General features: G+C 60.8%; 97 protein-coding genes. 35 read left to right on the top strand and 62 right to left on the bottom strand.

Going from position 1 to position 106,231, the window contains the following annotated elements; all coding sequences use genetic code 11:
* Nucleotides 1-60: 60 nt before the first annotated feature.
* The 13 genes from DYL61_RS11250 (at nt 61) to pdeM (ending at nt 15,814) form a co-directional block, all read left to right on the top strand.
* A complete protein-coding gene (locus tag DYL61_RS11250; RefSeq protein ID WP_135308383.1) occupies nt 61-1,119 on the top strand; it encodes a FecCD family ABC transporter permease in 1,059 nt (352 codons plus the stop codon).
* Nucleotides 1,116-1,901: an ABC transporter ATP-binding protein gene (locus DYL61_RS11245; protein WP_135308382.1), complete on the top strand. Its 786-nt coding sequence runs from the start codon at nt 1,116-1,118 to the stop codon at nt 1,899-1,901. Before DYL61_RS11250 ends, DYL61_RS11245 begins: the two co-directional genes overlap by 4 nt.
* 93 nt (nt 1,902-1,994) lie before the next feature.
* Nucleotides 1,995-2,639: a glutathione S-transferase N-terminal domain-containing protein gene (locus DYL61_RS11240; protein WP_135308381.1), complete on the top strand. Its 645-nt coding sequence runs from the start codon at nt 1,995-1,997 to the stop codon at nt 2,637-2,639.
* 228 nt (nt 2,640-2,867) lie between these two features.
* On the top strand, nt 2,868-5,309 hold the full coding sequence (locus DYL61_RS11235) for a penicillin acylase family protein (RefSeq protein ID WP_135308380.1): 2,442 nt from the start codon (nt 2,868-2,870) through the stop codon (nt 5,307-5,309).
* A 191-nt stretch (nt 5,310-5,500) separates the two neighbouring features.
* Nucleotides 5,501-6,505: a ligase-associated DNA damage response exonuclease gene (locus tag DYL61_RS11230; RefSeq protein WP_135308379.1), complete on the top strand. Its 1,005-nt coding sequence runs from the start codon at nt 5,501-5,503 to the stop codon at nt 6,503-6,505.
* A complete protein-coding gene (locus DYL61_RS11225) occupies nt 6,502-8,136 on the top strand; it encodes an ATP-dependent DNA ligase (RefSeq protein WP_135308378.1) in 1,635 nt (544 codons plus the stop codon). The genes DYL61_RS11230 and DYL61_RS11225 overlap by 4 nt, the downstream gene beginning before the upstream one ends.
* Before the next feature lie 312 nt (nt 8,137-8,448).
* A complete protein-coding gene (locus DYL61_RS11220; RefSeq protein ID WP_135308377.1) occupies nt 8,449-9,228 on the top strand; it encodes a transporter substrate-binding domain-containing protein in 780 nt (259 codons plus the stop codon).
* Between the two features lie 57 nt (nt 9,229-9,285).
* Entirely contained in the window at nt 9,286-10,014 is a 729-nt protein-coding gene (locus DYL61_RS11215; protein ID WP_105696237.1) for an ABC transporter permease, read from the top strand.
* Nucleotides 10,011-10,721 (top strand): ABC transporter permease, encoded by a 711-nt coding sequence (locus tag DYL61_RS11210; protein ID WP_105696238.1) that lies wholly within the window; start codon nt 10,011-10,013, stop codon nt 10,719-10,721. Before DYL61_RS11215 ends, DYL61_RS11210 begins: the two co-directional genes overlap by 4 nt.
* Nucleotides 10,722-10,730: 9 nt before the next feature.
* Nucleotides 10,731-11,849, top strand: a complete 1,119-nt coding sequence (locus DYL61_RS11205) for a succinylglutamate desuccinylase/aspartoacylase family protein (RefSeq protein ID WP_135308376.1) — start codon at nt 10,731-10,733, stop codon at nt 11,847-11,849.
* A 13-nt stretch (nt 11,850-11,862) separates the two neighbouring features.
* Nucleotides 11,863-12,627 (top strand): ABC transporter ATP-binding protein, encoded by a 765-nt coding sequence (locus DYL61_RS11200; protein WP_105696240.1) that lies wholly within the window; start codon nt 11,863-11,865, stop codon nt 12,625-12,627.
* Nucleotides 12,628-12,683: 56 nt separating this feature from the next.
* A complete protein-coding gene (locus DYL61_RS11195; protein WP_135308375.1) occupies nt 12,684-15,164 on the top strand; it encodes a ligase-associated DNA damage response DEXH box helicase in 2,481 nt (826 codons plus the stop codon).
* Nucleotides 15,164-15,814: a ligase-associated DNA damage response endonuclease PdeM gene (pdeM, locus tag DYL61_RS11190; RefSeq protein ID WP_135308374.1), complete on the top strand. Its 651-nt coding sequence runs from the start codon at nt 15,164-15,166 to the stop codon at nt 15,812-15,814. Before DYL61_RS11195 ends, pdeM begins: the two co-directional genes overlap by 1 nt.
* Before the next feature lie 3 nt (nt 15,815-15,817).
* Here pdeM and DYL61_RS11185 read toward each other — a convergent pair whose 3' ends face one another.
* Complete coding sequence (locus DYL61_RS11185; protein WP_105696243.1) at nt 15,818-16,018, bottom strand: hypothetical protein; 201 nt, start codon at nt 16,016-16,018, stop codon at nt 15,818-15,820.
* Nucleotides 16,019-16,125: 107 nt separating this feature from the next.
* Nucleotides 16,126-16,692, bottom strand: a complete 567-nt coding sequence (gene dcd / locus DYL61_RS11180; RefSeq protein ID WP_016973172.1) for a dCTP deaminase — start codon at nt 16,690-16,692, stop codon at nt 16,126-16,128.
* Between the two features lie 389 nt (nt 16,693-17,081).
* On the opposite strand from dcd, the gene DYL61_RS11175 reads away from it, so the two are divergent.
* A complete protein-coding gene (locus DYL61_RS11175; RefSeq protein WP_002554837.1) occupies nt 17,082-17,291 on the top strand; it encodes a cold-shock protein in 210 nt (69 codons plus the stop codon).
* Nucleotides 17,292-17,559: 268 nt separating this feature from the next.
* On the opposite strand, the gene rpoS is transcribed toward DYL61_RS11175, so the two are convergent.
* From rpoS to DYL61_RS11135, 8 genes are all read right to left on the bottom strand, one after another.
* On the bottom strand, nt 17,560-18,564 hold the full coding sequence (gene rpoS, locus DYL61_RS11170) for an RNA polymerase sigma factor RpoS (protein WP_025855149.1): 1,005 nt from the start codon (nt 18,562-18,564) through the stop codon (nt 17,560-17,562).
* 105 nt (nt 18,565-18,669) lie between these two features.
* The gene (locus DYL61_RS11165; protein WP_105696244.1) at nt 18,670-19,506 is read right to left on the bottom strand and encodes a peptidoglycan DD-metalloendopeptidase family protein; all 837 of its coding nucleotides are present in this window, start codon (nt 19,504-19,506) and stop codon (nt 18,670-18,672) included.
* A 209-nt stretch (nt 19,507-19,715) separates the two neighbouring features.
* The gene (locus DYL61_RS11160) at nt 19,716-20,351 is read right to left on the bottom strand and encodes a protein-L-isoaspartate(D-aspartate) O-methyltransferase (protein ID WP_169850588.1); all 636 of its coding nucleotides are present in this window, start codon (nt 20,349-20,351) and stop codon (nt 19,716-19,718) included.
* 41 nt (nt 20,352-20,392) lie between these two features.
* Nucleotides 20,393-21,142 carry a 5'/3'-nucleotidase SurE gene (surE, locus tag DYL61_RS11155; RefSeq protein WP_135308373.1) on the bottom strand — a complete coding sequence of 250 codons (750 nt, stop codon included), beginning with the start codon at nt 21,140-21,142 and terminating at the stop codon, nt 20,393-20,395.
* Entirely contained in the window at nt 21,130-22,188 is a 1,059-nt protein-coding gene (gene truD, locus DYL61_RS11150) for a tRNA pseudouridine(13) synthase TruD (protein WP_135308372.1), read from the bottom strand. The genes surE and truD overlap by 13 nt, the downstream gene beginning before the upstream one ends.
* Nucleotides 22,185-22,658: a 2-C-methyl-D-erythritol 2,4-cyclodiphosphate synthase gene (gene ispF, locus DYL61_RS11145; RefSeq protein ID WP_012722614.1), complete on the bottom strand. Its 474-nt coding sequence runs from the start codon at nt 22,656-22,658 to the stop codon at nt 22,185-22,187. The genes truD and ispF overlap by 4 nt, the downstream gene beginning before the upstream one ends.
* 54 nt (nt 22,659-22,712) lie before the next feature.
* The gene (gene fghA / locus DYL61_RS11140) at nt 22,713-23,558 is read right to left on the bottom strand and encodes an S-formylglutathione hydrolase (RefSeq protein WP_135308371.1); all 846 of its coding nucleotides are present in this window, start codon (nt 23,556-23,558) and stop codon (nt 22,713-22,715) included.
* Between the two features lie 8 nt (nt 23,559-23,566).
* Complete coding sequence (locus tag DYL61_RS11135) at nt 23,567-24,679, bottom strand: S-(hydroxymethyl)glutathione dehydrogenase/class III alcohol dehydrogenase (RefSeq protein WP_101267287.1); 1,113 nt, start codon at nt 24,677-24,679, stop codon at nt 23,567-23,569.
* Between the two features lie 109 nt (nt 24,680-24,788).
* Here DYL61_RS11135 and DYL61_RS11130 point away from each other — a divergent pair, with 109 nt between their 5' ends.
* Nucleotides 24,789-25,685 (top strand): LysR substrate-binding domain-containing protein, encoded by an 897-nt coding sequence (locus tag DYL61_RS11130; RefSeq protein WP_135308370.1) that lies wholly within the window; start codon nt 24,789-24,791, stop codon nt 25,683-25,685.
* 119 nt (nt 25,686-25,804) lie between these two features.
* Here DYL61_RS11130 and ispD read toward each other — a convergent pair whose 3' ends face one another.
* The 23 genes from ispD to rpsB all read right to left on the bottom strand — a co-directional run bounded on the left by ispD (nt 25,805) and on the right by rpsB (nt 51,966).
* Nucleotides 25,805-26,512, bottom strand: a complete 708-nt coding sequence (gene ispD / locus DYL61_RS11125) for a 2-C-methyl-D-erythritol 4-phosphate cytidylyltransferase (protein WP_135308369.1) — start codon at nt 26,510-26,512, stop codon at nt 25,805-25,807.
* The gene (gene ftsB / locus DYL61_RS11120) at nt 26,509-26,787 is read right to left on the bottom strand and encodes a cell division protein FtsB (RefSeq protein WP_135308368.1); all 279 of its coding nucleotides are present in this window, start codon (nt 26,785-26,787) and stop codon (nt 26,509-26,511) included. Before ftsB ends, ispD begins: the two co-directional genes overlap by 4 nt.
* Before the next feature lie 171 nt (nt 26,788-26,958).
* Nucleotides 26,959-28,248, bottom strand: a complete 1,290-nt coding sequence (gene eno, locus DYL61_RS11115) for a phosphopyruvate hydratase (RefSeq protein WP_135308367.1) — start codon at nt 28,246-28,248, stop codon at nt 26,959-26,961.
* A 157-nt stretch (nt 28,249-28,405) separates the two neighbouring features.
* On the bottom strand, nt 28,406-29,251 hold the full coding sequence (gene kdsA / locus DYL61_RS11110) for a 3-deoxy-8-phosphooctulonate synthase (RefSeq protein WP_135308366.1): 846 nt from the start codon (nt 29,249-29,251) through the stop codon (nt 28,406-28,408).
* A 5-nt stretch (nt 29,252-29,256) separates the two neighbouring features.
* Entirely contained in the window at nt 29,257-30,888 is a 1,632-nt protein-coding gene (locus DYL61_RS11105; RefSeq protein WP_105696256.1) for a CTP synthase, read from the bottom strand.
* Nucleotides 30,889-31,161: 273 nt separating this feature from the next.
* Nucleotides 31,162-32,472 carry a tRNA lysidine(34) synthetase TilS gene (gene tilS, locus DYL61_RS11100; protein WP_135308365.1) on the bottom strand — a complete coding sequence of 437 codons (1,311 nt, stop codon included), beginning with the start codon at nt 32,470-32,472 and terminating at the stop codon, nt 31,162-31,164.
* A gap of 162 nt (nt 32,473-32,634) precedes the next feature.
* Nucleotides 32,635-33,582: an acetyl-CoA carboxylase carboxyltransferase subunit alpha gene (locus DYL61_RS11095; protein WP_105696258.1), complete on the bottom strand. Its 948-nt coding sequence runs from the start codon at nt 33,580-33,582 to the stop codon at nt 32,635-32,637.
* Between the two features lie 128 nt (nt 33,583-33,710).
* Nucleotides 33,711-37,232, bottom strand: a complete 3,522-nt coding sequence (gene dnaE / locus DYL61_RS11090; RefSeq protein WP_105696259.1) for a DNA polymerase III subunit alpha — start codon at nt 37,230-37,232, stop codon at nt 33,711-33,713.
* Between the two features lie 73 nt (nt 37,233-37,305).
* Complete coding sequence (rnhB, locus tag DYL61_RS11085) at nt 37,306-37,938, bottom strand: ribonuclease HII (protein WP_135308364.1); 633 nt, start codon at nt 37,936-37,938, stop codon at nt 37,306-37,308.
* Complete coding sequence (gene lpxB / locus DYL61_RS11080) at nt 37,935-39,074, bottom strand: lipid-A-disaccharide synthase (protein ID WP_135308363.1); 1,140 nt, start codon at nt 39,072-39,074, stop codon at nt 37,935-37,937. The genes rnhB and lpxB overlap by 4 nt, the downstream gene beginning before the upstream one ends.
* Before the next feature lie 2 nt (nt 39,075-39,076).
* Entirely contained in the window at nt 39,077-39,853 is a 777-nt protein-coding gene (gene lpxA, locus DYL61_RS11075; protein ID WP_105696262.1) for an acyl-ACP--UDP-N-acetylglucosamine O-acyltransferase, read from the bottom strand.
* The gene (gene fabZ / locus DYL61_RS11070) at nt 39,850-40,290 is read right to left on the bottom strand and encodes a 3-hydroxyacyl-ACP dehydratase FabZ (RefSeq protein WP_003172281.1); all 441 of its coding nucleotides are present in this window, start codon (nt 40,288-40,290) and stop codon (nt 39,850-39,852) included. Before fabZ ends, lpxA begins: the two co-directional genes overlap by 4 nt.
* Before the next feature lie 112 nt (nt 40,291-40,402).
* Entirely contained in the window at nt 40,403-41,458 is a 1,056-nt protein-coding gene (lpxD, locus tag DYL61_RS11065; RefSeq protein WP_135308362.1) for a UDP-3-O-(3-hydroxymyristoyl)glucosamine N-acyltransferase, read from the bottom strand.
* Between the two features lie 3 nt (nt 41,459-41,461).
* The gene (locus DYL61_RS11060) at nt 41,462-41,965 is read right to left on the bottom strand and encodes an OmpH/Skp family outer membrane protein (RefSeq protein WP_105696264.1); all 504 of its coding nucleotides are present in this window, start codon (nt 41,963-41,965) and stop codon (nt 41,462-41,464) included.
* 45 nt (nt 41,966-42,010) lie between these two features.
* A complete protein-coding gene (gene bamA / locus DYL61_RS11055; protein WP_135308361.1) occupies nt 42,011-44,398 on the bottom strand; it encodes an outer membrane protein assembly factor BamA in 2,388 nt (795 codons plus the stop codon).
* A 74-nt stretch (nt 44,399-44,472) separates the two neighbouring features.
* The gene (gene rseP / locus DYL61_RS11050; protein ID WP_135308360.1) at nt 44,473-45,825 is read right to left on the bottom strand and encodes a sigma E protease regulator RseP; all 1,353 of its coding nucleotides are present in this window, start codon (nt 45,823-45,825) and stop codon (nt 44,473-44,475) included.
* Nucleotides 45,826-45,879: 54 nt separating this feature from the next.
* Nucleotides 45,880-47,070: a 1-deoxy-D-xylulose-5-phosphate reductoisomerase gene (gene ispC, locus DYL61_RS11045; RefSeq protein WP_135308359.1), complete on the bottom strand. Its 1,191-nt coding sequence runs from the start codon at nt 47,068-47,070 to the stop codon at nt 45,880-45,882.
* Nucleotides 47,067-47,876, bottom strand: a complete 810-nt coding sequence (locus DYL61_RS11040; RefSeq protein WP_135308358.1) for a phosphatidate cytidylyltransferase — start codon at nt 47,874-47,876, stop codon at nt 47,067-47,069. Before DYL61_RS11040 ends, ispC begins: the two co-directional genes overlap by 4 nt.
* Nucleotides 47,877-48,632, bottom strand: a complete 756-nt coding sequence (gene uppS / locus DYL61_RS11035) for a polyprenyl diphosphate synthase (RefSeq protein ID WP_105696269.1) — start codon at nt 48,630-48,632, stop codon at nt 47,877-47,879. It lies immediately after the preceding gene.
* A gap of 17 nt (nt 48,633-48,649) precedes the next feature.
* Complete coding sequence (gene frr, locus DYL61_RS11030; protein ID WP_105520590.1) at nt 48,650-49,207, bottom strand: ribosome recycling factor; 558 nt, start codon at nt 49,205-49,207, stop codon at nt 48,650-48,652.
* Nucleotides 49,204-49,947: a UMP kinase gene (gene pyrH / locus DYL61_RS11025; protein WP_105520591.1), complete on the bottom strand. Its 744-nt coding sequence runs from the start codon at nt 49,945-49,947 to the stop codon at nt 49,204-49,206. The genes frr and pyrH overlap by 4 nt, the downstream gene beginning before the upstream one ends.
* Nucleotides 49,948-50,158: 211 nt before the next feature.
* Entirely contained in the window at nt 50,159-51,022 is an 864-nt protein-coding gene (tsf, locus tag DYL61_RS11020) for a translation elongation factor Ts (RefSeq protein WP_105696270.1), read from the bottom strand.
* A gap of 203 nt (nt 51,023-51,225) precedes the next feature.
* Nucleotides 51,226-51,966, bottom strand: a complete 741-nt coding sequence (rpsB, locus tag DYL61_RS11015; RefSeq protein WP_029297291.1) for a 30S ribosomal protein S2 — start codon at nt 51,964-51,966, stop codon at nt 51,226-51,228.
* Nucleotides 51,967-52,353: 387 nt separating this feature from the next.
* Here rpsB and map point away from each other — a divergent pair, with 387 nt between their 5' ends.
* From map to DYL61_RS10995, 4 genes are all read left to right on the top strand, one after another.
* Nucleotides 52,354-53,136 carry a type I methionyl aminopeptidase gene (gene map / locus DYL61_RS11010; RefSeq protein ID WP_016975842.1) on the top strand — a complete coding sequence of 261 codons (783 nt, stop codon included), beginning with the start codon at nt 52,354-52,356 and terminating at the stop codon, nt 53,134-53,136.
* A 64-nt stretch (nt 53,137-53,200) separates the two neighbouring features.
* On the top strand, nt 53,201-55,903 hold the full coding sequence (locus tag DYL61_RS11005) for a [protein-PII] uridylyltransferase (protein ID WP_135308357.1): 2,703 nt from the start codon (nt 53,201-53,203) through the stop codon (nt 55,901-55,903).
* 176 nt (nt 55,904-56,079) lie between these two features.
* Entirely contained in the window at nt 56,080-57,279 is a 1,200-nt protein-coding gene (gene dapC / locus DYL61_RS11000; protein WP_135308356.1) for a succinyldiaminopimelate transaminase, read from the top strand.
* 125 nt (nt 57,280-57,404) lie between these two features.
* Nucleotides 57,405-58,139, top strand: coding sequence for a matrixin family metalloprotease (locus DYL61_RS10995; RefSeq protein ID WP_135308355.1), 735 nt, complete (start codon nt 57,405-57,407; stop codon nt 58,137-58,139).
* Here DYL61_RS10995 and DYL61_RS10990 read toward each other — a convergent pair.
* A complete protein-coding gene (locus DYL61_RS10990) occupies nt 58,129-59,772 on the bottom strand; it encodes a Na+/H+ antiporter (RefSeq protein WP_135308354.1) in 1,644 nt (547 codons plus the stop codon). The two genes, DYL61_RS10995 and DYL61_RS10990, sit on opposite strands and share 11 nt — an antisense overlap.
* Before the next feature lie 254 nt (nt 59,773-60,026).
* Between DYL61_RS10990 and DYL61_RS10985 the strand changes: the two genes are divergently transcribed.
* The 4 genes from DYL61_RS10985 (at nt 60,027) to DYL61_RS10970 (ending at nt 63,083) form a co-directional block, all read left to right on the top strand.
* Nucleotides 60,027-60,335, top strand: coding sequence for an arsenate reductase (locus tag DYL61_RS10985; RefSeq protein ID WP_231982825.1), 309 nt, complete (start codon nt 60,027-60,029; stop codon nt 60,333-60,335).
* 33 nt (nt 60,336-60,368) lie between these two features.
* Nucleotides 60,369-61,403: a 2,3,4,5-tetrahydropyridine-2,6-dicarboxylate N-succinyltransferase gene (gene dapD / locus DYL61_RS10980; protein ID WP_135308353.1), complete on the top strand. Its 1,035-nt coding sequence runs from the start codon at nt 60,369-60,371 to the stop codon at nt 61,401-61,403.
* A gap of 64 nt (nt 61,404-61,467) precedes the next feature.
* On the top strand, nt 61,468-62,673 hold the full coding sequence (locus DYL61_RS10975) for an aminotransferase class V-fold PLP-dependent enzyme (RefSeq protein ID WP_135308352.1): 1,206 nt from the start codon (nt 61,468-61,470) through the stop codon (nt 62,671-62,673).
* Nucleotides 62,670-63,083: a SufE family protein gene (locus DYL61_RS10970; RefSeq protein WP_135308351.1), complete on the top strand. Its 414-nt coding sequence runs from the start codon at nt 62,670-62,672 to the stop codon at nt 63,081-63,083. The genes DYL61_RS10975 and DYL61_RS10970 overlap by 4 nt, the downstream gene beginning before the upstream one ends.
* A gap of 117 nt (nt 63,084-63,200) precedes the next feature.
* On the opposite strand, the gene tcdA is transcribed toward DYL61_RS10970, so the two are convergent.
* Nucleotides 63,201-64,010: a tRNA cyclic N6-threonylcarbamoyladenosine(37) synthase TcdA gene (tcdA, locus tag DYL61_RS10965; RefSeq protein ID WP_052198936.1), complete on the bottom strand. Its 810-nt coding sequence runs from the start codon at nt 64,008-64,010 to the stop codon at nt 63,201-63,203.
* A gap of 217 nt (nt 64,011-64,227) precedes the next feature.
* Here tcdA and DYL61_RS10960 point away from each other — a divergent pair, with 217 nt between their 5' ends.
* The 4 genes from DYL61_RS10960 to DYL61_RS10945 all read left to right on the top strand — a co-directional run bounded on the left by DYL61_RS10960 (nt 64,228) and on the right by DYL61_RS10945 (nt 69,403).
* Nucleotides 64,228-66,807, top strand: a complete 2,580-nt coding sequence (locus tag DYL61_RS10960) for a glycosyltransferase (RefSeq protein ID WP_135308350.1) — start codon at nt 64,228-64,230, stop codon at nt 66,805-66,807.
* A 222-nt stretch (nt 66,808-67,029) separates the two neighbouring features.
* Nucleotides 67,030-68,181: a succinyl-diaminopimelate desuccinylase gene (gene dapE / locus DYL61_RS10955; RefSeq protein WP_135308349.1), complete on the top strand. Its 1,152-nt coding sequence runs from the start codon at nt 67,030-67,032 to the stop codon at nt 68,179-68,181.
* Nucleotides 68,181-68,990 (top strand): putative RNA methyltransferase, encoded by an 810-nt coding sequence (locus tag DYL61_RS10950; RefSeq protein ID WP_135308348.1) that lies wholly within the window; start codon nt 68,181-68,183, stop codon nt 68,988-68,990. Before dapE ends, DYL61_RS10950 begins: the two co-directional genes overlap by 1 nt.
* 35 nt (nt 68,991-69,025) lie before the next feature.
* The gene (locus DYL61_RS10945; RefSeq protein ID WP_105696282.1) at nt 69,026-69,403 is read left to right on the top strand and encodes a hypothetical protein; all 378 of its coding nucleotides are present in this window, start codon (nt 69,026-69,028) and stop codon (nt 69,401-69,403) included.
* Between the two features lie 130 nt (nt 69,404-69,533).
* Here the strand turns inward: DYL61_RS10945 and DYL61_RS10940 are convergent, their stop codons facing one another.
* Nucleotides 69,534-69,743 carry a cold-shock protein gene (locus DYL61_RS10940; protein WP_017738302.1) on the bottom strand — a complete coding sequence of 70 codons (210 nt, stop codon included), beginning with the start codon at nt 69,741-69,743 and terminating at the stop codon, nt 69,534-69,536.
* A gap of 180 nt (nt 69,744-69,923) precedes the next feature.
* On the opposite strand from DYL61_RS10940, the gene plsB reads away from it, so the two are divergent.
* The 3 genes from plsB to DYL61_RS10925 are packed head-to-tail and all read left to right on the top strand — an operon-like array spanning nt 69,924 to nt 73,598.
* Entirely contained in the window at nt 69,924-72,434 is a 2,511-nt protein-coding gene (plsB, locus tag DYL61_RS10935) for a glycerol-3-phosphate 1-O-acyltransferase PlsB (RefSeq protein ID WP_135308347.1), read from the top strand.
* A 50-nt stretch (nt 72,435-72,484) separates the two neighbouring features.
* Nucleotides 72,485-72,886, top strand: coding sequence for a YbaY family lipoprotein (locus tag DYL61_RS10930; protein ID WP_105696284.1), 402 nt, complete (start codon nt 72,485-72,487; stop codon nt 72,884-72,886).
* A gap of 22 nt (nt 72,887-72,908) precedes the next feature.
* The gene (locus tag DYL61_RS10925) at nt 72,909-73,598 is read left to right on the top strand and encodes a DUF4197 domain-containing protein (protein WP_135308346.1); all 690 of its coding nucleotides are present in this window, start codon (nt 72,909-72,911) and stop codon (nt 73,596-73,598) included.
* Between the two features lie 36 nt (nt 73,599-73,634).
* Here DYL61_RS10925 and DYL61_RS10920 read toward each other — a convergent pair whose 3' ends face one another.
* From DYL61_RS10920 to DYL61_RS10910, 3 genes are read right to left on the bottom strand one after another with little or no spacing between them, the layout of a single operon-like run.
* A complete protein-coding gene (locus tag DYL61_RS10920) occupies nt 73,635-74,228 on the bottom strand; it encodes a LysE family translocator (RefSeq protein ID WP_135308345.1) in 594 nt (197 codons plus the stop codon).
* A 2-nt stretch (nt 74,229-74,230) separates the two neighbouring features.
* The gene (locus DYL61_RS10915; protein ID WP_135308344.1) at nt 74,231-77,296 is read right to left on the bottom strand and encodes an efflux RND transporter permease subunit; all 3,066 of its coding nucleotides are present in this window, start codon (nt 77,294-77,296) and stop codon (nt 74,231-74,233) included.
* 6 nt (nt 77,297-77,302) lie between these two features.
* Entirely contained in the window at nt 77,303-78,406 is a 1,104-nt protein-coding gene (locus DYL61_RS10910) for an efflux RND transporter periplasmic adaptor subunit (RefSeq protein WP_135308343.1), read from the bottom strand.
* A 93-nt stretch (nt 78,407-78,499) separates the two neighbouring features.
* Between DYL61_RS10910 and DYL61_RS10905 the strand changes: the two genes are divergently transcribed.
* Nucleotides 78,500-79,135 carry a TetR/AcrR family transcriptional regulator gene (locus DYL61_RS10905; protein WP_135308342.1) on the top strand — a complete coding sequence of 212 codons (636 nt, stop codon included), beginning with the start codon at nt 78,500-78,502 and terminating at the stop codon, nt 79,133-79,135.
* Between the two features lie 138 nt (nt 79,136-79,273).
* On the opposite strand, the gene DYL61_RS10900 is transcribed toward DYL61_RS10905, so the two are convergent.
* Nucleotides 79,274-80,056 carry a class I SAM-dependent methyltransferase gene (locus DYL61_RS10900; protein WP_135308341.1) on the bottom strand — a complete coding sequence of 261 codons (783 nt, stop codon included), beginning with the start codon at nt 80,054-80,056 and terminating at the stop codon, nt 79,274-79,276.
* Between the two features lie 96 nt (nt 80,057-80,152).
* On the opposite strand from DYL61_RS10900, the gene DYL61_RS10895 reads away from it, so the two are divergent.
* A complete protein-coding gene (locus tag DYL61_RS10895; RefSeq protein ID WP_135308340.1) occupies nt 80,153-80,773 on the top strand; it encodes an energy transducer TonB in 621 nt (206 codons plus the stop codon).
* Between the two features lie 3 nt (nt 80,774-80,776).
* Here DYL61_RS10895 and DYL61_RS10890 read toward each other — a convergent pair whose 3' ends face one another.
* The 7 genes from DYL61_RS10890 to ppc all read right to left on the bottom strand — a co-directional run bounded on the left by DYL61_RS10890 (nt 80,777) and on the right by ppc (nt 87,970).
* Nucleotides 80,777-81,475 carry an extensin-like domain-containing protein gene (locus tag DYL61_RS10890; protein ID WP_135308339.1) on the bottom strand — a complete coding sequence of 233 codons (699 nt, stop codon included), beginning with the start codon at nt 81,473-81,475 and terminating at the stop codon, nt 80,777-80,779.
* 3 nt (nt 81,476-81,478) lie between these two features.
* Nucleotides 81,479-82,306, bottom strand: coding sequence for an isocitrate lyase/PEP mutase family protein (locus DYL61_RS10885; protein ID WP_135308338.1), 828 nt, complete (start codon nt 82,304-82,306; stop codon nt 81,479-81,481).
* A gap of 27 nt (nt 82,307-82,333) precedes the next feature.
* Nucleotides 82,334-83,194, bottom strand: coding sequence for a DUF72 domain-containing protein (locus DYL61_RS10880; protein ID WP_135308337.1), 861 nt, complete (start codon nt 83,192-83,194; stop codon nt 82,334-82,336).
* A complete protein-coding gene (locus tag DYL61_RS10875) occupies nt 83,194-83,484 on the bottom strand; it encodes a hypothetical protein (RefSeq protein WP_135308336.1) in 291 nt (96 codons plus the stop codon). Before DYL61_RS10875 ends, DYL61_RS10880 begins: the two co-directional genes overlap by 1 nt.
* Before the next feature lie 160 nt (nt 83,485-83,644).
* A complete protein-coding gene (tsaB, locus tag DYL61_RS10870) occupies nt 83,645-84,331 on the bottom strand; it encodes a tRNA (adenosine(37)-N6)-threonylcarbamoyltransferase complex dimerization subunit type 1 TsaB (protein ID WP_135308335.1) in 687 nt (228 codons plus the stop codon).
* A gap of 90 nt (nt 84,332-84,421) precedes the next feature.
* Nucleotides 84,422-85,069, bottom strand: a complete 648-nt coding sequence (gene adk, locus DYL61_RS10865) for an adenylate kinase (RefSeq protein WP_135308334.1) — start codon at nt 85,067-85,069, stop codon at nt 84,422-84,424.
* A 273-nt stretch (nt 85,070-85,342) separates the two neighbouring features.
* On the bottom strand, nt 85,343-87,970 hold the full coding sequence (gene ppc / locus DYL61_RS10860; protein WP_135308333.1) for a phosphoenolpyruvate carboxylase: 2,628 nt from the start codon (nt 87,968-87,970) through the stop codon (nt 85,343-85,345).
* A 185-nt stretch (nt 87,971-88,155) separates the two neighbouring features.
* On the opposite strand from ppc, the gene DYL61_RS10855 reads away from it, so the two are divergent.
* The 3 genes from DYL61_RS10855 (at nt 88,156) to lptF (ending at nt 90,029) form a co-directional block, all read left to right on the top strand.
* Nucleotides 88,156-88,500 (top strand): hypothetical protein, encoded by a 345-nt coding sequence (locus DYL61_RS10855; RefSeq protein WP_021492446.1) that lies wholly within the window; start codon nt 88,156-88,158, stop codon nt 88,498-88,500.
* A 277-nt stretch (nt 88,501-88,777) separates the two neighbouring features.
* Nucleotides 88,778-89,188 (top strand): DUF4398 domain-containing protein, encoded by a 411-nt coding sequence (locus DYL61_RS10850; RefSeq protein ID WP_177343934.1) that lies wholly within the window; start codon nt 88,778-88,780, stop codon nt 89,186-89,188.
* A gap of 55 nt (nt 89,189-89,243) precedes the next feature.
* Nucleotides 89,244-90,029: a lipotoxin F family OmpA-related lipoprotein LptF gene (lptF, locus tag DYL61_RS10845; RefSeq protein ID WP_105696301.1), complete on the top strand. Its 786-nt coding sequence runs from the start codon at nt 89,244-89,246 to the stop codon at nt 90,027-90,029.
* Nucleotides 90,030-90,091: 62 nt separating this feature from the next.
* On the opposite strand, the gene DYL61_RS10840 is transcribed toward lptF, so the two are convergent.
* The 15 genes from DYL61_RS10840 to DYL61_RS10770 form a co-directional block, all read right to left on the bottom strand.
* On the bottom strand, nt 90,092-90,406 hold the full coding sequence (locus DYL61_RS10840) for a hypothetical protein (protein WP_135308332.1): 315 nt from the start codon (nt 90,404-90,406) through the stop codon (nt 90,092-90,094).
* 146 nt (nt 90,407-90,552) lie between these two features.
* Nucleotides 90,553-90,879 (bottom strand): PA3694 family proteiin, encoded by a 327-nt coding sequence (locus DYL61_RS10835; protein WP_017738324.1) that lies wholly within the window; start codon nt 90,877-90,879, stop codon nt 90,553-90,555.
* Nucleotides 90,876-91,781, bottom strand: coding sequence for an alpha/beta hydrolase (locus DYL61_RS10830; RefSeq protein ID WP_135308331.1), 906 nt, complete (start codon nt 91,779-91,781; stop codon nt 90,876-90,878). The genes DYL61_RS10835 and DYL61_RS10830 overlap by 4 nt, the downstream gene beginning before the upstream one ends.
* Before the next feature lie 170 nt (nt 91,782-91,951).
* Nucleotides 91,952-93,229, bottom strand: a complete 1,278-nt coding sequence (locus DYL61_RS10825; protein ID WP_135308330.1) for a flavohemoglobin expression-modulating QEGLA motif protein — start codon at nt 93,227-93,229, stop codon at nt 91,952-91,954.
* A gap of 21 nt (nt 93,230-93,250) precedes the next feature.
* Nucleotides 93,251-93,799 carry a hypothetical protein gene (locus DYL61_RS10820; RefSeq protein WP_135308329.1) on the bottom strand — a complete coding sequence of 183 codons (549 nt, stop codon included), beginning with the start codon at nt 93,797-93,799 and terminating at the stop codon, nt 93,251-93,253.
* Nucleotides 93,800-93,951: 152 nt separating this feature from the next.
* On the bottom strand, nt 93,952-94,668 hold the full coding sequence (locus DYL61_RS10815; protein WP_135308328.1) for a TetR/AcrR family transcriptional regulator: 717 nt from the start codon (nt 94,666-94,668) through the stop codon (nt 93,952-93,954).
* 106 nt (nt 94,669-94,774) lie between these two features.
* A complete protein-coding gene (gene lysS / locus DYL61_RS10810) occupies nt 94,775-96,277 on the bottom strand; it encodes a lysine--tRNA ligase (RefSeq protein ID WP_105696307.1) in 1,503 nt (500 codons plus the stop codon).
* 31 nt (nt 96,278-96,308) lie between these two features.
* Nucleotides 96,309-97,404 (bottom strand): peptide chain release factor 2 gene (gene prfB / locus DYL61_RS10805; RefSeq protein ID WP_105696308.1). Its coding sequence is split into 2 segments (ribosomal slippage): nt 96,309-97,331 and nt 97,333-97,404, totalling 1,095 coding nucleotides; the frame shifts between segments, so codons are not numbered across the junction.
* A 253-nt stretch (nt 97,405-97,657) separates the two neighbouring features.
* The gene (locus DYL61_RS10800) at nt 97,658-98,659 is read right to left on the bottom strand and encodes a response regulator (protein ID WP_135308327.1); all 1,002 of its coding nucleotides are present in this window, start codon (nt 98,657-98,659) and stop codon (nt 97,658-97,660) included.
* 51 nt (nt 98,660-98,710) lie between these two features.
* The gene (gene cheB, locus DYL61_RS10795; protein ID WP_135308326.1) at nt 98,711-99,721 is read right to left on the bottom strand and encodes a chemotaxis response regulator protein-glutamate methylesterase; all 1,011 of its coding nucleotides are present in this window, start codon (nt 99,719-99,721) and stop codon (nt 98,711-98,713) included.
* The gene (locus DYL61_RS10790) at nt 99,718-101,994 is read right to left on the bottom strand and encodes a hybrid sensor histidine kinase/response regulator (protein WP_135308325.1); all 2,277 of its coding nucleotides are present in this window, start codon (nt 101,992-101,994) and stop codon (nt 99,718-99,720) included. The genes cheB and DYL61_RS10790 overlap by 4 nt, the downstream gene beginning before the upstream one ends.
* The gene (locus DYL61_RS10785) at nt 101,991-102,692 is read right to left on the bottom strand and encodes a chemotaxis protein CheW (protein WP_135308324.1); all 702 of its coding nucleotides are present in this window, start codon (nt 102,690-102,692) and stop codon (nt 101,991-101,993) included. The genes DYL61_RS10790 and DYL61_RS10785 overlap by 4 nt, the downstream gene beginning before the upstream one ends.
* Complete coding sequence (locus DYL61_RS10780) at nt 102,689-103,948, bottom strand: CheR family methyltransferase (RefSeq protein WP_135308323.1); 1,260 nt, start codon at nt 103,946-103,948, stop codon at nt 102,689-102,691. Before DYL61_RS10780 ends, DYL61_RS10785 begins: the two co-directional genes overlap by 4 nt.
* Nucleotides 103,945-104,457 carry a chemotaxis protein CheW gene (locus DYL61_RS10775; RefSeq protein WP_135308322.1) on the bottom strand — a complete coding sequence of 171 codons (513 nt, stop codon included), beginning with the start codon at nt 104,455-104,457 and terminating at the stop codon, nt 103,945-103,947. The genes DYL61_RS10780 and DYL61_RS10775 overlap by 4 nt, the downstream gene beginning before the upstream one ends.
* On the bottom strand, nt 104,457-106,079 hold the full coding sequence (locus DYL61_RS10770) for a methyl-accepting chemotaxis protein (RefSeq protein WP_135308321.1): 1,623 nt from the start codon (nt 106,077-106,079) through the stop codon (nt 104,457-104,459). Before DYL61_RS10770 ends, DYL61_RS10775 begins: the two co-directional genes overlap by 1 nt.
* Nucleotides 106,080-106,231: the final 152 nt, after the last annotated feature.

Here is a 106,231-nt window from a genome sequence, read left to right as displayed (position 1 = left end):
TCAGGGCAAGCCCCCTCCCACAGTTTTAAACCTCATTGTTTTCTAGATTGTGTGAACCCCATGACCTCTCAAACCCTCGACCTCGCCAGCGCCACCCACGGCTACCGGCGCCTGCTGGCGCGGCGTGCCTGGCTGCTGGCCCTGCTCGGCAGTGCGTTGGTCTGCGCCATTCTGGTGGACCTGGCCAGCGGCCCATCGGGGATGGGCCTGTTGGCTCTGCTCGACGGGATCCTGCACCCGTCGCACTTGAGCGCCACCGACCAGGTGATCATCTGGAACGTACGCCTGCCCTACACGTTGATGGCCGTACTGGTGGGCTGCGCGCTGTCGTTGGCCGGGGCCGAGATGCAGGCGATCTTGAATAACCCGCTGGCCAGCCCGTTTACCTTGGGCGTGTCGTCGGCGGCGGCACTGGGTGCGTCCCTGGTGATCGTGTTTCCGGTGACCACGCTGTGGGTGTCGGCCAACACCGCGATCTCCATTTCGGCGTTCATCTTCGCCGCCGCCTCGGTATTTTTGCTGCAAGCCATGTCGCGCCTGCGCGGAGCGGGGGTGGAAAGTCTGGTGTTGTTTGGCATCGCCCTGGTGTTCAGCTGCAACGCCGTCGTGGCCCTGCTGCAACTGGTGGCCACCGAAGATGTGCTGCAACAACTGGTGTTCTGGACCCTGGGCAGCGTCACCCGCGCCAACTGGGACAAACTCGGCATCCTGGCCCTGGTGGTGGCGGTGGTGCTGCCGTTTTCCTTCACCGCCGCGCCGCGCCTGACCTTGCTGCGCATGGGCGAAGACCGCGCACAAAGCTTCGGCGTGGACGTAAAGCGCCTGCGGTTTTTCTCGTTGCTACGCATCAGTTTGTTGTCGGCTACCGCCGTCGCCTTTGTAGGCACTATCGGATTTATCGGTCTGGTAGGTCCGCATATCGCGCGGATTCTGGTGGGTGAGGATCAACGTTTTCTGCTGCCGGCCAGTGCGTTGACCGGTGCGTTGCTGCTGTCACTGTCCTCGATTGCCAGCAAGCTGATCATGCCTGGCGTGATCGTGCCGGTGGGTATCGTCACCGCATTGGTGGGCGTGCCGATTTTTGTCGTATTGGTGTTCAAGCGTGGGAGGCAGTTATGAGCCAGGGGTTGAGCGTGCGTAACGCCAATGTCAGTTATGGCCGTCGGCAAATCGTCCACGACCTGAGCTTGCCGACCCTGCCCCACGGCAGCCTCACCGCGTTGATCGGCCCCAATGGCGCCGGTAAATCCACCTTGCTGCGCGCCGTGGCCGGGCTGGAAAAGATGCAAGGCGTTGTGCGACTGGGTGACCTCGACCTGTCAGCCATGTCTGTCGCCGAGCGTGCGCGGCGGGTGACCTACATGCCGCAAAACCTGCCGCCGGGGTTGAGCCTGAGCGTGATGGAAAGCGTGATCGCCGCCCTGCGCGTGGCCTCTGTCGACGGCGTGCCACTGTCCAGCGAGGCCTGCCTGCGCGAAGCATTCGAAGCGCTGCAACGCATCGGCATTGCCCACTTGGCCGATCAACTGCTGAGTACGCTGTCGGGTGGTCAACGCCAATTGGTCAGCCTCGCTCAGCTGATCGCCCGTCGCCCCCAGGTCATGCTGCTGGACGAGCCCACCAGCGCCCTCGACCTCAATTACCAACTCAAAGTCATGGAGTGCGTGCGCAGTTTGGTGCGCGAACACAACCTGATCGCCGTGGTGGTATTGCACGACATCAACCTCGCGGCGCGCTTCGCCGACCAGATCGCCGTGCTGCGCCAGGGGCGCCTGTATGCGAGTGGTGCTGCCGATGACGTACTCGACCCGCTGCTGTTTGCCGAGGTGTATCGCGTGCGGGCGCGTATCGAGCGCTGTTCCCAGCAGTCGCTGCAAGTGCTGGTGGATGGGGCGGTGTGATTTGCTTCTAAGGGTATGCGCAAATGTTTCATTGAATTTTCGTACACCCAGCATCACCTATACCTACAGGCATTCGCTCAATTGGAGAGCTTCATGATCGACCTGTATTACTGGACAACCCCCAACGGTCACAAAGTGTCATTGTTCCTGGAAGAAGCCGGCCTGCCCTACACGGTGCACCCGATCAATATCGGCCAGGGCGACCAGTTCAAACCAGACTTCCTGAAGATCGCTCCCAACAACCGCATTCCGGCCATCGTCGATCAAAACCCGACCGACGGTGGTGCGCCGATTTCGCTGTTCGAATCCGGCGCCATCCTGTTGTACCTCGCGGAAAAAACCGGCCAGTTCATCCCCCAAGACCTGCGCGGTCGCCAGGAAGCCTTGCAATGGTTGTTCTGGCAAATGGGCGGCCTGGGGCCGATGGCCGGTCAGAACCACCATTTCAGCCAGTTCGCACCGGAGAAAATTCCCTATGCGATCAAGCGCTACGTAGACGAAACCGCACGGCTGTATGGCGTGCTGGATCGACGCCTGGCAGACCGAGCGTTTGTGGCCGGTGAGGCCTACAGCATTGCCGATATGGCGATCTACCCGTGGATTGTTTCCCACAAATGGCAGAGCCAGCGGCTGGAAGATTTCCCCCATCTGCATCGCTGGTTCAACAGCATCAAGGAACGGCCAGCGACGGTGCGGGCGTATGAACTGGTGCAGAAGGTCAATCCGCCCAAATCCTGATCTAAAGACCCAATGAGGTCTAAATGTGGGAGGGGGCTTGCCCCCGATAGCGGTGGGTCAGCTAGCTTATCTGTGACTGACACCCTGCAATCGGGGGCAAGCCCCCTCCCACATTTGATTTGGGCCAGTCTCAAGATCTAATGCTTTGCCAAAACTCCCGCTTGCGTCGTTTCACCGCGCTCACTAACGTAGCGCCTTTACTGACGCTACCCCCGCAGGAGCTTTGCCATGGCCTCGCCAGCCCTCTCACATTTTCTTCCCCGGTTCGGCGTTGCCGCGGCAGTGGCCAGTGCGTTAAGCCTGGCCGGTTGCCAACTCCAGAGCACCCAGGACACCCTGCCGCCCGTGGCCGGCGTGCAGCCGATCAAAGGCCTGGCACAAAACGTGTCGGTGCGCCGCAATGCCCAAGGCACGCCGTTGATCGAAAGCAACACCTTCCACGACGCGCTGTTCAGCCTCGGCTATGTACACGCCAGTGACCGCATCACCCAGATGGTCACCTTGCGCCTGCTGGCCCAAGGCCGTCTGGCGGAAATGTCCGGGGCGGACGTGCTGGATGTCGACCGTTTCATGCGTGCGGTCAACCTGAAAAAAAGCGCCGGCGAGCTGTATAACGCCTCGTCGCCACGCCTCAAGCGTTTCTTCGAAGTGTATGCACGTGGCGTCAACGCCTACCTGTTCCGCTACCGCGACAAGCTGCCGCCGGACCTGGCCCAGACCGGCTACAAGCCCGAGTACTGGAAGCCGGAAGATTCGGCGCTGCTGTTCTGCCTGCTGAATTTCAGTGAGTCGGCCAACCTGCAAGAGGAGATTTCGTCGCTGGTGCTGGCGCAAAAAGTCGGTGTCGACAAACTCGCCTGGCTCACCCCAAGCGCGCCGGATGAACCGATCCCGCTGGCCGAAGCCGAAAAACTCAAGGGCGTGAACCTGAGCCAGATCACCGGCCTCGCCGGGCTGGATACAGTCAGCCAACAACTGCGCACACTCAACGGCCTGGCCGTGACTACATCAAGCAACTGGGCGATTGGCCCACAACGCAGCCGCAGCGGCAAAAGCCTGCTGGCCGGTGACTTGTCGGCCCAGCCGCAAGCGCCGTCGCCGTGGAGCTACGTGCAGATCCGTGCGCCGAAATACCAGGCCGTCGGTGCCTCGATTGCCGGTTTGCCGACCCTGCTGTCCGGTTTCAACGGCAAAGTCGCGTGGAGCATGAGCACGGTCAAGGGCGACACCCAGGACCTGTTCCTGGAAAAGGTCAAACGCCAGGGCAGCGCGTTGTACTACGAGAACAACGGCAAATGGCTGCCGGCCGGCGTGCGTAACGAGACCTTCTTTATCAAAGGCCAACGCTCGATTCGCGAAGTCGTCTACGAAACCCGCCACGGCGCCCTGCTCAACAGCAGCCAGGCGCTGACCAGCGGCTTCGGCCTGGCCCTGCAAACCGCTGACTTCAAGGACGACAAGAGCCTGGATGCGTTCTTCGACCTGTCCCGCGCGCAAAACGCCGGCAAGGCCTCGGACGCCACCCGCGAAATTCGCGCCATTGCCCTGAACATGATCTTTGCCGACGCCAGCAACATTGGCTGGCAAGTCACCGGCCGCTTCCCCAACCGCCGCGAAGGCGAAGGCCTGTTGCCGTCGCCGGGCTGGGATGCGCGTTTCGATTGGGACGGCTACGCCGACGCGATGCTGCACCCCTATGACCAGGACCCCGCCCAGGGCTGGATCGGCACCGCCAACCAGCGCACCGCACCGCGCGGTTATGGCATGCAATTGTCCAACTCGTGGGATGCGCCGGAACGCAGCGAGCGCCTGGCGCAACTGGCCAATGCCGGCAAGCACGACAGCCGCAGCATGATCGCCATGCAGTACGACCAGACCACCACGTTCGCCGCCAAGCTCAAGACCATGTTCCAAGCGCCGGGCATGGCCCAGCCGCTGAAACAGGCGATCGATGCACTGCCGGCCGCCGAGCAAACCAAGGCCCGCGAGGCACTGAATCGCTTGATGGCCTTTGACGGTCGCCTGGTGTCGACCTCCGCAGACGCCGCGCTGTATGAGCTGTTCCTGCAGGAAAGCGCCAAGCAAATCTTCCTCGATAAGCTCGGCCCGGAAAACAGCGCCACCTGGAAGGCATTTGTCAGCAACGCCAGCCGGTCCTACGCCGCCACCGCCGACCACCTGCTGGGGCGCGAAGACAGCCCATTCTGGGATGACACGCGCACCGCGCAACAAGAAGACAAACCGGCGATCCTCGCCCGCACCCTGGCGGCGGCGATTACCGCCGGCGACAGCCAACTGGGTGCCGATCACAAGGCCTGGCAGTGGGGCAAGTTGCACAGCACCACCTGGAAGAACACCAACGGCCAAGTGATTCGCGGCCCGCTTGCCAGTGGTGGCGACCACAACACCTTGAACCCGGCACCGTATAGCTGGGGCCAGGACTTCAATACCACCCAAGTGTCGGCCTTGCGCATGATCGTCGACTTCGGCCAGGTGGAACCAATGATGGGCCAGGGTGGCATCGGCCAATCCGGCAACCCGGCCAGCCCGAACTATGCCAACGGCATCGACCCGTCGCTCAAGGCGCAATACCTGAGCTTCCCGATGCAGCCGCAGAATTTCGAGAAGGTGTATGGCAAGGCCAGGTTGACCCTGACACCCGGCAAGTAACCACTGAAGAAACCAGCTCAAAATGTGGGAGGGGGCTTGCCCCCGATGAGGGAGTGTCAGTTGAAACATTTGTGGCTGACACACTGCTATCGGGGGCAAGCCCCCTCCCACATTTGCCCGCGTGCATTCAGATAGAACTTCTGCACTCAGCCCTGCCTCATAAGTAACAAGCCCACCTCCCCGGTCATCCCATGGACCTTGTCATCGCCCGCCCCGAAGGCCTCTACTGCCCCGCCGGCGACTTCTACATCGACCCCTGGCGCCCGGTGGAACGCGCGGTCATCACCCATGCCCACGGCGACCACGCCCGCACCGGCAACACACACTATCTGGCCGCTGCCCCCGGTGAAGGCATCCTGCGCTCGCGTCTGGGCCAGGACATCAACCTGCAAACCCTGGCTTACGGCGAGAAGCTCAACCACCACGGCGTGACCTTGAGTTTCCACCCCGCCGGGCATGTGCTTGGCTCGGCCCAGGTGCGCCTGGAATACCAGGGTGAAGTCTGGGTGGCCTCTGGCGACTACAAGGTCGAACCCGATGGGACCTGCGCGCCGTTCGAACCGGTGCGTTGCCACACGTTTATCACCGAATCCACCTTCGGCCTGCCGATCTACCGCTGGCAGCCACAGGCGCAGATCTTTGCCGGGATCAACGAGTGGTGGCAGGCCAATATCGCCGCCGGCAAGGCCAGCGTGCTGTTCTGTTATTCCTTCGGCAAGGCCCAGCGCATCCTGCATGGCATCGACGCCAGCATCGGCCCGATCCTCAGCCATGGCGCGGTGGAGCCGCTAAACCGGGTGTACCGCGAAGCCGGCATCTATATTCCCGAAACGCTGTATGCCGGGGATTTCCAAAAGACCGACCCATTGCTGCGCCAGGCCCTGATCATCGCTCCGCCCTCCGCCGGTGGCAGCACCTGGATCAAACGTTTCGGTGACTACAGCGATGCCTTTGCCAGCGGCTGGATGCGCCTGCGTGGCACCCGACGCCGGCGCGGGGTGGACCGGGGCTTTGTGCTGTCGGACCACGCCGACTGGCCCGGTCTGTTATGGGCCATCGAACAGACCGGCGCCGAGCGGGTGATGGTGACCCACGGTTCTGTCGGCGTGCTGGTGCGTCACCTGCGGGAAAAAGGCCTGGACGCCCAAGGTTTCACCACGGAATACGGCGACGACGAAGAAGAGGCCAGCGTATGAAAGCGTTCGCCGAGCTGTACGCCAACCTCGACGCCACCACCTCCAGCAACGCCAAGCTCGCAGCGTTGCAGGCCTATTTTCGCCAGGCCCCGCCGGAAGATGCCGCGTGGGCGGTGTACTTCCTCTCCGGTGGACGGCCTCGGCAATTGGTGCCGACCCGGTTGCTACGGGACATGGCCACCGAAGCGTCCGGGATCGAGCCGTGGCTGTTTGAAGAAAGCTACCAATCGGTGGGTGACCTGGCAGAGACCATTTCCCTGCTGCTACCCGAATCCACCTACACCTCTGAGGATGGATTGGCGGTGTGGCTGGAAGAAAAGCTGCTGCCCCTGCGTGGCCTGCCCCCCCTCGAGCTGACCGAGCGCCTGCCGGCACTCTGGGCGCAACTGGATCAACCGAGCCTGATGGTGTGCATCAAGTTGATCACCGGCAGTTTTCGCGTGGGCGTGTCCAAATTACTGGTCACCCGCGCCCTCGCCGCTTTGGCCGGCCTCGACAGCAAACGCGTGGCGCAACGGCTGGTGGGCTACACCGACTTGTCCAACCGTCCTACGCCTGAGGGCTATCTCAAGCTGATTGCCGCCGAATCCTCTGACGAACACGCGCAACGGGGCGGACAGCCTTATCCGTTTTTTCTCGCCCATGGATTGGCGCAACCGGTTGAGCAATTCGACGCTTTGCTCGGTTCGCCCGATGACTGGCAAGTGGAATGGAAGTGGGATGGTATCCGCGCTCAACTGGTCAAGCGCGAAGGCCGCCTGTGGGTCTGGTCCCGTGGCGAGGAACTGGTGACCGAGCGCTTCCCCGAACTGCATAGCCTGGCGCGCGGCCTGCCCGATGGCACGGTGATCGACGGCGAGATCGTGGTGTGGAAGGACGCGGTGCAACCCTTCGCCCTGCTGCAACAACGGATCGGGCGCAAGACGTTGAGCAAGAAAGTCCTGGAGGATGCACCGGTCGCCGTCCTCGCCTATGACCTGCTCGAACACCAAGGCGACGACTGGCGCAACCACACCCAGGCCGAACGGCGCAGCCAACTGGAGCAGGTGGTTGCCCAGTGCAACCAGCCGGTGTTGCGCGTATCTCCCCTGCTGACCGGCTGCACCTGGCAAGACTTGGCCGACCAGCGCGAAGCCTCCCGCAGCCTGGGCGTGGAAGGCATGATGCTCAAGGCGCGCGACGGCCTGTATGGCGTGGGCCGCACCAAGGACATGGGCGTTTGGTGGAAATGGAAGGTCGACCCGTTCAGCGTCGATGCGGTGTTGATCTACGCCCAGCGCGGGCACGGCCGACGCGCCAGCCTCTACAGCGACTACACCTTTGCCGTCTGGGACGGCCCGCCCGGCAACGAGCGCACGTTGGTGCCGTTTGCCAAGGCGTATTCCGGGCTCACCGACGAAGAAATGCGCAAGGTCGACGCGATTGTGCGCAAGACCACCGTGGAGAAGTTCGGCCCGGTGAGCAGTGTGACGCCGAGCCTGGTGTTTGAGCTGGGGTTCGAGGGGATTGCCCTGTCGAAGCGGCATAAGAGCGGGATTGCAGTGCGGTTTCCGAGGATGTTGCGGTGGCGGCAGGATAAGGCGGTGGAGGAAGCGGACAATCTGGGAACCCTGCAAGACCTCCTGACCTGACATAAATCCAAATGTGGGAGGGGGCTTGCCCCCGATAGCAGTGGGTCAGTCAAAGTGTCTGGTGACTGACACTCAGCAATCGGGGGCAAGCCCCCTCCCACATTTGGACCTTCATCTGAGCTGAAATGGTGCACTGAATTTCCAGCGCCCACTTTCGGGCATCTCCTACACTCAAACCTCCCGATTCCCACCTTTTAAAACGCTCATTCGGAACTATGGTGCAGAAATTGCTACTTGTGTTGCGTCTGACACCGTTCAGTAACAGTCCTAAACGCGCCACAAGCGCTTATCTTGGTTTTTAGGGATTACATAATGAAAAAAGCATTGCTGACCCTTTCTGCACTGGCACTGTGCATGGCCGCAGGTTCTGCGCTGGCCAAGGAATACAAGGAACTGCGTTTTGGTGTCGATCCGTCCTACGCCCCGTTTGAATCCAAATCCGCCGACGGCAGCCTGGTGGGCTTCGATATCGACCTGGGCAATGCCATCTGTGCCGAGCTGAAGGTCAAGTGCAAGTGGGTCGAAAGTGACTTCGACGGCATGATCCCGGGCCTCAAGGCCAACAAGTTCGACGGTGTGATCTCGTCCATGACCGTGACCCCGGTGCGCGAGAAGGCCATCGATTTCTCCAGCGAATTGTTCTCCGGCCCGACCTCGCTGGTGTTCAAGAAAGGCGCTGGTTTCTCGACGCCAGAGTCCCTCAAGGGCAAGTCGGTGGGCTACGAGCAAGGCACCATCCAGGAAGCCTACGCCAAGGCCGTGCTGGATAAAGCCGGTGTGACCACCAAGGCCTACGCCAACCAGGACCAGGTGTACGCCGACCTGACTTCCGGCCGTCTCGACGCCTCCGTGCAGGACATGCTGCAAGCCGAGCTGGGCTTCTTGAAGTCGCCAGCCGGTGCCGGTTATGAGGTCAGCGCGGCCATCGACGACCCGCTGCTGCCGTCGAAAACCGCCGTCGGTATCAAAAAAGGTAACACTGAACTCAAGGCCCTTTTGGATAAAGGTATCAAAGCGTTACACGATGATGGCACCTACGCCACTATCCAGAAAAAACACTTTGGCGATCTGAACCTGTACAGCGGCAAGTAATGCAGTAGGCGCCCCTCCCGTAGAGGGGCGCTTTTTTATCGCCATAGGTCCTGATTTATGTTCGAAGAACTGTTGCAAACCCTCGGGCTGAGCGCACTCAGCTTGAAGGGTTTCGGCCCGCTGTTGCTGCAAGGCACCTGGATGACCATCAAGTTGTCGGTGCTGTCCCTGGCCGTCAGCGTGCTGCTCGGCCTGCTCGGCGCCAGCGCCAAACTGTCCAGCCTGGCCATCCTGCGTATCCCCGCTCAGCTCTACACCACCCTGATTCGCGGTGTGCCGGACCTGGTGCTGATGCTGCTGATTTTCTACAGCCTGCAAACCTGGCTGACCGGTCTTACCGACTTTATGGAATGGGAATACATCGAGATCGACCCTTTCAGCGCCGGGGTGATCACCCTGGGCTTTATCTACGGTGCCTATTTCACCGAAACCTTTCGCGGCGCGATCCTCGCCGTGCCCCGTGGCCAGTTGGAAGCCGCCACGGCCTATGGCCTCAAACGCGGGCAACGGTTTCGCTACGTGACCTTCCCGCAGATGATGCGCTTTGCCCTGCCGGGCATCGGCAATAACTGGATGGTGATGCTCAAGGCCACGGCCCTGGTGTCGATCATCGGCCTGGCCGACCTGGTCAAAGCCGCCCAGGATGCGGGCAAAAGCACCTACCAACTGTTTTATTTCCTGGTACTCGCCGCGTTGATCTACCTGTTGATCACCAGCGCCTCCAACTTTGTATTGCGCCGTCTTGAACGTCGCTACTCCGCAGGCTCACGGGAGGCGGTGCGATGATCGAGCTTTTGCAGGAATACTGGCGCCCGTTCCTTTATAGCGACGGCCAGCACATCACCGGCCTGGCGATGACCTTGTGGCTGCTCACGGCGGCCTTGGTCATTGGCTTTGTACTGTCAATTCCACTGTCCATCGCCCGCGTGTCGCGCAAGCGTTGGGTGCGTTGGCCGGTGCAGTTCTACACCTACCTGTTTCGCGGGACGCCGCTGTATATCCAATTGCTGATTTGCTACACCGGCATCTACAGCCTCGCTGCCGTGCGCGAACAACCGCTGCTGGACAGCTTTTTTCGCGACGCGATGAACTGCACGATCCTGGCCTTCGCCCTCAACACCTGTGCCTACACCACGGAGATTTTCGCCGGGGCGATCCGCAGCATGGCCCACGGTGAAGTCGAAGCGGCCAAGGCCTACGGCCTCAGCGGCTGGAAGCTGTACGCCTACGTGATCATGCCGTCGGCGTTGCGCCGCTCGCTGCCCTACTACAGTAATGAAGTGATCCTGATGCTGCACTCGACCACGGTGGCTTTCACCGCGACGATTCCAGACATCCTCAAGGTGGCGCGGGACGCCAACTCGGCGACCTTCATGACCTTCCAATCATTTGGCATCGCCGCGTTGATCTACCTGACCGTGACCTTCGCGCTGGTCGGGTTGTTTCGCCTGGCCGAGCGCCGCTGGCTGGCCTTTCTCGGGCCGAGCCATTAAGGAGTGTGTATGCGTCATCAGGTGCACGAACTGATCGCGCCGGTGCCGGGCACGGCGCGGCAGATCCACAGTTTTCACTTCGGCCCGGAGCAGGCTGCGGGCAAGATTTACATCCAGTCATCGCTGCATGCCGATGAACTGCCGGGCATGCTGGTGGCCTGGCACTTGAAGGTGCGCCTGGCCGAGCTGGCGGCGGCCGGGCGCCTGCGCAGCGAGATCGTGCTGGTGCCCATCGCCAACCCGGTGGGACTGGAACAGGTATTGATGGATATCCCGCTGGGCCGCTATGAGCTGGAGAGCGGACAGAACTTCAATCGTCTGTTTGTCGACCTGAGTGAAACGGTCGGCGATCAGGTCGAGCCATTGCTGGGGGATGACCCGCAGCACAACGCCGAGCTGATTCGTACCGCGCTCGCCACCGCCCTCGCCGCGCAAACCGCCGATACCCAATTGCAATCCCAGCGCCTGGTGCTGCAACGCCTGGCCTGCGATGCCGACATGGTGCTCGACCTGCATTGCGACTTCGAAGCGGTGGCGCACCTGTACACCACACCCGAAGCCTGGCCGCAGGTGGAGCCGCTGGCGCGCTATATCGGCTCGGAGGCGAACTTGCTCGCCACCGACTCCGGCGGGCAGTCCTTCGATGAATGCTTCACCCTGGTGTGGTGGCAGTTGCAGCAACGGTTTGGCGAGCGCTTCCCGATTCCCATGGGCAGCTTTTCGGTGACCGTCGAGCTGCGCGGCCAGGGCGACGTCAACCATGGCTTGGCCGCCCTCGATTGCCAGGCGATCATCGATTACCTGATCCACTTTGGCGCGATTGCCGGCGACGCCGCCCCGCTGCCCGATCTGCCCTACCCCGCCACGCCGCTGGCCGGGGTTGAACCGGTGGCCACGCCGGTGGGCGGCTTGCTGGTATTCAGCGCCTTGCCTGGCGAATACCTGGAAGCCGGGCAATTGATCGCCGAAATCATCGACCCCATTTCCGACCGCGTAACGCCCGTGCACTGCCAGAAGGCCGGCCTGCTTTACGCCCGTTCGCTACGCCGCATGGCCACTGCCGGGATGGTCATCGCCCATGTCGCAGGCACCGAGGCCTACCGCAGCGGCTATCTACTTTCGCCTTGAGGATGCACGCCCCATGTACAAATTGACCGTTGAAGGCCTGCATAAAAGCTATGGCGACAATGAGGTGCTCAAAGGTGTCTCGCTCAAGGCCAGGACCGGTGATGTGATCAGCCTGATCGGCGCCAGCGGCTCGGGCAAAAGCACGTTTTTGCGCTGTATCAACTTCCTGGAAACCCCCAACGACGGCGCCATGACCCTCGATGGCCAGCCGATTCGCATGGTCAGTGACCGCAACGGCATGCGCGTGGCCGACGAGGCCGAGTTGCAACGCCTGCGCACGCGATTGGCGATGGTGTTCCAGCACTTCAACCTATGGAGCCACATGAGCGTGCTGGAAAACATCACCATGGCCCCGCGCCGGGTGCTGGGTTGCAGCAAGCAGGACGCCGAAGACCGCGCCCGCCGCTACCTGGACAAGGTCGGCCTGCCGGCCCGTGTGGCGGATCAGTACCCGGCGTTTCTCTCCGGCGGCCAGCAGCAACGCGTGGCCATCGCCCGCGCCTTGGCCATGGAGCCGGAGGTGATGCTGTTTGACGAGCCCACGTCCGCCCTCGACCCGGAGCTGGTGGGCGAAGTGTTGAAGGTGATCCAGGGCCTGGCCGAGGAAGGCCGTACCATGATCATGGTGACCCATGAGATGAGCTTTGCACGCAAGGTATCGAGCCAGGTGTTGTTTCTGCACCAAGGGTTGGTGGAAGAGCAAGGCGCGCCGGAAGACGTACTTGGTAATCCGCAAAGCGAGCGTTTGCAGCAGTTTCTGCGTGGCAACTTGAAGTAAACCTTTGCCCGCTCTGGAAGGTCTGTGGAATAGGCCTTCCAGAGTGTCAGCGCTCCATGGCAAAACCCCTCGACTTCGCCAAACATTGGTTTACCGCCAAAGGCTGGAAGCCGTTCGCCTTTCAAAAAACCGTATGGGCCGCGGTAAAACAAGGCCAGTCGGGGTTGCTGCACGCCAGCACCGGTGCCGGTAAAACCTACGCACTGTGGTTTGCCGCCCTCAATCGCTTCGCTATCACCCGCCCGCCCGCTACCGGTAAACGCAAACCTCCCGCCGAGCCGCTGACGGTACTGTGGATCACCCCCATGCGCGCCCTGGCCGCCGACACCGCCCGCGCCCTGGAAGCGCCGCTTGCAGCCTTGCAAATTCCCTGGAGCGTCGGCCTGCGCACCGGCGATACCAGCAGCAGTGAGCGGGCCCGCCAAACCCGTCGTCAGCCCACGGCATTGGTGACCACCCCGGAAAGCCTGACCTTGATGCTGGCTCGCGCCGACAGCGAAGTCAGCCTGGCGCACCTGCGCCTGGTGGTGGTGGATGAGTGGCATGAGTTGATCGGCAATAAGCGCGGCGTGCAGTTGCAACTGGCCTTGGCGCGGCTACGGCGCTGGCATCCTGAGCTGATGGTGTGGGGGATTTCGGCAACGCTGGGTAATCAATCCCACGCCTTGGAAGTCTTGGTCCCGCAAGGTGGCGGGATCAATGTGCAGGGGCAAACGGCTAAACAACTACAAGTCGATACCTTGCTGCCCACGGTCGCCGAACGCTTTCCCTGGGCCGGGCACATAGGTTTGAAGATGCTGCCTCAAGTGGTGTCCGAAGTGGACGCCAGCAGCAGTTGCCTGGTGTTTACCAATACGCGGGCGCAGTCGGAAATCTGGTATCAGGCGTTGCTCGATGCACGTCCCGATTGGGCGGGCGTGATTGCCTTGCACCATGGCTCGCTGTCGCGGGAAACCCGGGACTGGGTGGAACGGGCGCTGAAGGACGGCCAGCTCAAGGCGGTGGTCTGCACCTCAAGCCTGGACCTGGGGGTGGATTTTCTGCCGGTGGAACGGGTGCTGCAAATCGGCTCAGCCAAAGGCGTGGCGCGCCTGATGCAACGCGCCGGGCGTTCGGGGCATGCGCCGGGGCGGCCGTCACGGGTAACACTGGTGCCGACCCACAGCCTGGAGCTGGTGGAAGCGGCGGCGGTCCAGGATGCGATTGCCCTGCGGCATATCGAAGCGCGGGAATCGCCTTACAAACCATTGGACGTGCTTGTACAGCATCTGGTGAGCATGGCGCTCGGCGGCGGCTTTACGCCGGATGCGCTGCTGGCGGAGGTACGCGGTGCGTGGGCTTATCGAGACCTGACGGAGGATGATTGGGCCTGGGCCCTCGGTTTTGTGCGCCACGGCGGCCTGTCGTTGACGGCCTACCCGGACTATCGCCGCGTCGAGCCGGACGAGCACGGCATCTGGCGCGTCCCTGATGCGCGGTTGGCGCGGCGCCATCGAATGAGCGTGGGCACCATCGTCAGTGATGCGAGTCTCCAACTGAAATTCTGGAGCAAGGGCGGCGGCGGCAAGAACCTGGGCAGCGTCGAAGAGGGGTTTATCGCACGGCTCAAGCCCGGTGACGGTTTCCTGTTCGCCGGGCGCTTGCTGGAACTGGTGCGCGTGGAAAACATGACCGCCTATGTGCGCCGCAGCACCGCGAAAAAGGCCGCCGTACCACGCTGGAACGGCGGGCGGATGCCCCTTTCCAACGAACTGGCCCAGGCGGTGGTGGAGCGCTTTGACGCGGCAGCGCATGGGCACTACGACGGCCCGGAGATGCAGGCGGTGCAACCTTTGTTGCAGACGCAGTTGCGCTGGTCAGGCCTGCCAACGCGCAATCACTTGTTGGCCGAAGCCCTGAAATCGCGGGAAGGGTGGCACCTGTTTCTCTACCCGTTTGCCGGGCGCCAGGTGCACTTGGGGTTGGCGAGTTTGTTGGCCTGGCGGGTCAGCCAGCAGCAAGCGGTGACCTTTTCGATTGCGGTCAATGATTACGGTTTGGAGCTGTTGAGTGCCACACCTGTAGACTGGCCTGTGTTGCTGGACGATGCGTTGCTGAGCCCCGAGCATTTACTGGAAGACGTCGCGGCCAGCCTGAATGCCGGAGAGCTGGCACTGCGGCGCTTTCGCGAAATCGCCCGCATCGCCGGGCTGGTGTTTGCCGGTTACCCCGGCGCACCGAAGAGTACGCGGCAAGTGCAGGCCTCCAGCGGCCTGTTCTTCGAGGTGTTCAAGCAATATGACCCGCAGAACCTGTTGCTGACACAGGCTGGGGAAGAAGTCCTGCGTGATGAGTTGGATATTCGTCGCCTGGAACAGACGTTGCGCCATCTGGCAACGCTGAGACTCGACCTGCACCTGATCGAACGGCCTACGCCACTGGCCTTCCCCTTGCTGGTGGAGCGCATGCGCGAAAGCATGAGCTCGGAAAAACTCTCCGAGCGCATTGCGCGGATGGTCAAGGATTTGGAAAAAGTCGCGGATAACGGGAAGCGCTGATGCATTGTTCACTGCGCCTTGAGGGCGAGACCCTGTGGTTACTCGCGGACAAGGCAATCTATTGGCCCGCACGCCGCTGCCTGTTGATTGCCGATGCGCATTTCGGCAAGGCTTCGGCCTATCGCAGCCTGGGGCAGCCGGTGCCGCAGGGCACCACGACGGCCAATCTTCAGCGGCTGGATCGTTTGCTGTCGGCTTATGCCTGCGAACAGCTGATCTTTCTAGGGGATTTCCTGCACGGACCCGACTCCCACGCCAGCGGCACCTTGAGCGCCTTACGGGCGTGGCGTGAACGTCATGGGGGCCTGCTGATCACCTTGATTCGAGGTAATCACGATCAACGTGCGGGCGACCCACCAGGGGACTTCAGGATTGAAGTGGTCCCGGAGCCGCTGCTAATGGGCCCCTTCGCTCTGCAACACGAACCGGACGCCCACCCCAGCCACCACGTGCTGGCGGGGCATGTGCATCCGGTTTATCGCCTGCGCGGTAAGGGCCGCCAGAGCTTGCGCCTGCCGTGCTTCCAGATCGGAAGGCGGGTCAGCCTCTTACCAGCGTTTGGTGCGTTTACCGGAGGCTATGCGGTGCAGCAGGACAATGACCGCCGAATCTTTGTGATTGGCGATCATGAGGTCTGGCCGGTGGGCTAGGGATCAGGCGACAGGTGCGGGTGGTGGCTCGTCCGGCAAAGTCGGTTCGCCAGGCTCTGTCGGCTGTTGTGGCCAATCTTCATCGGGTTGGCCGGGGATGCCGCCCGCGTAGGCGGGATCGGCCATCAGGGACCAGGCCAGAACGCCAATCTGGTTGGGCTCAAGCCGGGCAATTTCTGCGCTTATTCGCGGGTCGAGTTTCATAGGGTACTCCTCAAGCGTGGCTCGGCGCGCTTGGCACGCGCCGAGGCAGTACACCCAATAGAGTCACTTCCCGCAGACAAATTCCCTTTACGTGTAAGACCTTTCGATCAAGCGCGTGGCAAGGTCACGCCGCGTTGGCCCTGGTACTTGCCGCCACGGTCCTTGTAGGACACTTCACAGGCCTCATCGGACTGCAGGAACAGCATCTGCGCCACGCCTTCGTTGGCGTAGATCTTCGCTGGCAATGTGGTGGTGTTGGAGAACTCCAGGGTCACGTGGCCTTCCCACTCCGGCTCCAGCGGCGTCACGTTGACGATGATGCCGCAGCGCGCGTAGGTGCTTTTACCCAGGCAGATGGTCAGCACGTCGCGGGGAATGCGGAAGAACTCCACGGTACGCGCCAGGGCGAAGGAGTTTGGCGGGATGATGCACACGTCGCTCTTGATATCGACGAAGCTTTTTTCGTCGAAGTTTTTCGGATCGACGGTCGCCGAGTTGATGTTGGTGAACACCTTGAACTCATCGGCGCAACGCACATCGTAGCCGTAGCTGGAAACACCGTACGAAATCAGGCGTTCGGCGCCTTCGCCACGCATCTGGCGCTCTACGAAGGGCTCGATCATGCCGTGCTCTTGCGCCATGCGGCGAATCCACTTGTCCGATTTGATGCTCATGGCGGGTGTCCTGAATAGCGAGGTGGAAAAATTCTGTGGGGCATCTTACCGGGGCCGGCGTTGGGGTTCAAAGGCCGCAGGGATTTTGTTGACGAATGAATCGCCTGCTACAAGCCACAGCCAGCGGGGCCGGGACGCTTAAGACTGCGCCTGGTGACTGTAAATACCACCGCCAGTCACGAAAATGGAGAAACCTTCGGAAATACCATTGGCACGTTCCGGAAAAAGGGTTAAGGTGGCGCCACTGTGCTGCTTGTGTCACTGAGAATCTCTACACGATATGTTGAATTTCGATCCAACCATCTCCAAGAATTTTTCCTGCTCTTTGCACTCAGTCTCGGCCAGGGCTTTTCCTGAGTCGCAGTTAACTTTGTCCAAGGAGATACACCATGTCTAATCGCCAAACTGGTACCGTTAAGTGGTTCAACGATGAAAAAGGCTTCGGCTTCATCACTCCACAATCCGGTGACGACCTGTTCGTTCACTTCAAAGCTATCCAATCCGACGGCTTCAAAAGCCTGAAAGAAGGCCAACAGGTTTCTTTCATCGCTACCCGCGGTCAGAAAGGCATGCAAGCTGAGGAAGTTCAAGTTATCTAACTTGTACTGACTTAGTCGAAAAGACCCCGCCCTCAAAAGCGGGGTTTTTTTATGCCGATCGTTCCCACGCTCCGCGTCCCAAAGCGTGACGCGGAGCGTCACAAGAGGCATTCCCACGCAGAGCGTGGGAACGATCAGTGCACATGCCAGGCACAAAATAATGTGGGAGGGGGCTTGCCCCCGATTGCAGTGTGTCAGCCAACACAGGTTTGACTGAACCACCGCCATCGGGGGCAAGCCCCCTCCCACATGTTGTACTGCGCCGCTCTTATTGGAACAACGACTCACTCGACAAGCCATTCTTCTCCAGGATCTCACGCAAGCGCTTGAGCCCTTCCACCTGGATCTGCCGCACCCGCTCGCGGGTCAGGCCGATCTCCAGGCCTACGTCCTCCAGGGTACTGCTCTCATGGCCGCGCAGGCCGAAGCGGCGAATCACCACCTCGCGCTGCTTGTCCGTGAGCTCAGACAGCCACTGGTCAATGCTTTGGGAAAGATCATCGTCCTGCAACAGTTCGCAAGGATCTGTAGGCCGATCATCCGTCAGGGTGTCCAACAGGGTTTTATCCGAATCCGGACCCAGCGAGACGTCGACCGAAGACACTCGCTCGTTTAGGCCAAGCATGCGCTTGACCTCCCCCACCGGTTTTTCCAGCAGGTTGGCGATTTCTTCGGGCGAAGGTTCATGATCGAGTTTTTGCGTCAGCTCACGTGCCGCCCGCAGGTAGACGTTGAGCTCCTTGACCACATGGATCGGCAACCGGATCGTGCGGGTCTGATTCATGATCGCCCGTTCGATGGTTTGACGGATCCACCAGGTGGCGTAGGTCGAAAAGCGGAAGCCCCGCTCAGGGTCGAACTTCTCCACCGCCCGGATCAAGCCCAGGTTGCCCTCCTCGATCAGGTCCAACAGGGATAGCCCACGATTGACGTAGCGTCGGGCGATTTTCACCACCAGGCGCAGGTTGCTTTCAATCATGCGCTTGCGCCCAGCCGGATCGCCCTTTTGCGACAAGCGCGCAAAATGGACTTCTTCTTCAGGGGTAAGCAGAGGGGAAAAGCCGATTTCATTGAGGTACAACTGGGTCGCGTCGAGCGCCCGTGTGTAGTCAATGTACTTGTGTTGCTTTAACGCGGTGGAGTTCTTGGATTTGGTGCGAACTGAAGGTACAGCAGGTCCCTCATTCGACATCGATTCCGTAGCAATGCCGGTCTCCATCAGGAGAACCTCATCGTCGATGTCAAACTCCGGCGCTTCTTTACTGAGAGCCATTGTTATAGTCCTTTGGTGAGTTCGACCTCAAGCTCTAGCGACGCCTTTATCCTTGGCAACGCTCGAGCCTGTTCCTTCTACGTGAGGGAACAGGCTGGCAACACATCAACGACGGGGCAGGAATTGCAGCGGATCTACAGGTTTACCCTGGCGGCGAATCTCAAAGTGCAGTTTCACCCGGTCTGTACCAGTTGACCCCATTTCGGCAATTGTCTGTCCGACTTTGACCTGCTGCCCCTCCCGAACCAACAGCCTACGGTTGTGGCCGTAAGCACTGACGTAGGTATCGCTGTGTTTGATGATGACCAGCTCGCCGTAGCCCCGTAAACCACTCCCGGCGTACACCACTGTCCCATCAGACGCAGCTAAAACAGGCTGTCCCAAATCCCCGGCGATATCAATGCCTTTATTCAAACTACCGTTTGAAGAGAATTTTCCAATCAACACTCCGTTTGAGGGCCATCCCCACCCCGTCGGAGCGGGCCCTGCGGGAGGGAGAGGAGCCGGCGCCGGCTTGCTCGCAATCGTTGGCGAGGCAGTGCCTGCGGGCCTGGTGATGATGGTGGTTTTGCTCGAAGACGAGGGCGAAGAAGCCGTGTTTGTCACCACCGTAGTCGGTGTTGAACCGGTGCGCCCGTCGAAGCGAATCGTCTGACCCGGATGGATCGTATAAGGCACGGGAATATTGTTACGTGCAGCCAGCGCCTTGTAATCCCAGCCGTAACGGAAGGCAATCGAGAACAGCGTATCGCCTTTGCGCACCACATATTGGCCGGTGGTCACCGTCGGTTTTTGCGGGACGGCACTGTTGCGGTCAACCACCCGCGCACCGTTGCTCGACGTGCTGGAACAGGCCGCCAACAGGGAACTCAAGACAAGGCAAAGCACCAGTCGCTGAAAGCTTGTTTTACTCATACGCTGCGCAAGACCTGTGAGACTCACCCGCCGCTCCCTTTGTGGTGGCTGAACATGAATGCCTGTATCAGGCCTGAAATATGACGCAAGTATAACTGGGCATTGGCTTTTTACCGGCACACGACTGAAACGAAAAATTCATCATGTTTAATGCCGGCGCCCCATCATGTTGACTCCATGGACCCCGCCGTAAGACACATCCCCGCCAGCAGAATTCACTGCCCGCGAACAAATGATCAGGCCAGCGGACCATTGAGCAACGGCACGAAGCGCACGGCGCCGAGTACATGCCGGGAAAAGCCTTCGTCTTCACGGATAATGAGCATCAATTGTTGCACTTCGCCGGAGCCCACCGGGATGACCAGGCGCCCGCCGGGGGCCAACTGGTCAAGCAACGCTTGCGGTACATCAGTGGCCACGGCAGTGACGATGATGCCGTTGTAGGGTGCCAACGCTGGCCAGCCTTCCCAGCCGTCGCCCCAACGAAACACCACGTTGCGCAGGTTCAGCTCTACCAAGCGCTCCTTGGCGCGATCCTGCAGGACCTTGATGCGCTCCACCGAGAACACCCGCTCCACCAGTTGCGACAGCACGGCGGTCTGGTAGCCGGAGCCGGTGCCGATCTCCAACACCTTGTCCAGCGGGCCCGCCGCCAACAGCAACTCGCTCATGCGCGCCACCATGTACGGCTGGGAGATGGTCTGGTTGTGGCCGATGGGCAGCGCCGTGTCTTCATAAGCACGGTGCGCCAGGGCTTCATCGACAAACAGATGCCGAGGCGTGCGCCGGATGACTTCCAGCACCTGAGCGTTGGACAGGCCCTCTTCGTATAAACGCTGGATCAACCGCTCGCGGGTGCGCTGGGAGGTCATGCCGATGCCACGGCGCAACAGTTCGTCTTGTTCACGAGCCATCAGCGTAGCCCCTCCAGCCAGCCATCGAGACCACTGAAGGCATCACTGAAGGTGCGATCAAGTTGCAACGGGGTAATCGAGACATAGCCTTGCATAACGGCATGAAAGTCGGTGCCCTCACCGCCGTCTTCGGCGTCGCCTGCTGCGGCGATCCAATAGCCTTCCTTGCCGCGCGGATCGACTACCTTCAACGGCGCCGCCGCGCGGGCGCGATGCCCCAGGCGCGTCAGTTGAATGCCGCGAATATGATCGAGGGGCAAGTTGGGGATATTGACGTTCAGCACCGTGCGCGGCGGCAAGTCCAGGGACCCATGGGCCTCCACCAGCTTGCGGGCGAAATAGGCGGCGGTGGGCAAGTTGTCCAACTGGCGCGAGGCCAACGAAAAGGCAAACGAGGTTCGCCCCAGGAAGCGCCCTTCCAGGGCGGCTGCCACCGTGCCGGAATACAGCACATCATCCCCCAGGTTGGCGCCGAGGTTGATGCCCGACACCACCAGGTCCGGCTCCCGGTCCAACAAACTGTTGATTGCCAGGTGCACACAGTCGGTGGGAGTACCGTTCACGCTGATAAAGCCATTGGCCAGAACCTGCGGGTGCAGGGGACGGTCGAGCGTCAGCGAACTGCTGGCGCCGCTCTTGTCCTGGTCGGGGGCAACCACCACGCACTCGGCGTAATCCTGCAGCGCGCCATAGAGCGCGGCAAGACCGGGTGCGGTGGCACCGTCATCGTTTGATATCAGAATACGCATGGGCTGTCCGTCTGCCCCACCGGCACCAGATCAACAAGCTCGCGCACCAAGACAGTGGCGAAGCATCCGGCCGGCAGGACGAATTCCAATTGCAGAATGTCAGGACCGGGATAATGCCACGTCAACCCGCCAATGGGCAGTCGCAGAATGCGACGTTCCTGGCTCATGCCGGCATTCACCAGCCAATCGCGCAGGTCGGCTTCACCGGCGGCGATCATTTGTTCAAGTTCATGGGTTGCACCGCTGGCCGGGGAGTCGCCCTCGCCCCACTGCGGTCCGGTCGGATGCAGGTCCAGAATCGCCAGGCGCGGGTCGCTGCACTCAGCCTCTCCCGCCGGGAAAAAGCTGCGGCTGTCGGTGAACGCCAGCAGGTCGCCGACCTGGGCACGCTGCCACGAACCATCGGCAACCCGTGCCGCCAGCACTTTGTTGAACAAGAAGCTACGGGCGGTGGACAGCAGGCGCGAACGCACATTGCGCTGCTCCGGCAAGGCCTTGCGGGCCGCCCACTCGCGGGCGTCAACCACGTTGCCACCGTTGTGGCCAAAACGCTGTGCGCCGAAGTAATTGGGAATGCCGTGCTGTGCAATCAGTTGCAACCGCGCGTCGATGGCGGCGGTATCACCGGCCAACTGAGTCAGGCGCAAGGTGAAACCATTGGCCGAATGCGCACCGCGTTGCAATTTGCGCTTGTGACGGGCGGTCTTGAGGATCTTGAGGGTGTCGTTTTCCGCAGCGCTCATGTCCGGATCGGCCTTGCCCGGCAGTTGCACGCTGAACCACTGGCGGGTCAGCGCCTGGCGATCCTTGAGACCGGCATAGCTGACGGTGCGCAATGGCACGCCGGCAGCCTTGGCGATACGCCGTGCGGCCTCCTCGGTATTGAGCCCACGCTTCTCCACCCACAGCCACAGGTGTTCACCCTCGCCGGTCAGCGGGATATCCAGCACTTCATCGACCTGGAAGTCTTCGGCCGTGGCTTTCAGTACGGCGCTGCCCAAGGCCTCGCCGTAGGCCCGTGGGCCCAGCAGTTGCAGGTCGTTCATGCGCGCAGCAACAACGCGACGGAGTGCACCGCAATGCCCTCTTCGCGGCCGGTAAACCCGAGTTTTTCGGTGGTGGTGGCTTTCACGTTCACTTGATCCAATTCAATCTGCAGATCCGCGGCAATCAGCGCGCGCATCGATTCGATATGGGGAGCCATTTTCGGCGCCTGGGCCACGATGGTGTTATCGACGTTGCCGACCTTCCAGCCCTTGGCATGGATCAGGCCGACCACATGGCGCAGCAAAACCCGGCTGTCCGCGCCCTTGAAGGTCGGGTCGGTGTCCGGAAAATGCTTGCCGATATCGCCCAACGCCGCCGCGCCGAGCAAGGCATCGCTCAAGGCATGCAACACAACGTCGCCGTCGGAATGAGCCAGCAACCCATGGTGATGCGCAATGCGCACGCCGCCCAGGGTGATGAAATCGCCTTCAGCGAAACGGTGCACATCGTAGCCGTGGCCAATACGCATAAAAAAACGCCCCGATTTAATTCAGGGCGTGATTCTACCTACTTTTGCCTCACATTAACCGAGCAAAGCGCGGCCATGGTGACGCAAGTGATCTTCGATGAAGCTGGCGATGAAGAAGTAGCTGTGGTCATAACCCGGCTGCAGGCGCAGTTCCAATGGATGACCCGCCGCCTTCGCTGCTTGCTGCAAGGCTTCTGGCTTGAGCTGCACGGCCAGGAAATCATCGCGGTCGCCCTGGTCTACCAGCAGTGGCAGCTTTTCCGAGGCTTCACTGATCAGCACGCAGGCGTCCCATTCGCGCCATTTCGAACGCTCCTCGCCCAGGTAACGGGAGAAAGCTTTCTGGCCCCAGGGGCAATCCATCGGGTTGTTGATCGGTGAAAACGCCGACACCGACAGGTAACGCCCAGGATTGCGCAACGCACACACCAACGCACCGTGGCCGCCCATGGAATGGCCGCTGATCCCGCGCTTGTCCGAAGCCGGGAAATGCGCTTCAACCAATGCCGGCAATTCCTGCACCACGTAGTCATGCATCCGATAGTGCTTGGCCCACGGTTCCTGGGTGGCATTCAGGTAGAAACCCGCACCGAGGCCGAAGTCCCAGGCGTTGTCCGGATCACCCGGCACACCAGGGCCGCGCGGGCTGGTGTCCGGCGCAACGATGATCAACCCCAGCTCGGCGGCCATGCGCTGGGCGCCGGCCTTCTGCATGAAGTTCTCATCGGTGCAGGTCAGGCCCGACAGCCAGTACAGCACCGGCAACTTGCCGCCCTGCTCCGCTTGCGGCGGCAGGTAGACGGCGAAGGTCATGTCGCAACCGAGCACATCGGAATGATGCTTGTAGCGTTTATGCCAGCCGCCGAAGCTCTTCTGGCACGACAGGTTTTCCAGACTCATGGCCGACCTCAGAAGTGGATGACGGTACGAATGCTCTTGCCTTCATGCATCAGGTCAAACGCTTTGTTGATGTCTTCCAGGCCCATGGTGTGGGTGATGAAGGTGTCCAGCGGGATCTCGCCGGTCTGGGCCATTTCCACGTAGCTTGGCAATTCGCTGCGACCGCGTACGCCACCGAAAGCCGAACCGCGCCAGACGCGACCGGTCACCAGTTGGAATGGACGGGTGGCGATTTCCTGGCCGGCACCGGCCACGCCGATGATCACCGACTCGCCCCAGCCTTTGTGGCAGCACTCAAGGGCGGCGCGCATCAGTTGCACGTTGCCGATGCACTCGAAGGAGAAGTCCACGCCGCCGTCGGTGAGGTCGACGATCACGTCCTGGATTGGACGGTCGTAGTCTTTCGGGTTGATGCAGTCGGTAGCACCCAGCTGCTTGGCGATTTCGAACTTGGCCGGGTTGATGTCGATGGCAATGATGCGACCGGCCTTGGCCTTGACCGCGCCGATGATTGCCGACAGGCCGATACCGCCCAAGCCGAAGATGGCCACGGTGTCGCCCGGCTTGACCTTGGCGGTATTGATCACCGCGCCGATACCGGTGGTGACGCCGCAACCCAACAGGCAGACCTTTTCCAGCGGCGCTTCTTTAGGAATCTTGGCCACGGAGATTTCCGGCAGCACGGTGTACTCGGAGAACGTCGAAGTACCCATGTAGTGGAAAATCGGTTGGCCCTTGTAGGAAAAACGCGTGGTGCCGTCCGGCATCAGGCCTTTGCCCTGGGTGGAACGAATGGCCTGGCACAGGTTGGTCTTGCCCGACAGGCAGAATTTGCACTTGCCGCATTCCGGCGTGTACAGCGGGATCACGTGGTCGCCCACCGCCACCGACGTCACGCCTTCGCCGATGGCTTCAACCACCGCACCGCCTTCGTGGCCGAGGATCGACGGGAAGATACCTTCCGGGTCCGCGCCCGACAGGGTGTAGGCGTCGGTATGGCACACGCCGGAGGCGACGACGCGCAACAGCACTTCGCCCGCCTTGGGCATGGCGACATCCACTTCTACGATCTCAAGGGGCTTCTTGGCTTCGAAGGCTACGGCAGCGCGGGACTTGATCATCCGGGTTTCTCCAGGGAGTTGAAAACTAAGGCAGTGAGTGTAAATCATGACTTATTGATTAATAATCCAGGCAAAAGCAAAACTTTATTGCTGTACAGGGATAATCGTCATGCAGGAAAACCGCTGGGAAGGCATCGATGAATTCGTCGCGGTGGCCGAATGCAGCCAATTCACCGCAGCTGCTGAACGCCTGGGCGTGTCGTCGTCCCATATCAGCCGGCAGGTCGCGCGCCTGGAAGAACGCTTGCAAACGCGGTTGCTGTATCGCAGTACGCGCAAGGTGACACTGACCGAAGCCGGGCAGACGTTTCTTCAACATTGCCAGCGCTTGCAGGACGGCCGCGAAGAGGCGCTGCGTGCGGTGGGCGACCTCGCCAGTGAGCCCAAGGGCATGTTGCGCATGACCTGCGCCGTGGCCTATGGCGAGCGGTTTATCGTGCCGCTGGTGACGCGCTTCATGGGGCAATATCCGCAACTGCGCGTAGACATCGAACTGAGCAACCGTCAGTTGGACTTGGTGCACGAAGGCCTCGACCTGGCGATCCGCCTCGGGCGCTTGCAGGATTCGCGCATGGTCGCCAGCCGCCTGGCGCCACGCCGCATGTATCTGTGCGCGTCACCGTCCTACCTGGCGCGGTACGGTCGGCCACACAGTTTGTCGGAATTGAGTCGGCATAACTGCCTGATCGGTAACTCGGATATCTGGCAACTGGCCCAGGACGGGCGCGAATTTTCCCAACGGGTACAGGGAAACTGGCGCTGCAACAGTGGGCAGGCGGTGCTGGATGCGGCGTTGCAGGGGGTGGGGTTGTGCCAGTTGCCGGACTATTACGTGCTGGAGCATTTGCACAGCGGCGCGCTGGTGTCGTTGCTGGAGGCGCACCAGCCACCAAATACGGCGGTATGGGCGTTGTATCCGCAGCAGCGGCATTTGTCGCCGAAGGTGAGGAAGTTGGTGGATTTCTTGAAGGAAGGGTTGGCTGGGAGGCCGGAGTACAGCAGGTGATTATTTCGGTGTCTGGGTGGGCCTCATCGGGGGCAAGCCCCCTCCCACATTTTGATCTGTGAACGGATTCAAGGGTGGGAGGGGGCTTGCCCCCGATAGGGTCGACACGGTCTCGGTAACTACCTACGGTTAGCCCACCGCAACCGCAACCACTCCAAATCCTCCGGCCGGGTCACCTTGATGTTATCCGAGCGCCCTTCGATCAGGCGCGGCGCCTGGCCGGACCATTCCATGGCCGAGGCCTCATCGGTGATCACCGCATCGGCCACCAGGCTGTCGGCCAACGCACGGTGTAACGCGCCAAGGCGGAACATCTGCGGGGTATAGGCTTGCCAGATGAGACTGCGGTCAACGGTCTCTACCACGCGCCCGTGTTTGTCGACGCGCTTGAGGGTGTCGCGAGCCGGCACGGCCAGCAGGCCACCGACGGGATCATCGGCCAGTTCGCTTAATAATTTGTCGAGATCATCGCGGCTCAGGTTCGGTCGCGCAGCGTCGTGCACCAATACCCAGTCATCATCACTGGCGCCCAAGGCATTCAGGTGCAACAGCGCATTGAGCACCGAGCCAGAGCGCTCCGAGCCACCGTCCGCACGCTGGATACGCGGGTCGCCGGCACAGGCCAAGCCGGGCCAGTAAGGATCATCGACAGCAAGACTGACCACCAGCCCCTTGAGGCAGGGGTGGTCGAGAAAACAGCCAAGGCTGTGTTCGAGAATAGTGCGCCCGCCCAGTTGCAGGTATTGCTTGGGACGGTCCGCAGCCATACGGGCACCGACGCCCGCGGCAGGAATCACGGCCCAGAAGGCCGGCAAACGGTTACTCATTGGGCCAACTGGTAGAGGGTCTCGCCCTCCTTGACCATGCCCAACTCATGGCGAGCCCGCTCTTCGACGGTCTCCGTACCTTTTTTCAGCTCAAGCACTTCGGCGTCAAGGACGCGGTTGCGCTCCAGCAGGCGCTCGTTTTCGGCGTGCTGCTCGGCAATTTGCTGCGTCAGGTCTTTTACCTGCGCAAAGCTGCCATTACCCACCCATAGGCGGTACTGCAGGCCAGCCAGCAACAAGAGCAAGACGAGGAACAACCAATTGGGACTGCGCATCGAATATCGGGTATCCAGTGAAAAAAGACAGCCATGCAAAACTTTTGAAGCAACTGATAGCACGAAGCCTGGAAGAACCAGGCTTGTGCTTGTTAGCCATCAGATTAGCGTCGAAATTCACTCTGTCGTGAACTTTCCGACGCAATCCGCCGACTTTTTACCATCTACAGCTCAGCCGCGAAACTCGCCACGACCGTTGTACTTGGCCTTGCCTGCCAGTTGCTCTTCGATACGCAGCAATTGGTTGTACTTGGATACGCGGTCGGAACGGCACAGGGAACCGGTCTTGATCTGGCCCGCCGAGGTGCCCACAGCCAGGTCGGCAATGGTCGAATCTTCGGTTTCGCCGGAGCGGTGGGAGATCACGGCGGTGTAGCCCGCAGCCTTGGCCATCTGGATGGCTTCCAGGGTTTCGGTCAGGGTGCCGATCTGGTTGAACTTGATCAGGATCGAGTTGGCGATCTTCTTGTCGATGCCTTCTTTCAGGATTTTGGTGTTGGTCACGAACAGGTCGTCGCCCACCAGTTGGATCTTCTCGCCGATCTTGTCGGTGAGGATTTTCCAACCGTCCCAGTCGGACTCGTCCAGGCCGTCTTCGATCGAGATGATCGGGTAGCGCTGGGTCAGGCCCTTCAGGTATTCAGCGAAACCTTCGGAGTTGAACACCTGGCCTTCGCCGGACAGGTTGTACTTGCCGTCTTCATAGAACTCGCTGGCCGCGCAGTCCAGAGCCAGGGTCACGTCGGTGCCCAGCTTGTAGCCAGCGTTGGCCACGGCTTCGGAGATCACTTTGAGTGCATCTTCGTTGGACGCCAGGTTCGGTGCAAAACCACCCTCGTCACCGACCGCAGTGCTCAGGCCACGGGCCTTCAGCACAGCCTTGAGGTGATGGAAAATCTCGGTGCCCATGCGCAGACCTTCGGAGAAGGACTTGGCGCCAACCGGCTGCACCATGAATTCCTGGATATCGACGTTGTTATCGGCGTGCTCGCCACCGTTGATGATGTTCATCATCGGCACCGGCATCGAGTACACACCCGGCGTGCCGTTCAGGTTGGCGATGTGGGCGTACAGCGGCAGGTCCTGGTCCTGGGCAGCAGCCTTGGCCGCAGCCAGGGACACGGCGAGGATGGCGTTGGCGCCCAGGCTGCCTTTGTTTTCGGTGCCGTCGAGCTTGATCATCGCCAGGTCGAGGGCTTTCTGGTCAACAGGGTCTTTGCCCAGCAGCAGGTCGCGGATCGGGCCATTGATGTTGGCTACGGCCTTGAGTACACCTTTGCCCAGGTAACGGCTTTTGTCGCCATCACGCAGTTCCAGCGCTTCGCGCGAACCGGTAGACGCACCCGACGGCGCGCAGGCGCTGCCGATGATGCCGTTATCGAGAAGCACGTCGGCTTCGACGGTGGGGTTGCCACGGGAGTCGAGAACTTCACGACCTTTGATGTCGACGATTTTTGCCATTGTTGTAAACACTCCAAAGTTGACGAAAACGACGCAGCTGAAGGAAAACTTTTGACCGACCGCAAGGGTGGAACAACGGGGCAGGCTTGCAGACGACAAGGCTCAGGCCCGGGGGCCTGAGCATAAAGCGTGGGAAATTCTACCGGAGAAACGTCGCTTACGCGGTTTCTACCGTCGGAAAACTCTTGACCAGTTCGTCCAACTGCTTGAGCTGGACCAGGAATGGCTCCAACTTGTCCAGGCGCAGCGCGCATGGGCCGTCGCACTTGGCGTTGTCCGGGTCCGGGTGAGCTTCCAGGAACAGGCCCGCCAGGGACTGGCTGATGCCCGCCTTGGCCAGGTCCAACACCTGGGCACGGCGCCCACCTGCGGAATCGGCGCGACCACCGGGCATTTGCAGCGCGTGGGTCACGTCGAAGAACACCGGGTATTCGAACTGCTTCATGATGCCGAAACCGAGCATGTCCACCACGAGGTTGTTGTAGCCGAAGCTCGAACCACGCTCGCAGAGGATCAACTGGTCGTTACCCGCTTCCACGCACTTGTTCAGGATGTGTTTCATCTCCTGGGGCGCGAGGAACTGGGCTTTCTTGATATTGATCACAGCGCCGGTCTTGGCCATCGCGACGACCAGGTCGGTCTGGCGCGACAGGAAGGCCGGCAACTGGATGATGTCGCACACCTCGGCGACCACCGCAGCCTGTTCAGGCTCGTGGACGTCGGTGATGATCGGCACGCCGAAGGCTTGCTTGATGTCCTGGAAGATCCGCATGCCTTCTTCAAGGCCCGGGCCGCGATAGGAGGTCACGGACGAACGGTTGGCCTTGTCGAAGCTGGCCTTGAACACGTAAGGGATACCGAGTTTCTCGGTGACCTTGACGTACTCTTCACAGACCTGCATCGCCATGTCGCGGCTTTCCAGCACGTTCATGCCGCCGAACAGCACCATGGGCTTGTCGTTGGCAATCTCGATGTCGCCGACGCGAATGATCTTCTGGGCCATCAGGGTTACGCCTTCTTCTGGTGTTGCGTCAGTGCTGCCTTGACGAAACCGCTGAACAACGGGTGACCGTCGCGCGGTGTCGAGGTGAACTCCGGGTGGAACTGGCAGGCCACGAACCATGGATGATCCGGCGCCTCGACCACTTCAACCAGCGCGCCATCACCGGAGCGACCGGAAATTTTCAGGCCGGCCTCTTTGATTTGCGGCAGCAGGTTGTTGTTCACTTCATAGCGGTGACGGTGACGCTCGACGATCACGTCCTTGCCGTAGCAGTCGTGAACCAGCGAGCCCGGCTCCAGCAGGCAGTCCTGTGCGCCGAGGCGCATGGTGCCGCCCAGGTCGGAGGCTTCGGTACGGGTTTCGACGGCACCGGTGGCATCTTCCCACTCGGTGATCAGGCCCACGACCGGGTGGCCGCTCTTGCTGTCGAACTCGGTGGAGTTGGCGTCTTTCCAGCCCAGCACGTTACGGGCGAACTCGATAACGGCCACTTGCATGCCCAGGCAGATACCCAGGTACGGCACCTTGTTCTCACGAGCATACTGCACGGCAGTGATCTTGCCTTCCACGCCACGCAGGCCGAAACCGCCTGGCACCAGGATCGCATCAACGCCTTCGAGCAAGGCAGTGCCTTGGTTCTCGATGTCTTCGGAGTCGATGTAGCGCAGGTTGACCTTGGTACGGTTGCTGATGCCAGCGTGGCTCATCGCTTCGATCAGCGACTTGTACGCGTCCAGCAGCTCCATGTACTTGCCGACCATGGCGATGGTGACTTCATGCTCAGGGTTGAGCTTGGCGTCGACCACGGCGTCCCACTCGGACAGGTCCGCGCCACCGCATTGCAGGCCGAAACGCTCGACCACAAAATCGTCCAGGCCCTGGGAGTGCAGGATGCCCGGGATCTTGTAGATGGTGTCGGCGTCTTCCAGGCCAATCACCGCACGCTCTTCAACGTTGGTGAATTGCGCGATCTTGCGACGCGAGGAAATGTCGATCGGGTGATCGGAACGGCACACCAGCACGTCCGGCTGCAGGCCGATGGAACGCAGTTCCTTGACCGAGTGCTGGGTGGGCTTGGTTTTGGTTTCGCCAGCGGTCGCGATGTACGGCACCAAGGTCAGGTGCATCAGCATCGCGCGCTTGGCGCCGACTTCGAAACGCAACTGGCGGATGGCTTCGAGGAACGGTTGGGATTCGATGTCACCCACGGTGCCACCGATCTCGACCATCGCCACGTCGGCATCGCCTGCACCCTTGATGATGCGGCGCTTGATTTCGTCAGTGATGTGCGGGATCACCTGGATGGTTGCACCCAGGTAGTCACCACGGCGCTCTTTGCGCAGCACGTGCTCGTAGACACGGCCGGTGGTGAAGTTGTTGTTCTGGGTCATGGTCGTGCGGATGAACCGCTCGTAGTGGCCCAGGTCCAGGTCGGTCTCGGCGCCGTCGTGGGTGACGAACACTTCACCGTGCTGGAACGGGCTCATGGTGCCCGGGTCGACGTTGATGTACGGGTCCAGCTTGAGCATGGTGACCTTAAGTCCCCGCGCCTCCAGGATGGCCGCCAATGAAGCCGATGCAATGCCTTTCCCCAATGAAGAAACAACACCGCCCGTGACGAATATGTAGCGCGTCATGAAAAACCCTAGAAGTCTGCGTTAAAGCGGTCCGAGCCGCCGGGGAAAGCGAAGGAAGGCCGAAGCCCCCGATCACCTGCATTAATCACAGTGCACCTTTCAAAAAAACCGCCGCGTGGTGACAGACCGGCAATGAAACACCGGTACGTTGATCGCTACACATTTTTTGGAATCGCCCAGCAAAGACTGCTTGGTAATCGGCAACTGCTGCGATTCTGGAGAATCCACAGAAGTTGTATCAAGAAGGGAGCGTAGTCTACCGGAAAGGCTCTATCAGCTCAAACCTTGATCGCACGTCTGTGGCATCCAATGTAATTGCCAGTCATCCGCCGGGTTGGCCCATAGCCCGGCCAGGGTTGGGACAGCCAACAGCTGGTCGCCTCGATACAGCAGCGGCAATCTGCCACGCACGAAGCGCGGCAATCCGCACTCATTCAGCAGTCGCTTCAAATCACGCCGGCCCCGACCGGGCACTTCGATGATTTCCCCCCCCTGGCGATAACGGATTTCCAAGGGGCCTGCGGGGATCTCGCCGGTTAGCGCGAGCCGCCCATTGCCGGGTAACTCTAGTGGGTTTTGCGGATGAGGCCAGCTCAGCGTTGCGTGGGAAAATTCCGAACAAGCGGCGGGCACCCACCAGATGCGCTCGCCGCAGCGGTGCAGTTCGCCGTCAGCCAGGCGCCACAGGGGTTGCGCATCGCTCTTGGCGTCACGCAGGGAATGCCAACTGGCCCAGTGGTCGCTGTCGGGTAGACGTGTGAGCGGCGTCAACCAGTGACGCAGGGCATTGCGCTGGCGGGTGTCGGAAAGTTCAAGCAATGGCGCTAGAGCCAAGGATGGCAAATGCAGCCAGGGAAAGCAGGAAGGCTGATCAGCCGCGCGCAGGTCAATCTCCGCCAACTCGTCCAACAGCCCCTGGGCCTCCCCCAAATGCTCGGCGGCACGGGACAGGCTGGAGACAGCCTGTGGCCAACGATCCGTCAGAACCGGCAGCACGCGATGGCGCAGGTAATTACGGGAATAGTGCGGATCGGCATTGGATGGATCTTCGATCCACTTGAGCTGATGCGCCTGAGCGTAAGCCTCCAACTCAGCACGCGAGACCTCCAGCAACGGCCGCACCAGATGGCCGCCCGCCAATGGACGATGAGCGGGCATTGCGGCCAGCCCACGCACTCCCGCTCCACGCAGCAGGCGAAACAGCAGGGTTTCGGCTTGATCGTCGCGATGCTGGCCCGTCAGCAAGACCTCCCCTGCCCCGGTCACCTCGGCAAACGCCTGATAACGTGCGTCACGGGCGGCACGCTCAAGGCTGGCGCCGGGCTGGACGTGGACACGCATGATGCGCAGGGGTACGCCCAGGCGGTCGCAAATCGACTGGCAATGGGCGGGCCAGGTGTCGGCGGCAGGTTGCAGACCGTGGTGGATATGGATGGCGCGCAGGCGCGGAAGGTATTCGGTGTGGGCGAGAAGGTGCAGCAGGACAGTGGAGTCAAGACCGCCGGAGAAGGCGATATGCCAGGTGGGGGCGTTGCGCCACGGGTTGAGATTTTGCAGAACTCTGGCGGACAGCGTTGGCTTCATCTCACATTCCCGCTGCATCTTTGAAAGACCTTGGCCCAGCATACACAAAGCAAATGTGGGAGGGGGCTTGCCCCCGATAGCAGTGGGTCAGTCACCAGATGCTTTGACTGACACTCAGCAATCGGGGGCAAGCCCCCTCCCACATTTAGTACGAGTGCGACTTTAGAGGCCGTAGCTCATCAAGCGCTCATAACGACGGGCCAGCAGTGCTTCGTTGTCCAGCTTCTTGAGCATCGCCAGTTGCGAGGCCAGCTCAGCGCGGATCGTCGCAGAAGCTGCCGCCGGGTCACGGTGCGCACCGCCCAATGGCTCGGCGATAACCTTGTCCACGATACCCAGGCCTTTCAGGCGATCAGCGGTGATGCCCATGGCTTCGGCAGCGTCCGGCGCCTTTTCTGCGGTTTTCCACAGGATCGAGGCGCAACCTTCCGGCGAGATCACCGCGTAGGTCGAATATTGCAGCATGTTCAGTTGATCGCACACGCCGATAGCCAGTGCACCGCCGGAACCACCTTCACCGATGACGGTGGCGATGATCGGGGTTTTCAGGCGCGACATGACACGCAGGTTCCAGGCAATCGCTTCGCTCTGGTTGCGCTCTTCGGCGTCGATACCTGGGTAGGCACCCGGGGTGTCGATGAAGGTCAGGATCGGCATCTTGAAGCGTTCAGCCATTTCCATCAGGCGGCAGGCCTTGCGGTAGCCTTCCGGGCGCGGCATGCCGAAGTTGCGGCGGACTTTCTCGCGCACTTCACGGCCTTTCTGGTGACCGATCACCATCACCGGCTGGTCGTCCAGGCGGGCGATACCGCCCACGATGGCCGCGTCGTCAGAGAAGTGGCGGTCGCCGTGCAACTCGTCGAACTCGGTGAAGATGTGCTGGATGTAGTCCAGGGTGTACGGGCGACGCGGGTGGCGGGCCAGGCGCGCGATCTGCCAGCTGGTCAGCTTGCCGAAGATGTCTTCGGTCAGCGTCTTGCTCTTGTCTTGCAGGCGGGAGATTTCATCGCCGATATTCAGCGAATTGTCATTGCCGACCAGGCGCAGCTCTTCGATCTTGGCTTGCAGGTCAGCGATCGGCTGTTCGAAATCAAGAAAATTCGGGTTCATAAGCGTCCGTCTTGGGTCGACGGCCAGGGCGTGCCTGGCCAGCCGGTTGTCTATTCGCGCCCTACCTTAAGGGAGAGGCGCGTCTAGGTCGAGATTAAATGTTCAGCCGAGGTCAGGCGCCCTGACCCTCAGCGGTATTGGAGGAAGACGTTGTCTCGCCCGAACTGGTCACGCAAAGCTTGAATCAAGCCATCAGCGGGATCAATTCGCCAGGTCTCGCCAAACTGCAGCATGGCCTTGGCATCGCTGCCGGTGTACTCCATGGTCACCGGGCACGCGCCGCGATGGCGTTTGAGCAAGTCGCCCAACCAGCGTAGCTGATCGCCCTTGAGCCCTTCGGTTTTCACCTTCAGGCGCAGGCTTTCGGCCAGATTGGTGCGCGCATCCTCCATGCTCATCACCCGCTTGATCCGCAGGCGCAGGCCGCCGGAGAAGTCATCGTTGCTGACCTCCCCTTCCACCACCACCATGGCATCGGTCTGCAACAACGACTGCGCCGAGTGGAACGCGTCGGCAAACAACGAGGCTTCGATACGCCCCGAGCGGTCGTCGAGGGTGATAAAGCCCATCTTGTCGCCCTTTTTGTTTTTCATCACCCGCAGGGCGATGATCATGCCAGCGACGGTCTGGGTGTCCCGCGCCGGTTTCAGGTCGATGATGCGCTGACGGGCAAACCGGCGGATTTCACCTTCGTATTCATCAATCGGGTGACCGGTGAGGTACAGGCCCAAGGTGTCTTTTTCGCCCTTGAGGCGCTCCTTGAGGGTCAACTCCTTGGCCTTGCGGTGGTTGCCGTACACATCCGCGTCTTCTTCGACGAACAACCCGCCAAACAGGTCGGCATGGCCACTGTCGTGGGTGCGGGCGGTCTGTTCGGCAGCCTTGATCGCCTCTTCCATGGCGGTGAGCAACACCGCGCGGTTGCGGTCGATATTGGCCTGGTAGGCCTTCGGCTCATCGTGGAAATACGGACCGAGACGGTCGAGTGCGCCGCTGCGGATCAGGCCATCAAGGGTACGTTTGTTGATGCGCTTGAGGTCGACCCGTGCGCAGAAGTCGAACAAGTCCTTGAACGGCCCGTCCTGACGCGCTTCGACAATGGCTTCCACCGGGCCTTCGCCCACGCCCTTGATCGCGCCCAGGCCATAGATGATGCGGCCTTCGTCGTTCACCGTGAACTTGAACTCCGAGGCGTTCACGTCCGGTGCGTCGAGGCGCAGCTTCATGGTGCGCACTTCCTCGATCAAGGTCACGACCTTGTCGGTGTTGTGCATATCCGCCGAGAGTACCGCCGCCATGAACGGCGCCGGGTAGTGGGCTTTCAGCCAGGCAGTCTGGTACGACACCAGGCCGTACGCAGCGGAGTGGGATTTGTTGAAGCCGTAACCGGCGAACTTCTCTACCAGGTCGAAGATGTTACCGGCCAGGTCAGCATCGATGTTGTTGGTGGCGCAACCTTCAATGAAACCACCGCGCTGCTTGGCCATCTCTTCGGGTTTTTTCTTACCCATGGCTCGACGCAGCATGTCCGCGCCGCCCAGGGTGTAACCGGCCATCACCTGAGCAATCTGCATCACCTGTTCTTGATACAGGATAATGCCGTAGGTCGGCGCCAAAACGGGCTTGAGGCCTTCGTACTGGTAGTCGGAATGCGGGTATGCCAGCTCGGCCCGGCCGTGCTTACGGTTGATGAAGTCATCCACCATGCCCGATTGCAGCGGGCCCGGACGGAACAGGGCCACCAGTGCGATCAAATCTTCCAGGCAGTCGGGCTTGAGCTTCTTGATCAGTTCTTTCATGCCGCGGGATTCAAGCTGGAACACCGCCGTGGTTTCAGCTTTTTGCAGCAAGGTGTAAGTCGGTTTGTCGTCCAGCGGGATAAACGCGATATCCAGCGGCTCTTCATTGACCTTGGCGCGGTCGCGGTTGATGGTCTTGAGCGCCCAGTCGATGATCGTCAGGGTGCGCAGGCCGAGGAAGTCGAACTTCACCAGGCCGGCCGCCTCCACGTCATCCTTGTCGAACTGGGTGACCAGGCCGTCGCCTTCTTCATCGCAATAGATCGGCGAAAAGTCAGTGAGCTTGGTGGGTGCGATAACCACACCACCGGCGTGTTTACCAACGTTACGCACCACGCCTTCGAGCTTGCGGGCCATGTCCCAGATTTCGGCGGCTTCTTCATCGATCTTGATGAAGTCACGCAGGATTTCTTCCTGCTCATAGGCCTTTTCCAGGGTCATGCCGACTTCGAACGGGATCATCTTCGACAGACGGTCCGCCAAGCCGTAGGACTTGCCCTGCACCCGCGCTACGTCGCGGATTACAGCCTTGGCCGCCATGGAACCGAAGGTGATGATCTGGCTTACCGCATTGCGGCCGTATTTCTCGGCCACATATTCGATTACGCGGTCGCGGCCATCCATGCAGAAGTCGACGTCGAAGTCGGGCATGGAAACCCGCTCCGGGTTCAAGAACCGTTCGAACAGCAGGTCATATTCCAGCGGATCGAGGTCGGTAATCTTCTGTACGTAGGCCACCAGCGAGCCGGCACCCGACCCCCGGCCCGGGCCCACCGGCACGCCATTGCTTTTAGCCCACTGGATAAAGTCCATTACGATCAGGAAGTAACCGGGGAACCCCATCTGGATAATGATATCCAGCTCGAAATTCAGCCGGTCAACGTAGACCTGGCGCTTGGCCTCGTAGTCTTCGGTGGTGTCCTTGGGCAGCAGGACGGTCAAACGTTCGTCCAGGCCGTCGAACGACACTTTGCGGAAATACTCATCGATGGTCATGCCATCGGGAATCGGGAAGTTGGGCAGGAAGTGCTTGCCCAGTTTCACTTCGATATTGCAGCGCTTGGCAATTTCAACGGAGTTTTCAAGGGCCTCGGGCAGGTCGCTGAACAGCTCGGCCATTTCATCGGCGCTTTTGAGGTATTGCTCCTCACTGTAGTTTTTCGAACGACGCGGGTCATCCAGGGCCCGGCCTTCGCCGATGCACACGCGGGTTTCGTGGGCTTCGAAGTCTTCCTTCTTGATGAAGCGCACGTCGTTGGTGGCGACCAATGGCGCGCCGAGCTTGTCGGCCAGGGCCACGGCGGCGTGCAGGTGCTCTTCATCGTTAGGGCGGTTGGTGCGCTGGACTTCGAGGTAGAAACGGTCGGGGAAGACCTGCATCCACTCGCGGGCCAACACTTCGGCTTCCTGGGGGTTGCCGCCCAGCAGCGCGAGGCCGATCTCGCCTTCTTTGGCGGCCGACAGCATGATCAGGCCTTCGCTGGCCTCGGCGACCCATTCACGCTCGATGATGATCGAGCCATTGCGCTGGCCGTCGATAAAACCGCGGGAAATCAGTTCGGTGAGGTTGCGGTAACCCACGCCGTTCATCGCCAGCAGGCTGATGCGGCTCAGTGCGTTATCCGGATCCTTGTTGGACAGCCACAGGTCGGCGCCGCAGATCGGCTTGATCCCGGCGCCCATGGCGTTCTTGTAGAACTTGACCAGGGAACACATGTTGTTCTGGTCAGTCACCGCCACCGCAGGCATGTTCATGCCCACCAGGGTTTTGACCAGCGGTTTGATCCGTACCAGGCCGTCGACCAGGGAGTATTCAGTGTGCAGGCGTAGGTGAACGAATGAAGCCGGCATAGTGATCTCTTATACGTGGAAAACAACAAGGCCCGGATTGTACCGGGCCTTGAGCAAAACATCAGCCTCGCGACTATACCTCGCTGAGGCTCTCCCGCGCCTCGTAAGCCTGGCGGACCGGGGCGAACGAGCGGCGATGGATCGGCGTCGGGCCAAGGCGCGCCAGCGCTTCCAGATGAACGGGCGTCGGGTAGCCTTTATGGCCACCGATACCGTAGCCGGGGTAGATCAATTCGAAAGCGGCCATTTCACGGTCGCGGCTGACCTTGGCCAGGATCGAAGCCGCAGCGATGGCCGGAACCTTGCTATCGCCCTTGACCACCGCTTCCGCGGGCATCGCCAGTTTGGGGCAGCGGTTGCCGTCGATCATCGCCATTTTCGGGGTGATGTGCAGGCCCTCAACGGCGCGCTGCATGGCAAGCATGGTGGCGTGGAGGATGTTCAACTCGTCGATTTCTTCGACTTCGGCACGGGCGATATGCCAGCTCAGGGCTTTCTCGCAGATTTCGTCGAACAGCTTTTCACGACGGGCTTCGGTGAGTTTTTTCGAATCATTGAGGCCGAGGATCGGGCGGTTCGGGTCGAGAATCACGGCTGCCGTGACGACCGCGCCACACAGCGGGCCACGTCCAACCTCATCAACACCGGCCACCAGCTCGTGAGCTTCGGCGACCAGGCTGAAATCCAGGCCCATTTGCGTCGTCATAGGGTGTCCTGTTTTGGGCCGATCAAGGTCAGCACGGCATCCGCCGCCTGGTTGGACGCATCACGGCGCAGGGTGCGATGGATAGCATCAAAGCCACGGGTCTGCTCTTCGCCGCCGTCGATCAGGGGAAGTACGGTTTGCGCCAAGGCCTCGGGCGTCGCGTCGTCCTGCAACAACTCCGGCACCAGCAGGCGCTGGGCCAGCAGGTTGGGCAAGGAGATGTAAGGGCTCTTGACCATGCGCTTGAGAATCCAGAACGTCAGCGGTGCCAGGCGGTAAGCCACCACCATCGGACGCTTGTACAACAAAGCCTCCAGGGTCGCGGTGCCCGAGGCGATCAATACCGCATCGCAGGCCGCCAAGGCGAGGTGCGACTGACCGTCGAGCAAGGTCAGCGGCAGCCTGCGGCCTTCCAGCAAGGTTTCGATCTGGGCGCGGCGTTGCGGGCTGGAACACGGCAACACAAAGCGCACGCCAGGCTTCAAGGCCATCAGCCGCTCAGCCGCGTCAAAAAACAAGGCACCCAGGCGGCCGACTTCACCGCCACGGCTGCCAGGCATCAGCGCTACCAACGGGCCGTCTGGCAAGTCGAGTTCGGCGCGGGCGGCAGCACGATCTGCCTGCAGCGGAATAGCGTCGGCCAGGGTATGCCCGACGAACCGCACCGGCACGCCCTTCTCTTCGTAGAATCTGGCTTCGAACGGCAGCAGGGTCAGCATCAAGTCGCAGCCTTCGCGGATCTTGAGCACGCGTTTCTGCCGCCACGCCCACACAGAGGGGCTGACGTAGTGCACGGTCTTGATCCCGGCCTGACGCAACTTGAGTTCAATATTGAGGGTGAAGTCCGGCGCATCGATGCCGATGAAGACATCCGGCTTTTCTTCGATCAGGGTCTGGATCAGCAGCTTGCGGCGAGCCAGCAGCTCACGCAGACGCCCCAGCACTTCCACCAGCCCCATGACCGACAAGCGCTCCATGGGGAAGTAGGAGGTGAGCCCTTCGGCCTGCATCAACGGGCCGCCGACGCCCATGAATTCAACCGCCGGATGCTGGGCCTTGAGGGCCCGCATAAGCCCTGCGCCCAGGATATCGCCGGAAGCTTCTCCGGCCACCAGCGCAATACGCAGAGTAGCCATGATCAGCGGGTGATGCCGCGAGTCGACGCCTGGATCGAGTCACGGAATACCGCGACTTCCGGGAACAACGCTGCTGGCTCGGTCAGTTGAGTCAACGCCTGATCCACTGTGAGTCCCTGGCGGTAAACCACCTTATAGGCGCGGCGCAGGGCGTGGATTGCGTCATCACTGAAACCACGACGACGCATGCCTTCGAAGTTCATGCTGCGGGCTTCGGCCGGGTTACCGAACACGGTGACGTACGCCGGAACGTCCTTGCCGATGGCGGTGCCCATGCCGGAAAAGCTGTGGGCACCGATGTGGCAGTACTGATGCACCAGAGTGAAACCGGACAGGATCGCCCAGTCATCAACGTGCACATGGCCAGCCAGTGCAGTGTTGTTGACCAGGATGCAATGGTTACCGATGACGCTGTCGTGGCCGATGTGGGCATAGGCCATGATCAGGTTGTGGTCACCCAGGGTGGTCTCGGCACGATCCTGCACAGTGCCACGGTGAATGGTCACGCCTTCACGGATGATGTTGTGATCACCGATTACCAGGCGCGTCTCTTCACCCTTGTACTTCATGTCCGGAGTGTCTTCGCCTACCGAGGAGAACTGGTAGATACGATTGTGTTTGCCAATGCGGGTCGGACCTTTGAGGATCACGTGCGGCCCGATGACAGTCCCCTCGCCGATTTCCACACCTGCGCCGATGATCGACCAAGGGCCGACCTCAACGTCGGCGGCCAGCACGGCCGACGGATCGATGATTGCGCGAGGGTCAATCAAACTCATAGTTTGCGTTCCGCACAGATGATCTCGGCGGAGCACACCGGCTTGCCGTCCACCGACGCCTGGCATTCGAACTTCCAGATCTGGCGTTTGCAGCTGATGAACTTGGCTTCCAGGATCAACTGGTCACCTGGGGTAACCGGGTTGCGGAAACGCAACTTGTCGGAGCCCACGAAATAGTAGAGCGTGCCATCGGCAGGCTTGAGGTCGAGCATTTTGAAACCAAGGATACCGGCAGCCTGGGCCATCGCTTCGATGATCAACACGCCCGGCATGATTGGGTGCGCGGGAAAGTGACCGTTGAAGAACGGTTCGTTGATGCTGACATTCTTGTAGGCACGAATGCGCTTTTCCTCGACATTGAGGTCCACTACGCGGTCCACCAGCAGGAACGGGTAACGGTGAGGCAGGTATTCGCGAATCTCGTTGATGTCCATCATTTCGGGGGGAAGCCTGTAATAAAGATTGGGGGCGGGCGAACTAAACGCACGCCCCGCTAGCAAATCAAGGAGGCAAGTCTAGCGGCTGTGCACACTTGATATGGAAATGGTATCAGCCTTCTGATGAAGCATTACCGCCAGGGGTCACGTCTCCAACACGCTTTTCCAGCTGTTTGAGCCGTCGCGCCATGTCGTCGAGCTGCCTCAAACGCGCTGCACTCTTGCGCCATTCAGCCGCTGGCTGCATGGCGGTACCGGACGAATAGGCCCCTGGCTCGGTAATCGAGTGGGTGACCATGGTCATGCCGGTGATAAAGACGTTGTCGCAAATATCGATATGCCCCACCAGCCCAACACCACCGGCGAGCATGCAATGCTTGCCGATTTTTGTGCTGCCGGAGATGCCGACACAGGCCGCCATGGCCGTGTGATCGCCAATCTGCACGTTGTGGGCAATCTGGATCTGGTTGTCGAGCTTCACGCCATTACCGATCACGGTATCGGCCAAGGCCCCGCGATCGACAGCCGTGTTGACGCCAATTTCCACATCATCGCCGATCAATACGCCGCCGACCTGGGCAATCTTGTTCCAGACGCCCTTGGAATTGGCAAAGCCAAAGCCTTCGCCACCGATCACCGCACCGGATTGAATCACCACACGCTCACCGATACGCACATCGTGGTACAGGGTCACGCGGGGTGCCAGCCAGCCGCCGGCGCCGATTTCGCAGCGCGCGCCGATAAAGCAATGCGCACCCAGCGTGACACCGGCACCAATGCGCGCGCCACTTTCGATCACCACAAAGGCACCAATGCTGGCCGCAGGGTCAACCTGGGCATCATCGGCGATCACCGCCGACGGATGAATACCGACAGCTGCCTTGGGTTTTGGATCGAACAGATGGGACGCCTTCGCATACGCCAGGTACGGGTCGGGCACCACCAGCGCATCCCCAGTAAACCCTTCGGCGTCAGCGGCTTTCAGCAACACGGCTGCGGCTTGGCTGTCGACCAGGTATTTACGGTATTGGGGGTTTGCGAGGAAGCTCAACTGAGCTGGGCCAGCCTCCTGCAAGGTGGCTAGCCCAGTGATTTCCTTCTCCGGGGAGCCACGCAAGGTGGCCCCCAGGAACTCGGCCAACTCACCGAGTTTGATAGTCGCGGTCATGGCTTACTTCAGCTGGTTCATGCGCTCGATCACCTGACGGGTGATGTCGTATTGAGGCTTGACGTCGATCACAGCGCCACGCTCGAACACCAGGTCAAAGGCACCTTTCTTGATGACTTCTTCCACAGCGCTGTCGAGTTTTGGCTTCAGTTGTTTCAGCATTTCACGGTCAGCAACAGCCTTGGCTTCGTTCAGCTCCTTGGATTGGAACTGGTAGTCACGGGCCTTTTGCTTGAATTCAAGCTCCAGACGCTCGCGCTCGCCTTGTTGCATCTTGTCGCCACCGGCAACCAGACGATCCTGAATGCCCTTGGCGCTGCTTTCCAGGGTTTTGAGCTTGGTCAGTTGCGGACCGAATTTCTTCTCGGCATCCACGGCGTATTTCTTGGCCGCATCGGATTCCAGCAAGGCCATCTGATAGTTCAGGACGGCGATTTTCATTTCGGCGAAGGCCGGGCTTGCGACCAGCACGGTTGCCAGCAGTACCAATTGAGTCAACTTACGCACGATGCACTCCTACAGAATCCGTTGTCGTTATCTTGGGTCAGACGCTTAGAACGTCTGGCCGAGGGAGAATTGGAAGATCTGGGTTTCAGCGTTATCCGGTTTCTTGATCGGCATGGCCAGAGCGAAGCTCAACGGGCCAAGTGCAGTCACCCAGGTCACACCCACACCCACGGAGCTTGCCAGGTTGCTGAGGCTCACGTCGTTGCATTGGGTGTTGGACTTCACACCACTTGGGTTGGTGACCTGTTCGCACTTGGAGTCGAACACGTTACCCACATCCCAGAAGACCGACGTACGCAGCGAACGCTGATCCTTCACGAATGGCAGCGGGAACAGAATCTCCGCACCACCCTGGATCAACACGTTACCGCCGAACGGCAGCGGGTCGTTGTCAGAGTCTGCGACAGTGCCCTGGTTACCGGTGACACCTACACCACGGCTCGGAGTACCACGCGGGCCCAAGGTGCTGTCTTTGAAACCACGTACGGAGTTGAAGCCACCCGCGTAGTAGTTCTCGTAGAACGGTAGACCATTGGTGGAACCATAACCATCGCCATAACCCAGTTCGGTGTGCAGGCGCATGGTGTAGTTGTCGCTCAACGGTGCGAACAGCTGGCCACGGTAGTCAAGCTTGAAGAACGACAGGTCGCTGCCCGGCGTAGTGGCTTCCAGGGTCAGGCTCTGGGAATGGCCACGGGTCGCCAATACACCTTTGTTCAGGGTCGACTCGGACCAGCCGGCCGACGCCTTGAAGTTGAGGAACTTATCGCCTTCCTTACGGGTGAAGTCGAAGATTTCGTCCACGGTGTAGACGCCGGTCTTGATCTCATCCTGTTGCGCGGTCAGGCCGAAGGTCAGACGCGAGGTCTCACTGATCGGGTAACCGATGTTCACGCCAGCACCCAGGCTGTCGATCGCATAGCTTGCAACGTCGACATCGAGATCTTTGTAGTCGGTGGTGCGGTAGAAGGCGTTGTAGCCCAGGCTCACACCGTCAGCAGTCCAGTAGGGGTCGACATAACCGAAGTTATAGCGGCTCTGGTATTCGCTTCGGGTCAGGCCGATGGACACCTTGTTACCGGTACCGAGGAAGTTGTTCTGGGTGATGGAGCCACCGAGGATCAGACCGGCACTCTGTGCGAAACCGACGCTGGCGGTGATCGAACCCGAGGCTTGTTCTTCCACGGCGTAATTCACGTCAACCTGGTCATCCACACCCGGTACGGCCGGGGTCTCGACGTTGACTTCCTTGAAGAAGCCCAGGCGCTCAAGACGGGTCTTGGACTGGTCGATCAGGTAAGTCGACGCCCAGCCACCTTCCATCTGACGCATTTCACGACGCAGCACTTCGTCCGCAGACTTGGTGTTGCCACGGAAGTTGATGCGGTTCACGTAGGCACGCTTGCCCGGGTCGACGACGAAGGTGATGTCCACGGTGTGGTCATCATCATGCGGAGTCGGCACGCCGTTGACGTTGGCGAAGGTATAGCCTTCGTTACCCAGGCGGCGAGTGATCAGCTCGGAGGTGGTGGTCATCAGCTTGCGCGAGAACACCTGGTCTTTCTGTACCAGCAGCAAGGCCTTGACCTGATCTTCAGGTACTTTCAGGTCGCCGCTCAGCTTGACGTCACGAACCTTGTACTTCTCGCCTTCGTTGACGTTGACGGTGATGTAGACATGCTTCTTGTCCGGGGTGATGGACACCTGGGTCGAAGCGATATCCATGTTGATATAGCCACGGTCCAGGTAGTAGGAACGCAGACGCTCCAGGTCACCGGACAGCTTTTCACGGGCGTACTTGTCATCGTTCTTGAAGAACGACAACCAGTTGGTGGTCTTGAGTTCAAACAGGTCGATCAGGTCTTCATCAGCGAACTTGGTGTTACCCACCACGTTGATGTGCTGGATCGCCGCCACGGTGCCTTCGTTGATGTTGACCTTGAGGCCGACACGGTTGCGCGGTTGTGGCACCACTTCGGTTTCCACGGTCGCGGAGTAGCGGCCCTGGGCAACGTACTGGCGTTGCAGTTCGTTACGCACACCCTCGAGGGTGGCGCGCTGGAAGATCTCGCCCTCGGCCAGGCCGGATTGTTTCAGACCTTTCATCAAGTCTTCAGTCGAGATGGCCTTATTGCCTTCGATCTCGATACTGGCGACAGAAGGTCGCTCGACGACGGTGATAACCAGGACGTTGCCTTCGCGACCCAGTTGGATGTCTTGAAAGAAACCGGTTTTGAACAGCGCACGAGTGGATTCCACCAGGCGGCGGTCATCAGCCTGTTCACCGACGTTCAACGGTAAGGCACCAAAGACGCTACCCGCGGAAACCCGCTGGAGGCCGTTGACGCGAATATCGGAGATGGTGAAGGACTCGGCGTGAACTTCGGCGATCATCAATACGGTGAGAACCGCAGTTAGCAGCAGACGTTTCATGAAGTCCTTTCTTATTCCAACTGGCAATAAACAAACTGCCGCAAAATGCGGCAGATTCGCAATTCAGCGAAGCGTTACAGTCTTCCCAGATCGTTGACCAGGGCTAACAACATCACCCCGACCACCAAACTGATACCGATCTGTATCCCCCAACCCTGCACCCGATCTGACAAGGGGCGACCACGCACCCACTCGACCAGATAAAACAACAGATGCCCCCCATCCAATACTGGAATGGGCAGCAAATTCAGAACACCCAGGCTAATACTCAGATAAGCCAGGAAATTCAGGAAATCCGCGACACCCGACTGGGCAGAAGCGCCCGCCACTTTAGCAATGGTTATCGGTCCACTCAAGTTTTTTACCGAGAGCTCGCCGAACAACATTTTCTTCAGGGATTCGAGGGTCAGCACACTCATGGTCCAGGTGCGTTTTGCACCCTCGCCAATCGCCGCCACCGGCCCGTAACTGACCTCGCGCAGCATCGACGGCGGCCAATCCGGGCTCTTGACGCCGGCACCGAGGTAACCCCCGGCCGCCTTGCCCTCCCCACGCACAGCCAGGGTGACAGGGACGTCGATTTGAGCACCGTCGCGCTCAATCTTCAGCACAATTTTGGTATCAGGCCGTACACGTACCCAGTCGACTACCTGCTGCCATTCGCTCACCGCCTGACCATCAAGGGCGAGCAAACGATCACCGGTTTTCAGACCTGCGGCCTGGGCCGGGCCCTTCGAGTCCAGCTCGGCAAGCACCGGTGGCAACGCCGGGCGCCATGGGCGGATGCCCAGGGATTTGATCGGATCAGGCTCGTCCGCACCCTTGAGCCAATGATCGAGAACCAGCGCTCGCGGCCTCTCGGCGGTGGAGTCCTGCTCGCGCACCACGACATTGACGGTGCCGCTTTCGCCCAGGCGACGGACCAGCTGCAGATTGACCGCGCCCCAACCCACAGTCGGCTCGCCATCAATGGACACAATTTCCTGCCCGGCAACCAACCCAGCCTTTGCCGCCAGGCTGTCCGGCTCAACCGCGCCGATGACCGGACGCAGTTGCTGGCTGCCCATCATGGCCAGGACCCAGAAGAACACAATCGCCAACAAGAAGTTGGCGATTGGGCCGGCAGCAACGATTGCGATGCGCTGACGAACGGTCTTGCGATTGAACGATTGGTCCAATTGGTCAGCCGGCACTTCGCCTTCGCGCTCATCGAGCATTTTGACGTAGCCACCCAGCGGGATAGCCGCAATCACGAACTCAGTGCCGCGGCGGTCATGCCAGCGCAACAACGGCATGCCGAAACCGACGGAAAAGCGCAGTACCTTGACGCCGCAACGACGCGCCACCCAAAAGTGGCCAAATTCGTGGAAGGTAACCAGCACACCCAGAGCAACCAGGGTGCCGACAATCATGTAAAGCGCACTCATCTAATTTCTCCGCATTCCAATCCAGTGCCCGCCAGGTTCAAACGCACCTGCAGACTAACGCGCGTTGCGGCCCAACCATTGCTCGGCCAGGGCTCGAGCCTTGCTATCTGCCTCAAACACCGCCGCAAGCTCATCCACCGCCACGACGGGCTCACGCTGCAAAACGTCCTCGATGATACTCGCGATCTGCGGAAAACGGATGCGTCCGTCGAGAAACGCCGCCACCGCCACTTCATTGGCCGCATTCAGCATCGCCGGCGCACTGTCACCCGCTTGCGCCACTTGCCGCGCCAGGCGCAGGCAAGGAAAGCGCTGCTCGTCCGGCGCTTCGAAATCCAGGCGGGCAACCGCGAACAGGTCCAATGGCGCCACGCCGGAATCAATACGCTCCGGCCACGCCAGGGCATTGGCAATGGGTGTGCGCATGTCGGGATTGCCCAATTGGGCCAACACCGAGCCGTCCACATAGTCGACCAGGGAATGAATCACACTTTGCGGGTGGATCACCACCTCGACCTGGTCAGGGCGCGCATCGAACAACCAGCACGCCTCGATCAGTTCCAGGCCCTTGTTCATCATGCTCGCCGAGTCCACGGAGATCTTGCGCCCCATGGACCAGTTCGGATGGGCACACGCCTGGTCAGGCGAAACATGCTCTAACTCAGCCAATGGCGTCTGGCGGAACGGGCCGCCGGAGGCGGTCAGCAGGATACGCCGCACACCGACCTGGCTCAGGCCGCGAGCATAGTCGCCGGGCATGCACTGGAAAATTGCGTTGTGCTCGCTGTCGAGGGGCAACAGTACGGCGCCGCTTTTGCGCACCGCCTGCATAAAGAGCGCGCCAGACATGACCAGCGCTTCTTTGTTAGCCAGCAGGATCTTCTTGCCAGCATCCACGGCCGCCAAGGTCGGACGCAGGCCAGCAGCGCCCACAATGGCAGCCACAACGGTATCCACTTCGGCATCCGCCGAAACCTGGCAAAGCCCCTCCTCCCCCACCAGCACCCGAGTGGCGAGCCCGGCAGCCCGCAGGTCATCCTGCAAGCCACGCGCTGCTGCGGCCTCAGGTACAACCGCAAAGCGCGGCGCATGGCGGACACACAGGGCCAGCAGCTCAGCCAAACGGGTAAAACCGGTCAAGGCGAAGACCTGATAACGGTCGGGATGGCGAGCAATCACGTCCAGGGCGCTCAACCCTACCGAGCCGGTTGCACCCAGCACCGTCACTTGCTGCAGACGGCTCACGAAGCGGTCATCCACAACAGCACGGCGAAGATCGGGATCGCGGCGGTCAGGCTATCGATGCGGTCCAGCACACCCCCATGACCCGGCAGCAGGTTACTGCTGTCCTTGATCCCAGCCTGGCGCTTGAACATGCTTTCAGTGAGGTCACCCACCACCGAGATAAACACGACGATGGCGGTCCCCAGCAAGGCCAGGAAAATCTGCATCACGGACCACTCACGCACAATGCCAACGACCAGCGTGATCAGCAGCGTCAACGCCAGCCCGCCATACACGCCTTCCCAGCTCTTGCCCGGGCTGACGGCCGGCGCCAGCTTGCGCTTGCCGAAGGCCCGACCGGAGAAGTAAGCACCGATATCCGCGCCCCACACCAACACCATGACCGCCAGGATCAGCCAGTTGCCCATCGGCGTGTTCTTGATCTCCACCAGCCCTTGCCAGGCAGGCAGCAGGATCAATAAACCAATCACCAATTTGCTGGCAACACTGGACCAATGGCCACTGGTGCGCGGGAAGGTCAGCACCAGGAAGGTCGCCAGCGCCCACCACAACACCGCCGCCCCCAACACCCAAGGCACGACAATGCTCGACAGGGTATACATGAGGAACAACAGCACTGCGACCACGGCGGCATACACCACACGCGGCAACTGCGCATTGAAACCCGCCAGCCGCGCCCATTCCCAGGCGCCCAAGGTGACGACCAGGCCAATAAACAGCGCAAAACCGGAACCATCGAGCAGGAAAAACCCACACAAGGCGATCGGCAATAGGATCAGTGCTGTGATGATTCGTTGTTTAAGCATTTAAACCCGGGCTCCAGCTTCGATCTGCTCGCTCGTTTTACCGAAACGACGCTGACGGGAAGCGAAATCGGCCAGCGCATTGCGCATGGCATCGTGTTTGAAGTCCGGCCAGAACAGGTCGGAGAAGTACAACTCGGTATAGGCCAATTGCCACAGGAGGAAGTTGCTGATGCGGTGTTCGCCACCGGTGCGGATGCACAAGTCCGGCAACGGCAGGTCGCCCGTCACCAGGCAGGTCTGCAACAACTCCGGGGTGATGTCGTCCGGACGCAGATGACCGGCCTGCACTTCGCGAGCCAGGCGCTGCGCAGCCTGGGCGATATCCCACTGGCCGCCGTAGTTGGCGGCGATTTGCAGCACAAAACGGTTGGCGCCAGCCGTAATGGCCTCGGCTTCACGCATGGCCGCCTGCAATTCCGGATGAAAGCGCGAGCGATCACCGATGATGCGCAGGCTGATGTTGTTGTCGTTGAGGCGCTTGGCCTCACGACGCAACGCCTTGAAGAACAGGTCCATCAGGGCGCTGACTTCTTCGGCCGGCCGCTGCCAGTTCTCACTGGAGAAGGCGAACAAGGTCAACACTTCGACCCCGGCCTCGGCACACACCTCAATCACGGCCCGCACCGCATCGACACCCGCTTTATGCCCGGCAACACCCGGCATAAAGCGTTTCTTCGCCCAGCGATTATTCCCATCCATGATGATCGCGACATGGCGCGGCACCACAGAGGGTACAGTCTGCTTGGTCTTTTCCATGAAGGCGTCCTGACCCCTTATACGGCCATCAGGTCCTTTTCTTTTTCGTCCGTGGCCTTGGTGATCTGAGCCTCGGCATCTTTGGTCAGTTTGTCGATATCAGCGACGGCACGACGCTCTTCGTCTTCGCTGATTTCCTTGTCCTTGACCAGTTTCTTCAGGTCACCCAAGGCATCGCGGCGAATGTTGCGCACGGCAACACGAGCGTCTTCGGCAGCACTGCGCGCCTGCTTGGTGAAGCCCTTGCGGGTTTCTTCGGTCAGGGCAGGCATGGAGATCAGCAGCAACTCGCCCAGGTTGGTCGGATTGAGGTTCAGACCAGCGCTCTGAATGGCCTTGTCGACGGCACCCAGCATGTTGCGTTCAAACGCGACGACTTGCAGGGTGCGCGAGTCTTTGACGGTGATGTTGGCGACGCTGCTGATAGGCGTATCGGAACCGTAGTAAGGCACCATCACGCTGCCCAGGATGCTCGGGTGAGCCTTGCCGGTGCGGATCTGACCGAATGCGTGGCTCAGGGATTCCAGGGATTTCTGCATACGCGCCTGGGCGTCTTTCTTGATTTCGTTGATCATTGTTGGCCTTCCTCGATCAGAGTCCCTTCTGCGCCGCCGTGTACGATATTCAGCAGGGCGCCGGGCTTGTTCATGTTAAATACGCGCAGCGGCATCTTGTGGTCGCGGCACAGGCAAATAGCCGTCAGGTCCATCACGCCCAGCTTGCGATCCAGCACTTCATCGTAGGTCAGATGATCGAACTTCTCGGCATGCGGGTCTTTGAATGGGTCTGCAGTGTACACACCGTCGACCTTGGTGGCTTTGAGCACCACGTCGGCATCGATTTCGATGGCACGCAGGCACGCAGCCGAATCGGTGGTGAAGAACGGGTTACCCGTACCGGCGGCAAAGATCACCACTTCCTTGGAGTTGAGGTGACGCATGGCTTTGCGACGATCATAGTGATCGGTCACACCGACCATGGAAATAGCCGACATCACGATAGCCGAGATATTGGCGCGCTCCAGGGCGTCGCGCATGGCCAGGCCGTTCATCACAGTGGCCAGCATGCCCATGTGATCGCCGGTAACGCGATCCATGCCGGCTGCGCTTAGGGCGGCACCACGGAACAGGTTGCCGCCGCCGATCACCAGGCCGACTTGCACGCCGATACCGACCAATTGGCCGACTTCCAGCGCCATGCGGTCGAGCACCTTGGGATCGATCCCGAACTCTTCCGAGCCCATCAGGGCCTCGCCGCTAAGCTTGAGTAGAATGCGTTTATAGCGAGCCTGATAACCACTGCCCTGCTGAGCCATTGCGAATCTCTCCTGCGGCGTATTTTTTAAAAATTCTTGGCGAACCGTTTACGGCTTGCGTTCACTCTAGCTGGACGCTGCTACAGCGCCATCGGAACACGGCTTTGTAAGCCAGTTCCGAAGGGAAACCAAATAAAATCGGCCTTCCCATTTGAAAAGAGGCTGCGCGCGTGAGCGGGCAGCCTCTTTCGGGCGACAGTTGAAAACTGTCTTATTGCTTGGCGGCAGCCAGCTGGGCAGCAACTTCTTCAGCGAAGTTGTCGACCGGCTTCTCGATGCCTTCGCCTACTTTGAAGTAAGTGAAGGAAACGATTTCAGCACCGGCTTTCTTGGCCAGTTCGCCAACCTTGATTTCAGGGTTCTTGACGAACGCCTGCTCAACCAGGCTTGCTTCAGCCAGGAACTTGCTGATACGGCCTTTGACCATGTTCTCAACAATGTTTTCTGGCTTGCCTTTGATTTTCTCTTCGTTCAGCTGCAGGAACACAGCTTTTTCACGCTCGATCGCTTCGGCAGACACTTCCGAAGGCAGCAGGAACTCAGGGTTGCTTGCAGCAACGTGCATAGCGATGTCTTTGGCCAGCTCAACGTCGCCGCCTTTCAGAACAACCGCTACACCGATTTTGTTGCCGTGCAGGTAACCACCAACCACATCACCTTCAACGCGAACCAGGCGACGGATGTTGACGTTTTCGCCAACCTTGCCGACCAGTACCAGGCGAGCAGCTTCTTGCGCTTCGATCAGAGGCTCAACAGTGGTCAGCTTCTCGGCGAATGCTTTTTCAACGCTCTCGGCAACGAATGCCTTGAAGTCGTCTTGCAGGGCCAGGAAGTCAGTCTGCGAGTTCACTTCCAGCAGCACTGCGGATTTACCGTCTTCCTTCAGAGCGATAGCGCCTTCGGCAGCTACGTTGCCTGCTTTCTTGGCAGCCTTGATGGCGCCGGAAGCACGCATGTCGTCGATGGCTTTTTCGATGTCGCCGCCGGCCTTGGTCAAGGCCTTTTTGCAATCCATCATGCCTTCGCCGGTACGCTCACGCAGTTCTTTAACCAACGCTGCAGTAATCTCTGCCATTTCAAAATCCTCTTGGATAGGTTTTCAACCATTCCACCCGATCAAACGGGCGATCAATTCTTCCCGAATCACCTTTGTAGACTGCTGCACGTTACAAGCGCTAGGTTGCGCCGCCACAAGTGGGAGCCGACAAACGGTTTTCGAGGTGGCAAAAAGGGGGCCAAGCCCCCTTTTTGCTTACTGAGTCAACGCCAGGGCGTCAATTACTCAGCTGCAGCGACCGGCGCTTCTTCAGCAGCGAACTCTACAGTGCCGCCGCCAACATTGTTGCGACCACGGATTACAGCGTCAGCCATCGAACCCATGTACAGCTGGATAGCGCGGATTGCGTCATCGTTGCCTGGGATGATGTAGTCAACGCCTTCCGGGCTGCTGTTGGTATCGACTACGCCGATAACCGGGATGCCCAGCTTGTTGGCTTCGGTGATCGCGATGCGCTCGTGATCAACGTCGATAACGAACAGTGCGTCAGGCAGACCGCCCATGTCCTTGATACCACCCAGGGAACGATCGAGCTTTTCCAGGTCACGGGAGCGCATCAGCGCTTCTTTCTTGGTCAGCTTGGCGAAAGTACCGTCTTCGGCTTGCACTTCAAGGTCACGCAGACGCTTGATGGAAGCACGGATGGTTTTGAAGTTGGTCAGCATGCCGCCCAACCAGCGGTGATCGACGTACGGCGAACCGCAACGTGCTGCTTCTTCAGCAACGATCTTGCCAGCGGAACGCTTGGTGCCGACGAACAGGATCTTGTTTTTGCCCTGGGCCAGACGCTCTACGAAAGTCAGAGCTTCGTTGAACATTGGCAGGGTTTTTTCAAGGTTGATGATGTGGATCTTGTTACGCGCGCCGAAAATGTACTTACCCATTTTCGGGTTCCAGTAACGGGTCTGGTGACCGAAGTGCACACCGGCCTTCAGCATATCGCGCATGTTGACTTGGGACATGATAGTTCCTTAATAAGTCGGGTTTGGCCTCCACGTATCCCAATGACCAACCAGCGGCAGCAAGGCCTCCGGCACCCAGGTCATCGTGTCGACACGTGTGTGGATTTAAGCTTCGCGGGGCATCCCCGGAAAGCGGCGCATTTTATACCACAGCATCGACGAAAACGAAACCCGCAATCACATTTGCCGTCGACCGCTTTCGTGTAAGCCCTTGAATAGAGCCCACTTGCCCCTACCCGATAGAGAGAAGCGATCATCAGAGGCTCATGATTTGACGCCAGCGTCTGTTAGAATCGCGTTTTTTGTGGCTTGTGCGAATTCTGTAACCTTTTGTCGCACGCCCGTAAACCGAATTGATTTCAGCGCGTTGCGCTAGAGAGAGCCTGTATGACCGTTAGTTTGAAAACCGCCGAAGACATCGCCGGCATGCGCATCGCCGGAAAACTGGCTGCCGACGTACTGGAAATGATCGCCGAACACGTCAAGCCCGGCGTTACCACCGAAACCCTGAACCAGATCTGCCACGACTATATCGTCAACGTGCAAGGCGCCATCCCCGCGCCGCTGAACTACAAGGGTTTCCCCAAGTCGATCTGCACCTCGGTCAACCACGTGGTCTGCCACGGGATTCCAGGCGACAAACCGTTGAAGGACGGCGACACCCTGAATATCGACGTCACCGTGATCAAGGACCGCTACTTCGGCGACACCAGCCGCATGTTCCACGTCGGCAACGTGCCGGTCTGGGCCGAGCGCCTGTCCCAGGTGACCCAGGAATGCATGTACAAGGCCATTGAAATCGTAAAACCCGGCTGCCGCCTGGGCGATATCGGTGAAGTGATCCAGAAGCATGCGGAAAAGAACGGTTTCTCCGTAGTCCGTGAATTCTGCGGCCACGGCATTGGCACCGTGTTCCACGAAGAGCCACAGATCCTGCACTACGGCCGCGCCGGCACCGGCATGGAACTCAAGGCAGGCATGACCTTCACCATCGAACCCATGATCAACCAGGGCAAGGCCGACACCAAGGTGCTGGGCGACGGCTGGACCGCCATCACCAAGGACCGCAAGCTCTCGGCGCAGTGGGAACACACCCTGCTGGTCACCGAGACCGGCTACGAGATCTTCACCCTGCGCGCCGACGATACGATTCCCCGCGTCTCCGCGTAAGGGCTGCACAGGTTTTCCCAACGGTGTAATGACTGACTGAATAGATAGAAAGGAAAGCCGATCGATGCCCCAGGTGGATCCCGAACTCTTCGACCGTGGCCAGTTCCAGGCCGAACTGGCCCTGAAGGCGAGCCCCATCGCCGCGTTCAAGAAGGCTATCCGTCACGCCCGCGAGGTGCTCGATGAGCGCTTTCGTAGCGGCCGGGAGATCCGCCGGCTGATCGAGGACCGCGCCTGGTTCGTCGACAACATCCTGCAAAAGGCCTGGGAACAGTTCAGTTGGAGCGAAGACGCCGACATCGCTCTGGTAGCGGTCGGCGGCTACGGTCGTGGTGAACTGCACCCCTACTCGGACATCGACCTGCTGATCCTGCTGGACAGCGCCGATCATGAGATCTTTCGCGATTCCATCGAGCGCTTTCTCACACTGTTGTGGGACATCGGCCTGGAAGTCGGCCAGAGCGTACGTTCGGTGGATGAATGCGCCGAAGAGGCCCGCGCCGACCTCACCGTCATCACCAACCTGATGGAAAGCCGCACCATCGCCGGCCCCGAGCGTCTGCGCCAGCGCATGCTCGAAGTCACCAGCACCGCGCACATGTGGCCCAGCAAGGACTTCTTCCTGGCCAAGCGCGCCGAGCAAAAAGCCCGGCATCACAAGTACAACGACACCGAGTACAACCTGGAACCCAACGTCAAGGGCTCGCCCGGCGGGCTGCGGGATATCCAGACGATCCTGTGGGTGGCTCGCCGCCAGTACGGCACCCTGAACCTGCGCGCCCTGGCTGGCGAAGGGTTCCTGGTGGAGAGCGAAAACGCCCTGCTGGCCTCCTCTCAGGAGTTCCTGTGGAAAGTCCGCTACGCCCTGCACATGCTTGCCGGGCGCTCCGAAGACCGCCTGCTGTTCGATCACCAGCGCTCCATCGCCACCCTGCTGGGGTTTGAAGGCGAGGACGCGAAGACCAGCATCGAAAGCTTCATGCAGCAGTACTACCGGGTGGTCATGAGCATTGCCCAGCTCAGCGACCTGATCATCCAGCACTTCGAAGAAGTGATCCTGGCCCCCGAAGACGAGGCGCCGCCGCAACCGATCAACGCGCGTTTCCAACTGCACGATGGCTATATCGAGGCGCGCAACGACAATGTGTTCCGCCGTACGCCGTTCGCCATGCTGGAGATCTTCGTACTGATGGCGCAGCAGCCGGAAATCAAAGGCGTGCGCGCCGATACCATCCGCCTGCTGCGAGAAAACCGTCACTTGATCGACGACGATTTCCGCAACGATATCCGCAACACCAGCCTGTTTATCGAGCTGTTCAAGTGCAAGATCGGCATCCACCGCAACCTGCGCCGCATGAACCGCTACGGCATCCTCGGGCGCTACCTGCCGGAGTTCGGCTTTATCGTCGGGCAGATGCAACATGACCTGTTCCACATCTATACCGTGGACGCCCACACCCTGAACCTGATCAAGCACCTGCGTAAGTTGCAGTACACCCAGGTGTCAGAGAAATTCCCGCTGGCCAGTAAGCTGATGGCCAAGCTGCCCAAGCCCGAACTGATCTACCTGGCCGGGCTGTACCACGACATCGGCAAGGGCCGGCATGGCGATCACTCGGAAGTCGGAGCCGTTGACGCCGAGGCGTTCTGCCAGCGCCATCAGTTGCCCGTGTGGGACAGCCGTCTGATCGTTTGGCTGGTGCAAAACCACCTGGTGATGTCGACCACCGCCCAGCGCAAGGACTTGTCCGACCCGCAGGTGATCCACGACTTTGCCGGGATCGTTGGCGATGAGACCCGCCTCGACTACCTCTACGTGCTCACCGTTTCCGATATCAACGCCACCAACCCGACGCTGTGGAACTCGTGGCGCGCCAGCCTGTTGCGCCAGCTGTACACCGAGACCAAGCGTGCGCTGCGTCGTGGCCTGGAAAACCCGGTGGACCGTGAAGAGCAGATCCGCCGCACCCAAAGCGCGGCCCTGGACATCCTGGTGCGCGGCGGCAATGACCCGGACGACGTCGAGCAATTGTGGTCGCAACTGGGGGACGATTACTTCCTGCGCCACACCGCCGGCGACGTGGCCTGGCACAGTGACGCAATCCTGCAACAACCGGCTGATGGCGGCCCGTTGGTGCTGATCAAGGAAACCACCCAGCGCGAGTTCGAGGGCGGCACGCAGATTTTCATCTACGCACCGGACCAGCACGACTTCTTCGCGGTGACCGTGGCGGCCATGGACCAGCTCAACCTGAACATCCATGACGCGCGCGTGATCACCTCCAGCAGCCAGTTCACCCTCGACACCTACATCGTGCTCGACACCGAGGGCGAGTCCATCGGTGACAACCCGGCGCGGGTGAAAAAGATCCGCGAAGGCTTGACCGACGCTCTGCGCAACCCGGATGACTATCCGACCATCATCCAGCGTCGCGTGCCGCGCCAGCTCAAGCATTTTGCGTTTGCGCCCCAGGTGACCATTTCCAACGACGCCCAGCGCCCGGTGACGGTGTTGGAACTCAGCGCACCAGACCGTCCGGGCCTGCTGGCGCGTATCGGTGGGATTTTCCTGGAGTTCGACCTGTCGTTGCAAAACGCCAAGATTGCGACCCTCGGCGAACGGGTGGAAGACGTGTTCTTCATCACCGACGCCGACAACCAACCGCTGTCCGACCCTGAGCTGTGCTTGCGCTTGCAGGCCGCCATCGTCGAGCAGTTGAGCGTGACCCAGGAGCCCGGCGTCGAATTGACACGCCTGACGATATGACACCCGATTTCACTGTGTGAGCGGGCTTGTGTGGGAGGGGGCTTGCCCCCGATAGCGGTGTGCCAGCCAGCAATTTCTTGACTGATATACCGCCATCGGGGGCAAGCCCCCTCCCACATAAGAATCGCTTAGCCCAGCAGACCGCATGCTTTCAACCGAATTGAACGAGATTTTCCATGAACAACGCCCTGAACCAGCTCCAGCCCTACCCGTTCGAGAAACTGCGCGCCCTGCTGGGCAGCGTCACGCCGAACCCGAATAAGCGCCCCATTGCGCTGTCCATCGGCGAGCCCAAGCACAAGTCCCCGGAGTTCGTCGCCAAAGCCCTGGCCGACAACCTCGACCAGATGGCGGTCTACCCCACCACCCTGGGTATCCCGGCCCTGCGCGAAGCCATCGGCACCTGGTGCGAACGTCGCTTCAACGTGCCTAAAGGCTGGCTCGACCCGGCGCGCAATATCCTGCCGGTCAACGGCACCCGTGAAGCGCTGTTTGCCTTCACCCAAACCGTGGTCAACCGTGGCGATGACGCGCTGGTGGTGAGCCCGAACCCGTTCTACCAAATCTACGAAGGTGCCGCGTTCCTCGCCGGCGCCAAACCGCACTACTTGCCGTGCCTTGACGCCAATGGCTTCAACCCGGATTTCGACGCGGTGACACCGGACATCTGGAAACGCTGCCAGATCCTGTTCCTGTGCTCCCCCGGCAACCCCACCGGCGCACTAATCCCGGTCGATACCCTGAAAAAGCTCATTGCCCTGGCCGATGAATACGACTTCGTAATCGCTGCCGACGAGTGCTACAGCGAACTGTACTTCGACGAGCAAACCCCGCCGCCCGGCCTGCTGAGCGCCTGCGTCGAACTGGGTCGCCAGGACTTCAAGCGTTGCGTGGTGTTCCACAGCCTGTCCAAGCGCTCCAACTTGCCGGGCCTGCGCTCCGGTTTTGTCGCCGGCGACGCCGACATCCTCAAGGCCTTCCTGCTGTACCGCACCTACCACGGCTGCGCGATGCCGGTGCAAACCCAGCTGGCGAGCATCGCTGCCTGGCAGGACGAAGCCCACGTACAGGCCAACCGTGACCTGTACCGGGAAAAATTCGATGCCGTATTGGCAATTCTCAAGCCGGTGCTTGATGTACAGAGCCCTGATGGCGGCTTTTATCTGTGGCCGAATGTGAATGGCGACGACGCTGCGTTCTGCCGTGATCTGTTCGTGGAAGAACATGTGACGGTAGTGCCTGGCTCGTACCTGTCCCGCGAAGTGGACGGTTTCAACCCAGGCGCCGGCCGCGTGCGCATGGCGCTGGTTGCGCCGTTGGCGGAGTGCGTGGAAGCGGCGGAGCGGATTCGCGACTTTATTCAACGTCGCCACTGAACAGCAGCCCGCGTTTATCTCAGGTAAACACGGGCTTACAGATTCGGACCGTTTGATCGGAACGCTCCTGCGACTTGGACGAATAAATCCATACATTCGTCCTCATTAGTCGCAGGCAAACCACCATGATAACTCCCACCCCGACAGCCGCTTTTCATTACCAGCCCGCTGCCTTATCCGGCGAAAATGCTGCCGATTCAGCACAACCCCTTTCCAGAAGCCGACGCAACATTGGCGAGCCCGCCAAATATTGGCCCCAAAACAGCACGATAAAAATCGCCATGTATGACTACGACATGGACGATCCATACGTATTGGCCGTCAAGAAAGCCGCCAGCGAATGGCTGCCCCACATCAATCTGAAGTTCGAGTTCGTGCCTGGAGAGGAAGGCGACGTTCGCATTACTCAGAATATGAAAAATGAAGGAGGGGGCAGCTCAGCCATAGGGACAAAGGCGCTCGATATGAATCCCGCAAGCCCCAGCATGTCATTGCCAAGGGACCATAATCACCCCCGTTTCAATTACGTGGTGATGCATGAATTCGGTCATATGCTCGGCGCTCATCATGCCCATCAACACCCTGATGCCAATATTCCGTGGGATATGGACAAAGTGTATGAGGGCTATAACCGTATCGCCGAGCTAGACCGGCAAGGGGTGCAAAAAGACGTGCTCCCTCTGCCTCGCTCCAACCAATACGACTTCTTGCCCTACGATGGCGACTCGGTCATGCACTATGAAATCAGTCCCACACTGACACACGGCAACTGGGGCCAGTCTGAAAACTGGTCGTTGAGCGATGGAGACATCGCTTGGGCTAAAAAAGCCTATCCCAAAGCGACATCCACTATTTCTTGAGCCCCAGATTCGCCTCACTCATATCCAACTCCGCCAACACCTCCCTCAAAACGTCATCACCAATCTGGTGGTGACGGCTCAAGCTATACAACTCCAAGCGCTGTGCCCGCAAAGCCTTGAGGCGCAATTTGCGCTCAAGTTGATCCATCTGCTGGGCCAGGGCCTGGGCCTCGGCCGAGTCGTTGAACACTTCCAACTGATGGCGATACTCCGACATCAGGCGCGCCTTCAACTCCGTCGCCAACGCGGCCTGGGCAGCGTCCGGGGTTTCAGCTTCCGTGGGTTCTTCGGCTTCCAGAGCATGGATCGCTGCCACAGCGGTCTTTTTCCATGCCTCACGAATCTCCTTGTGACGCTTCTCATCCGGGCTTTTTTCTATGCCGCGCAACAGCAGTGGCAATGCGATACAGGCAGCGACCAGCGACAACAGAATCACACCTGCGGCGATAAAGATCAGCAGATCACGCTCGGGAAAGTCCTGGCCTGGAGCCAGCAGCAACGGCACCGACATGACACCGGCCAGCGTCACCGCACCCCGCACACCACCGACGGTCAGCAGCCAGCAAGAGCGTGCGGTCGGCACCAACGTAAGCTCACTTTTGCCGCGCAACCTGCGCAGCAAGCCCGACAGGCGCCAGATGCTTTGCACCCAGATAAACCGCAGCAGCACCAATACCAGGAAGATCGCAATCACATCCAGGCAACGATAGAACAGGGTCGGCCACAGGGTGGGCTCGTGACTCACCACGGCCTTGATAATGTCCGGCAGTTGCAAGCCCAGCAGCAGGAAGATCAAGCCATTGAAGGAAAACTCCAGTAACGACCACACACTGCGATTGAGCAGCCGCGTACTGGTCTGGCGCGGCAACAGGTCGAGCCAGCTTTGCATCATGCCCGCCGCTACCGCCGAGAGAATGCCCGAGGCGCCAAGGCGTTCAGCCAGTACATAGGCGGCAAACGGCAGCAACAACATGAACACCACATGGGTTGCCGGATCATCCCAACCCCGCGCGATCATCCACGCGCGCAAGCGACCCACCAGCCAGCTCAACGCCACACCCACCGCCAAGCCGCCGACGGCCACCAGGACGAACGTGAGGCTGGCATCCGCCAGGGAAAACACCCCGGTCAACGCCGCTGCCAGGGCAAACTTGAACGTCACCAGGCCCGACGCATCATTCATCAAGGCCTCGCCCTGCAACATATGCATCAGCGGCGTGGGCAAGCGGTTCTGGGAAATGGCTGACACCGCCACGGCATCCGTCGGCGACAAAACCGCCGCCAAAGCGAAGGCCACCGGCAGCGGGATCGTAGGCAATATCCAATGAATGAAATAACCGGCGCCGACCACGGTGAACAGCACCAGCCCCACCGCCAACGTCAGGATCGGCCCGCGCAGGCGCCACAGCTCACGCTTGGGCATGCGCCAACCATCGGAGAACAACAGCGGCGGCAAGAACAGAAACAGAAACAACTCCGGGTCCAGCGCCACATGCAGGCCCAAAGTAGGCCACGCCAGCAAGGCCCCCGCAGCAATTTGTACCAAGGGTAACGGCAACGGAATGATACGCCCGACCAGACGCGAAACGCTGACCAGCATCAGCAGGATTAGAACGGTGTAGGCGGTTTGCATAACGCGGGATTCCCAGACTATCGACTTGCAACGGCACACATCAGGCAACAACTCGCCATTGGAGTGCCATATTAGTCGCATATGCTAGCGCGGGCATTTGCACATAAGTCGCACTCCCGCATGACGAGGGGCACCAGAGCCGGCTGGTCGTGGCATAATCCGTGACCTTTCGTTTCCATTGGTCCAAAGGGGGCAATTCCTTGACCGCTTCAAGCAAAACGTTGCACCTTTTCGGCATCAAAGCCTGCGACACCATGAAAAAGGCGCGCACCTGGCTCGATGAGCACGCTGTGAGCTATGAGTTCCACGACTATAAAACGGCCGGTATCGACCGCGAACACTTGACCCAATGGTGCAACGAGCACGGTTGGCAGGTGGTTTTGAACCGTGCGGGCACCACCTTTCGCAAACTCGAAGACGAACGCAAAGCCGATCTCGATCAGTCGAAAGCCATTGAATTGATGCTCGCACAACCCTCGATGATCAAGCGCCCAGTGCTGGATCTCGGTGACAGAACCCTGATTGGCTTCAAGCCAGATAGTTATTCGGCGGCCCTCAAGTAGGCCAGCCCTTTCCATTTTTGTAGAGGTAACAGCATGTCCAATTCCCTGTTCAGCCTGGGCTTCGGCGTCGGCACTCAGAACCGCCAAGGTGCTTGGCTGGAAGTGTTTTACGCACAACCCTTGCTCAACCCATCGGCAGAAATCGTCGCCGCCATCGCGCCGATCCTGGGCTACACCGAAGGCAACCAGGCCATCACGTTCACCATCAGCCAGGCGTTGCAACTGGCTGACGCCCTCAAGAATGTCGACGCCACCCAGGCCGCACTGCTCAATCGCCTGGCTGAAAGCCACACCCCGCTGGTCGCCACCCTGCTGGCCGAAGACGCCGCACTGACTTCCACCCCCGAGGCCTACCTCAAGCTGCACCTGCTGTCCCATCGCCTGGTCAAGCCGCACGGCCTGAGCCTGGCCGGTGTGTTCCCGCAACTGCCGAACGTTGCGTGGACCAGCCAGGGCGCCATCGACATCAGCGAACTGGCCGAACGCCAGCTGGAAGCGCGCCTGCGTGGCGAGCTGCTGGAAGTGTTCTCGGTGGACAAGTTCCCGAAAATGACCGACTACGTGGTGCCGGCTGGCGTGCGTATCGCAGACGCCGCACGTATTCGCCTGGGCGCCTACGTCGGCGAAGGCACCACCGTGATGCACGAAGGTTTCGTCAACTTCAACGCGGGCACCGAAGGCCCGGGCATGATCGAAGGCCGTGTGTCGGCTGGCGTGTTCGTCGGCAAGGGCTCGGACCTGGGCGGCGGTTGCTCGACCATGGGCACCCTGTCGGGTGGCGGCAACATCGTGATCAAGGTCGGCGAAGGCTGCCTGATCGGCGCCAACGCCGGTATCGGTATCCCGTTGGGCGACCGCAACACCGTGGAATCGGGCCTGTACGTCACCGCCGGCACCAAGGTGGCCCTGCTGGACGAGCAGAACCAACTGGTCAAAGTGGTCAAGGCACGTGAACTGGCCGGCCAGCCGGACCTGCTGTTCCGCCGCAACTCTGTAACCGGTGCCGTGGAGTGCAAAACCCACAAATCGGCCATCGAACTGAACGAAGCGCTGCACGCTCACAACTAAGCAGCCACTCGATGCCACTAGCGAGCCCCGCTCCTGGGGCTCGTTTATACGAGTCTTGAACACCATGCTTGTACCCTCCCCCTGGCGCGCCGATTTCCCGGCCATCGCTACCCTGCAACGGCAAGACCAGACCTATCTGGACAACGCCGCCACCACCCAAAAGCCCCAGGCCCTGTTGGATGCCATCAGCCATTACTACGCCAATGGCGCAGCCAATGTGCACCGTGCCCAGCATCTGCCGGGCGCCCATGCGACCCAGGCCTTCGAAGACAGTCGCAGCAAGGTCGCGCAGTGGTTGAACGCAGGTGACAGCGGGCAGATCGTGTTCACCCACGGCGCAACCTCTGCGCTGAACCTCTTGGCCTACGGCCTTGAGCATCTATTCAATGCGGGCGATGAAATTGTCATCAGCGCCCTGGAACACCACGCCAACCTGCTGCCCTGGCAGCAACTGGCCAAGCGTCGCGCCCTGGAACTGGTGGTGCTGCCGCTGGATGACGACGGCGTGATTGACCTCGCCGCCGCTGCCGAATTGATCGGCCCGCGCACGCGTCTGCTGGCGGTGAGCCAGTTGTCCAATGTGCTCGGCGTCTGGCAGCCGCTGGAAGCCCTGCTCGCCCTGGCCCGGCCCCATGGCGCATTGACCGTGGTCGACGGTGCCCAAGGCATCGTCCATGGTCGCCACGACGTGCAGGCGTTGGGTTGCGATTTCTATGTATTTTCCAGCCACAAGCTGTACGGCCCGGATGGCGTCGGCGTGCTGTTTGGCCGCAACGAAGCCCTGCATCACCTGCGTCACTGGCAGTTTGGTGGCGAGATGGTGCAACTGGCCGACTACCACAGCGCCAGCTTTCGCCCGGCGCCGCTGGGTTTCGAAGCAGGCACGCCGCCGATTGCCAGCGTGATCGGCCTGGGCGCCAGCCTGGATTACCTGAGTTCGTTGGACCCAGCGGCAGTCGTCGCCCATGAAGCGGCCTTGCATGACTACCTGCTGCGCGGCCTCAGGGCGCGCAAGGGTGTGCAGGTGCTGGGCTCACCCCAAGTGGCGCTGGTGAGTTTTGTGGTTGAAGGCGTGCATAACGCCGACCTTGCGCACCTGCTGACCGAGCAAGGCATTGCCGTACGCGCCGGCCATCATTGCGCGATGCCGTTGCTCAAGGCGATGCACTTGTCGGGGGCGATACGTGTGTCGCTGGCGCTGTATAACGATTCCGATGACCTGGAACGCTTTTTTGAAGCCCTGGACCAGGCGCTGGATATGCTGCGATGAGCTTGCCGGTTGACGCCGTGAACGCCCTTGAAGCCTTTCAGGCCGTCGGTAGCTGGGAGCAACGCGCGCGCCTGCTGATGCAATGGGGCGAGCGCATGCCTGCCCTGGCAGCGGAAGACAAAGTCGATGCCAACCTGGTGCAGGGTTGTGAAAGCCTGGTGTGGCTGGTCGGGCATTTGCGAGATGGCCACTGGCAGTTCGCCGCCAGCAGCGAGGCACGGATGATTCGCGGGTTGGTGGCGTTGCTGCTGGCGCGGGTGAATGGGCTCTCTGCCGCCGAGTTGCAGGCGGTGGACTTACCCGACTGGTTCAATCAATTGGGGCTTTCCCGCCAGCTGTCACCGTCTCGAAGCAATGGCTTGAATGCTGTATTGCAGCGCATGCGAGCATTGAGCCTTACACAAGGCTAAATGTGGGAGGGGGCTTGCCCCCGATAGCGGTGGATCAGTCAACTTATTCAGTGACTGACACCCTGCAATCGGGGGCAAGCCCCCTCCCACATTTTGATTTGTGCTGGGCAGTGAGATTTAGGTGGGCTTGACCCGCTCCGAAGGCCTGCGCACACCGGCCACGATCTTGTCCACCGCCTTGGTCGCCGCGACCATGCCGAAGGTGGCTGTGACCATCATCACCGCGCCAAACCCACCCGCGCAGTCGAGCTTCACCCCGTCGCCGACAAAACTCTTTTGCAAACAAATGCTGCCGTCCGGCTTGGGATAGCGCAGTTGCTCGGTGGAAAACACACACGGCACGCTGTAGTGACGGGTCACGGTGCGCGAGAAGCCGTAGTCGCGGCGCAGGGTTGAACGCACTTTCGAGGCCAGCGGGTCATTGAAGGTGCGGTTCAGGTCGCATACCTGGATCAGCGTCGGGTCGATCTGCCCGCCGGCGCCGCCGGTGGTGATGATCTGGATCTTGCGGCGCTTGCACCAGGCGATCAGCGCGGCCTTGGCGTTGACCGCGTCGATGCAGTCGATCACGCAATCAATGTTGGGCGTGATGTATTCGGCCATGGTGTCGCGGGTCACGAAATCCGCCACCGCGTGCACCGTGCAGTCCGGGTTGATGCCACGCAGGCGCTCGGCCATCACCTCGACCTTGGGCTTGCCCACGGTGCTGTCCAGCGCATGCAACTGACGGTTGCTGTTGCTCACGCAGACGTCGTCCAGGTCAAACAGCGAAATCTCGCCCACCCCACACCGGGCCATGGCTTCCGCCGCCCACGAGCCCACGCCGCCGACGCCGACGATCGCCACATGGGCCGCCTTCAAGCGTTCCAGGCCTTCAATGCCATACAAGCGGGCGACGCCTGCAAACCGTGGATCTTCTGTACTCATGACCATTACCCCAAAAACCGGCGCGCATTATGGACTACGCAGCGACAAGTTCGAAACGACAAGCTACAAGTAAAGAACTTAGAGGGTCTTTCGCGGACTAATGTCCGGTTTTTCCCTGCTTGCTGTACGGTCAGGGAAAGGCCAGTGTAGGATGCGCGCCGTTTGGCGTAGGCCAACACCTCTTTTCGTTCCACACCCTTTGGAACCCGACATAACCATGGCATCGCGTAAATTTGGACTCAACCTGGTGATCGTGCTGGCAATCGCCGCGCTGTTCACTGGTTTCTGGGCGCTGATCAACCGCCCAGTCACTGCTCCCAACTGGCCTGAACAGATCTCCGGCTTTTCCTATTCGCCGTTCCAACAAGGCCAGTTCCCACAGAAAGACCAGTACCCCACCGACGACCAGATGCGTCGCGACCTCGAGATCATGAGCAAGCTGACGGACAACATCCGTACCTACTCGGTCGACGGCACCCTGGGAGATATCCCCAAGCTGGCGGAGGAGTTCGGCCTGCGGGTGACCCTGGGTATCTGGATCAGCCCGGACCTGGAACGCAACGAGCGTGAAATCCAGCGTGCCATCGAGATCGCCAACAGTTCGCGCAGCGTCGTGCGGGTCGTGGTGGGTAACGAAGCCTTGTTCCGTGAGGAAATCACCCCTGAAGCGCTGATCGTGTTGCTGGACCGGGTGCGCGCCGCCGTGAAAGTACCGGTGACCACCTCCGAGCAATGGCACATCTGGGAAAAGAACCCGCAACTGGCCAAGCACGTCGACCTGATCGCCGCGCACATCCTGCCGTTCTGGGAATACATTCCGATGGACAAGGCCGGCCAGTACGTACTCGACCGCGCGAAAGATCTGAAGAAACTGTTCCCGAAAAAGCCGCTGCTGCTGTCGGAAGTGGGCTGGCCGAGCAACGGCCGCATGCGTGGTGGCAATGAAACCTCCCCGGCCGACCAGGCAATTTACCTGCGCACGCTGGTGAACAAGTTGAACCGCCAGGGCTACAACTACTTCGTGATCGAAGCGTTCGATCAGCCATGGAAAGTCAGCGACGAAGGCTCGGCCGGCGCGTATTGGGGTGTGTACAACGCCGCGCGCCAGCAGAAATTCAACTTTGAAGGCCCCGTGGTCGCGATCCCGCAATGGCGCGTGCTGGCCATCGGTTCGGTGGTGCTTGCACTGCTGTCCCTGACCTTGCTGATGATCGACGGCTCGGCCCTGCGCCAACGTGGCCGCACCTTCCTGACCTTTATCGCGTTTCTGTGCGGTTCGGTGCTGGTGTGGATCGGCTACGACTATAGCCAGCAATACAGCACGTGGTTCAGTGTCACCGTGGGCATTCTGCTGGCCCTCGGCGCGCTGGGGGTGTTTATCGTGTTGCTGACCGAAGCCCACGAACTGGCGGAAGCGGTGTGGACCCACAAGCGTCGGCGTGAATTCCTGCCAGTGGAGGGGGATTCGGACTACCGCCCGAAAGTCTCGATCCACGTGCCGTGCTACAACGAGCCGCCGGAAATGGTCAAACAGACCCTCGACGCCTTGGCGGCGCTGGATTATCCGGACTACGAAGTCCTGATTATCGACAACAACACCAAGGATCCGGCGGTGTGGGAGCCGGTGCGTGATTACTGCGCGACCCTGGGCCCGCGCTTCAAGTTCTTCCACGTCGCGCCCCTGGCCGGTTTCAAGGGCGGCGCGCTGAACTACCTGATCCCGCACACCGCCAAGGATGCCGAAGTGATCGCGGTGATCGACTCGGACTACTGCGTGTCGCCGAACTGGCTCAAGCACATGGTGCCGCACTTCGCCGACCCGAAAATCGCCGTGGTGCAGTCGCCGCAGGACTACCGCGACCAGAACGAAAGCACCTTCAAGAAGCTCTGCTACGCCGAATACAAAGGCTTCTTCCATATCGGCATGGTCACCCGTAACGACCGTGACGCGATCATCCAGCACGGCACCATGACCATGACCCGTCGCTCGGTACTCGAAGAGCTGGGCTGGGCCGACTGGTGCATCTGTGAAGACGCCGAGCTGGGCCTACGGGTATTCGAGAAAGGCCTGTCGGCAGCGTATTACCACGACAGCTACGGCAAGGGCTTGATGCCGGATACCTTTATCGACTTCAAGAAGCAGCGTTTCCGCTGGGCCTACGGCGCGATCCAGATCATCAAGCGTCACACCGCCAGCCTGTTGCGCGGCAAGGACACCGAACTGACCCGTGGCCAGCGTTACCACTTCCTCGCGGGCTGGTTGCCGTGGGTGGCGGACGGTATGAACATCTTCTTCACCGTGGGCGCGCTGTTGTGGTCGGCAGCGATGATCATCGTGCCGACGCGGGTTGACCCGCCGCTGCTGATCTTCGCAATCCCGCCCTTGGCGCTGTTTGTGTTCAAAGTGGGCAAGATCGTCTTCCTGTACCGTCGCGCCGTTGGCGTGAACCTCAAGGATGCGTTCTGTGCGGCGCTGGCTGGCCTGGCGTTGTCCCACACCATCGCCAAGGCGGTGCTGTATGGCTTCTTCACCAGCAGTATTCCGTTCTTTCGTACACCGAAAAACGCTGATAACCACGGCTTCTGGGTAGCGATTTCCGAAGCTCGCGAAGAAATGTTCATCATGCTGCTGTTGTGGGGCGCGGCACTGGGGATTTACCTGGTGCAGGGCCTGCCGAGCAATGACATCCGCTTCTGGGTGGTGATGTTGCTGGTGCAATCGCTGCCGTATGTGGCGGCGTTGATCATGGCGTTCCTGTCGTCGCTGCCGAAACCTGCGGCTGAACCTCAGGGGTAAAAACCTGCACGATGTACTAAACGGCGGCCTCTGGCCGCCGTTTTGCTATAAGATAACGGCCGTTTTACAAGCCTTGGCCAATGCCAATGCCTTATGTGGGAGGGGGCTTGCCCCCGATAGCGGCGGATCAGTGAATACTTAGGTTGACTGATACACCGCCATCAGGAGCAAGCCCCCTCCCACACTGAATCTGCGCCCAATTACACGCTTCCGGAGTTTTTCATGACGGCCCATGCCGACCTTTCGCCGACCCTTCAACTTGCCATCGACCTGATCCGTCGCCCGTCGGTCACGCCGATTGACGCCGATTGCCAGAAGCTGATGATGCAGCGCCTGGGCGACGCCGGTTTTGCGCTGGAGCCGATGCGCATCGAAGACGTGGACAACTTCTGGGCCACCCACGGCAAGCACGACGGCCCGGTGCTGTGCTTTGCCGGCCACACCGACGTGGTACCGACCGGCCCGGTGCAGGCCTGGCAGAATGACCCGTTCGACGCCTTGATCGACGAAAACGGCATGCTCTGCGGGCGCGGCGCGGCCGACATGAAAGGCAGCCTGGCGGCGATGCTGGTGGCGTCCGAGCGGTTTGTCACCGACTACCCGGACCACAAGGGCAAGGTTGCCTTCCTGATCACCAGCGATGAAGAAGGCCCGGCGCACCACGGCACCAAGGCCGTGATCGAACGCCTGGCCGCCCGCAAGGAGCGCCTGGACTGGTGCATCGTCGGCGAACCGTCGAGCACCACGCTGGTGGGCGATGTGGTCAAGAACGGCCGTCGCGGCTCCCTCGGCGCCACCCTGACCGTACGCGGTGTACAGGGCCACGTGGCCTACCCGCACCTGGCGAAGAACCCGATCCACCTGGCTGCACCGGCCCTGGCCGAATTGGCCGCCGAGCATTGGGACGATGGCAACGCCTTCTTCCCGCCCACCAGTTTCCAGATTTCCAACCTGAACTCCGGCACCGGCGCCACCAACGTGATCCCGGGCGACCTGACGGCAGTGTTCAACTTCCGCTTCTCCACCGAATCCACCGTTGAGGGCCTGCAACACCGCGTTGCGGCGATTCTCGACAAACACGGCCTGGACTGGCATGTGGAATGGGCGCTGTCGGGCCTGCCGTTCCTCACCGAACCGGGCGCGCTGCTGGATGCGGTGTCGGCCAGCATCAAGGCGATTACCGGCCGCGAAACCAAAGCTTCCACCAGCGGCGGCACCTCGGATGGGCGTTTCATCGCCACCCTCGGTACACAAGTGGTCGAGTTGGGCCCGGTCAACGCGACGATCCACCAGGTCAACGAGCGCATCCTGGCCAGCGACCTCGACGTGCTGACCGAGATCTACTACCAGACCCTGATCAAGTTGCTCGCCTGATGCTCGCCTGCCCCCTTTGCAGCGCCCCGCTCAATGCGGTGGACAATGGCGTGGCGTGCCCGGCCGGGCACCGTTTCGACCGCGCGCGCCAGGGTTACCTGAACCTGTTGCCGGTGCAGCACAAGAACAGCCGCGATCCGGGCGATAACCTCGCCATGGTCGAGGCGCGCCGCGACTTCCTCAACGCCGGGCACTACGCCCCGGTGGCCAGGCGCCTGGCGGAACTGGCCGCTGAACGTGCACCGCAGCGTTGGGTGGACATCGGCTGTGGCGAGGGATACTACACCGCGCAAATCGCCGACGCCCTGCCCCACGCCGACGGCTATGCGCTGGATATCTCCAAGGAAGCGGTCAAACGCGCGTGCAAGCGCAACCCGGCGCTGACCTGGCTGATCGCCAGCATGGCCCGCGTGCCGTTGGCCGACGCCAGCTGCCAGTTCCTCGCCAGCGTGTTCAGCCCGTTGGACTGGGAAGAAGCCAAACGCTTGCTCAGCCCTGGTGGCGGCTTGATGAAGGTCGGTCCGACCAGCGGCCACCTCATGGAGTTGCGCGAACGCCTCTACGACGAAGTGCGCGAGTACACCGACGACAAACACCTGGCCCTGGTGCCAGAGGGCATGAGCCTTGCGCACAGTGAAGTGCTGGAGTTCCAGCTCAACCTGGTCGCGCCGCAAGACCGTGCCAATTTGCTGGCCATGACGCCCCACGGCTGGCGTGCCAGCGCCGAACGCCGTGCCGCGGTGATCGAGGCGGCCGAGCCGCTGCGGGTTACCGTATCGATGCGCTACGATTATTTCGTGCTTCAATAACCTTTTTTCAGGCCTGCGGGCCCACCGGAATAGCCATGCGCCAACCCGATATCGAGATTTACCTCAAAGACGCCGACGTCGATCACAAGGCCATCACCGCCTGGCTGACCGAAGCCCTGGGCCCTTGCACCGAGTGGCAGCAAAAAGGCCAGACCTACAAGTGCAAGGCCGGCAGCGTTGCTGTCACCTGGCTGCCGAAAGCCGTCGGCAAATGGAACAGCCTGTACCTGGAAAGCGACCAGACCCCATGGGACGACGACATCGCCTGCGCGCGTGCGGCGTTTGCTGCGCTGAACGTCGAAGTGCGTTGCGCGCCGGGGACGTGGGTGGAAGAGGAAGGTGAAGAAAGCGCCGACACCTGGATTCGGATCAGCGCGGACGGTGAAGAGCAGATCACCTGGAAAACTGCCTGATTTAAAGCTGCAAATACAGTCAATGTGGGAGGGGGCTTGCCCCCGATAGCGGTGAACCAGTCAACCTATTCAGTGACTGACACTCAGCTATCGGGGGCAAGCCCCCTCCCACATTGGTTTTGCGCTGAACTTAGAGACCCACCACATCCTCCGCCTGCAACCCTTTCTCGCCGGTCACCACGGCGTATTCCACCTGCTGGCCCTCGGCCAATGAGCGGTGGCCGTCACCGCGAATGGCGCGGTAGTGCACGAACACATCCTTGCCGTCGTCGCGCTGGATAAACCCATACCCCTTTGCATCGTTGAACCACTTCACATTGCCGGTTTCGCGCGTTGCCATCTGTCGTACTCCCACTTGCATTTTTATTGTTGAGTGCCGCATTGAACTGCCGAGTATATGACAGGCTCAAAAACGATCAACTCAAGTTTACATCGCTGCTTTTTTGCCGATTTTCGGCGAATACGGCACACTACCCGCCCGAGCGCCTGCTCGGTTTTTCTCACTTGAAGCAGCACGCCTATGACCCGCTCCCCGTTCCGCCGTCTGGTGTTTGGCACCTTGCGCCGACTGTTGTACCTCTGGGTTCGCTCGGAGACGATCAACCAGTCGTCCCTAACCCTCAACCTGGACCGCAGCCGGCCGGTGTTCTACGTCCTGCAATCGCCCTCCCTCACCGAATTGGCCGTGGTCGATGCCGAGTGCACCAAGGCGGGCCTGCCGCGCCCGGTGCTGCCGGTCTCGGTCGGCCCGCTGATGGAACCGGCGGCGTTCTTCTACCTCACGCCGGAACCGGACTGGCTGGGGCGCCAGGACAAGCGCGGCGCGCCGCCCACCTTGACCCGACTGGTCAACACGCTGAGCGAACACGCCGAAGAGAATGCACAAATCATTCCGGTCAGCGTGTTCTGGGGCCAGTCGCCCGAGAGCGAGTCCAGCCCATGGAAACTGCTGTTTGCCGACAGCTGGGCCGTCACCGGGCGCTTGCGGCGGTTGCTGAGCATCCTGATCCTGGGCCGCAAGACCCGTGTGCAATTCTCTGCGCCTATCAATCTGCGTGAATTGATCGAGCACAATAAAGGTCACGAACGCACCGTGCGCATGGCCCAGCGCATCCTGCGGGTGCATTTTCGCAACCTGAAAACCGCCGTGATCGGTCCCGACCTGTCCCACCGCCGCAACTTGGTGAAAGGCCTGGTCAATATGCCGCTGGTGCGCCAGGCCATTGCCGATGAAGCCGAACGGGAAAAGATCAGCCCGGAAAAAGCCAAGGCCCAGGCCCTGCGCTACGGCAACGAGATCGCCTCGGACTACACCTACACCGCCATCCGCTTCCTCGAAGTGGTGCTGAGTTGGTTCTGGAACAAGATTTACGACGGCATCAAGGTCAATAACATCGAAGGTGTGCAAAAGGTTGCCCAAGGCTACGAGGTGATCTACGTACCGTGTCACCGCAGCCATATCGACTACCTGCTGTTGTCCTACCTGCTGTTCAAGAACGGCCTGACCCCGCCGCACATCGCCGCCGGCATCAACTTGAACATGCCGGTGATCGGCAGCCTGCTGCGCCGTGGCGGTGCGTTTTTCATGCGCCGCACCTTCAAGGGCAACCCGCTGTACACCTCGGTGTTCAACGAATACCTGCACACCTTGTTCACCAAGGGCTTCCCGGTGGAGTACTTCGTCGAAGGCGGCCGCTCGCGCACCGGACGCATGCTGCAACCGAAGACCGGGATGCTGGCGATCACCCTGCGCAGCTTCTTGCGCTCATCACGCATGCCCATCGTGTTTGTGCCGGTGTATATCGGCTACGAGCGCGTGCTCGAAGGCCGCACCTACCTCGGCGAACTGCGCGGTGCGAGCAAGAAGAAAGAGTCGATCTTCGATATTTTCAAAGTGGTCGGCGCACTCAAGCAGCGCTTTGGCCAGGTAGCGGTCAACTTCGGCGAACCGATCAAGCTGGCCGAATTCCTCGACGCCGAGCAACCGGACTGGCGCGCCCAGGAGCTGGGCCCGAACTACAAACCGGCCTGGCTCAACGAAACCACCAACCGCCTCGGCGAACAGGTGGCGCGTCACTTGAACGAAGCCGCGGCCGTGAACCCGGTGAACCTGGTGGCCCTGGCATTGTTGTCGACCACCCGCCTGGCCCTGGACGAACAGGCCATGGCGCGCCAGCTGGACCTGTACCTGGCGTTGCTGCGCCGCGTGCCGTATTCGCCCCACACCACGCTGCCCGAAGGTGACGGTCTGGCGCTGATCAAGCACGTCAAAGACATGGACCTGCTGTCGGAACAGAGCGACGCCCTCGGTAAGATTCTGTACCTGGACGAGCAAAATGCCGTCTTGATGACCTACTACCGCAACAACGTGCTGCATATCTTCGCGTTGCCGGCGTTGCTGGCGAGCTTCTTCCAGAGCAGTTCGCGCATGAGTCGCGAGCAGATCCTGCGCTACACCCACGCGCTGTACCCGTACCTGCAATCGGAGCTGTTTATCCGCTGGTCGCAGGAGGAGTTGGACACGGTGGTCGACCAGTGGCTGGAAGCCTTCGTCGAACAAGGCCTGCTGCGTTTCGAAAACAACGTGTACCTGCGCCCGGCGCCGAGTTCACGGCATTTTGTGCTGCTGACCCTGCTGTCCAAGAGCATCGCCCAGACCCTGCAACGCTTCTATATGGCGATCTCGCTGTTGCTCAACAGCGGCCAGAACAGCATCAGCGCCGAAGAACTGGAAGACCTGTGCACGATCATGGCCCAGCGCCTGTCGATCCTGCATGGCCTCAACGCCCCGGAGTTTTTCGACAAGAGTCTTTTCCGACATTTCATCCAGACGTTGCTGGAGCAAGATGTGCTGCGCCGCGACGAGGCCGGCAAGTTGAGCTATCACGACTTGCTCGGCGAGTTGGCCGAAGGCGCGGCCAAGCGCGTGTTGCCGGCGGAGATTCGCTTGTCGATCCGCCAGGTGGCGTTGCATCGTGTTGATGATGCGCCAGTCGAAACTGAAGCCGTCAAACCTGAAGAAAGCCGCTAGATTTAAAAGGCGCCAGTTGGATGCTGGCGCCGTTGATAAGGAGCTGCACCATGAAAAAGATCATCCTCCTGGGCCTCACTGCCCTGCTCGGAGCCTGCCAATCCATGACGCCCGCACCCAAGGCCAGCCTCGATGGCGAAGTGTTCTACTTGCAACGCATCGCCTTGCCGCCGACCGCCACCCTGAGCGTCAGCCTGCAAGACGTCTCCCTGGCCGATGCACCGGCGGTGACCCTCGCCGAACAGAAAGGCCCGGTCAAAGGCCAGGTGCCGCTGCCGTTCCACCTGAGCTACGACCCCGCCCAGGTCAAGCCCGGCCACAGTTACGCGGTGAGTGCTCGCATCGAAGTGGATGGCAAGCTACTGTTTATCACCACCGAACGGCACGCTGTGCAGCTTAACGGTCAAGACCCACAGCCGCTGCGCGTGCGCGTGAATGCGGTCGCCCACTGAATTCGATTAAAAGGAAGCGCCCATGCTCCGTAACTCCCTTCGCCTTACCGCCCTGTGTGCCGGCTTGTTGTTCGGCGCCAACGCCATGGCCCTGGACCTGAGCAGCCTGTCCCAGGGCGACGCCAGCGCCGGCCTCAAGGACGCACTGACCCAAGGCGCGCAGATCGCCGTGAAACAACTGGGCGTGCCCGGTGGTTTCAGCAACAACCCGGAAGTGAAGATCGGCCTGCCCGGCAAACTGGGCAAAGTCGCCGACAAGCTGAAAATGTTCGGCATGGGTGACCAGGTCACGCAACTGGAAACCAGCATGAACAAAGCCGCTGAAACCGCCGTGACCCAGGCTCAGCCGATCCTGGTGAACGCGGTGAAAAACATGAGCGTGACCGACGCCAAGGGCATCCTCAGCGGCGGCCAGGACTCGGCCACCCAGTACCTGAACAAAAGCAGCCGCGAAGAAATCCGCGCCAAGTTCCTGCCCATCGTCAAAGCCGCCACCGACAAAGTCGGCGTGGCCCAGCAGTACAACGCGCTGGCGGGCAAGGCGGCGGCGTTTGGTGCCGTGGACGCCAAAAGCGCCAACGTCGAGAACTACGTGACCGAGCAAGCGCTGGATGGCTTGTTCAAGATGATCGCGCAGCAGGAAGAAACCATTCGCAAGAACCCGGCGGCTGCGGCCACCAGCCTGGCGAAGAAGGTGTTTGGCGCGCTGTAGGCCTTGAAAGGATCGCTCCCTGCAACGGGGAGCGATCTAACGCAGCACCGACTCAGCCAACCGCCCCACCATCAGCGTGGCAAAACAGCCAATCGCAATTGACGTCACGCGGTTGATCTTCAACGGCGTCAGCCAAGCCTTTTGAATCCCCTCGAAGCGACTGCCCAGCACAATCCACGCCGCCCCCACCGGAATCACCACCAGCGCCAATGTGGCCATGAACCCGACGTAGCCTGACAACGTTGCAAACGTGCCGACCGGTGCGATGAACGACACGATCAGCAACCCCTTGGGATTCATCACCGTCAGCCAAAAGAAATACAGCCCGGAAAATCGGTCACGGCTCGGATCGACCTCGCTGTGCTTGCGCTGCCAGAGCTTGTACGAGACGTACAACAAGTAACACGCCGCCGCCAATTGCGTGGCCTTCAACGCCCACGGCGAATACGCTGCCAGGTACAACAACGCCACGCCCCACACCGAGACCTGTAGCAGATAGGCCAGGCACTCAATAAACGCCAGCTTCCAGGAGGCCCGCAAACCGAACAACACCCCTGCGCGAAACAGCAGGGTGTTGGTCGGGCCTGGGGCAAGCAATAACAACATCAGGGCTGAAACGGTGGCCAACATGATTACGCGACGTCCTTCCTCACTCGGAACCACGCAGCATACAGGGCCGGCAGGAACAATAGCGTCAACGCCGTCGCCACAATCAGCCCACCCATGATCGCCACGGCCATTGGCCCGAAGAACACGCTGCGCGACAGCGGGATCATTGCCAGCACCGCCGCGAGTGCGGTCAGCACGATGGGGCGGAAACGGCGCACGGTGGCTTCGATAATGGCTTGCCAGGGGGCCAGCCCAGCCTTGATCTCCTGTTCGATCTGGTCCACCAGGATCACCGAGTTACGCATGATCATCCCCGACAGCGCGATGGTGCCCAACATGGCCACAAAGCCGAAGGGTTGGCGGAACACCAGCAGGAACAGCGTCACACCGATCAAGCCCAAGGGTGCCGTCAGAAACACCATGGCCGTGCGTGAGAAACTGCGCAATTGCAGCATCAGCAAGGTCAACACCACCACGATAAACAGCGGCACGCCGGCTTTCACCGAGTTCTGGCCACGGGCGGAGTCTTCCACTGTGCCGCCGACTTCCAGCAGGTAGCCATCGGGCAGTTCGGCGCGCACGCCTTCGAGGGTCGGCAGGATCTGCTGGACCAGTGTCGCGGGTTGGTCCTTGCCGTAGATGTCGGCGCGCACGGTGACCGTGGGCAGGCGGTTGCGGTGCCAGATGATGCCTTCTTCGAAACCGTATTCGAGGGTGGCGATCTGCGACAGCGCGACGCTTTTGCCGTTATCGGTGGGCACCGCCAGGCTTGGCAGCAACGACAGTTCGGTCCGCTCATGCACGGTGCCGCGCAGGAGGATCTCGATCAACTCGTTGTCCTCGCGGTACTGGCTGACGCTGGAACCGGTGAGCGAACTCTGCAGGAATTTCGACAGGTTGGCGGTGCTCACGCCGAGGGCGCGGGCGCGGTCCTGGTCGATATTCAAGTAAACGATCTTGCTCGGTTCTTCCCAGTCCAGATGCACGTTGACCACGTGGGTATTTTCACGAACCTTGGTCGCCACTTTCCGCGCCAGGGCGCGCACTTCTTCGATGTGCTCGCCGGTTACGCGGAACTGCACCGGATAACCCACGGGCGGGCCGTTTTCCAGGCGTGTGACCCGCGAGCGCAGGTCGGGGAATTGTTCGTTAAGGGTTTCGATCAGCCAGGTGCGCAGGCTTTCGCGATCTTCGATGGTTTTGGCCAATACGACAAACTGGGCGAAGCTGGTGGCCGGTAATTGTTGATCCAACGGCAGGTAAAAACGCGGCGAGCCGGTGCCGACATAGGCCACATAGTTGTCGATGCCGGCGTGTTCCTTGAGCAAGCCTTCCAGGCGTTTAACCTGGTCGGCAGTGTTGCTCAGGGAGGCGCCTTCGGCGAGTTTCAGGTCGACCATCAGCTCCAGGCGGCCGGAAGCCGGAAAGAACTGTTGCGGCACAAAGCGGAACAGCGCCACCGAGCCGATAAACAGCAGCAGGGTCAGCACGATCACGGTCTTGCGACGACTCACACACCACTCAACCAAACGTCTTACTCGCTGGTAGAACGGCGTGCCGTAGGGATCTGGCCCGTCGGCGCCGTGTTTGGCCGCGTGAATCTTCGCCAAGTCCGGCAGGAGTTTTTCCCCCAGGTACGGCACGAACACCACGGCAGCGACCCACGAGGCCAACAACGCGATGGTGACTACCTGAAAGATCGAACGGGTGTATTCGCCGGTGCTGGATTGCGCGGTGGCAATCGGCAGGAACCCAGCGGCGGTGATCAGCGTGCCGGTGAGCATGGGGAACGCGGTGCTGGTCCAGGCGAAGCTGGCCGCCTTGAGGCGGTCGTAACCCTGTTCCATTTTGATCGCCATCATTTCCACGGCGATGATTGCATCATCCACCAGCAGGCCCAGCGCCAGGACCAACGCGCCGAGGGAGATCTTGTGCAGGCCGATGCCGAGGTAATACATGGTGGCGAAGGTCATCGCCAATACCAGCGGGATCGCCAGGGCGACCACCATGCCGGTACGCACACCGAGGGAGAAGAAGCTCACCAGCAATACAATCGCCAGGGCCTCGGCCAATACCCGGACGAATTCGCCGACACTGGTTTTCACCGCCGCCGGTTGGTCAGAGACCTTGCGCAGCTCCATGCCGGCCGGAAGGTTCTTCTGCAGGCGTGCGAATTCGCCCTCCAGGGCTTTGCCCAGCACCAGGATGTCGCCGCCGTCACGCATGGCCACGGCCAGGCCGATGGCGTCCGCGCCCATGTAGCGCATGCGCGGTGCCGGTGGGTCGTTGAAACCACGGTGGATGTCGGCGACATCGCCAAGGCGGAAGGTGCGATCACCCACCCGAATCGGGAAGTTGCGAATCTCATCCACGCGCTTGAAGTTGCCCGACACCCGCAGTTGCACGCGCTCGGTCGGGGTTTCGAAGAAGCCCGCCGTGGACACTGCATTCTGCTCCTGCAAGGCCTGCTGCACCGCCGCCAAGGGCAGGCCGAGGGTGGCCAGCTTGAGGTTGGACAACTCGATCCAGATCTTCTCGTCCTGTAGGCCAAGCAGCTCGACCTTGCCCACATCGGCGACGCGTTGCAGTTGAATCTGGATGCGGTCGGCGTAGTCCTTGAGCACCGCGTAGTCGAAGCCATCGCCGGTCAGGGCGTAGATATTGCCGAAGGTGGTGCCGAATTCATCGTTGAAAAACGGTCCCTGGATATCCGGCGGCAAGGTCTGGCGGATATCGCTGATCTTCTTGCGCACCTGGTACCACAGCTCGGGAATCTGCGCCGAGTGCATGGAGTCGCGGGCCATGAAGGTGACCTGGGATTCACCGGGGCGTGAGAACGACACGATGCGTTCGTACTCACCGGTCTCCATCAGTTTTTTCTCGATGCGCTCGGTGACCTGGCGCGAAACTTCCTGGGCCGTGGCGCCGGGCCAGTTGGTCTTGATGACCATGGCTTTGAAGGTGAACGGCGGGTCTTCGCTCTGTCCCAACTTGGTGTAGGACAAGGTGCCGACCACTGCCAGAAGGATCATCAGGAACAGCACGATCTGGCGATTACGCAACGCCCATTCGGAAAGATTGAAACCCATCGGGGACTACTCCTTGTTGGCCGCCAGATTCACCACACGGTTGGAGCGGTCCACCGGGCGCACTTGCTGGCCCTCATGGAGTACATGCACACCGGCAGCGATCACCCAATCGGTGGGGTTCAAACCTTCAAGCACCGGCACGGTTTTCTCACCGAAGGCGCCGATCCGCACCGGTGTGCGTTTGAGTGTGTCATCCGCTTGTACCACCCAGACGTAGGACGCACCGTTCTCTGCACTGAGGGCCGACAGCGGCACCGATAGAGGAATCACGCCATCGGTCTGTATGAAAACTCGCGCGCTCTGGCCCAGCTCGGCCGGGACTTTGCCGCCGGTGAAGGCGACGCGGGCGGCGAAGGTGCGCGACTTTGGATCAGCCGCCGGTGACAGTTCACGAATGCGCCCGGCAAAGCGTTGGTCCGGTTGGCTCCACAGTTCCACCGCCACCGGCTGGCCGATCTTGAAGCGACCGAAGCCTTGCTCCGGCAAGCTGATCAACACTTCTCGCTCGCCATCGGTGGCCAGGGTGAATACGGTCTGCCCGGCGGACACCACCTGGCCGACTTCCACCGCACGCTTGGCCACCACGCCGTCCTGGGGCGCACGCAGCACCGCATAGCCGGCCTGGTTGCTGGCCACGTCGAACTCGGCCTTGATCTGCTTGAGGCGCGCTTCACCGGATCGGTAGAGGTTTTCGGAATTGTCGTACTGCGAACGGCTGACCATCTGACGGTCCAGCAGGGTCTTGTAGCGATCACGCTCGGCGCGCACCAGGCTCAGGTTGGCCTCGGCGGCGGCCACCTGGGCGCGGGTGGCCTCCAGTTGAAGGCGTACGTCCTGGGGGTCCAGTTCGGCCAGAGGTTGATTGGCCTTGACCCGCTCGCCCTCCTCCACCAGGCGTTTGCTGACTTTGCCACCGATGCGAAAGGCCAGGTCCGGCTCATAACGGGCACGCACTTCACCGGGATAGCTGTCCGTCGACTGCGCAGATGGCTGCGGTTGCACCACCATGGCCGGGCGGACGGTGGTCTGGGCCGCTTCTTCATGACCGCACGCGGACAAGAGGAACGCCAAGCTGACAGGCAACGCAAAGGGCAGGAAAGTGCTGCGCATGCTGAAGGACCTTTCGCAAATGGAGCTAGGAATAATTATACTGGCCAGTATGTTATTAATACCAAACTCACCAGTCCAGTATTAAAGGTGAAAATGTCCGACAATCCTGTAAACACCAATAGCCCCGGGCGTCCCAAGGACATGGCAAAACGCCAGGCTATCCTCGAAGCAGCCAAAATCCTGTTTTTGAGTAACGGTTACGCCAGTACCAGCATGGACGCGGTGGCACTGGAAGCCGGCGTGTCGAAGCTGACCGTCTACAGCCACTTCACCGACAAGGAAACCTTGTTCACCGCCGCCGTGGTGGCGACGTGCGAGGAACAATTGCCGGTCATGTATTTCGAACTGCCGCCGGGCATGCCCGTAGAAACGGTGTTACTGAATATCGCGCGAGGGTTCCATCGGCTGATCAACAGCGAGGAGTCGGTAAACCTGCATCGCCTGATGATGACCACCGGCAATCAGGACGTGAAACTGTCGCAGATCTTCTTCGAAGCCGGGCCGATGCGCATGTTGCAAGGCATGGAGCGCTTGCTCAGCAAGATCCACCAGAGCGGCGCGTTGAGCATCGACAAGCCGTTTACGGCGGCCGAGCACTTCTTTTGCCTGCTCAAGGGTACGGCGAATTTCTGTTTGCTGTACGGGTGTGGCGGGCAGTTGAGTGAAGAGGCCGCCGAGGCGCATGTGCAGGATGTGGTGGGGTTGTTTATGCGGGCTTATCGGGCCTGAGGTCTTGTGGTGTCTGGGCCGGCCCTATCGGGGGCAAGTCCCCTCCTACACTGACTGTGTTCACAAATCAAAATATGTGAATGCAGTCAATGTGGGAGGGGGCTTGCCCCCGATGAGGCCCTCAAGACCACTGAAGATTCAGGCCTTAAGTGCCTTCTTGGGATAAATGTCATACCGACTGGACTTCCCATCCAACGCATGACTTGGCTTCGGCCCTTCAATACACGGCGCCTTGCGCGGCCGCTTCACCACCACCCGATGACTGGCCAACGCCAGCGCCGCCGCCAACAACGCCGGCGCATCCGGGTCATCGCCCACCAATGGCCGGAACAGGCGCATTTCCTTCTTCACCAGGGCGGTTTTCTCACGGTGCGGGAACATCGGGTCGAGGTAGATCACTTGGGGCGGCTCGCCTTCCCAGTTGCGCATCACCTCGATGGAGTTGCCCTTGAGCAACGTCATGCGCGCCACAATCGGCGCCACTTCAAAGTCATCCGCGCCGCGTGCCAGGCCGTCTTCGAGCAAGGCGCCGATCAGCGGCTGGCGTTCGATCAGGCTCATCTCACAGCCCAGGCTGGCCAGCACGAACGCGTCTTTGCCCAGCCCCGCCGTAGCGTCCAGTACCCGAGGGCGCACGCCTTGGGCGATGCCCACGGCCTTGGCGATCATCTGCCCGCTGCCACCACCATACAACCGCCGATGCGCCGCGCCACCCTCGACAAAGTCCACCCGCACCGGCCCCGGCGCGTCAGGCCCGAGCTGTTGCAGCTGTAGGCCGTGCTCCCCGACTTGCAGGGAAAACTCCGCATCCGCCAGCGCTAAAGGCAAGCCAAGGCGCGACGCCCATTGCTCGGCAAGGGCCTGGAAACCTTCGCCCAAGGCCTCGACCTGGATGCGGCTGGCCGCTGGTTGTTCGCTCATCAATCGCTACGCTCAAAAATATTAAGGATCGGCAAACATCGGCCGATAAAAATCACAGTCAGGTATTTTGCCAGAGCTGAGCGTCGACCGAGAAAAATGTCAGACATTCTTCCCCTAACCATCGGTGTACTGCCGACCCACAACCACTACGGCCTGCGCAATACTCAAGCGCTGGCCGGGGTGAGTCATGTGTGGCAGGACTTCTTCGCCCGGGCGCTGGCCGAGCAGCTCGGCGACACGCCGGACGCACTCGCCGCCCAGGCGCCTGCACCGGTGGACCCAGCGGTAGAGCCCAGCGCCGGCGCCGACCTGCTGTCGCAAATCCTCACCCAGCGTGAGTGCGACGTCAAAGACACCGAGATCGCCCCGCCTGAGCCGTTGTTCCTGCCGATTGCCGAGTTCGAGACCGAGTTGCTGCCACCGGCCGCAGAACCGTTCCCGGACGAAGAAATCGTCGCCCAGCAACGCCAACAGAATTTCGAAAGCGGCTGGGTTCGCCCTATCGTCTTGACCGCTGGCCAGCCGCTACCAGACCCAGGCCCAGCGCCGGAGCCACGCCCGCTGCACTTGCCGATTGCCGAGTTCGAACTGGACCTGCTGCCACCGGCCGCCACGCCGTACCCGGCCGAAGAACTGGTGGCACAACAGAAAGCCCTGGACTTCGACTACTTCTGGGCGCGCCCGCTGGTCACCCAAAACCTGCGCCTGGCGGCCTGAACCTCAGCGGCATACCCACCAACGCCCCATGTCCAGGTGAAAGTGATTACGGTGCGCGGCGTTGTAGTCCGGGCTCAACACCACATTGAAGTCATCGCAGGCGCCATCCCGCACCTGTCGCAGAAATCGCGCCTTATCGCCCTCCCCCGGCCAATCCTTGAGCACGCTGATGCTGCGACCATCGGCCAGACGGAATCCGGCAATATCCAGCGCGTTGGCCGACGCATGCTGGCTAAGACTGCCCTCGGCACGGTTATACACATTGCGACAGGCAAAACTGCCCAAGTGATCGACCCGCGTCACCGCCTGGCCGAATACTGCCTGCGCCGCCGGTTGCAGGCTGTGGCGCTCGAACAGGGCGAACGCCACGGCCAGCGGGCAACTGGCCAGGAAGCTGCTGCTTAAACCGACGTCTGCCGCTTGCACGCGCAACATATTGCGCAGGGGGCACGCCGCATCGGCGGGCGTATCGGCCTGACGGCTGACCCGGAGACCGGCCGTTTCCAGCACCTGGTCGCACAACGCCGGGTCATCCTGCAAACGCCCCAGCTTATAGCGCGTCAACAGGTTGGGGCTGGCGCGCACATCCAGCGGTGCCCACGGGTTCCATTGCGCCGCAAGCGGCACCCAACCGCGCCATACACCAAACGCAGCGGCGCCCACCAGCAACATCAACACGCCCATCACGTTGAAAAAGCGCACTGTTCAGCCCTTGAAAAACTGATTGGCCTGATTGAACGGCATCTTGCGCTCGGTGAAGGTAAAGGTGCCCAACCCATACACCTCCTGCGCCGCCCGATAGAACTCGCCATACGCCGCCAACGCCAGGGCCGAACCGACGCTGATGCGCCGCACCCCCATCTCGCTCAACTGCGCCACGCTGAGGTTCAAGCCGCCGGACATCAGCACGTTCACCGGCTTGGGCGCCACGGCCTTGACCACCGCGACAATGTCCTCGGCACTGCACAGGCCTGGTGCGTACAGCACGTCGGCGCCGGCTTCGGCGTAGGCTTGCAGGCGGCGGATGGTGTCGGGCAAATCCAGGCGACCGTGCAGGAGATTTTCCGCACGCGCGGTCAGGGTGAAGGGAAACGGCAGGCTGCGGGCGGCGGCAACGGCGGCGGCGACACGCTCAACAGACAAATCAAAGGGGTAGATCGGGTCGGCAGCGATGCCCGTGGCATCTTCGATGGAACCGCCGACAATGCCTGTCGCCGCTGCGCGCAGAATGGTCTGGGCGCAGCCGTCGGGCGTGTCGCTGAAGCCATTTTCCAGGTCCGCCGCCACCGGCAGCGAAGTTGCCCGAACGATGGCACCGGCATTGCCCAAGGTATCCTCCAGGGATAACGCGCCCTCCGCATCAGGCCGGCCAAGGCTGAAGGCAAACCCCGCACTGGTGGTGGCCAAGGCTTCAAAACCGAGGCTGGCCAGCATGATCGCGGATCCGGCGTCCCACGGGTTTGGCATCACGAACGCACGATCACGTTCGTGCAGGGCCCTAAAGGTTTCGGCGCGAAGGGTTTGGGCATCCATGGCGGGCTCCAGGCGAAAAAAGGAGCCTTAGAGTAACCCCAGTTGCTCCACGGCGGGTTGCCGATCCAAGGTCGGCAGCGCTGGCAGGCCGGGCAGGCGCGCCATCAGTTTTTCGTGAAAGCGCAAAGCCAGTTGGGCGGCCAGGCGGTTGTCCGAGGTGTGCAGGAATACGTAAGGGGTGCGGCCCTCTTCGATCCAGCCGGCGATTTTTTCTACCCACGGGATCAAAAACGGGTCATTGGCTTCCAGTTCCGGATGGCCAATAAAGCGCACCTGGGGAAACAGCGTCAGCGCTGCCGGTCGCGGCGGCACCTTGGGTTTCTTCGATTGGGCATGCAGCACCGCCGCCGTGGTGGCGGTGCAACTGAACAGCGGGCGCGAATCCAGGCAGATACGCTCAACGCCGCGATCACGCAGCAAACGGTTGAGCATGCGCTCGGCATCGCCCTTGGCGAAGAACTCGGGATGGCGCACTTCCACGGCCATCGGGCGCTCCAGGCCATCGATAAAACCGGCCAACTCGCCCAGGCGCTGCGGCGAAAAGTTCGCCGACAGTTGCAGCCACAGCGGCGAAACCCGCTCACCCAATGGGCTCATCAAACCGACAAAACTCTCGGCCGCCGGCAGTTGCTCGCGCAGATCGCCACCGTGGCTGATATCACCGGGAAACTTGGCGGTGAAACGAAAATCGGCAGGCATGATCTCGGCCCAGCGCTGCACGGTGGCCGCCGAAGGTCGAGCGTAGAACGTGGTATTGCCTTCAACGGCGTTGAAGACTTGGGAATAGAGGGCGAGGTAGTCGCTGGAACGGGCATCGGCGGGGTAAAGGTACTCGCGCCAGGCGTTTTCACTCCAGGACGGGCAACCGACAAAGTAAGGCAGGCGCATCAGATATGGATATCGAGACCCAGCACTTCCATATCCCATTCGACAAAGCCGGCGGTGGTCAGGTAGCTGGCCAGGGCGGTGGCAACGCTTTTGCTCATGGAACGCGGGAAGACCATGTCTTGCTGGCGGGCAGGAAGATTGTTGATACGGGCCTGGGCATTGGCCTGCGCATCGGACTGGACTTCGATGAAGTCCGGCGAATCCTCGACGGAGTCGTCCACCGTAGCGTTGGCCTTACGCGGCTTGCGCTTGATGGGGTAGGAATGTGAGGGAAAGCCGTCTATGCGCATACTAGCGAACTCGGTATCAGTGATGGCATTTTAGTGGCGCTTTCCATGGCGCGCAAATGCTCTGGTGATAACTAGAACACAATATTGGCAAAAGGTTTAAAAGCTGGGGCAAATTCTGACGATTGGCGACTTTTGTCAGAAATTACCCGCATTTTTGGCGTCAAATAATCCCGCGTTCGGCCTTAGTCTGCGCGACTTTATCGCGCAGATACACCGGCGCAGCCTGGTCAGCCGGAATCGCCTCACCCCGCTCAAACGCGAAGCGGGCCAAGGCCAGCAAGTCTTCAGCATGGGGCAGCATGGCGGCGTCCTGGCCAACCAACGGCACGGCGATGCGCTCGCCATACCCCCAGCCGGTGCCCGCACCGAACCAGTCACCGCTGGCATCCTGTGGCAATGCCGACGCCTCTGGCGGCTGCACGGCTTCGACGCCGACCAGACGCATCTCGCCCGCCGTTTCGCGGTAGCAGCCCCAATAGACTTCATCCATCCGCGCATCAATCGCCGCTGCAACCTGGTGGGCACCGTGCTCACGCAACGCACGCTGGGCCAGCACCGCCAGGTTGGACACCGGCAATACCGGGCGCTCCAGCGCAAAGGCCAGGCCCTGCACCACGCCGATGGCGATGCGCACACCGGTAAAGGCGCCTGGCCCACGACCGAACGCGATGGCATCCACGGCAGCCAGGCTGGTGCCGGCGTCTTCCAGCAGTTGCTTGATCATCGGCAACAGCTTCTGCGCGTGCAGGCGCGGGATCACCTCGTAGTGGCTCGTTACCTTGCCATCGTGCAGCAAGGCAACGGAGCAAGCTTCAGTCGCGGTGTCCAGGGCCAGCAGGGTGCTCATCGGTGTGGGTGTCCAAGTCGAAAAAAAGTGCGCCAGTATAAACAACAACGGCCCGCAAGCGGGCCGTTATAGGTGTAGCAGGTCGGTCGATCAGCTCAGTGCTTGCAGCACCTTGGCGGTGATCGCTTCTACCGAGCCGACGCCAGGGATGTGGCTGTACTTCGGCTTGCCTTCGGCAGCCGACAGCTTCTGGTAGAAATCCACCAGCGGCTTGGTCTGCGAGTGGTAGACCGACAGGCGATGACGCACGGTTTCTTCGGTGTCGTCTTTACGCTGCACCAGCTCTTCCCCGGTCACATCGTCCTTGCCTTCGACTTTTGGCGGGTTATAGATGGTGTGGTACACGCGGCCCGAGGCTTCGTGAACACGACGACCGGCAATGCGCTGCACGATCTCTTCATCTTCAACGGCGATTTCCACCACGGCATCCAGCTCAACACCGGCCTTCACCAGGGCTTCAGCCTGGGGAATGGTGCGTGGGAAACCGTCGAACAGGAAACCGTTCTTGCAGTCTTCCTGGCTGATGCGCTCTTTGACCAGGTTGATGATCAAGTCATCGGAGACCAGGCCGCCGCTGTCCATCACGCTCTTGGCGATCAGGCCCAGCTCGGTGCCGGCCTTGACCGCAGCACGCAGCATGTCGCCGGTGGAGATTTGTGGAATGCCGAATTTTTCAGTGATGAACTTTGCCTGAGTACCTTTACCGGCCCCGGGAGCTCCCAGCAGAATGACGCGCATCGATGTGCTCCTCAATTTTTTATAGAGATGACGCTCGGATTCGCCGCGTGGGGCCAATCTCGTAAAATTCAGGCCGATCAAACGGCCAAAGGCTGATCAAGATACACAGCAGGCCTTCACCACACAAGCCGCCCAAAGTCGCAGGAACCGTGCCTGGCCTACGTCATAGGTAGGGTATGCCTGAGTGCAACCCTGCACTTTTAAACGCGAACCGCCCCTTTCGGGGCGGCTGTCACGGTTTAATCGCAAGCCGTTGAGAACACGCGAAAAACTTCAACCGGTGTTGCGCAGACCGGCGGCGATTCCGGCCACGGACACCAGCAGCGCCTGTTCCAGAGGGCTGTCTTGCGTGGCCTCCTGCTGGCGCGAGCGGGCCAGCAGCTCGGCCTGCAACAAGTGCAGCGGGTCGAGATAGGTGTTGCGCAGGCGGATGAACTCCAGGGTGTCCGGGCTGTGGGCCAGCAGTTGCGACTGGCCGGTCAAGCCAAGCACCACGCTGCACGCCTGCGACAATAGGTCGCGTAAGTGCGCACCCAATGGCAACAGGTCTGGCTGCACCAGGCGCTCGTCATAGAGCTGGGCAATATCCGCATCGGCCTTGGCCAGGACCATTTCCAGCATGTCGATGCGGGTGCGGAAGAACGGCCACTGTTCGCGCATCTGCCCCAGCAATTCGCCTTCGCCGCGCTCCAGCGCCTTGCTCAATGCGGCTTCCCAGCCAAGCCACGCCGGCAACATCAGGCGAGTCTGGGTCCAGCCGAAGATCCACGGGATAGCGCGCAGGCTTTCAATACCCCCGGCACGGCGCTTGGCCGGGCGACTGCCCAACGGCAAGCGGCCCAACTCCTGCTCGGGGGTGGACTGACGGAAGTATTCGACGAACTGCGGATTTTCCCGCACGACGGCGCGATAGGCGCTGACACCGTCTGCTGCCAATTCGTCCATCAAATGGCGCCAGGCCGGCTCCGGTGGCGGCGGTGGCAGCAATGTCGCTTCGAGCACGGCGGCCAGATAAAGGTTGAGGTTCTGCTCGGCGATATCCGGCAAGCCAAACTTGAAGCGGATCATTTCGCCCTGTTCGGTGGTGCGGAAACGTCCTGCCACCGAGCCCGGCGGTTGCGACAGGATCGCCGCGTGGGCCGGTCCACCGCCACGGCCAACGGTGCCGCCGCGACCGTGGAACAACAGCAGTTCCACCTGTTGCTCGCGGCAGATATCCACCAGTCGCTCTTGCGCACGGTATTGCGCCCAGGCCGCGGCGGTGGTGCCGGCGTCCTTGGCGGAGTCCGAATAGCCGATCATCACTTCCTGCGGGCCCTGCAAGCGCGCGCGATAACCCGGCAGTTGCAGCAGGCGCTCCATCACCGGCCCGGCGTTATCCAGGTCGGCCAGGGTTTCGAACAGCGGCACCACGCGCATCGGCCGTTGCACGCCCGACTCTTTCAGCAGCAGTTGCACCGCCAGCACGTCGGACGCAGCGCCCGCCATGGAGATGACATACGAACCCAGCGAAGCCGCCGGTGCTGCGGCGATTTCCTTGCAGGTGTTCAACACTTCGGCGGTGTCCGCCGAGGGTTTGAAATACCCCGGCAGCAATGGCCGGCGATTCGCCAGCTCCTGGGTCAAAAAGCGGATGCGCGCGTCTTCGTCCCAATCCTCATAACGGCCGAGGCCAAGGTAATCGGTGATTTCCGTCATGGCCGCCGAATGCCGGCTGGAATCCTGGCGCACATCCAGGCGTACCAGGAACAGTCCGAAGGTCACGGCACGGCGCAGGCAGTCGAGCAACGGGCCATCAGCGATCACGCCCATGCCGCATTCGTGCAGCGACGCGTAGCACAGCTCCAGTGGGTCCAACAGGTCACGGTTGTTCTGTAGCACCTCACCCGGTGCCGGGGTGCTGCTGCTGAGCGCGGTGTGCGCCCATTGGCGCGTGGCGCGCAGGCGTTCACGCAGTTGCTTGAGCAAGGCGCGGTACGGTTCGACGCTGTCGCCGACCTTGGCCTGCAATGCCGGGCTGGCCTGTTGCATCGACAGCTCGGAAGCCAAATGGTCGATATCGCGCAGGTACAGGTCGGCGGCCATCCAGCGCGCCAGCAACAGCACTTCGCGGGTAACAGGCGCGGTGACATTGGGGTTGCCATCACGGTCGCCGCCCATCCACGAGGCGAAACGAATCGGCGCGGCCTCCAGGGGCAAGCGCAGGCCTGTGGCGGCATGCAAGGCCCGGTCGGCCTTGCGCAAATAATTGGGGATGGCATGCCACAGCGAATGCTCGATCACCGCGAAGCCCCATTTGGCTTCGTCCACCGGCGTGGGCCGGACACGGCGGATTTCTTCGGTGTGCCAGGCTTCGGCGATCAAGCGTTGCAGGCGCTCGCGGATCTGTTCGCGCTCGGCGGTGGTGAGGTCACGGTGATCCTGCAAGGCCAACTGGGCGGCAATGGCATCGTATTTCTGGATCAGGGTGCGGCGCGCCACTTCGGTGGGGTGGGCGGTGAGCACCAGCTCAATCTCCAGCCGCCCCAGCTGGCGGGCCAGGGATTCGTCGCTGTGACCTTCGCTTTGCAGGCGCGCGAGCAATTCGGGCAACACACGGGACTCGAACGGCGCCGGTTGCGACTCGTCGCGTCGATGAATCAGTTGGTATTGCTCGGCGATATTGGCCAGGTTGAGGAACTGGTTGAAGGCCCGGGCCACCGGCAGCAGTTCGTCCTCCTGCAACTGGTTGAGGCTGGCACTCAGCTCGTCGCCAGCACCGTGGCGGTCGGCCTTGGCGCCTTTGCGGATCTGCTCGATCTTGTCGAGAAAATCATCACCGTACTGCTCTCGAATCGTATTACCCAGCAGTTCACCCAGCAGGTGAACATCCTCACGCAAGCGTGCATCGATATCACTCATCAGCCAATCTCCAGCCAGAAATCCGGGACGCGCAGGGGGTCCAGAGTGCCGCCAGTGTTCATTTCTTACAAGACTTTAAACCTTGTGGCTAACAGCTAGTCTCAACACTGAGTCGCCTGTGTTTATCCATGCACGCGACTGGTCACTCATCACCGCCTGCCATCGCAGGCTTTACTGAGGTTGCCATGAAAATTCGAGAACTGGCCCAGCATTGGGAAGAAAACGCCAAGGGTCGCCTGACCAAGACTGAATACGCTATCCATTTGGATATGGAGTCTGCGGCGAGGCTGGCCGCCATCACCGAGATGTACCCCAAGCGTCACCCCGAAGAACTGCTCGGCGAGCTGATCGGTGCGGCGCTTGAAGAACTGGAAGCGAGCTTTCCCTACATCAAGGGCCAACAGGTGATTGCCACCGATGAGGAGGGCGATCCGCTGTATGAAGATGTCGGCCCTACTCCGCGCTTCCTGACCCTGTCGCGCCGCTACTTACACGACCTGTCAGCCAGCGCCGACGAACAGAAACACTGACCAACCCCCTGTATTCCGGGCCTCTCACAGGCCCGGCGTACCGCTGCGCAACGCAGAAGTTCCATCTTATTTACGCTGACCAATCAGTCAGATATTTTTTTAGGCAAATCGCCATCTTCTCTGAACTATTCAAAAAAGCCTCCGGTCACAGCCAGTAAGCCATCACTTGGAACGGCCGTTTGAACAGGCGTCATGTGCCTTATCCGCCGGGCCCGCAACCGACCTCCCAAGATGGATGTTGAAGTTTTTCAGGAGTTATCCAATGGAGTTGAAGACGATGAAGACCAGCACTGCCAAATCCTCGTTTAACCACCTGCGCGGGCTCAAATTGGCCGCGCTGGCAATCGGTACCAGCTTCGTTCTGGCGGGTTGCGCCGGCAACCCTCCGACCGAACAGTACGCGGTGACCCAGTCTGCGGTGAACAGCGCTGTCAGCGCCGGCGGCACCGAGTACGCGGCCGTGGAAATGAAGTCGGCCCAGGACAAGCTCAAACAAGCCGAAATTGCCATGCACGACAAGAACTACGACGAGGCCCGTCGCCTGGCCGAACAGGCTGAGTGGGACGCTCGCGTTGCAGAGCGCAAAGCCCAGGCCGCCAAGGCTGAACAGGCTGTGAAGGACTCCCAGAAAGCTGTTCAGGAGCTGCGTCAGGAAGGCATGCGCCCCGCTGTGATCAAACAGCAGTAAACCGCCGCCACTGATTGCATTGCACCCGATATCGAATTGAAAGGACGACACGACTATGCGTAAACAATTGATGATCCCTGCCCTGTTGGCGATGAGCGTTGCCTTGGCAGCCTGCTCCACCCCGCCCAACCAGAACCTGGAAAACGCACGGACCAATTACTCGGCCCTGCAAGCCAACCCGCAAGCCACTAAAGTCGCGGCGCTGGAAACCAAAGACGCCAGCGAGTGGCTGGACAAGGCTGACAAGGCCTACCGCGACCGTGAAGACGAGAAGAAAGTCGACCAACTGGCGTACCTGACCAACCAGCGCGTTGAAGTGGCCAAGGACACCATCGTGTTGCGCGAGTCCGAAGCCAAGCTGAAAAACGCCGGTGACGAACGCGCCCGCGCCCTGCTGGAAGCCCGTGACGCACAGATCAAGCAACTGCAAGACAGCTTGAACGCCAAGCAGACGGATCGCGGTACGCTGGTGACCTTTGGTGATGTGCTGTTCGCCACCAACAAGTCCGACCTGAAATCCAGCGGCCTGGTGAATATCACCAAGCTCGCGCAGTTCCTGCGCGATAACCCGGATCGTAAAGTGATCGTCGAAGGCTACACCGACAGCACCGGTTCCGATTCGTACAACCAAAGCCTGTCGGAGCGTCGTGCCGCTTCCGTGCAACGTGCACTGGCTCAGCAAGGCGTGGATATTTCGCGCATCGTGACCCAGGGTTACGGCAAGGAATACCCGGTTGCCGACAACGGCAGCGCTTCGGGCCGTGCGATGAACCGCCGTGTGGAAGTGACCATTTCCAACGACAACCAGCCGGTCAAGCCACGGTCTTCCGTCGCTAACTGATCGATTGGTGTTTCAAAAAGAACCCCGCCAATAGGCGGGGTTCTTTGTTGACGGGGCTTTACTCAGAAGTTGATCGAGCCTTTGCTCTGGGCTGCAACCATCGTGACCTGGTCGCCGCCGTTCTGTCCTCCACCCTGGCCACCTTGTGCCCCCTGGGTAAGCTGCTCCATCAACTTCTTGATCAGCTCCATGATGTCCTCACCGCCGCCGGAGCCTTGGGCCCCACCGGAACCCTCCCCGCCTTTGGCTTGAAGCTGTTTTTGCAAATCGGCGATTTGCTTCATGAGTGCTTCCGCACCGCCGCCTTGCTGGGAGCCGCTGGCATTGCCGAAGTTGCCCAAGTTACCCATAGCCGAAAAACCGCTGATTGCATCCATCGTTTGACTCCAGACCAGATAAGAAAGTGAACCGACCAGCGAGACCGATCAGTCCAAAATCTGTGGTGAGTGAGTCGGATTGGTTCCGGCGTGCAGTGAGGCTGACACGCGTTGAATGAAGAATCCGCAGGTTTTGGTCTACTTTCCTACTGTTGCAGCTGCGGCGTTTCCTGCCCCATGCATCGCACCGCCTGCTTCTTGTTGTTCACCAGCACACCGCTGAGGCCTTTCTGCTCGGTATCGAACATCACCAACACACCATCAACGCACTGCGCCACTTGGGCCGCAGGGGTCAGGGAGATCTTGTAATCCTCGCCCGGTACGGTCTTGAGCATGGTGAAGTCACTGAGCAACAACGCATCTTCCGGCTTGGCGAAGTGCAGGTAGCCGTAAAACCACAGGCAACCGACGGTGCCGATGATGGTGCCGATGCCGGTGAGGATCAGCGGGATCATGTTGCGTTCTTCGCTCATTGCGGGCTCTCTGATAAATCAGTTTCAGGAATAGGGTAATTCGGAATCTCGCCCAGGCGGCGCAGGCCGTTGAAGTGCTGCGGATCGTCCAGGTAGCGCAGCATCACGGTTTGCCAGGTCTTGTCGGCAAAGGTTTGCACATGACCCCCTCGGGTCAGTTGCAACACTCTTGGCGGCGGTGCTGCCTGATACAGTCGGATGCCGTTGGCCACCGGCACAATCGGGTCATCCAGGCTGTGGAACAGCAGTTTCGGCACGCCCGTCAGTTGGGGCATACCGTGGATCGCGCTGTCGCCGTCCGGCACCAGCCACGACAGCGGCACCTGGAATGGCCATGTTAGCCAGGAGGTGCTCAGGGCGAATTGTCCTACGTCACGATAACTGGCGGGCACGCCGTCCAGCACCAAGGCTTTGAGCCGGGTTTGACGCTCGGGGTGGGCCGCCAGGTAATGCACCGCCAACGCGCCGCCGAGGCTTTGGCCGAGGACGATCAAGGGTTGATGCTGGGTTTCTGGCGCCTTGTCGATCCAGTTGAACGCCGCGTCGACATCCTGATAGACCGCCGGCAACGACGGCTTGCCTTCGGACAGGCCATAGCCGCGATAGTCCAGCAGCAGCACTTGATAGCCCTGCTCGGGCAACCACCAACTGCCGCCCAGGTGCCAGGCCAGGTTGCCGCCATTGCCATGCAGGTGCAACACCGTGCCCTTGAGCGGCACACCGGGTTTGGCGGGCAGCCACCAGGCGTGGAGTTTTACCCCGTCGGCGGTGGTGAGGGTGATGTCACGGTAGTGCAGATGGGCCTTTTCCGGCGTGAATGGCAGACCCGGCTCGGGGTAGAACAGCAGGGAGCTGCAACCGTTCAAAGTGAGGAGCAGGCACAGAATGCCGAGGATTCTCATCCGTTGAAGCCTCGCTATTTGCTAAAAATATTCAGACTGGTGGAGATTCAAATGTGGGAGGGGGCTTGCCCCCGATAGCGGTGGGTCAGTTAACACATCGATAGCTGGCATACTGCAATCGGGGGCAAGCCCCCTCCCACATTTGGATCCGGTTTCTTCAGTCAAAACCCCTACAGGATATTGGAATAATCCGCCTCGATCCGATCCAGGCTCAAGTGGTTGAGGAAGTTGGAGAAGCACATCCACGCCGCCAGCGCGTTCATGTCGCGAAACTGCTCCGGCAAGTACTTGGGTGGCACTACCAGGCCTTCGTCCACCAGTTGGCGCAAGGTGCGCATGTCTTCCAGGGTGGTCTTGCCGCAGAACAACAACGGCACTTGTTCCAGCTTGCCTTTGCGCACGGCCAGCTGGATGTAGTTGTAGACCATGATAAAGCCCTTGAGGTAGGACAAATCCTTGGTAAACGGCAGACCCGTCGGCACCGAGCCACGGAATACGCGACTGGCATTGCCGTAGCTTTCAGCCATCTCAAAACCTTGCTCGCGGAAGAACTCGAACACCTGCAGGAAGTCGGCGCCCTCTTCCACCATATGGATGGCGCGGGTGCGGTTGGTGAGTTTACGCAGGCGGCTCGGGTAGGAGGCGAAGGTGATGATCTCCATCAGGATCGCCAGGCCTTCCTGGGTCACGGTAGACGACGGTGGGCCCTTGGACAGGAAGGTGCAGATCGGCTGGTTCTGGCCATTGAGGGTGGTGCCCACGTGCACCAGGCCTTCATGCACTTCAAGGGCGCGCACATCGCGGCTGTTGAACATCGCGTCGGCGCGGATCTTGATGTAGTCGGCGCCCGCCGCCGCGTCGGCGACGATGCCGTCTGACTCGAACACACGAATGGTTTCTTCGGCCTCGCCAAACACCTTGTTCAATCGGGTTTGCAGCAGGGCGACGGCGTCCTTGGCGGTGAGGGTCTTGGCCTCGTCCTTCAAGTCGCCACGGCCGTCGATGTTATTCAAGTAGTCGGAGAGCATCAGGCCGAGGTCAGCCAGGGTCGGGTCGCCGGCGTGGAACGCATCGGACGCCGCGCCGTAGAGTTCTTGGGAGATCAGGCCGAAGTCCTCGGTGCCACGCGCTTCAAGCATGCGCACCACCATGCGGTATTCCTTGCACATGCGCCGCATGATCTGCCCCACCGGGCTGAACTGGCCGAGGCGACGGGTGATGTCACGCTCGATGTTCTGGAATTCCAGCTTCACCGCGCTGGAGTCGAACGAGAGTGGCCGGTTGAGGTAGTAATCGCGGTCTACGGCCGGCATTTCCTTGCCCTTGCCCTTGAGAAATCCCTGGCGAATGTTCTCATCCCACTTCACGGCGTCGAGGACGCGAATCGGTGTTTGCGCCAGCACAATGCGATCAGACAAGGTGCGTATCGTCTGCTGGTAATCGTCCACCCGGTGCTTCCTCTTTAAACGTTATTTGCCCGCGCGCTGGTAGCGCACGGCTTCAACGAACACATCGGCATTGGCCGGGTCATCCAGGTAGGCAAACACCTGGTCCGTGGGGCTGTCCACTAAAACGCCGGCGCCCTCGACGGTGTCCACGGTGCTGCCGCTCAAGGTCTTTTGGCCGATGGCCTGGTGGATCTGCTCCAGGTCCAGGTTGTAGACCACCAGTTCGTGGTTTTTGTCGAATTCGAAGCCGGCCAGGATGTAATGCCCACCCAGCTTGGCCGGCAGTGGCGCCGACAAATACCAGCGGCTGCCATGGCGTGACACGGTAAACAGGTACTCATCACGCTGGCCGGGCTTGGCTGTAGGGTAGCTCACGGCTTTGTAGCGATGGTTGCCGGCGGCGGTGATGTGCAGATTGAGCGGCTCGCCCCAGGCGTTTTTGCTGGACCATTGGCCGATCAACTCCTGCGGCGCGGCTTCATGGGCCGGCAGTGGGTCCTTGAAGGTCACAAGGCAACCGCTTAGTAGCAGGAATGATAGGGCGATTGCTAGAACACGCCAGGTTTTCATCACGTACTCCACGGTTGATATAGGCGGAACCGCTGTATGTGGGAGGGGGCTTGCTCCCGATAGCAGGCTGTCAGTTGATGAATCAGGTGACTGATCCACCGCTATCGGGAGCAAGCCCCCTCCCACATAAAGCGGATCGCACATAGGCAGGGCTACACCGAGGCGAGCACCAAATGCATATAACGCTTGAGAATCTCAAGCATCTCTTCACCGGTCAGAGGCTCTGCGCCGCCCAGCAGGCCCTGATATTCCATCCGACCGATTATCGCCGTCAACACTTTGGCATCTTGTTGCGGCTCGCGCGAGCCCAGTACCTGGAAGAACTGCCCGGTGCCCTGCAATAGAATTTGCTGGTGGGAGCGTACCAACTCGGCCAGGCGCGGGTTCAGCAAGGCTTCCTGGCGGAAGGCCTGTTCGGCCATCAGGAAGTCACGCCGGTTGGTCAGTTGGCGTTGGACGTAGTCGGCGGTGAGCCGCGCAATATCATCGGCCAGTTGGGAGCGCGACTGCGGGCTGCCATCGCCATAGGCAACCATCTCACGCAACAGCCCCTCGTTGCGCACCCACAGCTTGCCCATGAAGGCAGCGCTACGTTCGACGTATTGGGCGAAGGTATCGGTGAGCAGGTCATCGATGTCCTTGAAGTAGTAAGTGGTGGCCGACAGCGGCACCCCCGCCTCGGCCGCCACTGCCCGGTGGCGCACCGCACGAACCCCCTCGCGCACCACGATGCGCATGGCTGCATCGAGAATGTCCTGCCTGCGTTGCTCACTGCCCCGACGACTGGCCTTGCGGCCCTGGTACTGGACGCTTTCAGCCACGGCAGCAGCAATGCCGGCGGCGCCTTCCTGAGCGATTACGCGGTTCACGACACACATCCTTGAATTGATCAAAACCTGGCGCTGTTTGCTTGACGCTTAAAGACGCCACATAAAAAAGCCGCCTTATAAAAGGCGGCTTCGGATTTCGCTACGGTTACGCTTGTGGCCGCATATGCGGGAACAAGATCACGTCGCGGATCGACGGCGAGTTGGTCAACAGCATCACCAGGCGATCGATGCCGATACCCTCACCGGCGGTTGGCGGCATGCCGTATTCCAGGGCACGGACAAAGTCGGCGTCGTAGTGCATGGCTTCGTCGTCGCCAGCGTCCTTGTCGGCCACCTGGGCCATGAAGCGCTCGGCCTGGTCTTCCGCGTCGTTAAGCTCGGAATAGGCGTTGGCGATTTCGCGGCCGCCGATGAACAGCTCGAAACGGTCGGTGACATTCGGGTTGTCATCGTTGCGACGGGCCAGCGGCGACACTTCGAACGGGTACTGGGTAATGAAGTGCGGCTGTTCCAGCTTGTGCTCCACCAGTTCTTCGAAAATCATCACCTGCAGTTTGCCCAGGCCTTCAAAGCCCAGCACCTTGGCGCCGGCTTTCTTGGCGATGGCGCGGGCCTTGTCGATGTCATTCAGGTCGTCAGCGGTCAGCTCGGGGTTGTACTTGAGGATCGAGTCGAACACCGACAGACGCACGAACGGCTCGCCGAAGTGGAACACCTTGTCGCCGTACGGCACGTCGGTGCTGCCCAACACCAGCTGCGCCAGCTCGCGGAACAGTTCTTCGGTCAGGTCCATGTTGTCTTCATAGTCGGCGTAGGCCTGGTAGAACTCCAACATGGTGAATTCAGGGTTGTGACGGGTCGAAACGCCTTCGTTACGGAAGTTGCGGTTGATCTCGAACACTTTTTCGAAGCCGCCAACCACCAAGCGCTTGAGGTACAGCTCCGGCGCGATACGCAGGAACATTTCCATGTCCAGCGCGTTGTGGTGGGTTTCGAACGGCTTGGCTGCGGCACCACCGGGGATGGTTTGCAGCATCGGGGTTTCCACTTCCAGGAAGTCACGCGCCATCAGGAAGCTGCGAATGTGCGCAATCACTTGCGAACGCACGCGGAAGGTGTGACGCACGTCTTCGTTGACGATCAGGTCAACGTAGCGCTGGCGGTAGCGCTGCTCGGTGTCGGTCAGGCCGTGGTGCTTGTCCGGCAGCGGGCGCAGGGATTTGGTCAACAGGCGCACGTTGGTCATCTCAACGTACAGGTCGCCCTTGCCGGAACGGGCCAGGGTGCCTTCGGCGGCGATGATGTCGCCCATGTCCCAGGTTTTCACCGCGGCCAGGGTTTCTTCCGGCAAGGTCTTGCGGTTGACGTAGACCTGGATGCGACCGGTCATGTCCTGGATCACCATGAACGAGCCACGGTTGAGCATGATGCGACCTGCCACCTTGACCGGGATCGCAGCCTCTGCCAGCTCTTCCTTGGTCTTGTCCGCGTATTGCTTCTGCAAGGCATCGCAGTAGTTTTCGCGACGGAAGTCGTTGGGGAAGGCATTGCCCTTGGCGCGCTCGGCAGCAAGCTTTTCCTTGCGCAAGGCGATCAGGGAGTTTTCTTCCTGTTGCAGGGCTTGCGGGTCGAGTTGTTGGTCGCTCATGTCTTTAAATCTTCCATCACAGATTAGGGTGTTACAGGCCTGATTTCAGGCTGGCTTCAAGGTATTCGTCGATGTCGCCGTCGAGCACCTTGTCGCAGTCACTGCGTTCGATGTTAGTGCGCAGATCCTTGATCCGCGACGCGTCGAGCACATAAGAGCGGATCTGGTGCCCCCAACCGATGTCGGACTTGCTGTCTTCCAAGGCTTGGGACGCCGCATTGCGCTTTTGCATCTCCAACTCGTACAACTTGGCCCGCAGCATTTTCATGGCGGTGTCTTTGTTGGCGTGCTGGGAACGTTCGTTCTGGCAGCTGACCACGGTGTTGGTCGGTACGTGGGTGATACGTACGGCCGAGTCGGTGGTGTTTACGTGCTGACCACCGGCGCCGGAGGAACGGTAGGTGTCGATGCGCAGGTCGGCCGGGTTGATCTCGATCTCTACCTTGTCATCGATCTCGGGCGAGACGAACACGGCGGAGAACGACGTGTGGCGACGGTTGCCGGAGTCGAACGGGCTTTTGCGCACCAGGCGGTGCACGCCGATCTCGGTACGCAGCCAACCAAAGGCGTATTCACCCTTGATATGCACGGTCGCGCCCTTGATACCGGCCACTTCACCGGCGGACAGTTCCATGATGGTCGCTTCGAAACCGCGTTTATCCGCCCAGCGCAGGTACATGCGCAGCAGGATGTTGGCCCAGTCCTGGGCCTCGGTGCCGCCGGAGCCGGCCTGGATGTCCAGGTAGGCGTTGTTCGGGTCCATTTCATGGCTGAACATACGACGGAATTCGAGTTTGGCGAGGTTTTCCTCAAGACGGGCCAGCTCGGCGACGACATCGCCCACTGCGCCTTCGTCGTTTTCTTCGACGGCCATGTCCAGCAGGTCACGGCAATCGCCCAGACCGGTGTTCAGTTCGTCGAGGGTCTCGACGATCTGCGCCAGCGCAGCGCGCTCACGCCCCAGTTCCTGGGCGTATTCAGGTTTGTTCCAGACAGCCGGATCTTCAAGCTCGCGGTTGACCTCGGTCAGACGCTCATGCTTTTGATCGTAGTCAAAGATACCCCCGAATAGTTTCGGAGCGCTCGGACAGGTCCTTGATGGTGTTAAGGATCGGGTTGATTTCCATGGCGGGCAGCACTCGTTGGCGAACTTTTGAAAGCCGGCGAGTATAACGGCAAACGGGGGGAAACGGCAGCCCGCTTGGCGAAAAGGCGGGGTTGCAGGCAATCTCAAGACCAATGAAATTCAAATGTGGGAGGGGGCTTGCCCCCGATGACAGTGTGTCAGCCAAACATCAGGTGGCTGACATACCGCTATCGGGGGCAAGCCCCCTCCCACAAAAGCCCACTCCCACAGTTGGATTTGCGCTGACCTCTGGGTCACTCAATCCCCACCTGATTGCGCCCATTATGCTTGGCCGTATACAACCCCTTGTCCGCCGCCAATATCACCTGCCGGCAATCCGTGCCCAGCTGCGGCGTCATGGTCGACAAACCGATGCTGATGGTCAGGTGCGAACCCTCGCTCGGCGCGATATGCGGGATTTTCAACCCGGCTACGGCCATGCGCAGTTTCTCGGCCACCAACCTTGCGCCGCCCGGCGAGGTGTTGGGCAGCACCAACGCAAACTCCTCACCCCCGTAACGCGCCGGCAAATCCGAGGGGCGACTGCTGGCTTCGCGGATAGCCCCAGCAACTTTGCGCAGGGCCTCATCCCCTTCGACGTGGCCGAAGCTGTCGTTGTAGGTCTTGAAGAAGTCCACGTCGATCATCAGCAGCGACAGTTGGGTCTGGTCGCGCATGGCGCGGCGCCATTCCAGTTCCAGGTATTCGTCGAAGTGGCGGCGGTTGGACAGCCCGGTGAGGCCATCGGAGTTCATCAGGCGTTGCAGCACCAGGTTGGTGTCCAGCAGCTGTTGCTGGCTGACCCGCAGTGCGCGGTAGGCAGCATCCCGTTGCAACAGGGTCATGTAGGAGCGCGAGTGATAGCGGATGCGCGCCACCAACTCGATATTGTCCGGCAGCTTCACCAGGTAGTCATTGGCCCCGGCCGCGAACGCCGCGCTCTTGATCATCGGGTCTTCCTTGGTGGAAAGCACGATGATCGGAATGTTCTGCGTGGCCGGGTGGTTGCGGTATTCGCGCACCAGGGTCAGGCCGTCGAGACCGGGCATCACCAAGTCTTGCAGGATCACCGTGGGCTTGATGCGAATGGCCTGGGCAATCGCCTGGTGCGGATCGGCACAAAAGTGGAAGTCGATGTTTTCTTCCTGGGCCAAGCCACGCCGTACGGCTTCGCCGATCATGGCTTGGTCGTCGACCAGCAACACCATGGCGGCGTTTTCGTCGGTCTTGATGTCGTCGATCTGTAAATCATTCATGTGCAGTCACCTGAATTACTACCAGCAAGCCAGCACTGCAAAAGGTATGGCTCATTTTGCAAACACCTCCAGCAGTCGGGGCGCAATTCTATCCAATGGGCGAATTTCAACAGCAGCATCAATCGCCGCCGCCGCTTTGGGCATGCCATACACCGCCGAGCTTTGCTGATCCTGGGCGATGGTCAAATAACCTTGTTCACGTAGCAACTTCAGGCCCTGGGCCCCGTCGCGGCCCATGCCGGTCAGCAGCACGCCGACGGCGTCACCGTTCCAGTGGCTGGCCACGCTTTCGAAAAATACGTCGATCGAAGGCCGGTAAATCTCGTTTACCGGCTCTGCGGTATAGGCCAGGGTGCCGTTTTTCAGTAACCGGATATGGTGGTTAGTGCCCGCCAGCAGCACCACGCCGCTTTGTGGCGGCTCACCTTCGCGGGCCAGGCGCACCGGTAGGCCCGAGGCGCTGCTCAGCCACTCGGCCATGCCGGCGGCGAACACCTGGTCCACATGCTGCACCAGCACAATGGCGGCGGGAAAGTCCCGGGGCAAGCCCTTGAGCAGGATTTCCAGGGCAGCCGGGCCGCCTGCGGAAGAACCAATGGCCACCAGGCTCTCACGCTTGCCGGTGATACGCGGCGGTGCGGCCTCAGCCCGTACGCGGCTGCCGCGCTGGCCGATCAGCCAACCGATATTGAGGATCTTGCGCAACAGCGGCGCCGCCGCGTCCTTGGGATTGCCCACGCCCAATGTGGGTGTATCCACCACATCCAGGGCGCCATGGCCCATGGCTTCGAACACGCGACTGACGTTGGCCTGGCGGTCGACGGTCACGATGACGATGGCACACGGCGTCTGCGCCATGATCTGGCGCGTGGCTTCCACGCCGTCCATCACCGGCATGATCAGGTCCATCAGGATCAGGTCCGGCGTGAGTTCGGCGCATCGCTGCACTGCCTCCAGGCCATTACTGGCCACCCACACCACTTCGTGGGCGGGCTCGAAGCTCAAGGCACGGCGCAGGGCCTCGACCGCCAGGGGCATATCATTGACGATCGCAATTCTCATGCCCGCGCGCCTCCAATCAGCTCCACCACGGCGTCCAGCAGGGCGTCATCATGGAAACTGGCTTTGGCTAAATAATAGTCGGCGCCGGCGTCCAGTCCACGGCGTCGGTCTTCTTCACGGTCTTTATAGGACACCACCATCACCGGCAACGATTGCAGGCGACTGTCTCGGCGCAACAATGTGACCAATTCAATACCGTCCATACGAGGCATATCAATATCAGTGATCAGCAGGTCGAAGTCTTCGGAACGCAAGGCGTTCCAGCCGTCCATGCCATCGACCGCCACCGCCACTTCATAACCGCGATTAAGTAACAATTTGCGTTGCAGTTCACGCACGGTGAGGGAGTCATCCACCACCAGCACCCGCTTACGCGGCGCTTCGGTGGCTTGCTGGCTGCGCCGGGCGATGCGTTCCAGGCGGCCGGTGTTCAGCAGTTTGTCCACCGAACGCAGCATGTCTTCCACGTCAACGATCAACACCACCGAGCCATCATCGAGCAAGGCGCCGGCGGAAATGTCCTGGACCTTGCCCAAGCGATCATCCAGCGGCAATACCACCAGGGTGCGCTCGCCGATAAAGCGCTCCACGGCAATCCCGTACACGGCATCGCGCTCGCGGATCACCACGACTTTCAAGGTCTCTTCGTTATTCTGCCCAGGCGGACGTTGCAACAATTGGCTCGCCGCGACCAGCCCGACATGCCGGCCTTCGTGCCAGAAATGCTGGCGGCCTTCCAGTTGCACGATGTCGTCCGGCGCCAAGTCGCACATGCGTTCAATGTGCGCCAGCGGGAAGGCATAGGCTTCTTCGCCCACTTCCACCACCAGGCTGCGGACCACCGACAAGGTCAACGGTACTTCCAGGTGGAACCGACTGCCCTGCCCCGCCGTCTGCTCCAGCACCACCGCGCCGCGCAGTTGGCGCACCATGTGTTGCACCGCATCCAGGCCGACACCGCGCCCGGACACTTCGGTGACCTTGTCCCGCAGGCTGAAACCCGGCAGGAACAGGAATGTCAGCAGCTCTTCTTCGCTCAGGCGCTGGGCGGTTTCCAACGGCGAAAGATGCCGGTCGACGATGCTGCCGCGCAGGCGCTCCAGGTCGACGCCATTGCCGTCGTCGCTCAGTTCCAGCACCAGCAAGCCGGCCTGATGGGACGCGCGCAGCCGAATCACGCCCTCGGCGGGTTTGCCCGCGAGTATGCGTTGCTCGGGCATTTCGATGCCGTGGTCGACGGCATTGCGCAATAAGTGAGTGAGCGGCGCTTCGAGCTTTTCCAGCACGTCGCGGTCGACCTGGGTCTTTTCGCCCTCAATCTCCAGGCGCACTTGCTTGCCCAGGCTACGGCCGAGGTCACGGACCATGCGCACCTGCCCCGCCAGCACGTCGGCAAACGGGCGCATGCGGCACGCCAGCGCGGTGTCGTAGAGCACTTGGGCACGTTGCCCGGCCTGCCAACCAAACTCGTCCAGCTCGGCGGTTTTTTCCGCCAGCAGGGCCTGGGCCTCGCTGAGCAGGCGACGGGTATCGGCCAGGGCTTCCTGGGCTTCAAGGTTCAAGTCCAGGGTCTTGAGCTGGCCGTCCAGGGTATCCAGGGCCCGTGCACCTTGGCTCTGGATACGTTTGAGGCGCTGCATGCTGGCGAGGTACGGCTTGAGCCGCTGGGTTTCCACCAGGGATTTGCTGGACAGGTCCAACAGGCTGTTCAAGCGCTCGGCGGTCACCCGCAGCACGCGCTCGCCGCCTTCGGTCATGCGTTTGTTCTGGCGCACCGGCTCAGCGGTCACCGGCGGCGCGGGTTCGGGCTCAGGCGGCAGCTCTTCAACGATAGGTGCGGGCTCGGGCGCAGGTGGCGGCGTGACTTTGGCAACCGGCGCCTGGGACGGATCAAGCAAACGCTCCATCAACGCCACATACGCCTCGATATCCGCCGGGCCCACGTCATTGCCGGGGGTGGCGATGCGCATCAGCAGGTCGGTGCCTTGCAGCAGCGCGTCGATATGCTCGGGTTGCAGGTACAGGCGGCCTTCCTGGGCGCTGACCAGGCAATCTTCCATCACATGGGACACGCTGACACCCGCGTCCACGCCGACGATACGCGCCGCGCCCTTGAGGGAATGGGCGGCGCGCATGCAGGCTTCCAGCTGGTCGGCCTGGGTCGGGTTGCGCTCCAGGGCCAGCAACCCCGCGCTGAGGACCTGGGTCTGCGCGTCGGCTTCCAGGCTGAACAGTTCCAGCAGCGACGCATCGCGCATCTGGTCGGGGGTCATGTAAGGCTCCGGGTCACGGCGGACAACAATTGCGCCTCGTCCAGCCAACGCAGGCTGCGGCCTTTCCACTGCAACACACCTTGGGTGAAACGCGCACTGGCCTGGGTGCCAGAGGCCGAAGCCGCCGTCAGGGTCCGCTCATCAATGGCATGAATGCCATCAACCTCATCCACCGGCACCACCACCGGGCCATCCTGGGCCGCGATGATCAGCATGCGCGGCATGATGCGCCCGCCGGTGGCGCCGTTGCTGGTGGCGTCCAGCCCAAGCAACTCCACCAGCGACAGGCAGGCCACCAGCGCACCGCGCACATTGGCCACGCCGAGCAAGGCACGGGAGCGTTGGTGCGGCAGGGAATGGATCGGTTGCAGCGGAGCGACTTCCACCAGGCAGCGGGTCGCGATGCCCAGCCATTCTTCGCCAAGACGGAACATCAGCAACGAACGGGTGGCCACGTCCTCGCTGATTTCGGCGGCGGACTGTGGGCGCCGGTCGTCCTGCTGCAACGCGTAGCGGTCCAGCAGGCGCGTGGCAGCGGCGGAATACACCGAGCAATTGCGGCAGTGGATATGGTCTGCCAATAACGGGCAGGACTTGTCGCCATGGATGCCGATGCGGTTCCAGCAGTCATCGATGGCTTGGGTATCCGTCAGGGTCAGGTCCAGGCCTGCGGTGTCGAGCACGTCCGGGCTACTCATCGTTTAGGCTCACTGTCAGCTCGCTCGCTACGTGCGGCCCGCGCCTGCAAGCGACGCGCCCCCGCCGTGTCGCCCTGGGACTCGAGCAACGCGGCCAGGTGCATCAAGGCCTGCGGGTGCTGCGGTTCCAGGTACAAGGCTTTGCGGTAAAACCCCTGGGCCTCCAGGGCGCTGCCGGCCACATCGCTGAGCAGCCCCAGCCAATAGAACACTTGGGCGGCCGGCGGGTGGTTGTTCAAATATTGTTCACAGGCTGCACGGGCCTCGGCGCTCTTGCCTTCGTTGGCGAGCGTGGCGATCCGACTCAACAAGGTATCGGCATCCGACGCCGGCGCCTTGATCGGCACCACCTGGGCGCTGACGGTGCTGAACGGTCGCGGCTTGGCCGGAATCGGTGCAGCACTGCGTGGCGGCAGGGGCGCCGGTATAAACACCGGCAGCGGTTCCGGCTTGGCCGGTTCGGCATGCCGGCTGAATGCAAACGACTGAGGCACGCCAATCGAACGCATGCCGTGGCGCCCCAGCAGGCTGCCTTCGGCGGGGCCGATAAACAGCACGCCGTCCACATGGGTCAGGCCCTTGAGCACATCGAACACTTGCTTCTGGGTTGGCTGATCGAAATAGATCAGCAGGTTGCGACAGAACACAAAGTCATAGCTCGACTCATTGGCCAACAGCGCCGGATCGAGCAGGTTGCCGACTTGCAGGCGCACTTGTTCGCGCACGCGGTCGGCGATGTGGTAACCGTCGCCATATTCGGTGAAGTGGCGGTCACGAAAACTCAGCTCGCCGCCGCGAAAGGAGTTTTTGCCGTACACCCCACGGCAGGCACGCTCCACCGACAACGGGCTGACGTCCATGCCCTGCACCTTGAATTGATGCGGCGCCAAACCGGCGTCCAGCAGCGCCATCGCAATCGAATAGGGTTCTTCGCCGGTAGAACATGGCAGGCTGAGGATGCGCAGAGCACGCATCTGCTTGATCTCGGCCAGACGCGCCTTGGCCAGCCGCGCCAGGGTCGCGAAGGACTCCGGGTAACGGAAAAACCAGGTCTCGGGGACGATCACCGCTTCGATCAGCGCTTGCTGCTCATCGTGGGAGCTTTGCAGATGTTGCCAGTATTCGGCGGCCGTTTGCGCCTGCACGGCCTGGGTACGCTGGCGCACCGCACGCTCGATGATGGCTTCGCCCACCGAGGCGACGTCCAGGCCGATACGTTCTTTAAGGAAGGCAAAGAACCGCGGGTCGTTGCTCATGCGCTCAACTCGGCGGAAAACAACAGGGCGCGAACGTCGTCGGTCAGCAGGTCGTTGACGCCGATCCATTGCATCAAGCCCAGGGCATCTTCACGCACCGGTCCCAGGTAGCGAGCCTGGCGGTTGTCCAGGCCGTAGGGCTGGAACTCCGCCGGGTCGCAACGCAGGGTGTCGGTGGCCTGTTCGAGGATCAACCCCAGCCAACGCGATTCGATCCAGGGTTCTGGCTGATAACTGACCAGCACCAGGCGTGTACTGGTACGAGCCTGGGCCGGTGTGCCAAAGGTCAGCGCACTCAGGTCGATGACCGGCACCAGCGCCCCGCGATGGGCAAAGATGCCCGCCACCCAACCCGGCGCATGGGCGATGGGTTTGAGCGGCAGGCGCGGCAGCACCTCGGCCACTTCCGTAGCCTTGAGGGCGTAACGTTCCTGGCCGATATGGAACACCAGGAACAACGCCTTTTTCGCTGCCGGAACGGCACCGCGTTTAGCCGCGAGGTCGCTCATCAGACTTTGAAACGCGACACGCCGCTGCGCAGACCGACCGCAACCTGGCTTAATTCATCAATGGCAAAGCTGGCCTGGCGCAGGGACTCCACGGTCTGGCTGCTGGCATCGCCCAATTGCACCAGCGCGTGGTTGATCTGCTCGGCGCCAGTGGCCTGGGCCTGCATGCCTTCGTTGACCATCAACACCCGCGGCGCCAGGGCCTGAACCTGATGGATGATCTGCGACAGTTGCTCGCCCACTTGCTGCACCTCGAACATGCCCCGGCGCACTTCCTCGGAGAACTTGTCCATGCCCATCACGCCGGCAGACACCGCCGACTGGATCTCACGCACCATCTGCTCGATGTCGTAGGTCGCCACGGCGGTCTGGTCGGCGAGGCGACGCACTTCGGTGGCGACCACGGCAAAGCCGCGCCCGTATTCGCCGGCCTTCTCGGCCTCAATCGCCGCGTTGAGCGAGAGCAGGTTGGTCTGGTCGGCGACCTTGACGATGGTCACCACCACTTGGTTGATGTTGCCGGCCTTCTCATTGAGGATCGCCAGCTTGGCGTTCACCAGGTCCGCAGCACCCATCACCGAATGCATGGTTTCTTCCATACGCGCCAGGCCTTGCTGGCCGGAACCGGCGGCCACCGAGGCCTGATCGGCGGCGGTGGACACTTCGGTCATGGTGCGCACCAGGTCCTTGGACGTGGCGGCGATTTCGCGGGAAGTGGCGCCGATCTCGGTGGTCGTCGCCGCGGTCTCGGTGGCAGTGGCTTGTTGTTGCTTGGAAGTCGCGGCAATTTCGGTGACCGAGGTGGTGACCTGCACCGACGAGCGCTGCGCCTGGGACACCAGGGCGGTCAGCTCGGTCATCATGTCGTTGAAGCCGGTTTCTACCGCGTTGAATTCGTCCTTGCGTTCCAGGTTCAGGCGCTTGCTCAGGTCGCCGTCGCGCATGGTTTCGAGGATTTCGACGATGCGCTGCATCGGCGCCATGATTGCGCGCATCAACAGCAGGCCGCACAAGCCGGCCGCCAGGATCGCCACTGCCAACGACACGAACATGCTGACTTTCGCGGCAGCGACCGCGTCGTCGATGGCGGCGGTGGCACGGTCCGACACGCTTTTGTTTTCGGTGATGATGTCATTGAGCTTCATGCGGCCTTCGGTCCAGATCGGCGTCAATTGCTCTTCCAGCAAGACGCGCGCGGCCGGCAGGTCGTTGTTTTCCACACGGTCCAGCAACTCGGCCAATACCTTGTTGTAGGTGATGTGTGCCGCCTTGAAGTTATCGAACTCCATGCGATCAGCCTGGCCATGGATGGTTTTTTCGTAGTTGGCCATCTGCTGTTCGATGCGCGCTTCGAAGGTTTTGTAGTCTGTCTTGTCGGTATTGGTGAAGGTTTTATCCTCACGCAGACCAATGATATCGATGGTCTCCAAATAGCTGTCGACCCAGGCACTGCGGATCATCGAACTGAGGTAGACGCCCGGAACGGCGTCATCCCGCACCGACTCCTGGCTGGATTCGATCTTCAACAACCGTGAATAAGAGACCACGACCATTAACAGCATGATGGCGATAATGACTGCAAAACTAGCCAAGATCCGTTGGCGCAGGGTCCAGTTCTTCACAGTGTTTCCTCGAAGGGCCGATCAAATGCGGGGGAGTATAGCTGAGCAGATGCCCTCATTAATCAATGGGTTTTGATGTGGGGCTCACAGAATGCAAATAATGAGGTTCTAAGGCCATACACAATGCAAATGTGGGAGGGGGCTTGCCCTAA

Origin of the sequence: Pseudomonas nabeulensis (assembly GCF_004682045.1) — a bacterium.
GTDB classification, from domain to species: Bacteria; Pseudomonadota; Gammaproteobacteria; order Pseudomonadales; family Pseudomonadaceae; genus Aquipseudomonas; species Aquipseudomonas nabeulensis.
The sequence above is the reverse complement of the archived record's forward strand: the minus strand, read 5'-3'. Positions and strand labels throughout refer to the sequence as shown.

What these genes read in the sequence shown, in the direction of transcription:
- DYL61_RS11250 (WP_135308383.1), top strand. Translation starts at nt 61, where the DNA reads ATGACCTCTCAAACCCTCGACCTCGCCAGCGCCACCCACGGCTACCGG.
- DYL61_RS11245 (WP_135308382.1), top strand. Translation starts at nt 1,116, where the DNA reads ATGAGCCAGGGGTTGAGCGTGCGTAACGCCAATGTCAGTTATGGCCGT.
- DYL61_RS11240 (WP_135308381.1), top strand. Translation starts at nt 1,995, where the DNA reads ATGATCGACCTGTATTACTGGACAACCCCCAACGGTCACAAAGTGTCA.
- DYL61_RS11235 (WP_135308380.1), top strand. Translation starts at nt 2,868, where the DNA reads ATGGCCTCGCCAGCCCTCTCACATTTTCTTCCCCGGTTCGGCGTTGCC.
- DYL61_RS11230 (WP_135308379.1), top strand. Translation starts at nt 5,501, where the DNA reads ATGGACCTTGTCATCGCCCGCCCCGAAGGCCTCTACTGCCCCGCCGGC.
- DYL61_RS11225 (WP_135308378.1), top strand. Translation starts at nt 6,502, where the DNA reads ATGAAAGCGTTCGCCGAGCTGTACGCCAACCTCGACGCCACCACCTCC.
- DYL61_RS11220 (WP_135308377.1), top strand. Translation starts at nt 8,449, where the DNA reads ATGAAAAAAGCATTGCTGACCCTTTCTGCACTGGCACTGTGCATGGCC.
- DYL61_RS11215 (WP_105696237.1), top strand. Translation starts at nt 9,286, where the DNA reads ATGTTCGAAGAACTGTTGCAAACCCTCGGGCTGAGCGCACTCAGCTTG.
- DYL61_RS11210 (WP_105696238.1), top strand. Translation starts at nt 10,011, where the DNA reads ATGATCGAGCTTTTGCAGGAATACTGGCGCCCGTTCCTTTATAGCGAC.
- DYL61_RS11205 (WP_135308376.1), top strand. Translation starts at nt 10,731, where the DNA reads ATGCGTCATCAGGTGCACGAACTGATCGCGCCGGTGCCGGGCACGGCG.
- DYL61_RS11200 (WP_105696240.1), top strand. Translation starts at nt 11,863, where the DNA reads ATGTACAAATTGACCGTTGAAGGCCTGCATAAAAGCTATGGCGACAAT.
- DYL61_RS11195 (WP_135308375.1), top strand. Translation starts at nt 12,684, where the DNA reads ATGGCAAAACCCCTCGACTTCGCCAAACATTGGTTTACCGCCAAAGGC.
- pdeM (WP_135308374.1), top strand. Translation starts at nt 15,164, where the DNA reads ATGCATTGTTCACTGCGCCTTGAGGGCGAGACCCTGTGGTTACTCGCG.
- DYL61_RS11185 (WP_105696243.1), bottom strand. Translation starts at nt 16,018, where the DNA reads ATGAAACTCGACCCGCGAATAAGCGCAGAAATTGCCCGGCTTGAGCCC.
- dcd (WP_016973172.1), bottom strand. Translation starts at nt 16,692, where the DNA reads ATGAGCATCAAATCGGACAAGTGGATTCGCCGCATGGCGCAAGAGCAC.
- DYL61_RS11175 (WP_002554837.1), top strand. Translation starts at nt 17,082, where the DNA reads ATGTCTAATCGCCAAACTGGTACCGTTAAGTGGTTCAACGATGAAAAA.
- rpoS (WP_025855149.1), bottom strand. Translation starts at nt 18,564, where the DNA reads ATGGCTCTCAGTAAAGAAGCGCCGGAGTTTGACATCGACGATGAGGTT.
- DYL61_RS11160 (WP_169850588.1), bottom strand. Translation starts at nt 20,351, where the DNA reads ATGACCTCCCAGCGCACCCGCGAGCGGTTGATCCAGCGTTTATACGAA.
- surE (WP_135308373.1), bottom strand. Translation starts at nt 21,142, where the DNA reads ATGCGTATTCTGATATCAAACGATGACGGTGCCACCGCACCCGGTCTT.
- truD (WP_135308372.1), bottom strand. Translation starts at nt 22,188, where the DNA reads ATGAACGACCTGCAACTGCTGGGCCCACGGGCCTACGGCGAGGCCTTG.
- ispF (WP_012722614.1), bottom strand. Translation starts at nt 22,658, where the DNA reads ATGCGTATTGGCCACGGCTACGATGTGCACCGTTTCGCTGAAGGCGAT.
- fghA (WP_135308371.1), bottom strand. Translation starts at nt 23,558, where the DNA reads ATGAGTCTGGAAAACCTGTCGTGCCAGAAGAGCTTCGGCGGCTGGCAT.
- DYL61_RS11135 (WP_101267287.1), bottom strand. Translation starts at nt 24,679, where the DNA reads ATGATCAAGTCCCGCGCTGCCGTAGCCTTCGAAGCCAAGAAGCCCCTT.
- DYL61_RS11130 (WP_135308370.1), top strand. Translation starts at nt 24,789, where the DNA reads ATGCAGGAAAACCGCTGGGAAGGCATCGATGAATTCGTCGCGGTGGCC.
- ispD (WP_135308369.1), bottom strand. Translation starts at nt 26,512, where the DNA reads ATGAGTAACCGTTTGCCGGCCTTCTGGGCCGTGATTCCTGCCGCGGGC.
- ftsB (WP_135308368.1), bottom strand. Translation starts at nt 26,787, where the DNA reads ATGCGCAGTCCCAATTGGTTGTTCCTCGTCTTGCTCTTGTTGCTGGCT.
- eno (WP_135308367.1), bottom strand. Translation starts at nt 28,248, where the DNA reads ATGGCAAAAATCGTCGACATCAAAGGTCGTGAAGTTCTCGACTCCCGT.
- kdsA (WP_135308366.1), bottom strand. Translation starts at nt 29,251, where the DNA reads ATGGCCCAGAAGATCATTCGCGTCGGCGACATCGAGATTGCCAACGAC.
- DYL61_RS11105 (WP_105696256.1), bottom strand. Translation starts at nt 30,888, where the DNA reads ATGACGCGCTACATATTCGTCACGGGCGGTGTTGTTTCTTCATTGGGG.
- tilS (WP_135308365.1), bottom strand. Translation starts at nt 32,472, where the DNA reads ATGAAGCCAACGCTGTCCGCCAGAGTTCTGCAAAATCTCAACCCGTGG.
- DYL61_RS11095 (WP_105696258.1), bottom strand. Translation starts at nt 33,582, where the DNA reads ATGAACCCGAATTTTCTTGATTTCGAACAGCCGATCGCTGACCTGCAA.
- dnaE (WP_105696259.1), bottom strand. Translation starts at nt 37,232, where the DNA reads ATGCCGGCTTCATTCGTTCACCTACGCCTGCACACTGAATACTCCCTG.
- rnhB (WP_135308364.1), bottom strand. Translation starts at nt 37,938, where the DNA reads ATGACGACGCAAATGGGCCTGGATTTCAGCCTGGTCGCCGAAGCTCAC.
- lpxB (WP_135308363.1), bottom strand. Translation starts at nt 39,074, where the DNA reads ATGGCTACTCTGCGTATTGCGCTGGTGGCCGGAGAAGCTTCCGGCGAT.
- lpxA (WP_105696262.1), bottom strand. Translation starts at nt 39,853, where the DNA reads ATGAGTTTGATTGACCCTCGCGCAATCATCGATCCGTCGGCCGTGCTG.
- fabZ (WP_003172281.1), bottom strand. Translation starts at nt 40,290, where the DNA reads ATGATGGACATCAACGAGATTCGCGAATACCTGCCTCACCGTTACCCG.
- lpxD (WP_135308362.1), bottom strand. Translation starts at nt 41,458, where the DNA reads ATGACCGCGACTATCAAACTCGGTGAGTTGGCCGAGTTCCTGGGGGCC.
- bamA (WP_135308361.1), bottom strand. Translation starts at nt 44,398, where the DNA reads ATGAAACGTCTGCTGCTAACTGCGGTTCTCACCGTATTGATGATCGCC.
- rseP (WP_135308360.1), bottom strand. Translation starts at nt 45,825, where the DNA reads ATGAGTGCGCTTTACATGATTGTCGGCACCCTGGTTGCTCTGGGTGTG.
- DYL61_RS11040 (WP_135308358.1), bottom strand. Translation starts at nt 47,876, where the DNA reads ATGCTTAAACAACGAATCATCACAGCACTGATCCTATTGCCGATCGCC.
- uppS (WP_105696269.1), bottom strand. Translation starts at nt 48,632, where the DNA reads ATGGAAAAGACCAAGCAGACTGTACCCTCTGTGGTGCCGCGCCATGTC.
- frr (WP_105520590.1), bottom strand. Translation starts at nt 49,207, where the DNA reads ATGATCAACGAAATCAAGAAAGACGCCCAGGCGCGTATGCAGAAATCC.
- pyrH (WP_105520591.1), bottom strand. Translation starts at nt 49,947, where the DNA reads ATGGCTCAGCAGGGCAGTGGTTATCAGGCTCGCTATAAACGCATTCTA.
- tsf (WP_105696270.1), bottom strand. Translation starts at nt 51,022, where the DNA reads ATGGCAGAGATTACTGCAGCGTTGGTTAAAGAACTGCGTGAGCGTACC.
- rpsB (WP_029297291.1), bottom strand. Translation starts at nt 51,966, where the DNA reads ATGTCCCAAGTCAACATGCGCGATATGCTGAAGGCCGGTGTGCACTTC.
- map (WP_016975842.1), top strand. Translation starts at nt 52,354, where the DNA reads ATGACCGTTAGTTTGAAAACCGCCGAAGACATCGCCGGCATGCGCATC.
- DYL61_RS11005 (WP_135308357.1), top strand. Translation starts at nt 53,201, where the DNA reads ATGCCCCAGGTGGATCCCGAACTCTTCGACCGTGGCCAGTTCCAGGCC.
- dapC (WP_135308356.1), top strand. Translation starts at nt 56,080, where the DNA reads ATGAACAACGCCCTGAACCAGCTCCAGCCCTACCCGTTCGAGAAACTG.
- DYL61_RS10995 (WP_135308355.1), top strand. Translation starts at nt 57,405, where the DNA reads ATGATAACTCCCACCCCGACAGCCGCTTTTCATTACCAGCCCGCTGCC.
- DYL61_RS10990 (WP_135308354.1), bottom strand. Translation starts at nt 59,772, where the DNA reads ATGCAAACCGCCTACACCGTTCTAATCCTGCTGATGCTGGTCAGCGTT.
- DYL61_RS10985 (WP_231982825.1), top strand. Translation starts at nt 60,027, where the DNA reads ATGAAAAAGGCGCGCACCTGGCTCGATGAGCACGCTGTGAGCTATGAG.
- dapD (WP_135308353.1), top strand. Translation starts at nt 60,369, where the DNA reads ATGTCCAATTCCCTGTTCAGCCTGGGCTTCGGCGTCGGCACTCAGAAC.
- DYL61_RS10975 (WP_135308352.1), top strand. Translation starts at nt 61,468, where the DNA reads ATGCTTGTACCCTCCCCCTGGCGCGCCGATTTCCCGGCCATCGCTACC.
- DYL61_RS10970 (WP_135308351.1), top strand. Translation starts at nt 62,670, where the DNA reads ATGAGCTTGCCGGTTGACGCCGTGAACGCCCTTGAAGCCTTTCAGGCC.
- tcdA (WP_052198936.1), bottom strand. Translation starts at nt 64,010, where the DNA reads ATGAGTACAGAAGATCCACGGTTTGCAGGCGTCGCCCGCTTGTATGGC.
- DYL61_RS10960 (WP_135308350.1), top strand. Translation starts at nt 64,228, where the DNA reads ATGGCATCGCGTAAATTTGGACTCAACCTGGTGATCGTGCTGGCAATC.
- dapE (WP_135308349.1), top strand. Translation starts at nt 67,030, where the DNA reads ATGACGGCCCATGCCGACCTTTCGCCGACCCTTCAACTTGCCATCGAC.
- DYL61_RS10950 (WP_135308348.1), top strand. Translation starts at nt 68,181, where the DNA reads ATGCTCGCCTGCCCCCTTTGCAGCGCCCCGCTCAATGCGGTGGACAAT.
- DYL61_RS10945 (WP_105696282.1), top strand. Translation starts at nt 69,026, where the DNA reads ATGCGCCAACCCGATATCGAGATTTACCTCAAAGACGCCGACGTCGAT.
- DYL61_RS10940 (WP_017738302.1), bottom strand. Translation starts at nt 69,743, where the DNA reads ATGGCAACGCGCGAAACCGGCAATGTGAAGTGGTTCAACGATGCAAAG.
- plsB (WP_135308347.1), top strand. Translation starts at nt 69,924, where the DNA reads ATGACCCGCTCCCCGTTCCGCCGTCTGGTGTTTGGCACCTTGCGCCGA.
- DYL61_RS10930 (WP_105696284.1), top strand. Translation starts at nt 72,485, where the DNA reads ATGAAAAAGATCATCCTCCTGGGCCTCACTGCCCTGCTCGGAGCCTGC.
- DYL61_RS10925 (WP_135308346.1), top strand. Translation starts at nt 72,909, where the DNA reads ATGCTCCGTAACTCCCTTCGCCTTACCGCCCTGTGTGCCGGCTTGTTG.
- DYL61_RS10920 (WP_135308345.1), bottom strand. Translation starts at nt 74,228, where the DNA reads ATGTTGGCCACCGTTTCAGCCCTGATGTTGTTATTGCTTGCCCCAGGC.
- DYL61_RS10915 (WP_135308344.1), bottom strand. Translation starts at nt 77,296, where the DNA reads ATGGGTTTCAATCTTTCCGAATGGGCGTTGCGTAATCGCCAGATCGTG.
- DYL61_RS10910 (WP_135308343.1), bottom strand. Translation starts at nt 78,406, where the DNA reads ATGCGCAGCACTTTCCTGCCCTTTGCGTTGCCTGTCAGCTTGGCGTTC.
- DYL61_RS10905 (WP_135308342.1), top strand. Translation starts at nt 78,500, where the DNA reads ATGTCCGACAATCCTGTAAACACCAATAGCCCCGGGCGTCCCAAGGAC.
- DYL61_RS10900 (WP_135308341.1), bottom strand. Translation starts at nt 80,056, where the DNA reads ATGAGCGAACAACCAGCGGCCAGCCGCATCCAGGTCGAGGCCTTGGGC.
- DYL61_RS10895 (WP_135308340.1), top strand. Translation starts at nt 80,153, where the DNA reads ATGTCAGACATTCTTCCCCTAACCATCGGTGTACTGCCGACCCACAAC.
- DYL61_RS10885 (WP_135308338.1), bottom strand. Translation starts at nt 82,306, where the DNA reads ATGGATGCCCAAACCCTTCGCGCCGAAACCTTTAGGGCCCTGCACGAA.
- DYL61_RS10880 (WP_135308337.1), bottom strand. Translation starts at nt 83,194, where the DNA reads ATGCGCCTGCCTTACTTTGTCGGTTGCCCGTCCTGGAGTGAAAACGCC.
- DYL61_RS10875 (WP_135308336.1), bottom strand. Translation starts at nt 83,484, where the DNA reads ATGCGCATAGACGGCTTTCCCTCACATTCCTACCCCATCAAGCGCAAG.
- tsaB (WP_135308335.1), bottom strand. Translation starts at nt 84,331, where the DNA reads ATGAGCACCCTGCTGGCCCTGGACACCGCGACTGAAGCTTGCTCCGTT.
- adk (WP_135308334.1), bottom strand. Translation starts at nt 85,069, where the DNA reads ATGCGCGTCATTCTGCTGGGAGCTCCCGGGGCCGGTAAAGGTACTCAG.
- ppc (WP_135308333.1), bottom strand. Translation starts at nt 87,970, where the DNA reads ATGAGTGATATCGATGCACGCTTGCGTGAGGATGTTCACCTGCTGGGT.
- DYL61_RS10855 (WP_021492446.1), top strand. Translation starts at nt 88,156, where the DNA reads ATGAAAATTCGAGAACTGGCCCAGCATTGGGAAGAAAACGCCAAGGGT.
- DYL61_RS10850 (WP_177343934.1), top strand. Translation starts at nt 88,778, where the DNA reads ATGAAGACCAGCACTGCCAAATCCTCGTTTAACCACCTGCGCGGGCTC.
- lptF (WP_105696301.1), top strand. Translation starts at nt 89,244, where the DNA reads ATGCGTAAACAATTGATGATCCCTGCCCTGTTGGCGATGAGCGTTGCC.
- DYL61_RS10840 (WP_135308332.1), bottom strand. Translation starts at nt 90,406, where the DNA reads ATGGATGCAATCAGCGGTTTTTCGGCTATGGGTAACTTGGGCAACTTC.
- DYL61_RS10835 (WP_017738324.1), bottom strand. Translation starts at nt 90,879, where the DNA reads ATGAGCGAAGAACGCAACATGATCCCGCTGATCCTCACCGGCATCGGC.
- DYL61_RS10830 (WP_135308331.1), bottom strand. Translation starts at nt 91,781, where the DNA reads ATGAGAATCCTCGGCATTCTGTGCCTGCTCCTCACTTTGAACGGTTGC.
- DYL61_RS10820 (WP_135308329.1), bottom strand. Translation starts at nt 93,799, where the DNA reads ATGAAAACCTGGCGTGTTCTAGCAATCGCCCTATCATTCCTGCTACTA.
- lysS (WP_105696307.1), bottom strand. Translation starts at nt 96,277, where the DNA reads ATGAGCGACCAACAACTCGACCCGCAAGCCCTGCAACAGGAAGAAAAC.
- DYL61_RS10800 (WP_135308327.1), bottom strand. Translation starts at nt 98,659, where the DNA reads ATGAATGATTTACAGATCGACGACATCAAGACCGACGAAAACGCCGCC.
- cheB (WP_135308326.1), bottom strand. Translation starts at nt 99,721, where the DNA reads ATGAGAATTGCGATCGTCAATGATATGCCCCTGGCGGTCGAGGCCCTG.
- DYL61_RS10790 (WP_135308325.1), bottom strand. Translation starts at nt 101,994, where the DNA reads ATGACCCCCGACCAGATGCGCGATGCGTCGCTGCTGGAACTGTTCAGC.
- DYL61_RS10785 (WP_135308324.1), bottom strand. Translation starts at nt 102,692, where the DNA reads ATGAGTAGCCCGGACGTGCTCGACACCGCAGGCCTGGACCTGACCCTG.
- DYL61_RS10780 (WP_135308323.1), bottom strand. Translation starts at nt 103,948, where the DNA reads ATGAGCAACGACCCGCGGTTCTTTGCCTTCCTTAAAGAACGTATCGGC.
- DYL61_RS10775 (WP_135308322.1), bottom strand. Translation starts at nt 104,457, where the DNA reads ATGAGCGACCTCGCGGCTAAACGCGGTGCCGTTCCGGCAGCGAAAAAG.